Source organism: Vreelandella titanicae (assembly GCF_014697095.1).
Classification (GTDB): domain Bacteria; phylum Pseudomonadota; class Gammaproteobacteria; order Pseudomonadales; family Halomonadaceae; genus Vreelandella; species Vreelandella titanicae.
The window spans coordinates 2,296,135-2,411,477 of sequence record NZ_CP059082.1 but is presented as its reverse complement, the minus strand read 5'-3'; the positions used below and the strand labels follow the sequence as shown (position 1 = coordinate 2,411,477).

Sequence of the window (115,343 nt, the reverse complement as noted above, 5' to 3'; positions counted from 1 at the left end):
AAAAGTGCAGAAATCAGCGCAAAATCAGCACCGGCAACTGGGCATTACGCAACATTGTGGTGGTAGTACTGCCGACCAGCAGGTGACGGATCCGCGAGTGGCCGTAGGCGCCCATCACCAGCATGTCGATATCATGCTCTTGCTTATAGGTACGCAGGGTCTCTTCCACCTCGCCCGCGCGTATCGCCCCTTCGGCGGTGTGCCCGGCCTCGCGTAAGGTTTCCAGCGCCCAGTTCAGTTGCGAGCGGTTTTCAGCGGTTTCAGCGCCCACAATCACCACGTGGCAGGTAGCACCCTCAAACAGCGGGCTTTTGGCCAGCATTTCCACGCCTTTACGAGCCGTTTTACTGCCGTCAAACGCCATCATCACATTGTGCGGTTGAGTAAACTCTTTCGGCACCATGAGAATCGGGCGATGCATTTCCCGCACCACGCGCTCTAGGTTGGAACCTAAATGACCACTGGCTTGGTGCGCCGTCTCGCCCCGCTTGCCTACCACTAACAGCCTTACATCTTTTTCATTCTCGACCAGGGTTTCCACCAGAGTGCCGTTGCGCTGCAAACACTGCGGGTCGGCAATACCGGCGTTGGCCGCGCGCTCCTTAGCGGCGTCGAGTAGCAGGCGGCCCCGCTCGCGGGAAACTTTGGCATGCTGCTCTTCAATAGCTGACAGCTTTTCCAGCAGGTGCTCTCTAGTACCTAGTCCCAGGTTACCGGTTAAATCCGGCTCGGCTACCTGGGCATGGTTATCCACGGTATGAATAAAACTGAGCGGAGCATCCAGGGCTTGGGCGGCCCAAGCCGCATAATCACACACGCCTTCTGAAAACTGAGAACTATCAATAGCTGCCAACACGCGATCTGACATGAGGTACTTCTCCTTGAGCATCAACATTATTTTTATATTCTCACCCTTTTCTACACGAACTCATTGACCCGCGACACCCTAGGCTTTGTTCGAAAACTGCTACGCTCGCCTATACGGCGTTAAAAATCATCTCAAAATGCTCATTTACACCCCGTAAATTCGCACGCGAATCCGATCCTTTTTTCGTTGATTTTTGCCTTGTCTAGCCTTCGCTCGCCGACTTTTCGTACAAACCCTAAAACGTTCTTACGTGCTTCGGACGCTATAAAACGCACATGCTAAACTTAGCAGCCTATTGAAGTTGGCGACTCGGAGGAAAGCATGGGGCATGGCTTAACAAGCGTACTGTTAGTCGCACTAGGCGGCGCGCTGGGCGGGATGGGACGATTTGCGGTTTCAAATCTACTCGCCCGCTATCTCGGCAAGGCCTTCCCCTGGGGAACCCTGGCGGTTAACGCCAGCGGAGCCTTTCTAGCGGGCTGGCTGCTCGGCAGCTTAGGTATCGCTAGCGCCCCCTCTTCTGTATGGCTGTTCACCGTCGGAGGTGTGTTAGGTGGCTACACCACTGTCTCCTCTTTTAGCTTGCAGACCATTGAGCTATGGCAGGGCGGCCAGCAACTCCGCGCAGGCATTAATGTGGGCACCACGCTGCTGCTTGGTTTAGTCATGGTCACCCTGGGCTGGTTGTTATCAGGGGCTTCTCTGTCAGGAGCGACCTTATGAGCGCCTGGAAGGCTTACCTTGCGGTAGGTGTCGGTAGCGGCGTGGGCAGCGCGCTGCGCTACGGCGTTTCGCTATTATCCCAGGCAGCACTAGGGGGCTATTTCCCCTGGGGAACACTCATTGTTAACGTACTGGGTTCGTGCTTAATCGGTTGGTTGGCCGCCACCCTCTCGCGCTCCCCCCACAGCCAGCTAGCGCGTTTTCAGCCATTATTGGTGGCCGGTTTTTGCGGCGGTTTTACCACCTTTTCGCTATTTAGCTTAGAGACACTGCATCTGGTGCAGTTAGGCCGCCCGGGGATTGCGCTGGTTTACATTGTGGTTAGCCTTCCCCTTTGGCTGGGCGCTGCCGTGGTGGGTGAGCGCATGGCGCTTTTTCGTTAGCAAAACAGCCCCGATTGCAAAACCGTTAGCGACAGGATGTGCCAGCATGCGCGATCAGATGGAAAAGCATCAGTCTTGGCTCTACCTGATTTTCATTGGCTTAGGCCTAACGTTAGGCATCAGAGCACCGCAATTCGCTGAGCCGCTAGCGCATTTTTTATGGCCGCTGTTAGCGGTGCTGCTTTACGCCACCTTTACGCAAATTCCTTTGCTGCATATTGCCCGAAGCTTCGCTGACACACGCTTTATGGCCGCGTTGATGGTCGGTAACTTTATTGCCATTCCAGCCTTTTTAGCCCTTACCGTTATTTGGCTACCACTCTCCCCCGCCGTGCTGGCAGGCGTTTTACTGGTACTGCTGGTGCCCTGCACCGATTGGTTTATCACCTTCACGCATTTAGGCAAGGGCGATAGCGCGCGGGCCGTTGCCGCCGCCCCACTACTGCTGCTGGTGCAGTTAGTCGCGTTACCCGTTTATTTGTGGCTGTTCCTGGGCAGTGAGTGGTTTCAGCTAACGCTCTCTAAAGAACTATTGAGCGCTTTTGCAGGGCTTATTCTCACGCCTTTAGCACTCGCCTGGTTAACCGAGTACATAGCCCAGCGTCACAAGGCAGTTAAACGCACCGTGTATTACCTGGGAATACTGCCAGTGCCCTTACTGGCCTTAGTGGTGTTTATGATCGCCGCTTCCCAGGTCAACACTGTGTTCGGCCTTAGCCAAGTGTTGGTTCAGGTGGTGTTTATTTTTATTGGTTTTTTACTCTTTGCAGCTCTATTGGGTAAGGGGCTTGGCAAGTTGTTTAAGCTACCCACCGCCAGCGCTAGAACGCTAGCGTTTAGCTTTGGTACACGTAACTCTTTTATGATGTTGCCCATCGCCCTGACGCTACCCAGCGCTTGGCAGGCGGCGGTTGTGGTGGTGGTGTTTCAATCACTGGTAGAGCTATTTGGTATGGTGACACTCTTACGCTGGGTGCCCAATAAGCTACTGCCAGATCCCTAGCTTGTGTTAGATAGCGATTAGCTAACGCGGGAATAACCGCCCAGTACCCCCTGCTTACTCATCACCAGTTGCCAAAGATGAATTTCTCTGGCTCGGAAAGCACCGGCGCAACTCAGCAGGTAGTAGCGCCACATGCGATAGAAACGCTCGCCATACTGGCTTTCGAATGTGGGCCAGTGCCTCTCGAAATTATTGTGCCATGCCATCAGAGTACGGTCGTAATCAGCCCCAAAGTTATGCACATCCTCCACCACAAACAGTGCTTCGGCGGCATCAGCTATTTGCCCCAAGGTGGGCAGTTCGCCATTGGGGAAAATATATTTATCAATCCAGGGGTCAGTCACCGTGTTGCTTAAGTTTTTGCCGATGGTATGTAGCAAAAACAGGCCGTCATCCTTTAAGCAGCGGCTAACCACGTTCATATACTCGCGATAATTTTTATGCCCCACATGCTCAAACATGCCGATGCTGACAATACGGTCAAACTGCTCGCTTTCATTGCGGTAATCCTGCAGTCGAAACTCTACCGGCAAGCCCTTTTTGATCAATCGTTGCCCAAACTCCGCTTGCTCTTTGGAGATAGTCAGGCCCACGCACTCAACACCATAGTGCTCAGCCGCGTAGGCCATGAAGCTTCCCCAGCCGCAGCCAATATCCAGTACGCGCATGCCTGGCTTTAATTGCAATTTACGGCAGACGAGATCGAGCTTGGCTTCCTGGGCCTCGTCCAGGGTTTTGGCATCTTTCCAGTAGCCGCAGGTGTAGGTCATGCGCTGATCGAGCATGGCCGCGTAGAAGTCATTACCCAGATCGTAATGCTTTTCGCCCACTTCCCAGGCACGCTTCACCGTTTGCCGATTCAGCAGGCGCGAACGCAGAGAGTGATAAATCAATTGAGTGGGCTTGATACGCTGCCCGAGCTGGGCACGCATTAAGCGGTAAAACAGCTCATCAAGCCGATCGGCGTTCCAGTCCCCCTTCATGTAGCTTTCGCCAAACCCAAGATTGCCTCGCGAAAGAGCGCTATCAATAACGCCGGGGGCATTCAATTGGATATCCCAGGGGCGGTGCCCGTCGAAATGAATATCGGCTTGGGCCAGTAGCTCAGCAACAAAACGGTGGGAAGTAGAGGCTTCGTCGAAGCCAACAGGCTTTTTTTCCAACATAGGCATGTTCACAGCAGGCTCCTTACGCTATTCCAGTGGGTGAATAGGTTACAACCTGACTACTAGCATAGAAGCGCATGGCAACATTAGCATCATTTGATGGAGATCATTTATGCACTGCAGAGACTAAAAAGCCGGCTCACTCAAGAAAGAGGGCCGGCTGCGAAGGTAATACGCAAAGCGAGCTAAACGGTTATGCGCTGCTGCTTTTTTTGAGTTTTAGCTTATTGAGCCTTAGCGCAAAATCAGCACCGGTATGCGGCTACCACGTAGCATAGCCGTTGTGGTGCTACCTACCAGCAAGTGGCGAATACGCGAGTGCCCATAAGCGCCCATCACCAGCAGGTCAATACCATGCTCTTTTTCGTAAGCTTGCAGGGCTTCATCTACCTCGCCTGCACGAATGGCGCCTTCGGCTTGGTGGCCCGCATCGCGCAATATGCCTAACGCCCACTCAAGCTCGGAACGGCGTTCAGCCGTTTCCGCACCCACGATCAGCACATGGCACTCAGTGCCAGCAAAAAGCGGCGAACGAGCCAGCATCTCGACGCCTTTACGGGCGGTTTTGCTGCCGTCAAAGGCCATCAATATCTTTTCAGGTCGCTTGAAGGTTTTCGGCACCATCAGGATCGGACGGTGCAATTCACGCGCCACCCGTTCAAGGTTAGAGCCAAGGTGGCCACTGGCCTGGTGGGCGGTTTCACCGCGCTTACCCACCACCAGCAAACGCACCTCGTTTTCAAGCTCTAACAGGCTCTCTACCAGGGTGCCATTGCGCTGGCGAGTAACGGGGTCAATGACCCCATCCTCAATTGCCCGCTCTTTAGCTGCTTCCAGCATCAGCTTGCCATGCTCGCGATTCACTTTAGCGCGCTGCTCATCAAGCTCGGAAAGCTCTTTCATCAGCCTTTCGCGGGCACCGAAACGCAGGTTGCCGGAAAGGTTCTGCTCTTCGGGTACTGCTGAGTGGTTGTCGACCACATGCACAAAGGTTAACGGTGCATCCATAGCCAAGCTTGCCCAGGCAGCATAATCGCAGACGCCTTCAGAAAACTGGGAGCCGTCAATAGCGGCTAATACTTGATCTGTCATGTCGCTCTCCTTGCGTTGGTTAGTGGCCGCCCATCAGCTTTTCAACCGCTTCGGGGTCGTTGTGTACCGCATAGCGATCCACGACCGTCGCACTGGCCTCGCTCAAGCCCACAAGCTCTACCTCGGTCCCTTCACGGCGGAATTTAATCACCACGCGATCCAGCGCCTGCACGGCGGTAATATCCCAGAAATGCGCCCGGGAGAGGTTGATAGTGACTTTATCGATACTCTCTTTGAAATCGAACGCGCCGATAAAGCGTTCGGAGGAAGCAAAAAATACCTGACCGACGACTTCGTATTCACGCTCTTTCCCCGGCTCTATTTCTTTGGAGCCGATATACATGATGTTGCCGACTTTGTTGGCAAAGAACATCGCCGCCAACAGCACACCAACGAACACGCCAATCGCCAAGTTGTGAGTACCTACCGTAACGATAACGGTGGCCACCATGACGATATTGGTGCTCATGGGGTGCTTTTTCAGATCGCGAATCGATTCCCAACTAAAGGTACCGATAGAGACCATAATCATTACCGCCACCAGCGCGGCCATGGGGATCTGGGATACCCAATCCGCCAGGAAGACCACCATCAGCAGTAGTGCGATACCGGCAATTAACGTCGAGGTACGACGACGACCACCGGATTTAATGTTGATCACCGATTGGCCAATCATGGCGCAGCCCGCCATACCGCCAATCAAACCCGCGCCAATGTTGGCAATACCCTGGCCTTTACACTCGCGGTTTTTATCGCTCTTGGTATCAGTTAAGTCATCAATAATGGTCGCCGTCATCATCGATTCAAGCAGGCCCACCACGGTTAACATTAGCGAATAGGGCAGGATGATCATTAGGGTTTCAACGTTCAGCGGCACATCAGGCCACAAAAACATCGGCAGGCTATCGGGCAGCTCGCCCATATCGCCAACGCTGCGAATATCCATGCCAGTCAGCATGTACACAGCGGTGAGCACGACAATACATACCAGTGGCGAAGGAATGGCTTTACCAACTACCGGCACATAGGGGAAGCCGTAAATGATGGCTAAGCCCGCAACGGTCATGGCATAAACGTGCCAAGTGACGCCCGTCAGTTCAGGCAACTGGGCCATAAAGATCAGGATAGCGAGCGCGTTGACAAACCCAGTCACCACCGAGCGCGATACGAATCGCATCAACTCAGCAAGCTTTAGATATCCTGCCACAATCTGCAGCACACCGGTCAACAGCGTGGCGGCCAGCAGGTACTCTAAACCGTGCTCTTTCACCAGGGTAATCATGAGTAGCGCCATGGCGCCGGTTGCCGCTGAAATCATGCCGGAGCGGCCGCCAGTAAAGGCGATAATCACACAGATAGCGAAGGAGGCGTAAAGGCCGACTTTCGGGTCAACGCCAGCGATGATCGAGAACGCAATGGCCTCGGGGATTAGCGCAAGAGCCACGACAATCCCCGCAAGGGTGTCGCCCTTGAGGTTGGAGAGCCAGGATTGTTTAAACTTTTCGTACATGCAAGGGATCCATGGTTTTAGGTTCATAACAGGCCAAAAGCGGTCAAACAGCGCAGCCAACAAGAGGAAGCACCGCCAACACATTGGCACGCTGGGATAATCAGCTTTTTATTTTAAATAGTGGTGAGCTAGCGTTAGGTGCCGCTAAATTCAGGTACTGAAAACTTGAGTACTGAAAACATAAGCACTTTAAAAGAAGGCACTAGAAACAAGTACCAGAAAGCGATGACAGCACAATGAATGCACTATCAGCACCTTTAGGGGAAGCGAGGGGCTAGGGCGGAGTCATCAGCCCTGAAAAGCAATGTTTGAATACATTCATTGGCAGAGATTCTTTTACAGTTGCGAAAAGAAAGAGTCGTGCATAAAACGTGTCGCAAAAAAGCATATTGTAGGCAAGCAAGGTGCGACAAAGTGCCGTATCCTACCAGGAATTCTGCTGCATTGCACCTCACGTCTAACACCGCTAGTCAGGTTCTACCACTACGTAATAGACCACTACGATAGGTAAAGTGACCTCTGCCCCCTTTCTGAAGTACCATTGCGCCGCTAACTAACAGGATATTAAATCCCAACTTTGCACGTTGAAGCGGCACGCTATTCTTTACTGAACACGCCTGCCGATTTAAAGAGGAGCAGTCAATGAGCCAATCTATTGCAGTCATCAAGGGCGACGGTATCGGCCCCGAAATTATGGAGGCCACGCTGCGAGTACTCGACGCCTTGGATTGTGGCTTAACCTACCAGCACATCGATGCTGGCTTAGGTGCCCTTGAAAAGCATGGCACGCTGATTCCTCAAGAGTCGTTGGATGCCATCGAAAAATACGGCATCGCGCTGAAAGGCCCGCTAACCACGCCGATTGGCAAGGGCTTCTCCTCGATTAACGTACAGCTACGTCGTCACTTTGACCTTTATGCCAACGTGCGCCCGGCAATTAGCTTCCCCGGTACTCGTTCGCGCTACGACGATATTGATATGATCACCGTGCGCGAAAACACCGAAGGCGCGTATCTTTCCGACGGCCAGGAGATGATCGACGACGGCGATACTGGCATTTCGGTGATCAAAGTGACTCGCAAAGGCTCCGAGCGCATTGTGCGCTACGCCTTTGAGCTGGCCAAAAACAACGGTCGCAAAAAAGTCACCGCGGTACACAAAGCCAACATTATCAAAACCAGCTCGGGTTTATTTCTGGACGTAGCGCGGGAGATTGCCAAAGAGTACCCCGAGATCGAATTCCAAGAGATGATCGTCGATAACGCCTGCATGCAGCTGGTAATGAACCCACATCAGTTTGATGTGGTGGTCACTACCAACCTGTTTGGCGATATTCTCTCTGACCTTTGCGCTGGCTTAGTCGGCGGTTTGGGTTTGGCTCCAGGGGCGAACATCGGCGAAAAAGCAGCGATCTTTGAAGCTGTGCATGGCTCAGCGCCGGATATCGAAGGCAAAAACATCGCTAACCCCTGCGCCTTGCTGCTCGCCGCAGCACAAATGCTTGATCACCTGGGCATGACAGAGAAAGGCACCGCCATCCGCCAGGGTATCCGTACCGTGCTGGAAACCCGCCGCGATATGGTCACCCCCGATATGGGCGGCACTGGCTCTACCGACTCCTTCGCCCAGGCGTTGGTTGAGTACGTACAGAGCCACTAGTCGACTCTTTCTAGCTGATCGCTTTCTAGCCAATTTCATTAAAGCGGTAACGCAATAAGTACAATGCATTGAGGGTGACCAGCACGGTCGCCCCAGTGTCAGCCATTACCGCGACCCACATCCCTGTAATCCCCAGCACCGTAGAGACCAAAAACAGCGCCTTGAAGCCAAGCGCCAAGGCCACGTTGGTTTTTACATTGCGCATGGTCGCCCGGGAAAGTGCGATCATCTCGGCTATCCCACCTACGCGGTTTTTAAGCAGCGCGGCGTCGGCGGTTTCAAGCGCCACATCGGTACCGCTACCCATGGCAATACCCACTTCTGCCGCTGCGAGTGCCGGTGCATCGTTAATACCATCGCCCACTTTACCCACTGGCCCAAGCCCTTGCGCCTGCCACTCGCGCACGCGCTGGGCTTTATCTTCCGGCATCAGCTCGCCTTCTGCTTCAATGCCCAACTGTTCACCAATGGCCGCCACGGTGCGGGCATTATCACCGCTGAGCATCACGGCTTGCACACCTAGGCGCTCTAACGCTTGAAGACCTTCGCGAGCATCTTCACGGGGTTCATCACGCAGAGCGATTAGTCCTAATAGGCGCTCACTTTCTATCCCGTCCTCTCCTTCTATCCCTATTTCTATCAGTACGGCCAGGCTTTTGCCCTGCGCTTCCAACGCCGCAATACGGGCTTTTATCTCACCGGTGTGCTGGGTGAAAGATTGTAAATAGCGCGGGCTCACCAGCATTAACTCACGTCCTTCGACATGTCCGGCAACGCCCTGCCCTGCTAGCGCACGAGCACCTTGCACAGTAGGTACCGAAGCCCCCTCCTGCCGGTCATAATAGTCACTGATCGCCACAGCGAGGGGGTGGCTCGAGCCCTGCTCCAGAGCGGCAGCAAGACGCACTATCTCAGCGCAACGGCTTTTATCAAGACGGCTACCAGCTTCAAGGCTCTCTACATCCGTCACGGTGGGTTTGCCCGCGGTTAGCGTGCCGGTTTTATCCAGCGCGACCCGCTTGAGTTTGCCTAACTGCTCTAATACCGCACCGCCTTTCATCAGCAGACCGTTGCGAGCGCCCACCGATAACCCGGCTGCAATGGCCGCGGGCGTCGAAATCACCAGCGCACAGGGGCAAGCAATAAGCAGTAGCGCTAGGGCGCGATAGATGGATTCCGACCACAGCATCGTCGATACCAGCGGCGGTACGATAGCGACCAGCAGCGCCACCCCGACGACCGCCGGCATATAGTAAAACGCAAAGCGGTCAATAAAACGCGCCACTGGTGCTTTGGCCGCCTGAGCCTCCTCCACGAGCTTAATCACTCGGGCGATGGTGTTGTTTTCAGCGCTGCGGGTTACCTCAACTTCAAGCACGCCATCCAGATTGACGGTGCCAGCAAATACTGACTCGCCTTCGCTACGCTCCCGTGGCACCGACTCACCATTCACAGGCGATTCATCAATCGAGGAGTGACCGGCAATAATTTGCCCGTCACAGGGCAGACGGTCGCCAGGGCGTACCTGCACTCGTTGCCCCGGCACCAGAGACGCGGCAGCAACTGCCCGAGCTTCGCCCTGCTCCATCAACCGCGCAGTAGAGGGAGTCAGCTTGGAAAGCGCCGAAATACTGCGGCGCGCCTGAGCGGCGGCAACGCCTTCCAGCATCTCCCCCACTGCAAATAGAAACACCACCACTGCCGCTTCAGCGGCGGCGTTTATCGCCAGTGCCCCTAGGGCTGCGATGCTCATCAGCATTTCAATGGTGAAAGGGTTACCCATCTTAAGCGCCTGCCAAGCACGCTGAATAACCGGCACAAGACCAACGACCGTTGCGGCGATGAACGGCCAACTGCCCAGGGTGGGCCAGGCGAATTTAAGCCCCCAGGCAAGCGCCAGCAATACACCACTGACAATCACCAAACGCCCTTTAGGCGACTGCCACCATGAGGACGACTTTTCCGATTCAGTTGTGTTCACCGACTCATCGATTACCTGGTAGCCCAGAGCCGTGATCGTTGACTCAATATCGGAATGTGGCAGGGTCTTACCGGGCAGTGCGGTTAATCGCACCGAGCCGGTGACAGAACTCGCGGAAACATGTTCAACATGGTTTAAACGATTTAGCGCCGCCTCAACTTTACGTTCGCAGCCACCGCAGTCCATACCTTGCACGCGCAGGGTGGTCGGCGACGGAGAAACTGCAGAGGTTTTAGCCGGTGTGGTCGTACTCATCGCTCTTTGCTCCAAGTTAGTCTATCTTAGGAGCAGCGTAATACCTGTAGTCACTAGAGGTTCAAGTAATGAAAGATCAAACCCCTGAGCCAACTGCCACTGAGCGTTATATCGGCATTGGTGAGCTGGCACGCGAGTCCGGCTGCAAGCCAGAAACGGTGCGCTACTACGAACAGATTGGGTTACTGCCTTCAGCACCGCGCAACGAAGGCAATCAGCGGCGCTACACTACTGCTGCTATCCGCCGTTTGACGTTTATTCGCCATGCGCGGGATTTTGGCTTTTCGGTGGAGGCAGTCCGGGAGCTGTTACAAATGGCGGATTACCCCACTATGCCCTGCGAAGAGGTAGACACGCTAGCGAAGCGTCACCTAGCCGAGGTCGAGGCACGACTTGCACGACTCACCTCGGTACGCGATGAGCTCAAACGCATGATCAATCAATGTGCGGGGGGCAATGTTGGCCAGTGCCATATTATTGACGTACTCAGCGACCACCGGTTGTGCCATCAAACGGGGCCTCACGGTGGCGCGGATGTCATAGGTTAACGCGCAATTAACCCAGCCACACATCCAAGAACAGCATAATCACCAGCCCCATCGCCAAGCCAAAGGTGGCTTTTTTCTGGTGCCCGCAGCGGTGGGTTTCGGGGATGATTTCGTGGCTGATCACGTACAGCATCGCGCCGGCGGCAAAGGCCAGGCCCCAGGGCAGCAGTATTTGGGAAACGCTGACAATACTGGCACCAAATAGCCCGCCAACGGGCTCGATTAGGCCGGTTAGCGCAGCAATCGACCAGGAGCGCCACTTTGAGTAGCCCTCGCCCATTAAGGCGACCGCAACGGCGAGTCCTTCTGGCATGTTCTGTAAGCCAATACCGATCGCCAGGGGCATACCGCCCTCTAACCCATTGGCCCCAAAGCCAACGCCCACTGCCATGCCTTCCGGCAGGTTGTGGATAGTAATCGCAAACACAAACAGCCACACCCGGCGAAGCGATGCAGCCTCCGGCCCTTCACGGCCCTGGGCAAAATGCTCATGGGGCAGATGCTCGTTAAGCAGCGCAATCGCGCCCATTCCTAACAAAATAGCCGCACAAACAATCGCGGCAGGCACGGGGCCACCGGGATAATAGATTTCCGCAGCGTCAAGCGCTGGAATAATCAGCGAAAAGAATGACGCTGCCAGCATTACCCCCGCCGCAAAACCTAACGCCAAATCACGAAAGCCACGGCTAGGCGTTTTACCTAGCAGCACCGGTAGCGCACCTACCGCCGTCAACAATCCAGCAATTAAGCTGCCCAAAAACCCTAATAACAACGTATTTTCCATGGACAGCATAAACTCGGTTGGCATTCAGAAAGGCATCAAAGAGAACGACACGTTGTTGTCTAACGTGGTATCAACACGTACTTTAACGCATTAATGCCTAATGAATAAATAACGATGGTTTTCATTAGCGCGATGTCAGTAGTGCGCCTTGGGAACATTAAAAGGGGATTCTCGTGCCTCATTCCGCTACGTTCGCCGCCGCCCACTTTACCCAGCTACGACCCCGCTTAGTGGCCTTTGCGCGCCTGCAGTTACGCGACTCTACCGCCGCTGAAGATGCTGTACAGGAGACCCTGCTCACCGCCTTTGAGAAAAGCGCCACCTTTGAAGGGCGCTCCGAGTTCGAGACCTGGGTATTTGGCATATTAAAATACAAAATTCTGGATCAACTGCGTCAACAGCGCCGTCAAGGTACTTGGCAACCGTTAGGCCTGGACTTAGATGACGACACCCTTGACCGTCTATTTCAACAGGATGGTCACTGGCAAAGCGCTGCCCGCCCCAGCCACTGGGGAGAGCCTGAGCAGGTGTTAGAAAACCAGCGTTTTTGGCAAGTATTTGATGCCTGCTTGATAGCCTTACCGGAGAATATCGCACGCGTATTTACCTTGCGTGAACTCATGGGGCTCTCCACCACAGAGATCTGTAAGGAAACCGGCATTACTGAAACCAACTGCTGGGTCATCTTACACCGTGCGCGTTTACGGCTAAGAGAGTGCTTGGATCATGGTTGGTTAAATTAGCTGAGGGGAACCTGATATGCTTATGTGCCGCGAAGCCACGAGGTTGATGTCTTTAAAACAGGACAAAATATTAACATTGCGTGAAAAGATGGCTCTTCGTCTTCACCTGTCGATGTGCCGGGATTGCCGTCACTGCGCCCGCCAATTTGATCTGTTGCACAACATTAGCGACCACCACCCCGCCTCGCGAATCTCTTCCCGCAAAACGCTAGACGATTAGCTTTTTCGGCTAAGTGCTGCAAACCACTACTCTCTCCTGCTTCGCTTCTCCGTCAGCGAACTCCTACGTACGCCCGACAAAAACATTGTATAGAGTCCACTTGATGGCCCATGCAAAAGCCAGCGCATAGGCGCTGGCTTTTCGCTTTTTACACTATTCTACTAACGCAATTAACGCAGTGGCGTCTTACGCAGGTAAGGCAGAACCGTTTCATACTCGCCATACTTCTGCTTGGCATCGGCGTCAGAAACGCTAGGCGGAATAATCACGTCCTGACCTATCGTCCAATCAGCTGGGGTGGCAACGCCGTGTTTCGTCGTGGTTTGCAATGCATCCAGGGCGCGTAGGATTTCCGCAAAGTTACGCCCTACGGTCATTGGATAGGTCATGGAAAGCTTCAACTGCTTATCCGGCCCGATAATAAACACCGAGCGCACCGTTGCGCTGTCTGCTGGCGTGCGGCCATCGGGCAGGTAGGCATCTTCCGGCAGCATGTCATACAGCTTTGACACCGTAAGACCGTCGTCGGCGATGATCGGAAAATCGACTTCGCTGCCGCTGACGGTTTGGATGTCATTGCCCCAGCGTTTGTGGTCTTCAACACCATCCACGGAAACACCGATTACTTTGGTGCCACGTTTCTTCCACTCTGCGCTCAGCTGCGCGACGGCACCGAATTCTGTCGTGCAAACCGGGGTAAAGTCTTTAGGATGCGAAAACAGGATCGCCCAGCTGTCGCCAATCCAGTCATGAAAACGAATCGGCCCTTGGCTCGTCTCCGCTTCGAAATCGGGCACGACTGCATTAATACGTAATGACATGCTTTCCTCCTTAATGGGCGTTAGACGCCCTAATAGCTTATTTGACTTTCAACACCTTCACTATAGATCATTTAGCGCTAAGACAGCGAGTCGTAGTACAACGTTCCCTCGCTCTGCCAAGCGTAGTCTAACGGCGTAAAAGCCTGAATATAAATGCCTGTAAAAGCAGAACGGCGCCCCAAGGCGCCGCTTTAAATCAACAACAGAGAGCACCTTCTTTGGGATTACTCGGCTGCTTTGGCAGCTTTATCTTCCCGTTTAACCCGCTTGATCCACTGCTGTTTAGCATAGTGGCGTAGATTGGCCACATTGTCGGTCTCATCGACAATATCTTGCCCCAGAATGGTTTCGATAATGTCTTCTAACGTGATTAAACCTACAAAGGTGCCATGCTCGTCGTAGACAACCCGCATGTGCAGGTGATCTTTTAGCATAGAGGTGAATACCTGCTCGATGTTATGTGAGACGTCCACGCTGCCAATCGGATGCATCAACTCGCGCATCGTTTTGGCATCGTCAGCGTGGTACATATCTGCTTTATGCACATAACCAAAGGCCTGCTCACCGTTGTCCATCACTGGGAAGCGCGTAAACGGTGCTTTGCCATACTGCTCATCGAACGTTTTCACGGTCATGTCAGGCAAAACGGTTTCACACACCGTGCGCGGCGTCATCGCTTTGCTGACGACGATATCGTGCAAGTTGAGCATATTGATAATGGTGCGCGACTCGTCCTCGTCCAGCACCTTCTCTTCCAGGCCGACGCGGGCAAGTACTTTAATTTCATCACGCAGATCGACATCATGCTCTGACTTACCTAGCCGGCGGGTGATCTGCTCCGACATCCAGATAAAAGGCAGCAGACCTATAATCATCGGGTTTAACAGACGTGGCAAATACGGGGACAAGCCGCGCCAGTACGTCGCGCCTATGGTCTTCGGAATAATTTCCGACAGTATTAAAATCGCCATGGTCATTACCGCCGAAACGATGGCAATAGAGGCTTCGCCAAACACGACCGCCGCCTGAGCACCCACTGCAGTTGCACCCACGGTATGAGCAATCGTATTGAGCGTCAAAATAGCGGCTAGGGGCCGGTCGATATTCGCCTTCAGGCGCGTAAGCGAGGCATGCAGTTTGGGGCTATCTTCTTTCTGCTTAGCAATGTAGCTGGGTGTAATTGAAAGAAGCGCCGCTTCAAGGATGGAACATAAAAACGAAAACGCGATTGAAAGGGTAGCAATCGTGATTAGGAGGAACATGAGGGCCTAGAGTGATGGATTGTATCCGGTTTATAGGGGCATCATAAGCGGAAGTCAATGGTTCCCTATCGTGCGCTCGCCACCGCGCAAAGCTGAATTCATGGGCGCAGCGGCAACGCAGCCCCGATGGCAACGAAGATGCCGCCGCAAGTGCGATTGAATCCGCGGCCAACGCGCTTCAGCCAGTGGCGAATGCGGTTAGCCATATTGGCAAGTAGGCCTTCCACCACACATTCGATAGCCACAAAGGTGCCTGCCAGCACGAAATATTGCAGCATCAAGCTGCGCTGTGGGTCGATAAACTGAGGTAGAAAAGCGCTGAAAAACAGCAGTACCTTGGGATTGGTAATCGATGCCAGTACCCCTTGGCGATACAGGTACCACCCGCTCGCTTGGCTTGCACTCACATCCACCTCACCTGTAATCGGCGGCGAGCGCCATACCTGGATACCCAGCCAAATAAGATACCCCCCGCCGACCCATTTCAGCACTGTCAGCCACACCACCGACGATTTAAGCAGCGCACCAATGCCAAACATGCACAGGGCAATAATCAGCATAAATCCTGTGGCGCCGCCTACGATGGTAAACAGGGTTCTACGGCTGCCATGTAGCGCGCCGTGGGTCAGCGCTAGCAGGCCGTTTGGCCCAGGCGAAAGCGAAAGGCCAAGGCAGGCGATTAGGTATAAAAGCCAAGTGTCTAACAGCATAGTAACCCCTCACCCATGAAAAAATGCCCTCAATGCGCCAGCATGTCACTGTTGGTCGGCGTTTTCCATTCGTTAAAGCACGCTCAATAAAAACGCCTTCCCCTTGTACTATATGTAACACGGGGAAGGCGCCGTCTAACGACCCTTTTACTGCCACATAATGCTTAGGCGAACACTTCAGTCCACTCGCTACGCTTGGCCAGTAGGCCTTTGGCCAATTCTTTAGCGCCTTCCAGGCTGTGGCTGGCGGCCCAGCCGCACTGCATTTCGTTGCAGGCGGGAACCTCAGTGGCTTCGAGCACATCGTTCAGGGTTTGTTCGATGATAGTGATCACGCCGTCGTAGTCGTCGTGATTGATCATCGCGATGTAGAAGCCGGTTTGGCAGCCCATGGGGCTGATATCGACCACTTTATCGGTGTGATTGCGGGACAGCTCAGCCATCAAGTGCTCAAGGGAGTGCAACGCCGGCATCTCCATATGCTCTTTATTGGGCTGGCAGATACGCAGGTCATATTTATGAATACGGTCGCCGTTCTGGCCTTCTTTAATATCGGCTAACCGAACGTACGGGGCTTTTACCTTGGTGTGATCCAAGTTAAAGCTCTCGACGTTCATCTTTTGATCGGTCATGTTCGCTCCTTTTTCGCTTAAACCTTGGGCGCGTCAAAATTCCATGGTTCGTCGGTATAAACACACACGTTGGCATCTTCGATATCGCCATCCGGCGCTTCAACGTGCTTGGCAAAGAAGTCCTGAATCTCTTTGCGCTGACAATGGGCTTCAAACTCTTCGCGACTGGCCCAGATTTCATGAAAAACAATCGGATAACTGGTGCCCTGGGCGAAGGGATTATCGATCTGCCGGGTCACGGTGTAGTGAATACACGCATCTTCCCGGTGGGTGTTCGGCTCTAACGACTGAAGCGCTTTGAATACCGCTTCTTCTTTGCCGGGTTTGGGCTTAAAACCGGCAATACAGTAAATTTTTTCTGACATGGTCATCTCCTAAGTCGTTAAGCGTACGTCATTATGCGGCTTGTCGACGTAGGTTAACAACCTAGCGGATTATGCGCTCTGCCAATGCTTCTAGATCGGTAACCGTCATATCCGGCTCGACACCCCAAGGGTCGAAAGGGGCGTCGGAACTGCGCCGTATCCAGGCACTACGTAGGCCTGCATGGGTGGCGCCAATCACATCAAAAGGGTTACTGGAAACCAGCCATGTATGTTCGGGGCGTGCCTCTAAGCGGCTACGCAAATGCGCGTACACTGCTGGGTCTGGCTTAAAGCGTTTTACCTCATCGGCGCTGATTACATCGTCCATATGGCTCTCAACGCCTGCTCGGGTAAGTAACTTGGACACGGCATCTGCTGTGCCGTTCGAAAACGCCACGCAGCGTATGCCCGCTTCGCGAAGCTGATCGAGCGCAGGCACTACATCGTCAAACGCGGGCAGTTCACCGTACACCGTCATCAGATGATCTTGGTCATTATCCGAAAGCCCGGTTTGCAGTGCACGGTCAATAAAAACCAGCGCTTCGCGGGTGCACTCCGAGAACGGCACGTAAGCCCCCATCAGGCCGTGGCGAAAGCTGTACTCAAGCTGCTTATCGCGCCAGCGGCGGGCAAACTCAGCCGCTTGAGACGCATCCGTTAGGCGGCACTCTAACTCTACCGTAACGCCTTGAGTATCAATCAGCGTACCGTATACATCGAAAGCTAATACCGGTTGCATCGTTGGCTACTCCTTAACTTTCAATTAATTGTGACCTGAGTTCAGCTTATATCTTTAGCATAGACGACACCTTCAATAACAAAAGCGCCGCTGCACAGGCAGCGGCGCTTAGAAGGCTACGACACTCGATCAGACCGTAAACGCGGCCTCTTTTTCACCGCTTTTCAGGTCGCCAGAGCGCGTAAGCTCATCGGTAACCCGGTCAATGGCGCGCTTGGCGCGGCCAATCATCTCGTCCACTTCACCACGATTAATGGTCAGCGGTGGCGCAAAGCCGAGAATATCGCCTTGCGGCATGGCCCGGGCAATCAGGTTCTCTTCCATAGCGGCAGCCGCCACGCGGGGGCCGACTTTGAGTGCCGGGTCGAAGTGCAGGCGCTGCTTGGCATCCGGGGAGAACTCCAGTGCCGCCATCAGACCTACACCACGAACGTCGCCCAGCAACGGATGACCTTCGAAATTGGCTTTTAGCTGCTGCTGGAAGTAAGCACCGGTTTCCGACGCGTTACCCACCAGGTTTTCACGCTCGATGATATCCAGGTTAGCAAGCCCTGCCGCACAGCCCAGAGCGTGGCCAGAGTAGGTCCAGCCGTGGCCGATGGGGCCGTACTCACCGGTGCCCTGCTCCAGCACCTGCCAGACTTTCTCACCCACAATCACGCCGGAGAGCGGCTGGTAGGCGCTAGTTAAGCCCTTGGCGATGGTGACCAGGTCAGGCTTCATATTGTAGTGGTGGCTACCGAAGTCAGAGCCGGTACGGCCAAAGCCACAGACCACTTCATCGGCAATCAGCAGCACGTCATACTTCGCCAGCACGCTTTGAATGGCATCCCAGTAGCCTTCCGGCGGCGGTACGATACCGCCAGTACCCAGTACCGGCTCACCGATAAAGGCGGCCACGGTATCCGGGCCTTCTTCCAGAATCATCGCTTCCAGTTTCTCAGCGCAATACGCAGAGAACTCCAGCTCGGTCATGCCGTGCTGTTCGGCGGCACGCAGGTAGTAATGCGGCGCTTCGGTATGGCGAATGGTATCGATGGGCAGATCGAAGTGGTCGTGGAACGCTTTCAGGCCGGTCAGCGAGCCCGAGGCAATGCCCGAACCATGGTAACCACGCATACGTGAGATAACCTTTTTCTTCTGCGGACGGCCCAGCACGTTGTTGTAGTAGCGTACGATCTTGAGCTGGGTTTCGTTGGCATCAGAACCCGACATGCCGTAGTAAACCTTGGACATATTCATCCCGGCGATTTTTAGAATACGCTCGGAAAGCTCGATCTGCGGCTCGTTGGAGTGACCTACGTAGGTATGGTAGTAAGAGAGTTCAAGTGCCTGCTTATAGATCGCCTCGGCGACTTCGGTGCGCCCGTAGCCGATGTTGACGCAGTAAAGCCCGGCAAAGCCGTCGATAAATTCGCGGCCGTCCTTATCCACGATATTGATGCCTTTGCCGCCGGTAATCACGCGGCCCGGCGCATCGCCATGGGCGAAATCGCGCAAGTGGGTAGAGGCGTGGAAAGTGACTTTACGGTCGCGTTCGATCAAATCCTGATGCAAGCTCATAGTGTTCTCTCTGTACGGTAAACCTCCCCAGTCAGCGGGGAGGTGCTTTATTCATTAATGATGAACTTATTTTTGGGCACCTAACGGTGCCTTCGCCCGGCCGAGCCGGCCTCCCACAAGGCCAACTCAAGTTCCCGGACTTAACTACCCGACACCGAACCCAGCGCGCCCAGGCAGTAATACTTCGTTTCCAGGTATTCATCGATACCCGTGGCACCGCCTTCACGGCCAAGGCCAGACTGCTTCACGCCACCAAAGGGAACCGGCGGGCCGGTCATCTTAACCGAGTTAACGCTGACCATGCCGTACTCCAGGGCGCGCATCAGCTTCCAGATGCGGCGAATATCGTGGGTATAGATATACGCCGCCAGGCCGTACTCGGTGTCGTTGGCCATTTCAATCACTTCGTCGTCGGTGCTGTAGGCGGTGATCCCGGCCACAGGCGCGAAGTTCTCTTCCCGCCACACTTTCATCTGCGCCGTCACGCCGGTCAGCATCACCGGCATAAAGAAGTTTTCCCCCGGTGCTTGGCTTTGATCACCCCCCACCATCTTGGCGCCTTTGGAAATGGCGTCATCGACAATCGCGGCCGCCTTTTCTACCGCCTGACGGTGAATCAACGGGCCAAGGTCTATCTCACTCTGGAGGCCATTGCCCACGGTAAGCGCCGCCATACGCTCGCTGAAATGCTCTACGAATTCATCATGGATAGATTCGTGCACCAGGATGCGATTAGCAGCCAAGCAGTCCTGCCCAGCGGTTTGGAACTTGGCGTCAATGGCTGCAAAGGCCGCCTCTTTGGGATCCATATCGGGCCCAACGATAAACGGTGCATTGCCCCCCAACTCCAGGGAGAGCCGCTTGACGGTATTAGCGCTCTGCTCAATCAGCAGACGGCCCACGCGGGTGGAACCGGTGAACGACAACGCCCGAATACGCGATTCGGCGCAGAGAATCTTTGAGACTTCCGCAGGATCGCCCAGCACCACATTGAAAATCCCCGCGGGAATCCCAGCACGCTCGGCCAGCTCCGCCAGCGCCAACGCCGAGAAGGGCGTTTCATTGGCGGGTTTGACGATCACCGGGCAGCCCGCTGCCAGCGCCGCCGCAGCTTTGCGGGTAATCATCGCCAACGGAAAGTTCCATGGCGTAATCATCGCCGCGATTCCCACCGGCTCTTTAATGGTACCAAGTGATGCGTTGGGAATATGGCTGGGGATGGTTTCGCCATAGGTACGCTTACCCTCTTCGGCGAACCAGCGCACGAAACTGGCACCGTACTGCACCTCCCCACGGGCATCGGGCAGCGGCTTACCCTGCTCCAGCGTCATGATGGTCGCAAGGTCTTCACGGTTAGCTTGAATCAGGTCATACCAGGCCAGCAGGCGCTCGCAGCGCTCATCGGCGCGTAGCGCCCGCCACTGTACAAAAGCGGCTTCAGCGGCATCTACAGCGGCGGTTATCTGCTCGGCTTCCAGCAACGGGATATGACCAATGGCTTCATTGGTAGCGGGGTCATAGACAGCCTCTTCGCGACCGCCTTCCCCGTGAGTCCACTTACCGTTCACGTAGGCGTACTGCCGGAACAGACGCGGATCTTCCAGGCGCTTGGCGAGCGTGGTCGATAGTGTGGTCATGGGAACCTCCCCCTCAAATGCAGTCTGGCTAACCGAGCGCTGCAGTCACTGTGTGGCATTGTCAGCAAGTGCTGATTAGCCTTGCCGTCGAATGCCCACAGGTTAACGGAGAGGAGCCACGAAGTGTTTTTGAAAACCGAGACTTATCACGCGACTTTTTTTGTCAGAGAGCGTTTGGCAGTGCTTTTTTTTGGTGGGCTTACGATAGGGGGCCAAAACTACATTAAAGAATGTCGTCGGTATCAATGCCTATAGGAACGCGCTTGACGGTTTTGGTCACGATATAGGTGAAGTAGCGCTCGATACCGGCTTCAGAGACCAGCCACTTATCCATCAAACGCTGGTAGCTATCGATGGTGCGCGCTTCAAACTTCACTAAGTAATCCACCCCACCGCCCACCGCCACACACTCGGTAACTTCCGGGGTTTGCATCACTAGCGCTTCAAAACGAGTGAAGCTTTCGGCGTTGTGCTGCTTGAGCTCAATCTGCACCCAGACAGGATTGCGCGGCACCAACACGTCCGCGTTGATGCGCGCGGTATACCCTTCAATGATGCCAGCCTTTTCCAGGCGCTTTACCCGCTCCCAGCAGGGGCTGACCGAGAGATTGATCGCCTCGGCTAGCTTCGACTTGGTGATTCGCCCATCGCGGGAGAGGATATCGAGAATTTTCAGATCGTAACGGTCAAGTTTCATCATGCCGAGGATTACGCCTCCAGGCGTTCAACAACATCGGCAATCACCGCCAGGGTATCCCCCATATTGATCAGTGAGGGGGCACGGCGAGCCATTAGAATGCCGTCGCGCTCTGCTTTATAGGCAACCGGATCGGTGCCGCTGCGGGTCATGTCGTACACGTAGGCGATGGTTTGGCCTTTTTTCACTTCATCACCCAGGGCCACCAATAGCTCTAACACGCCGGAGTGCTGGCTCTGCACGTAGCAACTGGCGTCGGGCATATCGAGATACAGTTGCCCACCTGTGGGCATTTCCACTTCGCCTTCTACAAGGCCGTAGTGAATCAGGAAATTGCGCACGCCGCGCTCGGCAATGGCAATGCTTTGTGGGGTGGAAGTACCGCCGCCGCCAAGCTCGGTGGCCACAAAGACTTTGCCCTGGCGCTCGCAGGCAGTGTCGAAGAGTTTTTCCGCATCCAACTCAAACATCACCATGGCATAGGGGGCGCCGAACGCTTTGGCACCTTCCAGAGCGGCCTGCTGCTGCTCTTTATTATCCAGCACGTGAGACGCGCCGAAGGGCAGAATATCCAGCGTGCGGCCGCCCGAGTGAAGGTCGAGCACCACGTCCGCCATGGGTACCAACACACGGGTGAAGTAGTCGGCAATTTGCGGTGTGACGCTGCCATTGGGGTCGCCGGGAAAGCTGCGATTGAGGTTGCCCTTGTCCATCGGAGAGGTACGCTTGCCTGCCATAACCGCTGGAGTATTCATGCACGGCACGATAATCACCCGCCCTGTCACGTCCTCTGCCTTCAGCGTTGAAGAGAGTTTCAGTAGCGAGGTGATGCCCTCATATTCATCGCCGTGGTTGCCGCCGGTCAGCAGTGCCGTGGGGCCTTCGCCGTTTTTTACCACGGTCACAGGAATCATCACCGCGCCCCAGGCAGACTCATCGGTAGAGATCGGTAGCTTTAAAAAGCCGTGCTGCACGCCATCGGCATCAAAATCAACGGTGGCGGAAATGGGACTTGGTCGCATCGTCGTCATGAAAAAATTCCTTTATGTTACGGGCAGCTATATCAGCACTACTTCACAAACAGCTGGCGCGGGAAATTGGCCAGCGTCTCACAGCCATCGTCGGTAATCAGAATGCTTTCGGTAATTTCCAGACCCCAGTCATCGACCCATAGCCCAGGCATGAAGTGGAACGTCATGCCTGGCTGGAGAATGGTTTCATCCGAGGGGCGCAGACTCATGGTGCGCTCGCCCCAGTCGGGCGGATAGGAGATACCGATAGGGTAACCACAGCGGGCGCCGCCACGGTCAAAACCGTATTTATCCATCGCCGCACCCAGTGCCATGGCGATATCCGCCGTACGGTTACCAGGTTTGGCCACTGCCAAACCATTTTCGATGCCTTCTAGCAGGGCTGATTCCGCGCGAATAAAATCCGTCGGCGGTGTGCCCAGAAATACGGTGCGCGACATCGGCGCATGATAGCGTTTAAACACCCCGGCAATCTCAAAGAAAGTACCTTCACCTTTGCGGAACGGCGTGTCGTCCCAGGTTAGGTGTGGCGCGGCGGCGTCTTTACCAGTAGGCAGCATGGGCACGATGGCGGGATAGTCGCCGCCAAATACTTTGCCGTTCTCATCCACAAAACCTTCGATGCCAACGCGGTAAATCTCTGACACCAGCTTGCTCTTGGGCAAGCCAGGCTCAATCACTTCAAGAATACGCGTATGCATGCCTTCCACAATCTTGGCGGCAATGCGCATATAGGCCACTTCTTGCGGCGATTTGATCGCCCGGCACCAGTTAACCAGCGCATTGGCATCCATAAAACGCGCATGGGGGAGTTCGCGCAGTAGGCTTAGATAGGCCTTGGCGGAGAAGTAGTAGTTATCCATCTCCATACCCACCACCCCCAGATGCCAGCCGCGATCCGGCATGATCGACTGAGCCAGATACTCCATCGGGTGCATGTCGGGATTCTGTACGTAGTAATCCGGATAGTAGGTAATGTTTTCGGGATCGATCCAACAGGTGAGCAGAGCACCGTTGGCATCCATGCGCCGCCCGAACCATACCGGCTCGCCTTCAAGGCCCACCAGCACACACTGATGCACATAAAACGACCAGCCGTCGTAGCCGGTCAGCCAAGCCATATTGGAAGGGTCACTGACGATCAGTACGTCAATACCACGACTGGCCATTTCAGCACGCACTTTCCACAGGCGGTTAGCGTACTCTTCGCGCGTGAAAGGCAGGGAAACCTGAGTCATCGGGCAACTCGCCATTAAAGATCACCAAGAACCAGCGCACTGCCTACTATTAGGCACGCAACGCTGGGCCACAGGATCGACCTGGCCACCACCGATCAGGCGTCGGGGTTGCATCTGCCGCGCTTGCAGCAGGCCCGCCAATGTCGTCTTAAGCCGATACTAGCACCGACCCTTGGTTAGCGGTCAAAGGCTTTATGACAAAAAGTGCATACGGCATCGTTATTTGCACTATGCGAGCTTGCAACGGCCCCTATCGCTCACCATGATAACCTGCATTGGAAACACGTTTAGCGAGAGGAAACGAAATGAAAATTGTCGTGCATATTGATGAGGCGGCACAGTGGCAAGCGGCGCTTGCGGAAGCGTTGCCCCAAGCCACCGTACTCACCAGCGAGGCACCAGCGGATGAGCGTAAAGATGCTGACTATCTCGCCATCTGGAAAGCCCCCGCCCATTTACTGCAAGAGCAGACCCAGCTCAAAGGCATCATCAATTTAGGCGCAGGGGTGGATTATCTGCTGAAAACCCCAGGCCTACCCAGCGACGTGCCAATTGTAAAATTACGCGATGCTGGCATGGGCGAGCTGATGGCCGATTACGCCCTCTATGGCGTACTGCACTTTTACCGCAGCATGGATCGTTACTCAGAGCAGCAGCAAAGCGCCACTTGGGAGCCGCAAGAGGTGGTGGAAAAATCCCAGTGGCCGGTGGGTGTATTAGGCCTGGGCGCTATTGGCAGCTTTGTGGCCAGCGCCTTGGAGCAAGCAGGTTTCCCAGTACTGGGTTGGAGCCGCTCCCCCAAGCAGATCCGTGGTGTGCACTGCTTTCATGGCGACGATGGATTAAGCGAACTGCTCGGCCAAGTGCAGAGCCTGATCACCATTTTGCCCGATACGGCCGCCACTCAACATATTCTCAACGCCGAGCGGCTGGCCCAGCTGCCCCAAGGGGCTAGTGTGATTAATCCTGGCCGGGGTAGTTTGATTGATGAGCAGGCGCTATTGGAAGCACTGGGTAGCGGTCACCAGCCGGGGCACCTGCGGGGTGCGCTATTGGATGTATTCCAGGAAGAGCCGCTGCCCGCTGACAACCCGCTCTGGCAGCATCCTAAGGTAATCGTCACACCCCATATGGCGGCACCTACTCCGCTGAATGATGCCATCGACCAAGTGATCGCCTACTTGCATGCCTTTGAATCGGGTGAAAAACTCTCCACCATCAACCCGGAGGCAGGTTACTGACGCCCCCCACCCAGGCTATACTGGCGCACTGGGAACCAAGCAGTGGCTAAAGGCTCTTAGGAAGATACCCTTTATGGAGGAAAGGCCCTTGGTCAATGTTTTTGCACGACTACCTGGCCGCGCGCTCAGGTGTGTGGGGTTGGGGTTGGGTTTTGCTATTTCCTGCTCAAGTGGAATGGCATTAGCAACTGAGACGTTCAAAGAGCCGCAGCCTTTTGAAGCCCCTCGGCCCTTTGAAGCACAGTACCGGCTTGAAGTTCGCGGTTGGCCTGGGGCTACCATTACCCATCGCCTCTCTAACGAAGGGAATCACTGGTTAAGCGATATGCGCTTTTCAATCACCGTGGCGCGCGGCCAGGAGTTCAGCCGTTTTTCGCTCAATGGCAATGACACCAACGCTCTGCTCTTTAGCAGCAGCTATTCGGTGCTGGGCGTGGGTGATAGCTATCAACTGAACGAAGGTGAGATCCCCACTTTAGATCGCCAAGCGGCGCTATTTGATCTCTCCCGTCGGGCGGGACACGAAAACTGTACACAGAGTACGCCCTGCGCGATTGAGTTTGTCGATCAAAAAGGCCGCGATGAGCACTTTCAATATTATGTTACCGCCCCAGGCAGCATTGAGGTTCCCGCAGGAGAGTTTGAAGCACTGAACGTATCGCTCATCGATATCGAGAAGCCCGACCGCCTGCTAACCATTAGCTTTCACCCTGACTGGCCCGGGCTGATTCTTTCTGCGGTGTATCGAAAAGAGGGTCGCCGCGAAACGCAGCTGACATTAACTAACTTCAACCCAAACGGTGGCGCGACGCCCTAAATGTTTTCCGGTTTATTGATTGTTCTACTACCGCTTTTTCTTGGCTATCTGGTTCGCGTCCGTTCCATACAGTTACAGAACCTGATCAACCGAGCGGTTAATGGCTCGGTTTACCTGATTCTGCTCTTCATGGGCATAAGCCTTGCCGGGCTTGAAAACCTGACTAGCCAGCTTTCGCGCCTGGGTGGCAACGCCTTGCTGTTATTTAGCATTACCACGCTGTTTAACTTAGCAGCACTATGGTGGCTATCGCGCCGTTTAACGCTTAAGGCCGGTAGCTCACCGGTGGTGAAAAATGCTCCGACCAGTAAGCTGGCGGCCATGCAGGGGTCGCTGTTATTGGTCGCCGTGGTGGCTGGGGGCGTTATCGCTGGCCTGCTGCTGGGGCCACACCTGGGTGAAAGGCTTTTCAACAGCGCAGATTTATTGGCCGAATGGGTACTCTACCTGCTGCTGGCACTGATTGGCTGCCAGCTGCGTAACTCCGGCATGCCCCTCAGGCAGATCTTACTTAACCGCATGGGGCTGGCGATTGCGGTGACGCTAGCAATAAGTTCGCTGCTGGCAGGCTTGGCTGCCGCCCCGCTGCTCTCATTAAGCTGGAACGAAGGCCTGGCGATGGCGTCAGGCTTTGGCTGGTACTCTCTTTCGGCCATCTTGATCGGCGACCAGCTAGGCCCACTGATGGGCGGTGTGGCGTTCTTCAACGACCTGACCCGGGAGCTGCTGGCGTTTATATTGATTCCACTAGTGATTCACCGCCATACCGCACTGGCGATTGGTTACGGCGGCGCCACCTCCATGGATTTCACCCTGCCCGTCATTCAGCAGCACGGCGGTGTGGCCTGCGTACCCATTGCCGTGGTCAGCGGGTTTATCCTTTCACTGCTCTCCCCGCCGCTGATTCTGTTTTTTCTTTCGCTGTCGGGTTAGCGGTGACGGGCGCTCATTGGTTAGGATAAGTGGCATTGCTGGAGATATAAAAACTCTTAACACCCAGGATGCCCACTCCCCATGCTCAACGGAATTTGGTTAAGCTTCTTTATTGCTGCCTTCGCGGCCTCACTCTGGCAGTGGTTGGTTGGCGGCGATAGCGAGGTATTTGCCCGCTTGGTGCAGTCGCTGTTCGACATGGCGGAAGTGAGCGTTGATATTATCCTGGTGCTGCTGGGCACCATGACGCTGTGGCTGGGGTTTCTTTCGATTGCCGAAAAGGCAGGCTTGATTCGCCTGCTTGGACGGGTGCTCGACCCGCTGTTCTGCCGCTTGATGCCAGAGGTTCCCCGCGGCCACCCTGCTATGGGGCTGATCAGCATGAACTTCGCGGCGAATATCCTGGGTCTGGATAACGCCGCCACACCGATTGGCATCAAGGCGATGCACTCGCTGCAGAGCCTTAACCCCAGCAGTGAGACCGCCAGCAACGCACAAATTCTGTTTCTGGTGCTCAATACCTCTTCTCTCACGCTATTGCCGGTAACGATTTTTATGTATCGCGCCCAGCAAGGCGCCGCCGACCCCACGCTGGTCTTTTTACCTATTTTGCTGGCCACAACCGCCTCCAGCCTGGTAGGGCTTTTGGCGGTGGCACTGATGCAGCGCTTAAAACTCTGGCAGCCCGTGGTGCTAGCCTATTTAGCGATTGCTGCACTTGCGTTGGGGCTACTGATAACCACGCTGGCAGGCATGTCCGCCCAGGCGCTAGCCGCGGCCTCTACGCTAGTCGGTAACCTGACGCTATTTAGCATCGTGATGATGTTTTTAGTGGTCGGGGCGTTACGTGGGGTGAGGGTGTACGACGCCTTTATTGAAGGCGCAAAAGAGGGGCTGAGCTTTACCATCACGTTGCTGCCTTACTTGATCGCCATGCTGGTGGCAGTCGGCGTACTGCGCGCCAGCGGCGTTTTAGACGCTGGCTTAGGCGGTATCCGCTGGATAGTAGAAGGCTTTGGCTGGGACACCCGCTTTGTCGATGCTCTCCCCACCGCCTTTGTGAAACCGCTTTCTGGCAGCGGCGCCCGCGCCATGATGATCGAAACCATGGATACTTTCGGCGTAGACAGCTTCGCCGGGCTACTCGCGGCCACTATGCAAGGTAGCACTGAAACCACCTTCTATGTGCTGGCTGTCTACTTTGGCGCCGTGGGTATCACTCGCATTCGCCACGGGTTGGGCTGTGCGTTGGTCGCCGATGTGGCGGGAGTAACCACTGCGATTGCGGTGTGTTACTGGTTTTTTGGATAGCTGGTGTTAGCTGGCTTTCGTTCACTGGGCTCAGCGTCTACCTTTCAGGGGAGCCGCATTAAGGTCTACAGGCAGTAGATCAGGAGCCATCGCTAAGCAGTAGAAATGCGTTTAAACATTCGTTGCTCCCGAGTGTTTACCGCTCAAGGACGATAGGTGAAATATGGCAGGCGCAAGCAGTTTATTGATAGCGCTGGCGGCCTTCTGCTGGGGGATATCTGGGGGAATCGCAGGCATTTTGTTAGACGACGGCTGGGATGCAGCCGTCGTGTCATTTTATCGAGGGTTTATAGGGCTTCTCTTCGCACTTGGGTGGCTGCTGCTTCAACGTCGGCATAGCGGCCTAAACAGCAAGCGGCTTTGGTTCTGGTCAGTGGTTGCAGGCCTGGGCGTCGCTGGCAATTTTACGTTCTATTTTCTTAGTATTGAGTATGGCAACGTTGCGGTCGCTGCCACCCTGATGTACTGCGCCCCTGTTTTTGTCTACCTCGTCTCATTTTCCCTCAAACTAGAGCGCCCCACCGCTGCCAAGTGGCTGGCCATTGCGCTGGTCATGGTGGGTATTGTGCTGTTAACCAAGCTGTATGCCATCAGCGCCAGTGGTCTCTCGTTAATTGGCGTAGGCACCGGGCTGCTTGCCGGGCTCTCTTATACAGCGTTCATTTTTGGTTTCAAGTATGCCGCGCCCCATGGCAGTCCTCAGGCAATTCTTTCGGTCGCCTTCACCGTGCTAGCCATCGCACTGCTGTTTCCAACGGACATTAACCAGGCTGTCAGCGTTATCAGCGCTCCGGAGCTGCCGCTGTTTGTGGCGCTGGGCATTCTCGGCGCTGGACTATCTTTTCTGCTGTACGTGGTAGGTATCAAGCATGCGGCACCTGCGCTAGCCTCCATGGTTGCCATGGTCGAGCCGATTACCGCCACCCTGTTTGGTGTAGCGGTGTTAAACGAAAGCCTGGGCGTTATTCAAATGGTCGGTATGGGGATCATCTTGCTAACCGTCACCGCGCTGAGCGTTTCTTCCCGCTGATAAGCTTAACGGCTACACTCACCGCGCATGGGCGCACTCAATGCCTTGCTCAGCATTGACCCCACCAGCCCTTGCCCAATGAGTACGGTTAGTTTCGCGATAGCGGCTTCCAGGGTAATATCACTTCCGGCAATCACGCCCGCTTGATTGAGTGCGGCACCGGTGGCGTAGGCGCCCTGCACTACCTCGCCTTGGGCACACTGGGTGACGTTAAGCAGCGCTACGCCTCTCTCGCTGGCCGCCTTCAAGGCGTCAAGCAGCTCGCCTTCAAAGCTAAGCGGGTTGCCAACCCCGTAGCTATAAAGCACCAGCCCTTTTAGCGTTTTATCCGCCAGCAACGCCTTTGCGCGGCGCAGCGACATTCCTGGATGCAGCGGCAGTACCGCCACCGCCTCGTCGTCCACCTCAATAGGTGCAAAATTCGGTTTACCGCTTAGCAGCGCCGAGGGCTGAGGGAAGTTTATACCAATGCCAAGCTCGGCAAGCCAGGGGAAGTTGGGTGAGTCGAAGGCATCCAAGCCTTGAGTGCGCACCTTGCGGGCTCGGTTACCGCGCAACAGCCGGTCGTGAAACACCAGGCTTACTTCACAAGGTGTTGCGGGGTGAACCGCAAGCTGCAGCGCGCTGAACACATTATTCAGCGCATCGCTTCTTGGCTCACCCAGGGGAATTTGGGAGCCGGTGAAGATCACCGGCTTATTCAACGCACCGAGCATAAACGAAAGCGCCGCGGCGCTGTACGCCATGGTATCGGTGCCATGGAGTATCACAAACGCTTCATAGCACGACCAGTGGATTTCCAGCTGTGCCACCAAACGGTTCCAGGCCTCTGGCATTAGCTCGGCGCTATCAATCAACGGCTGCATTTCCAGCACATCAAACGCTGGCAGCCGGTAAAGATCGTCCAATGCCAAATGCGCCGCTAGGCGTTCGGCCAGCCCCGCGCAAGGTATATAACCCTGTGACGATGGCTGCATACCAATAGTCCCACCGGTATAGAGCATCAGTACGCGGGGCATGGCCACTCCTTTCCTAATCAGTACAGTCGTCTAAATAAATACTTACTTCGCAGGCACGCCTTCCAGGCGCTGCTTTAACGCTTCGGCCTCTTCAGGCTCTAGCTCCCAGGCTTTTGGATCCAGGTCAAGATCTGGGTGCTGGTTAGCGTCAAAAATCGGCTGTTTGATGCCCTGCCGACGCTGACCATCGAAGTCTTTCAAAATGCGCAGGCCGCACTTGAACAGCATGATCAGCGCAATCAGGTTGACCACGGCGAGCAGCCCCATGGTGACATCAGCAAAGCCGAACACGGTGCCCAAATCAGTGGTCGCGCCCCAGCAAACCAACAGCACGATGGCAACGCGGAAGGCGTTAAACAGGTTCTGGTTGTCGCGGCTAAAGAAGTTGAGGCTGTTCTCACCCAAGTAGTAGTTGTAGAGAATGGTGCTAAACGCAAACAGCAACAGTGCCAAACTGACAAAAGTGCGGCCCCATTCGCCCACATGGTCGGCCAGCGCTGCCTGGGTCAGGGCGATGCCTTCAACACCAGCACCTACGGTCGGGTCATAAGCACCGCTGAGCAGAATCACAAACGCCGTGGCGGAACAGATAATCACGGTATCGATAAATACCGAAAACGCCTGCACGATGCCCTGGTTGGCAGGGTGCGGCACATAGGCCACCGCCGCGACGTTTGGCGCACTACCCAAGCCCGCTTCATTAGAGAACAGGCCACGCTTCAGGCCCATCATAATTGCCGCGCCAATACCGCCACCAATCAGTGGTTCAAGGCCGAAAGCGCTCTTTACAATCAGCACAATCACGCTAGGTATTTCCGTAATATTCATGGCGATGACCAGCAGCGCAATGGCGATATAGCTCACCGCCATAAAGGGCACCAAAACCTCGGAAATACGTGCAATACGCTTAATACCGCCGAAAATAATCAGCCCTACCAGCATCGCCAGGGCAATACCGCTATAAAGCACCGGTACGCCAAAAGCATCGCCGAAAGAGGTTGCCACCGCATAGGATTGCAGTGCGGTAAAGGCAAAACCGAAGGTCAACAGCAGCAGTACCGAGTAGAACGCTGCCAGCCAGCGCCACTGCTTACCCAGCCCTTTAACAATGTAGTACGCGGGGCCGCCGCGATAGGTGCCGTCACCTTCGGCTTCTTTATAGGTCTGTGCCAGGGTGCATTCCAAAAAGCTGGTGGCCATACCCATTAAACCCACCAACCACATCCAAAAAATCGCCCCTGGGCCACCCAAGGTAATCGCAACCGCTACGCCGGCGATGTTGCCACCACCAACGCGCCCAGCCACTGAGAGCACCAGCGCCTGAAACGAGCTTAAATGGCCGTGTTTATTGCGCTTAAAGGCTTGGCCGGAACCGAGGATGCGAAACATCTCACCGAAATAACGAAACTGCACAAAGCGGGACGCAACGGTAAAACCGATGCCAACGCCCACCAGCAGCACTAGTAGAACCTTCCCCCACAGGAGGTCATTGAGCATATCGAGCATGTGATTCTCTCCGCGTTTTTGTATTAGCGTTATGTTTGAATTCGCGTCGTTTGTTATCGCGCTTGTGGAATTCGCGCCGCGGAGAACGTTTTACCAAGTGTGGGGCAGGATTAAATTTGGCGCAGCGGTGCAGTTGTGTGCACTCGCTGCATCAGTGGGTGCACCATAGTGCATCAGGCAAGCCGTCAGACCTTCTCGGCAATGCGGTGGGCTAACTTATGGATAAAGGGGCCGCTGATAAACGCAATGATCCCAGCGGCTGGCCAGGCAAGAAACCAAGCGTGCATCCAGATGCCAACAAAATCAGCATGCATGCCGATATTCACGTAGGTCACCCAGGCAGACATAATTAGCGATAGCGTAAACGACATGAGAATAGCGAAGATAATTCTATGTTTCATGAGAGTACCTAAGGATGATGTATAAGTGCAGGTAGATTAACAAACATCTATAACGGTAATATATGCCAATATATGAGAATCAATTTTACAGAATTGCAAAATGCGAAAACCCTCGTTAGATGACCTAAATATCTTTATCGTGGCCGCTAATCAACGCAGTCTCACGGCTGCGGCGGCATCGTTGAAGATGACTATTGCCACCGTGTCGAGGCGTATAAGCGCATTAGAAGCAACGCTAGGCGTTGAGTTGCTCTATCGCTCAACCAAGGGGTTGACGTTGACGCCTCACGGCGAATCCTACTACCGCGAATGTGAGGAATTGGTGCTCGCACTAGATCAGCGCATTTTGGATCTGGATCAAACGCTGCATAGCCTAAGCGGGCCGTTGAACATTATGGCGCCGGTCAATTTGGGCAGCGGGCCGCTAGATGCATTTTGGCGTCACTTTATCCATCGCTACCCTGAGATTTCGCTGACCATCGAGCTGGACAACAACGTAGCCGACATTCGCGGCCAACAAGCGGATATTGCACTACGCTCTGGGCCACAAAAAGACGATACGCTGATCCAGAAATACCTGGGCTATATAGAGTTCATATTGGTGGCATCACCCACCATGATGCATCCTCTTCCCAGTAAGATTGATGAGTTAGAAGCGTGCCCCAGCGTGGCCGCCAAAATGTTTAGCGACTGGCATCTCACGCACAGGGAAGGCAGTCAGTACACTTGCCGCAAAAGCCATTTTCACATCAGTAACGACATGAGTATTGTGCTGAATCTCACCCAATCGGGCGCCGGCGTTTCCTTGATGCCTACCAGCATGGTGGCCAACAGCCTACAAACGGGGGAGTTAATCCGAGTACTGCCTGAGTGGCAGGGGCTCAACAGGGAAATTTTCCTGGTATGGCCCTACCGGCGAAGCCTTTCAGCGCGGGCCAAGCTGTTTCGCAGCGAGTTAATCGAATTCCTCAGTCACCAATCCTGGTTCCACTCTGCTGATTAGACCGACTGTACGGAGCAAACTGGCTTCTCTACTGGCGCCGTAACGCCAGCAGTTAACGACCATCATTTTTGGATAATGCTTAGATGCCCGCTTTTGCCGCCCGAGCAGCGTGGAGCTTTTTATAGCTTTCAATCAAGCGCTGGTGGCGCTCTAGGCCTTCTAACTGCATGTTAGTGGGCGTTAGGCCGTGGAAACGTACCTCGCCACTCACTGAACCAACCACCGCCACCATGGTGGCTTCGCCGAACATGCGCTGGAAGTTATGCAGATAATCTTCAAGCTCCAGCTCATCATCCAGCACAATTTCCAGCACCGCGTTCACTGCTTGATAGAACAGGCCGCGCTCGACGGTGTTGTCGTTGTACTGCAGGAACATCTGCACACAGTCCAGCGCCTCTTCATGGCGCTGTAGCGCCAGGTAGACCAGCAATTTCAGTTCTAGAATGGTCAGTTGGCCCCACTCGGTGTTTTCATCAAACTCGATACCAATCAGGGTGATGATATCGGCGTGGTCATCCATCTGGCTCTCTTCCAGCCGTTCGACAAGGTCGGTGAGCTGATCGTCGTCGAGGCGGTGCAGGTTGAGAATATCTTCGCGGTAATCCAGCGCCTTATTGGTGTTATCCCAGATCAGATCTTCGATGGGGTAAACTTCGGAGTAGCCCGGCACAAGGATACGGCACACCGGTGCTCCCAGGTCTTCGTGTACCGCCATATACACTTCGGCACCCAGCTCTTCAAAGATACCGAACAGCGTCTCGGCTTCTTCCTCGTTGCTGCCGGAGAAGTCCCACTCGCTGAACTCAAAATCAGACTTGGCGCTAAAGAAGCGCCATGAGACCACGCCCACCGAGTCGATAAAGTGCTCAACGAAGTTGTTCGGCTCAGCAACCGTTTGCGAATTAAAGGTGGGTAGCGGCAGATCATTCAAGCCCTCGAAGCTGCGGCCTTGGAGCAGCTCGGTCAAGCTGCGCTCCAGCGCTACTTCAAAGCTTGGGTGGGCGCCAAAGGAAGCAAACACGCCGCCGGTGCGCGGGTTCATCAAGGTCACGCACATGACCGGGAACTGCCCGCCCATGGAGGCATCTTTCACCAACACCGGAAAGCCTTGAGCTTCCAAAGCGTTAATACCTTCGACAATGCTGGGGTATTTCGCCAGCACCTCCTGCGGCACATCCGGCAGAGCCAACTCCTGCTCGAGGATTTCCCGTTTTACCGCCCGCTCAAAGATTTCCGAGAGGCACTGTACCTGAGCTTCTACTAGGGTATTGCCCGCGCTCATGCCGTTACTCAGGAACAGGTTTTCGATCAGGTTGGAAGGAAAGTAAACCGTTTCGCCATCGGATTGACGCACATAAGGCAGCGAGACAATGCCCCGGTCTTCGCGACCCGAGTTGGTATCGATCAGGTTTGAGCCGCACAGCTCGCCTTCCGGGTTATAGATCGCCAAGCAGTGCTCGTCGAGGATTTCCGCAGGCAGTTCATCGTTCGGGCCCGGCTTGAACCACTTCTCATTGGAGTAGTGAACAAAGGCGCTGCCCGCCATCTCTTCGCCAAAGAACTGGTCGTTATAGAAGAAGTTGCAGCTCAGACGTTCGATAAACTCGCCCAACGCCGAACACAGCGCACTCTCTTTGGTCGCGCCTTTGCCGTTGGTAAAGCACATGGGGGAGGCCGCATCGCGAATATGCAGTGACCAAACATGAGGCACGATATTACGCCAGGAGGCGATTTCGATCTTCATGCCCAGGTCAGCAAGGATCGCGCTCATATTGGCAATGGTCTGCTCCAGCGGCAGGTCTTTACCTTCGATGTAGGTACTGCCGCCTTCCGGTGCGCCCATCAGCAGCGCCTGGGCGTCCTCATCGATGTTTTCTACCGTCTCGATTTGGAAATCAGGGCCAGTTTGCACCACTTTCTTGACCGTGCAGCGGTCAATGGAGCGCAGAATGCCCTGGCGGTCTTTTTCAGAAATATCTTCAGGCAGCTCGACCTGGATTTTGAAAATCTGCTTATAGCGATCTTCCGGATCGACGATATTATTCTGGGAAAGACGAATATTTTCGGTAGGAATATCACGGGCGTTGCAGTACACCTTTACAAAGTAGGCCGCACACATGGCAGACGATGCCAGGAAGTAGTCAAACGGCCCCGGTGCCGAGCCGTCACCTTTATAGCGAATCGGCTGGTCGGAGATAACCGTAAAATCATCGAACTTGGCCTCCAGGCGGAGGTTGTCGAGATAGTTAACTTTGATTTCCATGAGCGGGCATCCGGAGCAATGAGTTTGCCTAGCAGTGGGCAGTAGGCGAATTGCGGCCCATTATCCAGTTTTTTACCCGCTTCGTCTTGGTCAGTCTCCCAAATCATCTACCACATGTCGTGCAAAAATGGTTGTTCTTACTACAGCAGCAACTCGGGGTTCTCTTCACGCACTATTGAGCTTGCATCATACGCTCCGCCTCAGCTTCGCTGACCCCGAGCATCAGCAAAATCTGGCGTTGTGTGGCTACCAACACCTGCTTTCGCTCCACCTCCCCCGGCAAACTTTTGGCAATGGCGACGGCCCCTACCAAGGAGGCCAATATGACCCGGGATTTATCAGCAATCGCTTTGCGGTCATCGGCAAAGGGAAGTTGTTTCAGCTTACTCAGCGCTATCAATCGCGTTTCAAGCATCTTTTTCATACTCATATATGACGCTTCAAACAGGGTGCGGATTTCTGCTTTTTCACTGCCTATTTCGTTGAACAGTACCGCTTCAGGCCCCGGCTTATGCTTAGCTTCCAGCTCCTGGAGATTGCAGTAGTTGGCGACTAATTCGGTCAGGTGTTGTAACGAAAGCGGCCCTTTTACCAGCCTAGCCGCCCGGCTGTTATCAATGGTCAGGCGAACAGACTCATTGTAAAGGGCCTCTTTGGAAGCGAAATGTGCATAAAAAGCGCCATGCGTCATCTTGGCTAGCTTCATGATCTGGCCAATCGATACCTTTTGAAACCCATTGCGGCTGAATAGCTCCGTCGCCGAAGCCAAAATGCGCTCTTTGGTTTTCGATTTATGGCTCTTGGGATAAGGCATATCTACCTCGTCATACGTCAGCTAGGGTTTGTACGAAAAGTCGGCGAGCGAAGACTAGACAAGGCAAAAATCAACGAGAAAGCAGAGTTTACGGGGTGTAAATGAGCATTTCGAGGCGATTTTTAACGCAGTATTGTCGAGCGCAGGCAGTTTTCGTACAAAGCCTAAATATTATCTTGATCATATATTGCCCATTGCTAGGGTGACCATATCAATAACTCAGGAGTCACTATGCACTCACCTATCGTGATTACTGGCATGGGTATGGTCAGCCCGCTAGGCAACAGCGTCAACACAAGTTGGCAGCGACTGGTTAACGGTCAGTCTGGCATCAGCACCATTGACCGCTTTGACACAAGTAATATCCCGATCAAAATTGCCGGGGTGGTGCCGAGCATTAGCCATGACCCCAGCGGCGGTATTGACCTGGATGAGATAGCCGATCCCAAAGAGCAGCGCAAAATGGACTTGTTCAGCCTCTACGCATTGGCGGCAGCCAAAGAGGCACTGTCACAGGCCAACTGGTTTCCCGTTGAGCAGGCTCAGAAACGCAGAACGGCCACCATTATTGGTTCCGGCATTGGCGGCTTCCCTACCATTACTCAAGCCCAAAAAACCCTTGCCGAGCGAGGCTATCGCAAACTTTCCCCCTTCACGGTGCCCGCCTTTCTAGCCAATTTGGCGGCTGGCAATCTCTCCATTCGCTATGGCTTTCAAGGCCCTCTGGGATGCCCGGTTACAGCTTGCGCGGCAGGGCTACAGGCCATTGGCGACGGTATGCGCATCATACGCAATGGAGAAGCTGATGTAGCCCTCGTCGGCGGCGCCGAGGCGTGTATTGACCCGCTTTCACTGGCCAGCTTTAACGCTCTAAAGGCCGTTTCCACAGAAGCAGACAACCCTGAACGCGCGTCCAGACCCTTTGATAAAGCCCGTAACGGTTTTGTGATGGGAGAAGGCGCTGGCGTTATGGTGATCGAAACGCTTGAGCATGCGGTCGCGCGGGGTGCAACGCCGTTAGCGGTGATTAGCGGCTACGGCACCAGCGCAGATGCCTATCATCTAACGGCAGGCCCAAAAGATGGGGCTGGCGCAGCAGCAGCGATTCAAGCAGCGCTAGGCATGGCGAACCTTACCACTGATGCTATTGACCATATCAATGCCCACGCTACCTCGACCCCCGTTGGCGACCGGGCTGAAATTGCCTCATTGCGTAATGTATTCGGCGAGCGCTTGCCCGCCATCCCGATTTCGGCAACGAAAGCCGCCACAGGCCATCTCTTAGGCGCAGCAGGGGGCATAGAGAGTATTTTCTCTGTATTGGCAGCCAATACGCAGCAACTTCCGCCTACCATCAATCTTGAGCACTGCGATGATGATATGCAGGATTTAACCTTCGTCACGGCGACTCATCATAAGCACATCACTAAGCATGTATTGTGCAACGGATTCGGTTTTGGTGGCGTCAATGCGGCGCTTATTGTTAGCAGTATCGAGCGTTAAAGACGGAAATAAATAAACCGATCTGCCGCCAGGCTATGATCGGTTTATCTAAACACTATTGTCATCCTTTCTTGCATAGAAACGACAGCGCTTCCTCAAGCAGCATTTCAGGAACTTCCTCAGCGATGTAGTGGCCGCAAGGCAGCGCTTTGCCGTCTACATCGGTGGCGACTTTTTGCCACTCGCTTAAAGTATCGAAGCAGGCTTCAATAGCGCCTTCAGCGCCCCACATCACTTTTATCGGGCAGGTGAGTTTTACACCCGCGTCGATATCTGCCTGATCGTGCGCTAAATCAATCGTGGCGCTGGCGCGGTAGTCGCCGCAAATGCCGGTGGCGGTACCGGGGAGCGACAAGCAGCGCTCATATTCGGCCAGGGCTTCTGAGGAGAAAGGCGCCATACCGGCACTGCGGGCACCCATTACGCTTTTCAGATATTGGGCGGGATCGCTCTGGATCAGCATTTCCGGCAGCGGCTGAGGCCGAATCAAGAAGAACCAGTGCCAGTAACTGCGTGCAAAGGCCTCGTTGGTGCCGCGATACATGGCAAGCGTCGGGGCGATATCCAATAGCACCATGCGCTCTACGCGTTCAGCGTGGTCAACACCTAAACGGTGGGCGACCCGCGCGCCGCGATCATGGGCCAGCACTTTAAAACGCTCGAAACCCAGCGCGCTCATTAGCTCAGCCATATCCTGCGCCATAGCGCGCTTGGAGTAATTTAGATGCTCAGGATCATCGTCGGGTTTACTGCTGTCACCGTATCCGCGCAGATCCGCGGCGATAATGGTGAAATATGGGGCAAGTTCTTCTGCCACTTTGTGCCAAATCACGTGGGTCTGAGGGTGGCCATGAAGCAGTAGCAGTGCTGGGCCTCTGCCACCCATTCGAAAAGCGATCTCGACGCCATTAACGTGGCGTGTTTGTTTTTCAAACCCATGAAACATGGTGTTCTCCTGGTCTGCTGGCAATGTAACTAACACAACGTAATCGCGTAACCCTTTTATAAACGCCTATATCAGTGATTCGCAATACAAGTTGATGTTAAACCCTGACCTCAGTCGCTAGCGGCTGTAACCTTTTAACTGCTGAATAAGAAAGTCTTTTAACGCTATCACGGCAGGCGTCAATGAAAGGCGATGAGGGCACACAAGGTAAAGCGGCGTTGGCTCGCAGGGAAACTCCTCCAGCATTGCCACTAGGCGACCATTGCGAAGATCTTCTTCAACGTCTAGCCGTGACTTGTAAGCAATGCCCTCGCCAGCCAATGCCCAGCGCCGCACACAATCGGCATCGTCGCTCACCCGATTGCCTTTTACGTTGATGTTGTCACTCCCGAACTTCCACTGGTTATGAACACGTTCGCCAAGCACGAAACACAGACAGTTGTGCTGGTGTAAATCGTCGGGGTAAGCAGGACTGCCATGACGCGTAATATAGTCTGGAGAGGCACATACCACGCGATAGTTATCGCTTTTAAGCGGCAATGCGACGAGGCTGGAGTCTTCCGGAACGCCGTATCGCAGGGCGATTTCTACGGGTTGGCGGAACAGATCACTCACGCGGTCACTTACTCGCAGGCGTAAATGCAACTGCGGGTGCTGGGCCATAAAGGTGTCCAACCAGCCCAGCAGCACATTGCGACCCAGGTCGGAAGGCATGGCAAGACTGAGCTCTCCAGCGATCTCTTGGCGCTCGCGGTGAAGTTCTTTCTCGCCTTGGTTGAGAGCATTGAGCGCCGCTTTAGCGTGCACAAGGTAGTGTGCGCCCGCGGTGGTTAGCCGCAAACTGCGGGTAGAGCGCACCAATAGCCGCGTGCCTAGCGCATCTTCCAAACGTTTGATGGCCACACTGGCCACCGCTGGAGTAATCGCTAACTCCCGCGCAGCGGCAGAAAGGCTGCCGTGCTCGGCGGCATAGGTCAGCACTTTTAGATCATCGACACGCATTAGACCCCCTGGCGCCTGCTATCTTCAAAATTTATTAGAAACTGTTAGCAAGATTACCCCTCTTTTTAGCAAAACAACATCCAGGCATGATGGCGCAACGACAACTCACGAGACTCCCCATTATGAAAGCGATTGCCTTTACCCAAAGTCTGCCTATTGATCATCCTGATGCACTTCAAGAGATTGAGTTACCGATCCCAACACCAGAAGCCCACGATATTCGTGTTGCGGTTAGCGCCATTTCCGTAAACCCCGTTGATGCCAAAGTGCGCAACAGCGCCTTGCCGAAAACCGGCGAGCCGCGCGTACTTGGGTACGATGCTGTGGGCATTGTGGATGCCGTTGGCAGCGCCGTTACGCGTTTTCAGCCAGGTGACCGGGTGTGGTATGCGGGTAACGTTGCTCGCCAAGGCTCTAACGCCGAGTTTCAACTGGTCGATGAGCGCATCGCCAGCCTAGCGCCAAAAAGCCTTTCTGACACTGAAGCCGCTGCGCTTCCATTAACCGCCATTACCGCTTGGGAACTGCTGTTTGACCGGCTAGAGCTGGGCATGCGCGATACCCAAGGCAAAAGCCTGTTGGTGATTGGCGCAGCGGGGGGCGTGGGCTCAATCCTTGTGCAACTTGCCAAACAGCTCACCGATATTACTGTTATTGGTACGGCGTCTCGGCCCGAAAGCCAATCCTGGGTGAAGTCGCTAGGCGCGGACGCAGTGATTGACCACCACCAACCACTTGATCAGGCGCTTAAAGTGGCAGGCTTTGACGGGGTGGATATGGTGATCAGCCTTAACCAAACCGATCACCACTTTGAGGCCATTGTTGAAGCCCTTAAGCCTCAGGGCAAATTGGCACTGATTGATGACCCGGAACTGATCGATGTGCGGAAGCTCAAAGTGAAAAGCCTTTCGCTGCATTGGGAGCTGATGTTTACCCGCCCGTTATTCACCACCGACGATCTTGCCAAGCAGCACGATCTGCTCACAGAAGTGGCAGCCATGGTCGATGATGGAAGGCTAACAACCACCTTAGGCGAGGTGTTAGGCCCCATTAATGCTGAGAATCTAAAACGCGCGCACGCACTTATTGAGAGCAACCGCACGATCGGCAAACTGGTCTTGGAAGGTTTTTAAACAAAAAATTGCTTAATGGGCGCGACGGCCCTGGCACAAGGCCGTTGCACTCTGAGGCGTGAACCATCACATTAGGCAGCCACGACACCAAGAGAATCGAGTCACCCCATGCATGACGATTTTGTGGCCAACCTGCGCCTGCTCTGCAGCTACTACCCGTCTATTGCAGAGGTTTGTCGGCGTTTAACGATCAACCGTGCTCAGTTTAACCGCTACCTGAGTGGGCGCTACCGCCCCAGCCACGCCGCTCTTCAGCGCATTTGCCACTTTTTCGGCGTCACCACTGAGGATATCGCGCTACCCCATCATGATTTTCGTGCTCTGGTACAAACCGGCCAGCTCAATAGAGAAGCAACTCCAGCAACGCTGCCTTGGCCTAACGCGCTGGTTCAGCGCGGCAGCGAAGGCATGGAGCGCTATATTGGCCGTTACTTTGAGCTTTATCACTCAATGTCGCGACCGGGGCAGTTAATGCGAACTTTGGTGTGCCTGGAAGCACGGGAAGGTGGCGTGGTCTATCAGCGCACCGAGCGGATGCAGACCACGCCCGGCTCCCGCCCGTGTCACAATCGTTATGTAGGTACCGCGGTTAAGCTTGCTGATCGACTCTTTTTGGTCGACCACGAAACCCTTAACGGCCATGAAATCACTCAGACGATTCTGTTTCCGAGTTTTCAGAGCCAAGTGACGCGTTTGACCGGCTTAAAAATAGGCGTGGCGGATAACAGTGAACGCATGCCCTGTTGTGTGCGGGTGGTGTATCAACGCCTGGATGAACAGGTCAGCCTGCGCGAAGCGCTGGCACAGTGCGGTTTAATAACACTGGACGACCCTTCACTTGATGACGCTCTAATAGCCGCCACTCGAAACGATGTGGCCGCTGATGAGCATCACTTCAGAGCTCGTCACTAGAGCACGGATGTTTAAGTAGGTAAGCGTTAAGAGGAAGGCACCAGCACTTGCTGGAACAGAATCTTTTCAAAGTGTTCCATGGGCTCGACGGATTTCAACGTCTTGGCGCGTAGTATAGCGCCTTCCCAGCCGGTAAGAATAAAGCTGGCGAGCGCTTCTGGGGGCGAATGGGTGGCAATATCTCCCCGCGCCTGGGCATCTTCCAGGCAGCGCACAAAACGCTGCTCCCAGCGCTGAAAGACTAGATTTAGCGCATCGCGGAAGGTATCGCTCTGCCCCGAAAGCTCTTGGCCAAGGTTGCCAATCAAACAGCCCGTGGCGTGGTCGCACTCGTGCATATGCTCACGGCCAGCCGCGAAGTAACGTTTTAGACGCTCAAGCGGCGGCGTGTCATTATCTTCCAGCAGCGCCATCAACGTTTCATCATAGCTGGCGGCAAAACGCTCGATCACCGCCAACCCGAAATCTTCTTTGCTGGAAAAGTAGTGATAGAAAGAGCCTTTAGGCACACCGCAGGTTTTTAAAACGGCATTAATGCCCGTTGCGTTGTAGCCTTGCTGACTAATCAGCTGGGCGCCGCTATCGATTAATTTGTCGCGCGTTGCAGTATTTTTCATATGCCTAAAGTAGACCAGTCAGTCTATTGCTTTCAAGTGAGAGAAAGCCAAGTGAATGAAAGCCAATTTGTAAGAGAACCCAATTGTAAGAAAATCTAGCTGTAAGAAAGCCTGGTTAAGTGGCAGTTGCATGTTATTTGCACATTTTTTGACTAATGGCTGCTTAACAATGCGCGATGCTGGGCTTTGTACGAAAACTGCCTGCGCTCGCCAATACGGCGTTAAAAATCAACTCGTGCGCGAGTCCGATCAAAATGTTCATTTACACCCGTAAATTCGCACGCGAATCCGATCCTTTTTTCGTTGATTTTTGCCTTATCTAGCCTTCGCTCGGCGACTTTTCGTACAAACCCTAGCATCATACGCTTATTTTTCTGGAATTTTCGCTCCCAATGGATGACGCGCGGTAATGACTCTTTCTCGCTATTACGCTACGAATCAACATGGCCGCATTCGTTTGGGTGCTGTGGTCGCATTATTGATTCTTATTACCACATTGGCCCTTGCTTGGTGGATCATTACTCAACCACCGCGTATAGAGCGTACCCCACCGCCAGAGCCTCTGCCTAGTGTGGTAGACGTTGTCACGGTGAATGCCAGTTCCCAGGCACCCAACCTGTACGCTTTTGGGCGTGTTGAAGCAGAGCAGGAGACGATGCTGGCCAGCCGAGTAGCGGGCCAATTGGAGCGTTTTGCTGATAACGTTGTGCCCGGTCAGGTGGTCGAGCAGCAGGCCCCTGTAGCCTATATAGACCAAGCCGACTTGGCCCTGAGCCTTGAAGATGCTGAGGCGCAGTTGTCCAATGCTCAAGCGCAGCTGGCGCTAGAGCAGGCGGAGCAGCAACGCGCCCGCAGCGAGTACGAATCTTTTGGTCGTCAGCTCTCAGCAGAGCGGCGGTCACTGGTACTACGTGAACCGCAGCTGCGCCAAGCACAGGCCCAAGTCACCCAAGCACGGGTGGCCCGCGACCAAGCGGCGCTGAATGTGGAACGCGCCACTCTCACTGCTCCCTGGCGGGCCATGGTGCAAGAGCGCCTGGTCGGCGCCGGCAGCCTGCTCAGTCAGGGTACAGAAGTAGTCCACTTGGTGGGCGTTGAGCAGTTTTGGGTGCGCGCCTCGCTTCCCAGCGAGTGGACGGAGTGGCTGGAAGCGGGTAGCAGCGTTACGTTAACCAGCCGCGGCTGGCCCGAAGGCGCCACACGCGAAGGACTCCTGGTCTCAATGCTACCCAGCCTTGAAGAGAATGGCCTGCAGGCGCAGCTGTTGATTGCGGTTAACGACCCACTCGCCCTAGAGACCGACGGCCCTGCCCTGCGCCTGGGCGATGTCCTGCGCGCCTCTTTTCAACCGGCTATTCAGGAGCAGCTTATTTCACTACCTTCTGCGGCTCTCCGCCCGGGTGACGTAGCGTGGCGGGTAGATGAAGAGAATCGTTTACGCCGAACGCCGGTCACCCTGGCTTATCGCGGGGAAGATGATGCTTTGATTCGTGGCGGCTTGGAAACCGGCCAGCAGGTCGTCACTGCGGGCTTGGCCCAGCCCAGAGAAGGCCAGCTAGTGCGCATTCGTCACCCCAACGACACCCCGGCTCAAGCAGGAGATGGACCGGGAGATGAATCATGAAGGTACCACGCGGCCCATTGGCTTGGATGGTAGATCACGGGGTAGCCCCCAACTTATTGATGGTGCTGTTTATCGTCGGCGGCCTAATGGCGTCGCTAGCGATTAAGAAGGAAGTGTTCCCTGAATTCGACATCGAAGTCGTGCAAGTCACTATCAGCTACCCTGGCGCCACGCCGGAGGATGTGGAACAGAGCCTGCTGCTACCGGTGGAAGCCGCGATTGCCGATGTAGAGGGCATCGACGAGCTGACCGCGACGGCCAGCGAAGGCAGTGCCAGCGTCAACGCAACGCTGATTGATGGTGTGGATGTGATGCGCGCCTATCAGGATATCCAGCAGGCGGTGAACGCCATCACAACTCTCCCCAGCGCTGCCGATCCACCGCACTTTACCCTCGCGGGGCGCTCCCGCAGCGTGTTGAGCCTACAGGTTTACGGCCAAGTCGGTCTGGAAGCACTGCACAACGCGGCCGAAGACGTGCGCGGTGAACTGCAAGCCACTCCCGGCATCTCCCGTGCGGAGCTATCCGGCAACCGCGAGCGAGAGATTCAAGTCCACTTGGACGAAGAGGCCATCGAGCGCTATGGCCTTGATCACCAGGAACTTGCCAACCGCATTGCCGAAGAAGCCCTTGATCTTGCTAGTGGCCAGCTCACAACGGAAGAAGGTGAGTGGCTGATTCGCTATCAGGGGCGGCGTAACAGCGCCGAGGCCTTTGCCGAGCTGCCGATTCTGACCAGCACCCAGGGGGCGCCGATTACCCTGGGAGAGATCGCCAGAGTCAGCGATGGCTTTGCCGAAACCGACCGAGAGGAGTTTTATAACGGCCAGCCCGGTCTCTCTGTGGATGTTTACCAGATTGGTGATCAAACCCCGACCAGTATTTCGGAAGCGGTCAACGGTGAGCTTGAGCGCCTACGCGCAGGTATGCCAGAAGGCGTCAGCCTGGATATTTCCCGCGACAGCTCAGAAGTTTACGAAGATCGTCTTAGCCTGCTGTTAAAAAACGCCTGGATGGGGCTAGCGCTGGTATTGGTACTCATGGCGCTATTTTTGGAAGCGCGGTTGGCGTTCTGGGTCACCCTGGGCATTCCAACGGCGTTCCTGGGTGCCATGCTGTTTCTGCCCTGGATCGGCGTCTCGCTCAATATGATGTCGATGTTCGCCTTTATTATCGCCCTGGGGATCGTGGTAGATGACGCCATTATCGTTGGTGAGAATATCTACAGCTACCGGGAAGAGGGTTACTCACTGCGCGATGCGGCGGTCAAAGGTGCCAGCGAAATTGCCACGCCGCTAACCTTTGCGATTCTGTCCAATATCGTCGCCTTCCTGCCGCTGCTATTTTTACCCGGCTTTTTGGGGCTAATTTTTGCCACCGTGCCGGTAGTGGTGGTGACGGTATTCTTGATTTCCTGGCTGGAAGCCTTGGTGATTCTACCCGCTCACCTGGCGCATAGTCGCAAACCGCGCCAAACCCCGGCGTGGCAGCGTCCCCTTGAAGCACTGCGCCAGCGCCTTCAGGGGGGCCTGCACCACTTTACTTATCACCAGTTCGAACCGTTCCTGCAACGCGCCCTCAATCAGCGCCTGCTCAGTGTTTCGCTGGGCATCGCGATTCTGTTGATCGCGCTCTCCTGGGCGATGAGTGGGCGTTTGGGCTTTTCCCTGATGCCACGGGTCGAATCGGATCAGGTGCAGGCCACGGTCACCCTGCCCATTGGTAGCAATATCAACGTTAGCCGCGAGCTTAGCCAACAGTTGCTCGACGCCGCCGATGCCCTCAGCGAGCGCGAAGAGACACTTAGCTTCAGCAGCTCACGCAGCCGCTTAGATGGCGAAAGTTTGGAAGTGCGTTTGGATATTGCCAGCGAGAGCCTGGAAGCGTGGCCACCCTCGCGTATCGCCCGGGAGTGGCGTGATCTCACCGGCGATTTACTCGGCGCCCAGTCGGTTCGTTTTGAAGCCGATGTCGGCGGGCCCGGTAGCGGCGCGGCACTCAGCCTACGTCTTTCGCACCCGGATACTCAGGTGCTGGAAGCCGCCGCCGAACGCTTAGCGGAAACGCTGGGCGGCTATGGCCTCACAGATATCGACAGCGGCCTTGGTGACGGTAAACCGCAGTTAGAAATGCGTCTTTCTGCCGAAGGCCGCGCCTTGGGGCTCACGGGTAATAATCTAGCCCAAGCCCTGCGCGGGCCACTCCAGGGCGCCACCGCGCTTGAACAGTACGTGGGGCGCAGCGAAATCAGCGTTGAGGTACGTTTACCCACCGACACCCGCGACAGTTTGAATGAGCTCTACCGCATGCCGGTGCGCACACCTGATGGGCTGAGTGTACCGCTATCGCGAGTGGCCGACATTACCATCAGCCAAGCCTCTAGCAGCCTTGAACGCATTAACGGGCGGCGGATTATTACCGTTACCGCTGACTCGGAAAACGATGTGGCCATCAATCAAGTGCTCGCCACGCTCCAGGAAGAGGAGTTTCCCAGTCTGGAAGCGACCTGGCCGGGGTTGGAAGTCAGCATGGGTGGCCGTCAGCAGGATACCGCCGACAATTTAGCCACGCTAAGAACTTCCATGTGGTTAATGATTGCCGCGCTCTATGCACTGCTGGCGATCCCTTTTAGAAGCTACCTACAACCACTGCTGGTGCTGGCCGCGATCCCCTTTGGCATTGTTGGTGCCGTCGCTGGACATATGATCATGGGCTTCGGGCTATCCATCATTAGCCTGCTGGGTATGCTGGCGCTCTCAGGCGTGGTCATTAACGACGCCTTGGTGCTGATTGATTACGCCAACCGCAAACGCCGTGAGGGCATGGCCGCCCGGGAAGCCATTGTGGCAGCAGCCACCCGCCGCTTACGCCCGATAATGATGACCACGCTGACGACCTTTCTAGGTCTGGCACCGATGATCTTGGAAACGTCCAGACAAGCGCGCTTTATGATCCCCATGGCGATCTCGCTCGGCTTCGGTATGCTTTTCGCCACAGTGATACTGCTGATCCTGGTGCCCTGCCTCTATTTAGGCATGGAGAATGTTCGCGAGCGGCTCAGCGCGCCACGCCAACCGACACTAGATAAAAACCCTAGCCAAGAAGAAGGAGCCCACTGATGGCCTTGCTCACAGCCATACGTCAATGGCGCCCCTCTCGGCTGGGGCTCAAGCTGTTCGTGATTATTCTCAGCGTCAATGTAGCGATCTCAGCGAGTATGTTTCTTGCTGTCTCGTACAGTATTGACCGCGGCTTTCTCGACTACCTCAACCAGGCCCAGGAACGCCGTGCCACACTGCTGGCTGACGGCCTCGTGACTCGCTGGGAAACCCAGCAGAGCTGGGGATGGCTGGAGCAGTCACCGGAACGCTGGCCGTATATTGTCCGCTTTGAACTGGGTCAGGAGCATAGTGACCGCCCTTCGCCACTCGGTGAGGCGCGGGACTTCACCCTGCGCGCAGCGGATGGCCGTTTTGTGGTGCTCCCCAGGAGCGGGCGCGAAGGTTCGGGCAGTTGGCATTGGCTAACCCTTCGCAGCGGCGATACCGATATCGGCTCGTTGGGTTTTCGGCCCCCCCGAGAAATGATGGAGCGTATGGAGAGCCGCTTCCTTGAGCGCCAACAGCGTAACTTGGTGCTTATCGTGATATCACTCTGCGTTGCCTCACTGCTACTGGCAGGCGGGCTCTCCTGGTGGCTGGGGCGACGCACTCGGGCACTGGCGGGCGCCACGCTGCGGCTTACCGAGGGCGACTATCGCACTCGACTGCCTGAACGCGGTCGCGATGAGCTATCGCGCCTGGCACGCGACTTCAACGTATTGGCGGCAACGCTGGAGGCCAGCCGCGATGCCCGCGCCCGCTGGGTTTCTGATACCGCCCACGAGCTGCGCACGCCGCTGGCGGTGCTGCGCGGCGAAATCGAAGCCATGCAGGATGGGATTCGTCCATTGAATCAGGAGAACCTTAGCTCCCTCGCCCAGGAAGTGGGGCAGCTAGAGCGTTTAGTGGCGGATTTACGCTTGCTATCGCAAAGCGATGCTGGCGCGCTGGATATTCAGCTGGCGCCGATGGATCTTAGCGACTGCCTTGCCAGCCGCCTGTCCGACGCCGACCGCTGGTTAGTCGAAAGCGGTTTAACGCTGACCGAACAGATCGAGCCTGGCATTATGATTCGTGGCGATGCCCAACGCCTGCGCCAGCTGTGGAACAACCTGTTGGATAACAGCTGCGCTTATACCCAGCCGCCGGGAGAGCTACGCGTCACGCTTACCGCTCAGCAGGGAATGGCCGTAGTCATCTGGGAAGACAGTACGCCAGGCGTGCCGGAAGGTGAATTAGCCCGCTTGACCGAGCGGCTCTATCGCGTTGAAGGCTCGCGCAGCCGTGCCAGTGGCGGCAGCGGTTTAGGACTCTCAATTGCCAGCGCCCTGGTTAATGCCCACGGCGCAACGCTGACGCCCTCTAGCTCAACGCTAGGTGGGCTACGCTGGACGCTACGTTTTCCGCTGTTGGCTGCTGATTAATATTTCCGGGATTAGTGTCACCAAAACTGATAGTACAAGAACCGTTACGCCCTGCTTTTACGTTCACTGTTAAGCGAGTCTACCGCTATGTCTGATGCTGCCTCTTTACTGATTGTTGAGGATGAACCGAAGATTGCCCGCCTAATGACGGACTACTTAACCACTCATGGTTTTGAGGTGACGACCTTAGGCCATGGCGATGAGGTAATGCCGTGGCTGGAGCAACACTCCCCCGCTTTGGTGCTGCTCGATATCATGCTACCAGGCAAAGATGGCCTCACCCTAAGCCGGGAAATTCGTCAAAAGTGGCCGACCATTGCGATCATTATGGTCACCGCCAAGGTAGAAGAGGTGGATCGCTTGCTGGGGCTAGAGCTGGGTGCCGATGACTACATCTGCAAGCCATTCAGCCCCCGGGAAGTCGTCGCACGGGTCAAAGCGGTACTACGCCGTAGCCAAGCGGCGGCCGATGCCCCAGCCGAGGTGCAAAACGCAGCGGTGGTATTAAACGAAGATGGCTGGCAGGCGCTCGCCCACGGGCAGGATTTAGGCCTAACGGCGGTGGAGTTTCAACTGCTGCGGGTGATGATGCAGGCGCCAGGACGTATCTTCAGCCGCGAACAGCTGATGGATCACATGTATCGCGACAACCGCATCGTCTCGGAGCGCACCGTAGACAGCCACATCAAAAAGCTGCGCAAGAAGATCCACGAAGCGCTTCCGGAGCTGGAGATCATCCGTTCTGTCTATGGCGTAGGGTATAAGTACCAGCCGGAGGGATAACAACAGGACTGCTTATGAAGGCGCTTGTAGTAGAAGACAACGTTAATTTAGCCAACTCTATTGCAGCCACACTTAGCGAGGCTGCCTTTAGCATTGATGTCGCCGACGATGGCAGAAAAGCACTCCATATGCTTGAACAGGGCGGATACGACCTGTTGGTGTTGGATCTTGGCCTGCCTGAATTGGATGGCATCTCCCTACTACGCACATTACGCCACCAGCAGGATACGATCCCTGTCTTGATTATTTCGGCACGCGACAGCCTGGATCAGCGCATACATGGTCTTGAAGTGGGCGCAGACGACTATCTATGCAAGCCTTTTTCGTTGGAAGAAGTTACTGCACGTGCCCGTGCGTTAGTGCGGCGTGCCAAGCACTTTGGCGGAGAAACGCTGCAGTGTGGGCGCTTAGAGTTTTTACCTGATGCCATGGAGCTTCGGCTTGATGGCAAACCCTTGCTGTTGCATCGCCGCGAGTTAGAAGTCATGGAGTACCTGCTGATAAACCAAAATCGCCTCGTTAATAAGGATCAAATTATCGACCGACTATCTACCTCCGATGAGTCGGTCAGCTACGCCGCAGTGGAAACTTACATCTCCCGGATTCGTAAAAAAATTGGCTACGATTTCGGCTTAAAAACGGTACGCGGCCTGGGCTATTACCTGGAATCTAAAGAAGTGAAAGCCCCTGATTATGAATAAACGCCAATCGATCCGCAGTCGGCTGCTTTTATGGATTGGACTGCCTTTCACCGCCCTCGCGATCTTGGCATTGATCTCTAGTCACCTGCTGCTGTCTCGCCAAATTAATGCCACCTTTGATGACCTGCTACTTAATGCAGCTCAGCGGCTGGAGCGTCGAATTTACACAGCGGATGGTGAGCTACGCATCAATATGCACTATTTCAGCATCAGTACACTTGGCAGCAGAGGTGAAGGAAAAATTTTCTATCGAATTAAAGAAAATGACGGAGACATAATCGCAGGCTTTAGCGGTTTGACAGATCCACCCCAAACGTCGCATGAGCCAATTTTTTATGATGTAGATTATGCGGGCAATGCTTTAAGAGCTGTTGCGCTCACCCTTCCGTTCCGGCGCGGAGGCGAACCGGTAGACATTGAAGTCGTCGTCGCCGAATCAAAGGAAGCCCGCCACACCCTTACCAACGACTTCATGATAACGCTCACAGGATTAATGGTCGTTACAGGATTACTAGCAATTTCAATTGCACTTTTAGCCATTCACCTTGGGTTAGCACCTCTTAACGCGGTTAGCCAAGCCTTGCGACAACGTTCACCGAATGACTTGCATGCATTGGATGATGCAGCCCCAAAAGAGATCCTGCCGCTAATCCAGAGTATTAATCATTTAATGCAGCGTATGCGGCGCAGTATTGAAAGCACTCAGCAGCTCAATGCTGATGTCTCGCATCAGCTTAGAACACCGGTCTCAGAGATTCGCGCTTTAACGGAAATGTCGCTTAAAGACCCCTCGCAATCACCCGCTCATACTAGCCTGCGAGAGATTCAACGCATCGCTGAACATGCCAGTCATACCGTTAAGCAACTGCTTAAATACGCCAAGACACGCAGCGAATTAGTCGATACGTCTCATCTCGAAAGTGTCGATTTAATCGCCATTTGCCATGATGCCTGTGCCCAGACTGCCCCTAATATTTATAAACAAAGCCAAGAACTCGCCTTTGATCAACATAAAGCAATACCTAACATTTTGGGCGACCCCATTATGCTGCGCTGGTTGGTGACCAATCTCATCGAAAATGCCAGCGTGCATGCGGGTGGCAGCATGGCCTATAGAGGCGTTATAACCGTTGCACTAACGGCTGACACGCGCCAAGTAACGTTAACGGTTAGCGATGAGGGTACCGGCGTGGAGGAAGCGCAGCTTTCCAAATTGACGGAGCGCTTTTTCCGCCACAACAAACATACGCCTGGAAGCGGATTAGGGCTGGCCATTGTGGAACAAATTGCAACGACGCACTCTGCCCGACTGGCGTTAACGAATCGACCCCAGGGCGGCTTTGAGGTCACGGTGACTTTCCCCGCTATTTAAGCGGCTGATTGACTATTCGCAGCATTAGCGGGGTCATAAAGATCAATAGCAGTAGGCGCAGTATGTGGTGAGAAACAACATAGACTGGGTCGATACCCATCACCATGGCGATCACCGCCATTTCTCCTACTCCACCAGGAATTAACGCAAGCAGGACAGCAACGAAGGCTAGTTGGGTAAAACTTGAAACCAACCACGCCATGAGCGCCGCTAACACCAACGCAAATAGGGCAAAAGTAATCCCATAGCGCCCCATGCTGACTACCTGCGACCACTGAGTCCCTGAAAAACGCGAGCCTACAGAAGCCCCCAGCACCAGAAAGGCTGCAAGCACTACCCCGGTCGGCAGGGAGTAATCAAATCCAAGATTAGCAATAATGGCCCCTGCGGCCATGGGCCCTAAAAACTCAGGCAGAGGAATTCTTAATAAGCGCGCTAACCACCAACACAGTGGTGCCAATAACAGAGGCAAAATATCGACTAAGGCTAGCGCTGATGGTGAACTGGCAAGCGCTACATCATCAACAAAAAAACTCGCCACGAAAGCCGCACCCGAGACCACGGTGACTAAGCGTAGTGAGTGAGAGATGGCGATCCAACGTAAATCTCCATTTGCACGTTCAGCCAGCACCAGCGCTGAATTCATACTCCCTGGGTACGAGCAAAAAATAGCATTCATCCGCCCTACTCTTGCTCGGTTAAAAATCCAGAACCCGCCGATCAGCATTAGTCCCATATAAACCAGCATTGCCAGCACACTGGGGTACCACAAAACCAATCCTACGAGCTCATCTGCTTGGATTCGACTCCCGATAAATAGCCCTAGCAGTGCGATGGCGGTGCGGTGTACGCGCTTATCGACACCTGTTTTCACCCCCACCAGTGATAAGCCCATCACCATAAACAGAGAACCAAGCATCCAAGCCAAGGGCAATGAAAAAAGGGTGGCAAACCAGCCACCCACAAAACCCAAGCCAACGGTAATGACAGTTTTTTTCAACATTTCAAATTCTGAATTCAGGAATCATAGTTGAGCAGCCTCTTGACGCGCTTTAAGGCGCTTCATTAGTGGCTGGCTAAATAGTGAGATAAGCAGTAAGGCAAAAATAGCCAGCGTTACTGGGCGCTCAAAAACGTACGTGATGTCGCCACCACTGATTTGGTAGGAGTGAAGTAGCGATTTTTCAGCCAGCGAGCCCAGTAGCATGCCGATCACGGCAGCGGGTACGGAGTAGCCATAGTGGCGAAATATCCAACCGATCACCGCAAACACCAGCACCGTAGCGGGCCCAGTCATATTGCCGGTTAGCCCGAAGGATCCCATTATCGCCAGCACCAACACAGAAGGAATCAAGTAGCGCATGGGCACTTTGACGATATTGGCCAAGAGAGGAATAAACAGTAAACCGATGATCACCAGTAGAAACACCTGGGCAAAGTTAGCGAAGATAATCGCGTAAACCACATCGGTTTGTTGGCGAATAAACTGCGGGCCGCCAGTGATATTATGCATAGCAAACGCCGCTAACATTACCGCTGTAGCGCCACCGCCGGGAATCCCTAGCGCCAGCAGTGTTGCCATCGAGCCCCCTTCGGAGCTGCTGTTAGCCGCCTCAGAGGCCACGACCCCTTTCGGGTTGCCCTTCCCAAATGAATCGGGATCCCGATCACGGCGCTTGGTTTCTATGTAAGAGAGCAGGTTAGACACGGAGGAGCCCACACCAGGAACCGCCCCGACCAACACCCCGATCAAACCACCCCGAATCATCACAACAGGGTAGCGCATCGCCATTCTGCAACCTTCGAAGATCTCACTCACCTTGACCTTGCGGGCATCGGCAGATTCAACGATGAAGCCTTTATTAGCTAGCTTAAATAGCTCTGAAGCGGCAAACATACCCATCATGGCAGGAATGACGGGGACACCGTCCAACAGGTAAGTCTGCCCCATCGTACCGCGTGCCAAGCCGATTTCGCTAAACCCAATCGTGCCGACTAAAAGCCCGACAAACCCGGCCACTAACCCTTTGAGAACCTGTTCACCTTTTAAACTCGCAATCAGCGTCATGCCCCAGAGAATCACTACAAACATCTCTGCTGGCCCCAATCTCAGCACCATGTAAGAAAGCGGCTGTATCATAAAGAACAGCACCACGTAGCCCATCAGCGCGCCAATCACCGAGGAGGCTAACGCGACACCTAACGCCTGGTTATGCTGCCCCTTCCGCGCCATTGGGTAACCATCAAACGCGGTAGCGATGGCCGAAGAGGTACCCGGTATATTCATCAGAATGGCAGGGATACCAGCACCAAATGAGCCACCCGTAAAAATAGCGGTAAGAAACAGCATGGCTTGAATAAAGTCCATGTACATGGTCATCGGCAGGAAAATGGCCATCGCCATTGATATCTGCAGGCCTGGCGTTGCGCCAAAAATAAGCCCCAGTACGATACCCGGCACTACCACCAACCAAGGGCCAAAATTAGAAAAAAGCAGATCCAAACTCTGCCCTACTGCGCCAAAATCAATCATGGTATCTCCTCAGCTTGGAAGCAGCAGCAGTGTCATCGGGTACGGCAGCATCTGTGAGAAAAAGAACGCGACACTCAGCCCAAAAGCGATGCTATAGCCACCTACCAGCAGCCAATTGCGCTCCCCTTTAAGGATCAGGAAAAGCGCCAGAAACGCTACGGTGGCAATATCAAAGCCTATCGCTTCAAGCGACAGCACATAGACGGCGAAGAGACCCACAACAGGTAATGTTTTATGCAGCGGTTCTTCTTCAGAGGAGCGAAACAGCGAGCCGTGTTTAATACGCAGGATCAATTCAAGTGCAATAATCGCTAACACGATAACGGCAAGTGGCAATATAAGTAGCAGGTTTTGCGGTGTGGCGGATACACTAATGGCGTCTAATAAATACCATAGTGTAAAGCCAGCCAAACCCATGAGAACGATAAAGTCCCCATAGTCACGTTTACATTCAGACATGGTAAAACCCCATACTGGCCCCTCATTAATGTGAAGGGCCAGCTATGATGGAAGGATTAGTTCGGAAAATCTGGTCGTGAAAATTAGTTAAGTAGGTGAGCGTACTTTTCAAACACCTGATAGTTTTCGCGCATCAGCTCGTTGGAGCGCTCTGGGCCTACCCAAACACCGCCCATTTCGTTGCGCTCAAGCTGCTCTTGAACATCTTTGCGGGCAAGCGCACTTTGAATAGCCGAGGAGATCTTCTCGAAACGCTCAGGATGCTGACGCTCCATTTCACTGGTCACTGCAAAGCCGCGCATTGAGCCCTGAAGAACGGGCACCTCAAGATTCATCGGCGCCAGCGCTTCATTGATCGGGAGTGCATCCCACTGTTCAATGCGCTCATCATTGACGATCGCCAACGGGGTTAAGAACTCACGGATTCCCTCACTGCCCTGGGCACTAATAGAGACGAAATCCACCTGCCCACCCGCTACCGCTGAACGGGCTTCACCGCCGCTGTTATAGGTCACCAAGTTGAGGTTATCTTGGGGAATGCCTGCCTCATCAAGCAGCAAGCGCACCATTAAGTGACCAGCAGAACCTTGAACCACCGCGCCGCGTACTTGACCCTCTTCTTCGCGGATCGCTTCAAGCAGGCTTGGCAGGTCTTCATAACCGCTGTCTTTATTGGCAGCGATTAGATCCAAATCAAACCACTGGAAGTTGATATAAGAAAAGTCGTCGACACTAAACTCTGCATCACCAGTCAGGATCGAGTTGGTTAAGTAAGGAGCAAACGTCGAGGCATAGACGGTATAACCATCATCAGGCACGTTAAGAACGTAATTAGAAGCAACCTGAGTGCCCGCACCGGGGCGATTAGTTACTTGTACCGGCACACCTAGCTCTTCGGAAATAGGCCCTGACATCATGCGGGCCATACGATCCGCACTTCCGCCGGTGCCAAAACCTACCACCATGTTGAGCGGTCGAGAAGGAAAGTCGTCAGCTACAGCAGGAAGCGCCATTGATAGAGAGGCAATGGCGGCCGTTGCCCCTACCAATATCGATTTGATATTAAACGATAAGGACGCACTGGAAGTGTTAAGCATAGCGTGGCTCTCTTTTTATAAGTTTGCTTGGTTTTCGACACAGATCTTAACCTGCGTGCTTAAGACGCTACTCCCCGAAACTGTCACCAACCTTGCATAAAGTAAGAACGCAACTAAAGTCTAACCCCTGCTGACTACCTGCCGATTAAGAAACGCGATGCCTGCATCAATGGTAATGCAGCAATGATGGCTATCCCTATTTCACTGACTTCCAGGTCACCAGAGTGTTTCTTAGCGTATGCTAAAGTATGGTCTCAGACTGTCGATAACTCTATTAGCCTGCTTTAGAACCTATTTCCCTAAGCAGGCCTGCGTAGTCGCTGTTGCGCCTGCTTAAAATAGCCCTTAACTCTAACGAGAGATTGCCATGACCCTCTCTTTACCTACCGGGAGTGCCCCTTTAGACGCACATCCTTTACGTAGTGAGCCGTTAAACGTCGATAAGGTAACAACTACACCGATCACTTCTAACGCCGCAACGACGGATTCCAACACCAGCATTCACTTGGATCTTTCTCCCGTGGCTAGAGGCATCGCCTCAGCTTCAGAAAAGGCTGGTAACACACAGGAAGCGAAGAACACCAAAATCGATGAAAGCAATCTCCCGCAGGAGATTAAAGAACTACTAAAGCGAATTGTTGAATATAGAGAAGAATTAAAGGAGAAACAGCAGGAACTGGAAGATGTCATGCGCGACCAGTCCCTAAACGATGAACAACGCCAAGCAAAACTCGACGCCCTGCAACAGGAAATCAGTAGCCTCAATAATTCGCTTCAAGAGGCTATGAGCCAACTAAGCAAACTCGTCTCTCAGATGGATGTTGATGATGACGCTGTTGTCGGAATGATGTCATTGGCCATGTCTTGATGACGTATAACCGTTAAGGATTGACCTGCCGATTAAGAAACGCAATGCCTGCATCAATGGCGCCGCCACGGAATAGAAAGCTGGCGAAGTGGCCGCGCCAGCGCTGCAGATACAGCTCGCTCTCGATGTTGTTCTCCTTCAGAGCTTGATAAAAGTCCGTGGCGTGATCCACCGGTACCAGTTGATCCCACTGACCGTGGAACAGGAAGAACGGCGGTGAGTCAGGCGTAAGTTGCCGTGCGGGAGAGGCTAGGCGATACGCTTCGTTTTCTTCCGCGCGGGTACCGCCGATAAAGTCGACGACTAAGCGCCCATCATCAAATTTGAGTAAATCACTGGGTAGTCCCCCAGCCAATACTGCAGCCAAACGGCTCTGCTCGCCGCCGTAGGGTTCGGCCAGCGGCCCTTCTACTCCCGCCACCGCCAATAAACTGACTAGATGCGCGCCAGATGAGAATCCAACGCCTACAATGCGGTTTGTATCCACTTGCCACTCGTCCGCATTGGCGTGAATCCAGGCCATCGCCTGCTGCAAGTCATGTAATTGGCTAGGGAAGCGATATTCAGGCGCAAAACGGTACTCAATATTCACCGCTACGTAGCCCTGACCCGCTAGCTGTTCAGCGATGCCCTGCATATCTTCCGGTGTGCGGTTGCGCCAGCCGCCGCCATGAACCACCAGGGCAGCAGGACGCAATGCATCGCCGGGCTCATCGGGCAGGTAAACATCAGCTGTTAGTGCCTGGGGCCACTCGTCGGGGGTATAGGTTCTTGGGGTCAACCGGGTGAAGGGCAGAGGTTCACGCAGCCCACTACGCTCAATAGCGGGCTCCCCTTGGCTAACGTGTTGAGCAGCGCTACAGCCACTCAGCAATAAGGCAATTGCCCCCAGGCCGGTAACACGGCGTAGGGTGGTAAGTGCTCCATGCTGTTGCCACTCGCGAATTAGCTTGGTACGCGACATTATGCTTCTCCTGGATAAATAGGTGACCCCTCACCTACCCACTACGACCTGCAACAAGCCAATAAGATCATGATTGTTGCACACTATCTGCAAACGGTTTGCACCCCGCCTAGCGATACTGTCATTGTCAACTCACCAGGAGAGAACTTATGAACGTTACAAGTGCTAGGAAAATGTCAATTCGCCAACTGTTTGCCCCCGCCCTGCTGGCTATCGCCATTGCTCCATTAGCGTTTAACGCTCAAGCGCATAGCCACGGCGACCATGATGGGCAAGGCCCTGATCGGGAACGTATGGAAGAGCGCATGGAGGAGCGTCGCCAAGAGGTGTACGAGCGCGCTGATATTTCAGCCGAGAAACAGGCCGAGCTTAACGAAGCACACGCCGAACATCGTGAAGCCATGCAGGCACTGCGCGAAGAACACCACGAGCGGGTAGCTGAAATTCTCACCGAAGAAGAGCAGGAAGCGCTGCGCAACGCCATGCAGGAAGCCCATGAAGAGTATCGTGACAAGCACGGTAAACGTGGTCATCACGATGGTAACAGTGACGATAGCGCCGATAGCGAATAAACGCAGGACAAGCCTTAAACCAAGATCCAACGCCCGGTTTTTCCGGGCGTTTTTGTGTCTGCACTTTCATCAGCGCGCTACTAACTCCACGCTAATTCAACTCATATAGGGGAGGTTAACTTGAAGGGGGAGAGTTAATCGCGTATTTTATTTGAACGTTCATTCAAAATAAAAATTCATCTTTCAACAACAGGAGTCCGCCTGCATGGCGAAAGACAACCCCATCCTCCCCTCCCGCGACCGCCTCAATCCCGTGGTTTTCCACGGCAGTGTGGCGGGTATCGTTATCTTTTTAGTACTCACCATGCTGTTCACCGAGCAAGCCGGCGCTTTTTTTGATGCCGGGCTTGCCTGGGTCAGCAAAACCTTTGGTTGGTACTACATGCTCGCCATTGTGGCGTATCTGGTCTTTGTCATTGCGATTGGCATGTCACGCTTTGGCAGTATTCGCCTGGGGCCCGATCACTCACGACCCGAGTTCTCGCTGCTCTCCTGGTCGGCCATGCTGTTTGCCGCGGGTATCGGTATCGACCTGCTGTTCTTCAGCGTTGCCGAGCCAGTGGCCCACTATTTGGCACCGCCGGACTTGACCCCGGAAAGCCAGGAAGCGATGCGGAATGCCGTCGTTCAAACCTATCTGCACTGGGGGCTCTCTGGTTGGGGGCTGTACGTGTTGATGGGTATGGCGTTGGCCTACTTCAGCTACCGTCACCGCTTGCCGCTGGCAATCCGTAGCGCGCTCTATCCCATCCTGGGCAAGCGCATTCACGGCCCTATCGGTAACGCGGTAGACATTACCGCCGTCATCTCCACCGTGTTCGGCATTGCTACCAGCCTGGGTATTGGGGTGATGCAACTTAACTACGGCCTCACCTATATGTTCGGCGTGCCGGAAACGCTCACCGTGCAGGTGATCTTGATCGTCCTGGTTGTTGTGTTGGCAACGATTTCTGTAGTGACTGGCGTTGAGAAAGGCATTCGCCGACTTTCCGAGTTCAACATGCTATTGGCACTGGCGCTGATGCTGTTTGTGCTCTTTTCCGGCGACACCCTGGTGCTACTGGATAAAGTGGTTAACAACGCCGGTGACTATCTATCGGGTTTTGTCGGTGCAAGCTTTGATACCTACGCCTTTGCCGATGAGGGCGCCCAAGAGTGGAAGATGTGGTGGACGATCTTCTTCTGGGGCTGGTGGATTGCCTGGACACCGTTCGTCGGCCTGTTCCTGGCGCGCATTTCTCGTGGCCGTACCATTCGTGAGTTTGTCGCCGGCGCCTTGTTTATTCCGCTGGCCTTTATGATGGTGTGGATGTCGGTATTTGGTAATAGCGGCATTGAGTTGGTCGCCAACCAAGGCGTGGCCGAGCTGGGTGAGCAGGCCCTTAACACCCCGCAAACCACACTCTATACGCTGCTTGAGTACTACCCTTACGTTGGCCTAACCGCAGCAGTGGTCACCGTGCTAGGCATCGTGTTCTTCATTACCTCAGCGGACTCAGGCGCGCTGGTTCTGGCCAACTTCACCTCTATTTTGAGCGACGTGAACCATGATGCGCCGGTTAAACTGCGTATTTTCTGGTCTGCAACGATCGGCTTGATCACTATCGCCCTGCTAATGGCCGGTGGCTTGAACGCGCTTCAGAGCGCCGTCGTCATCACCGCCCTGCCCTTCTCATTAGTTATTTTCGCCGTGATGGTGGGTATGTATAAAGCGCTGAAACTGGAAGGCAAAAAAGCCGATGCACGCCGCATGATTGCTGGTGGCGCCCCCGGTGGTGACTGGCGAGAGCGCCTGGATCGCGCCCTGGACACCTCCACGCGTGCGGGTGCAGCGGCCACCCTTGAGCACTCTATTCGCCCGGCGATGACCCAGTTTGCTCAAGAGCTCGAAAGCAGAGGTCAAACCACCAATGTGACCGAAGAGCACGTTGAGGGTGAATCGCTACCGAACCTGATGCTCCAGGTCGACTTCGGCGAAGCGACCAGTTTTGTCTACCAGGTCTGCCCGCACCGCATGCGCACACCGAGCTTTATCCCAGCGGATGATGATTTTTATGTGCGTCTGGATGTGTACTTAGCCGAAGGTGGTCAGGATAAAGACCTTAACGGCTACACCCGTGGTCAAGTAATTGGTGATTTGGTGGCCGAGTATGAACGCCACCTTCACTTCCTCACCCTGGCCGGCGAGCAGATGGGCCACGTGCAGGCAATGCCCGGCACCATCGGAGAGCCGCCGGAAGATTCGCAGATATAACGGCGCAAGCGTTTAAGCCCACAGATCAATCCCGGCCTGCGTGCCGGGATTTTTGTGCGCGAACGACTCCACGACTAACGCCTTGTTGTGCAAATTTCACCGCAGGCGTAGCGTAATGGCTTGTTTTCCCTGTTCTTAGGAGACTGGTCTCATGTCCCGCGCCCATCGATCTTCGGGTTACGTTTTCCCGCTGCCTGGCAGCGCGCTGGTCAGCGCTTGGCGTGAAGGGTATACGCTGGCCAGATTAAAGCGCGATGTGATGGCGGGGCTGACGATTGGCGTGGTGGCGGTACCGCTTTCCATGGCGCTGGCAATCGCCACTGGCGTACCGCCCCAACACGGGCTCTACACTGCTATCGTGGCGGGCGCGGTGATCGCCTTAACCGGCGGTTCACGGTTTAACATCTCCGGCCCCACCGCCGCCTTTGTGGTCATTCTGTTTCCCATTGTGGCCAGCCACGGTCTGGGTGGGCTGCTGATTGCCACACTGATGGCTGGCGCTATTTTGGTGGCGCTGGGGCTTTCGCGGTTGGGCAGTCTTATTCAGTACATCCCCTACCCGGTAATACTTGGCTTTACCGCAGGTATCGGCGTTGTCATTGCACTGCTGCAGTTACCTGACTTTCTGGGCCTAGCTGGCGTGGAGCTAGGTGATAGCACTCTGAATAACCTAGTGCTGATTGGCCGAGCACTGCCCAGCCTTTCACCGGCGGAAATCAGCGTGGGGGTTGTGACCTTGGCCGCGCTGCTGATCTGGCCCCGCTTGAATACGCCAATTCCTGCCCCGCTGGTGGGTTTGGCGGTGGGCACACTGGCTGCAGCACTACTGCTGATGAGTGGCGTTGAAGTCGATACCATCGCCTCACGCTTTAGCTGGGAGTTCGAAGGTGAGAGCGGCAGCGGCATTCCCCCTTTCGCGCCTGGCTTTACCGCCCCTTGGCATTTTCCCGGCGCTGATGGAAACCCGCTTGAGATCAACTTTGCGCTGATACAAGCACTGCTTGGCCCGGCGCTGGCCATTGCACTGCTGGCGGCCATTGAGTCGCTGCTATGCGCCGTGGTGGCAGATGGTTTAACCCGCACTCGCCATGATCCTAACGCCGAGCTAATTGGCCAGGGGCTGGGCAACCTGGTAGTGCCCTTCTTTGGCGGCATTACCGCAACAGCAGCCCTTGCTCGCACCGCGACCAATATCAAAAGCGGTGCCTTTTCACCTGTCGCTGCCGTGGTGCACTCTGTCGTGGTGCTACTTGCGGTGGTGGCCCTGGCGGGGGTGCTGGGGTTTGTCCCCATGGCTGCACTCGCCGCCCTGCTGTTTATCATCGCCTGGAACATGAGCGAGGCGCGTCACTTTGTGCATACGCTAAAAAGCGCTCCCGCCAGCGATGTCTCAGTGCTGGTGATCTGCTTTGCCCTAACGGTGATTTTCGACATGGTGATTGCCGTGGCCGTGGGTATTGGCCTGGCTGCCGCACTGTTTATCCGTCGTATGGCACAGCTCACTCATACCCGGCGCTTGGCTGCACCCGACACCGGCGAACACTTCCCGCCAGAAGTAACACTTTATAAAATCACCGGCCCGCTGTTTTTCGGTGCGGCAGAAAAGGCCATTGCCACGCTGCGGGTGATAGATCACGGTGTTCGGGTGGTCGTTCTGGATATGCGTGATGTGCCCAGCCTGGACACCACCGCCATGGTGGCGCTGGAGTCACTGCGCCGGGAGCTTGGCGAGCAAGGCGTTGGCGTTATATTTGTTGGGCTGCCGCCACGCATGGCGCTGAAGATAAAGCGTGCCGGCATTAAACGCGAAGTAGGTACATTAGCGGTCGTCAGTAACCTAGCCCACGCCGAGCGTATGGCACGCCGTTGGTTAGGTGGTAGCAGATAGGAAGTGGGTTGGCGTGAAGTTCATGGGTAAAATTAAAAAAGGGGAAGTCGCCTTCCCCTGATGGAACACTAGCCAGGCATTATCTAGCTAGCCATATCCAACACGATGCGACCTTCGATCTTGCCGTCGATCATGCGCTGGAAAACGTCGTTGATATTGTCCAGCGTATCGGTTGCGACCGTGGCTTTCACCTTGCCTTCGGCGGCAAAATCCAGCGCTTCCTGCAGGTCGCTGCGGGTACCAACGATGGAGCCACGAATGGTAATACCGTTGAGCACCGTGCTGAAGATCGGCAGTGGGAAGTCGCCGGGGGGTAAGCCATTGAGCACTAATGTGCCGCCGCGGCGTAACATATTCTGCGCTTGATCAAACGCCTTCGGCGACACCGCTGTCACCAAGGCACCGTGAGCGCCACCAATGGTTTTCTTCAGGTAGGCCGCTGGGTCGGTCTTCATGGCATTGACGGTTACCGTGGCGCCTAAGCGCTCGGCCAGGGCTAGCTTACCGTCATCGATATCCACAGCCGCTACGTTCAGCCCCATGGCTTTGGCGTACTGCACCGCCATATGGCCCAGGCCACCAATGCCCGAGATCACCACCCACTGGCCAGGGCGGGTATCGGTCATCTTCAAGCCTTTATAAACCGTTACCCCTGCACACAGCACTGGGGCTATTTCAATAAAATCAACGGCATCCGGCAATCGCCCGACATAGCCTGCATCCGCTAAGGTGTAGTCCGCAAACCCACCGTTAACGCTGTAGCCGGTATTCTGCTGAGACTCGCACAGGGTTTCCCAGCCACCTAAGCAGTGTTCGCAGTAGCCGCAGGCTGAATAGAGCCAGGGCACACCGATACGATCGCCCTCTTTGACGTGGGAGACACCTTCACCCACCGCCACAATATGCCCAACGCCTTCATGCCCGGGAATAAACGGCGGTGAGGGTTTTACCGGCCAATCGCCGTGAGCAGCGTGTAAATCGGTATGGCAAACGCCAGAGGCTGCCACTTTCATCAACACCTCGCCCTGCTTGGGGCGAGGTACGTCAACTTCTTCGATAACCAACGGCTGGCCAAACTCACGAACGACCGCCGCGCGCATTGTGCTATCCATGATGCAACTCCTAATAGTTTACGATACGGCCATTGAACAACGGCTCTTATCGGTAGAGTCAGCGCCAGGGGAACTGACATACCGCCCGACTAGCGCCGGGCGGTGTGGCTAGCTATACATAGGAAAACGGGGCAGGTTAGAAGAAGCCCAGCGGGTTGATATCGTAGCTGACCAGCAGGTTTTTGGTTTGCTGATAGTGCTCAAGGGCAACTTTATGGGTTTCACGGCCAACACCGGATTTTTTGTAACCACCGAAGGCCGCGTGGGCGGGGTACTGATGGTAGCAGTTAGTCCACACACGACCAGCCTGAATGCCACGACCCATGCGGAAGGCGACATTGATATCACGGCTCCACACGCCTGCGCCCAAGCCAAACTCGGTGTCATTGGCAATCGCCAGCGCTTCCTCTTCATCTTTGAAGGTGGTCACCGCCACCACCGGGCCAAAGATCTCCTCCTGGAAAACGCGCATCTGGTTGTTACCCTTCAGCAGCGTAGGCTGAATGTAGTAACCGCTGTTGATGCTGTCATCCATGGTCTCTTTATTACCGCCAGTGAGGAATTCCGCGCCTTCATCCCGGGCGATATCCATATAGGACATGATTTTATCGAACTGCTCTTGAGATGCCTGGGCCCCCACCTGCACGTCGGTATCGAGTGGATTGCCGCGTTTGATGGTTTTGGTGCGCTCGATGACCTTGGCCATGAACTCCTCGTACATGCTCTCTTGGATCAGCGCACGTGATGGGCAAGTGCACACTTCGCCCTGGTTAAAGAACGCCAGTACCAAGCCTTCGACTGCTTTATCAATAAAGGTCGGTTCGGCGTTCATGATGTCGGCAAAGTAGATGTTGGGGGATTTGCCGCCTAGCTCCACGGTAGAGGGAATGATGTTTTCCGCCGCGCATTTCAAGATATGCGAGCCAACAGGGGTAGAGCCGGTAAAGGCGATCTTGGCAATGCGCTTGCTGCTTGCCAACGCCTGCCCTGCCTCAGCGCCAAAGCCGTTGACGATATTGAGCACGCCAGGCGGCAGCAGATCACCGATCACTTCCATCACCTTCAGAATCGAGGCAGGCGTTTGCTCTGCAGGCTTCAAGACCACGCAGTTACCCGCCGCCAGTGCAGGTGCCAGCTTCCAGGCAGCCATAAGGATTGGGAAGTTCCAGGGAATAATCTGCCCCACCACGCCCAGCGGCTCGTGAAAATGGTAGGAGACAGTATTGGCGTCAATATCTGCCGCGGTGCCCTCTTGGGAGCGTAAACAGCCCGCAAAGTAGCGGAAGTGGTCAACGGCCAGCGGTATATCCGCATTGAGGGTTTCGCGTACGGCTTTACCGTTATCCCAGGTTTCAGCCACCGCGAGGGCTTCAAGGTTTTGCTCAATACGATCGGCGATTTTCAGCAGGATATTACTGCGCTCTTGGGCGGATGTTTTCCCCCAGGTAGGTGCCGCTTTGTGGGCCGCATCCAGCGCTTTATCGATATCCTCTGCCGTTGAGCGGGGGATTTCGCAGAAGACATGGCCATTGACGGGGCTAATATTATCGAAGTATTGGCCTTTCACCGGGGCAACAAATTCGCCGCCGATATAGTTGCCATAGCGTTTTTCAAATGACACCACAGAACCGGTATCACCAGGGTTGGCGTAGATCATTGTATTGCTCCTGAGTATTATGATTATTAAAGGTGCATTGACAGTGTTGTTCACTAAAGCAAATGGCGATATAGCCCGATGGCAGGATTAGCCCTCATCCCTTGGTAGGAGACGCCATGTATTCCCTGTTGGTGGCGGATGACCATCCGCTGTTCCGAGACGCGCTACAAACCGTGATTAGCGGGGGCTTGGCAGGCAGCCTGCTATTGGAAGCAGAGAGCCTTGCTGATGCAATAACGCTGATTGAAGCGCAAACAGAGTTAGATCTATTGCTGCTGGATTTAAGCCTTCCGGATGCGGAAGGCTTAGAGGGGCTGACAGCACTGCGGGAGGCATTTCCCTGGTTGCCGGTGGCGATTGTTTCTGCACATCAAGAGCGCCAGCTGGTACTCGATGCCATTACCCTCGGCGCGGTGGGCTATATTCCCAAATCCACACCCCGGGAAGCGCTGCTGGCGGCGTTAACGCAGATTCTTGAAGGCCAGCTCTACCTACCGCCCGATATCATGCGTCGCCCAGCACCGCGCACTTCTGCGGTGCCACCCATTGCAAATGCTTCATCGACCAGCGAGCGGTTGGCGCGTTTAACCGATAAGCAGTTAGAGGTGTTGGCGTGCATGACGACAGGCATGTCGAACAAGCACATTGCCCGGGAGTTGTTGATTGCCGAAACGACCGTCAAAACCCATGTCTCGGCGATTCTGCGCAAGCTGAATGCCACGAGTCGGGTTCACGCCATTGTGATCGCAGGCGAGGAGGATCTAAGCTTTCACCGGGCCAACCGCACGCGTTAGGCGGCATCCGTTAGGCTTTATTGAGCAGTGTGGCTAGCAGCATGCGCAGCCGCAGGGGCTTTAACGGTTTGAGCAAGCAGTACATGCCCGCTTCGCGGGTCGCACGCTTAATCTCCGCCTCGTGATTGGCAGTAATCACCACCGCTGCCAAGCCTGGATAACGGCGCTGCAGTCGCGCGGCCAACTCAATGCCGGTTTCGCGGTGATCGCCCAAATGATAATCCACCAGCAATACTGACGGTCGCTCACCGTCGCTGGCAGCCTCCAACGCACTCACCGTGGTGGCGGCGCGCACTCGGCACCCCCAACTGCCCAGCAGCGCCTGCATACCTTCTATAATCGCCAGGTCATCATCAATCACCCAAATGACACAGCCGCTTAGCGGATCCTCTGCAACGTCAGGCAGCGGCGTATAATGAGTGCTCGCCACTGCAGGCGGCGCGGCCGTCGCGTAGGGCACGGTGATCGAAAATAGCGCACCCGCGCCAGGGCTAGAGGCGAGCGAGATCGGTTGTCCCAGCATGGCGCTGATCCGGTCAACGATGGCTAGACCCAACCCCAAACCGCGGCTGTGGGAGCTATTGGGCTGATTAGCGCGGCGAAACTCCAGAAAGATCGCTTCCCGCTGCTGCTCAGGGATCCCGGGGCCGGTATCGCCCACCATAATTTCCAGGCCATCTCGTCTCCGCCGACAGCCCAGCAGCACGCGCCCCTGCTCGGTATAGCGCACCGCGTTGCTTAAGAAGTTGCGGATCACTCGCGCCAGCAACGCTAGATCCGACTCGACCACCGCACTGGAAGGCACGTAGTGCAGTGTCAGCCCCCGCACCCCGGCCACTTGGCGATACTCCTCTGCCAGCGCATCTAGCAGCGTGCTCACCGCGAAGGGCGCTTTATCGGCGTGGAGTACGCCTGCGTCCAAACGCGAGATATCCACTAGCGTTCCTATCAAGCCTTCAACATCTTTCAGCGAACGGCCAATATGGCCGACCAGAGCTTGTGAGGTATCAGGAAGCGAGTGGGTTTCTAACGCACTGGCAAACAGCCGGGCGGCATTGAGTGGCTGAAGCAAATCGTGACTGACCGCCGCCAGAAATTTCGTTTTGGAGAGGTTAGCGGCTTCGGCTTCGGCCTTCGCGGCCAGTAGGCGCGTATTGACCTGGCTCAGTTCGTCTAAGGTGCGGTGCAGCGCATCAGTGCGCTCACGCACCTGTTCGGCAAGTAACACTGAGCGTTCAAACGCGGCATAGGGCGCGGGGTCGGCACCGCTTCCCGTTTCCACCCGCTCCATCAGCGCTTGGCACACTTTACGCAAGCGACGGTTCTCTTCCCGCAGCGCCGCGACATCCGCCGCGTCAGTGTTTGTGGTTAGTTGGAAGAGATCCAAACGCCACCCCCGTAAACGTTTGATTCACATGCATACCATGATGCTGTTCACCGTACGTATTGAACCCCACTACGCCTGCCTGGCGCAGCAACTGCGATGCCTGATCCAACTGTTGTAACGCCTCGAGCTCCATCCTGCGTAGAAAACAGTCGCAGCCAATAATCATGCTCGGCGCGCCTAGGCGGGCACCTACTCCAGCAAGCATCACGCTGAGATTATCCAGTAGCGGCGTGGGCTGCATGGCGGTCAGTACAATGCCGTTTTCCACCGCGCAGTAAAAGCTCAAACTACTGTCGCTATTAACACGCTGAATAGAGCGCACGTAGTGCTGGCCGCCGATGCGTACGGCTAATGGATGACGGGCAAAAATGCCAGCGTTGAGCTGCGCAGGCGCACTACCTACCAGTTCGGCATATACCTGGGCGGCAGGCAACCCGTTGAGTTCTATCACCCGCCGCTGTTCGCGGTCAGCCTCGGTCACTACGAGTTTGTGGGCCAATGGTATTAAGTGGTGGGTTGAAAATACTTCAAAAGGCAGCCGAGTGTTGATCATCACCACCACTGCTGCACGGGTATAAAAGCGCCCAGCGGTATACACATGGGTATGGCTAAGGTGATTGTCGTCACCCGCCGAGCCGCCAAAACTGGGGATACGGCCTAGGGCGGCATCTAAGGTAGCGAGCACCTGCTCTTCACGGCTGGATAAGCCATCCAATAGCGTCAGCGCAAAGCTGTGTTCGTTAATCGGCGCGATGGTTTGTTGGCGGCACTGCTCCAACAGCGTATCGACCAGCGGTTGAGCGTTGGCTAGTTCAAAATGCTCCAGGTCGTCGATCAGCGCCGTTTCAATGGCAAACAGTCGGCGATCAAACCCAATCGCCACGATGGAACCGCGGTCATAGCCTCCAGGGGTTATTTCCCCAGCCGTCGTACAGCCACTTAGCGGCGTGGTGGGAAAACTACTTTCCAGCGCGTCTGCTAGGGCAGTTAAATCATACTCCGCGCTGCAGAAGAACAGCACGAACCCCAAGTGTTCGTGCTGTAAAGCGTCGGCTAACTCCGCCGCTGCCTGGCAAGCATTAGCCTGCTGACTGGCCGCAGTAAGAATACCCTGCTCAACCTGATAAGTGGTCACGGCACCACCTCTCTAGTGCGGCATATGTATGCGCCGCTGCAAGTCTTAACGCGCAGAACGCATCATCAAACTGCTTGGATGTCGCATGTTGCGTTTCAGCTAATTTTTCAAGCTGCTTCGCCAATTCGGCAAGCTGGTCGGCGCCCATACTCAATGACTCGCCGCGCAGTTGGTGGGCAAGCCGCTCAACCTGCTGTGTCTGCTCTGACGTTAGGGGAGTAGCGGCCAAACACGCAGCCAACTGAGCGGAGTAATCGCTTACTTGCTGATGATATAGCATGATCAGTTGTGTAACGCTCGCCTCCCCTAGCGTCGTTTTCAGCATGCCAAGGGTATCGCTGTTAAGGAGTGATTGCTGCTTGGTTAACGGAGGAGAGACCGCTAATGCCTGTAAAGGCGTTGCGTCTGGGGTTGCAAAAAGTTGTAATGCCAACACGTTACTTAACGCCGCAAGCGACAGTGGCTTAGTGATGTAATCATCCATGCCCGCCGCCAGGCAGCGTTTACGGTCATCTTCAGCCCCCCCGGCCGTCATGGCAACAATCGGCACACTGGCCAGCCAGCCACCCTGTTCCCGCAAACGCTGGGTGACTGCCAGGCCATCCATATCGGGCAGTTGAATATCCATAAAGATCAAATGCACTTGTTGGGATTCGGCCATGGCCAAGGCATCATGGCCGTTCTCGGCCCAGACGACATCGCAACCTAAGCGCGCCAACAAGCCCATCGCGACTTTGCGATTAACGGCATTGTCCTCTACCAGCAGCAGTGTTGTGCCGGTAAAGTCCCGTTTGGGGGATGGGGGCAGCGTACTGGATACGGGGTCGGCGGCGATCAAGGGCAACTCACACCAGAAAGTGCTACCTTGGCCTAATTGGCTTTTTACCCCTAATCGCCCTTGCATGGCTTCGCTTAACCGTTTGCAAATTGCCAGCCCTAGCCCGGTACCCCCAAATCGACGTGCCACCGATTCATCCGCTTGCTGAAAAGGCTCAAATAGACGCTGCTGTTGCTGTTCGCTTAGACCACAGCCCGTATCACTGACCTCAAACAGTAACTGCTCCACCGTCGAAGAGACTCGTACGCTGACATCACCGTGATCAGTGAATTTAATCGCATTGGCAATTAGGTTAAGCAAAATTTGCCTCAACCGACCTGCATCGACAAGCACCCAGGCAGGCACCAGTGCATCGACATTGACCGATAGCGTTAACCCTTTCATTTTTGCTCGGGGCGCAAATAGCACGACAACACTATCGACCAGCGGCTTGAGTTCCGTAGGCGATGTTTCAAGGGTTAAGTGCCCTGCTTCGATTTTTGAGAAATCGAGAATTTCATTGATCATCGCCAGCAATTGGTTGGCGCTGTCGTGGATCGTATGAGCGTAATCTTCTACCTGAGCGGGGCTGGCGGATTCACGCAGCAGCTCACTCATGCCGATAACACCGTTCAGCGGCGTGCGAATTTCATGGCTGACCATGGCTAAAAAGTCTGACTTTGCCTGATTCGCCGCCTGAGCCTGTTTGGCGGTGACTTCCAACTGCCGACCAAGCTGCTCCTGGCTCCGCCTTATCGCCGCACTCTCACGCATTTCACGCACCAAAAAAGCAATCACCAGAAACGCCGCTAAGCTCATGCCAATAATCAGGCTCATCAGCAACTTGTAAAGCAGGCTGAGCTGGGCACGCTCCTCCGTCGCCGATTCGGCTAAATAGCCGTTAATAGCAATAACCAGGCGTTCAGTCAGTTGCGTTAGTACCTGTAGCTCATCTTCCAGCGCTGCTATCGGCAGTTGATCAAACACGCCGTAGGGTTCGAATATGATATCCAGCACATCAAGCTGCTGCTGAATTTCTTCCAGTAGCTCACGGGCGGTATCGATCTGCTGCAACAAGTTGCTGACTTCGCCGTCGTTAAGCAGCGTTATACGGCTATAAAGTAGCTCAAAGCGAAGATTTAGCTCCTCGTGAGCCGTCGGAGTTATCGGCTCGCGGGTTGCCGCCAATAAATGATTAAGTAGCTGTACCGCATCACGATCCAGCTTATAAACAACCCAGGCGGTATCTTCCCTCAGGCTTTGGGTTAGATTTTCCTGCCGCCAAGCGGCCAAGGTAGCGACGACCAACGCCGCAGCGAACAGTAACACCGCGACAATGGCAACGAGCTTAAAACGGCGAGGATAACGCAGTAGGTTGGAAGCCTGCGCACTAGGAGCGCTAGAGAACATTAATATGCATAACCTGCCATACCGCTCTAAAGCGGATTTTTTCGCTTAACAGCACTTCATCTTGATCAAAGGGGTAGAGCACCCACAAAGGGCCATATTCGCGAATCGGAATCGCCTCACCGTTTTTTTCGATGGCTAAGATGACATCGTGCTCAATAAAATCACTGACCGGTATTTCGGCTTCGTAACCGTTCAGCGCGGAAACGTGAACCGCATCACTGTCGGAGCTTAATAGCGCCAAAAGATCACGCATTAAAGGGCCACTATAGTGGCTTCGGCCCTCTGTCCACGGCGTGCTGGTATCAAATTCATACTGTGGTAAAGCCGCTAACATGGCCCGGTCAAACTGCGCTTCACTCCCCACATTGGTAAGGTCTATGTTACCACTGACGGTCAAAATAACGGGCCCGTTAGGCACGTCTAGTTCATCGACTGAATCAGCAAGCCCCACCAGGGGAGCGCTGAACATCAGCACGGCCCACCCCATTAACCACGCTTTCACAGTAAACACCTCACGCAAGGTTGCCCGCTGGTTATAGCTCCCAGGAACAATAAAAGAAGACAGCGTAAAGGTTACGCCATCTCCTTAAGCAGGTCAGGGCAAATACTGTTTTTTTCGTCACTGAAACGTTATTTACTGTTCACACTAGGGTTACGATTTGATTTTCTCGAAGGGTTCAAAGCGCACCAAATCTTCGTAGGCGTGCCAACTGGCATGTCCTAGCACAGGCAAAATAAGTGCAAGACCAATGTAAAACGTCATAACGCCAACCAGAACGCACAGGGTAAGAATCACCGCCCATAACAGCATCACGCGAAAGTTACGCGCGACACAGCGTACGCTAGCTTCTATCCCCTCCATAAAGGTTAGGTCTTGATCCATCAAGGTAGGAATCGCTACAACGCTTATGGCGAAGGCGCCAAAGGCTAAAATCCCGCCTGCAACTGTGCCCACTGCCAACATGCCCAGGCCCTCTGAGGTGGTCAGCAGCGCAGTATAGAGCGACGCGGGACTAGGCACTTCAAAACCGAAAAATAGTGCGAACAGCAGCGTGGCCAAACGAATCCAAGCGAGGAAGAAGATCATCATCATGACGCCCATCATCGCCAGCTGACCAGCATGGGGCTTCCAGCTTCCAAACGCATCACCTAGGTTAGGTACTTGTCCACGTTCCAACGCTCGGCTAATACCATAAGAGCCTACTGCCACCAGCGGGCCAATAAACATAAACCCGGCAATCATGGGCAGCAGCCAGTACCAGTAGCCCATGGTGAAGGCGCCAAGAGTAATGGCAATACTCAACCCCACCCAAAACATGCCATAAGAGAGGCTCACTACCGTTGCCCGACGAAAATCCTCTACGCCAGCAGCCAACCACGCCCTGGGTCGATCCAATCCAACCTTGTTAATAGTGATTTTAACGCTGGGTTGATCCGCATGGTGGTTTGTTTTTGTTGTAGCCGCATTCATGGCATCACTCCTGTTGTTCCTGATATAGACCCTGGATTCAGGATTTACCTCTAAGGCATCAACACTCATTACCCGTTGACGGTATTAACACTAAATTAATGGCTTAACATTATTTGTTAATACCCTCTTAATGTAGCTGACCAACGCTGTTTGGGGTGACGCTTTGAGATGCGCGTACAAAAAATCCACGAAACAGCTGTCAACCGCCAATTAAATTGCTGCGTTAGTAAAAACCGATATAGTCAAGACGCGCGACGGACGGCCATAAAAACTCCGAGCAACTGCCCGGAGTTTTGGGTTTTCCGTACGTGACGCTCTGAATGTCTAGCGCACAATCATTACCGACATTTTGGCATGGTGCACAACGTGCTCTGCATTGGGGCCGAGCACATAATCGACAAACTTACGCTTATTGTGGGAAGCCATGACGATTAGATCGACGTCCAGTTTCTTACCGGCTTTGATAATGGCCTCCCAAGGTGAGCCATCCACAATGACACTTTGTACCTGAATGTCGTCGGGCACATTCGTCTTGATAAAGTCATGGAGCGCATCAGTGATCGCTGTATGCGCTTTTTTGGAGAAGTCCTTGGGGAAGTAGGAGCCCACCATGGGCATACGATAGTCCGGCAGTACCGTCACCACATGAAGCGAGGCGCCAAAAGTTCGACATAGCGTCAGGGCTGTGGGCAGCGCCTTCGACCAGGAAGACTCCTCGTTCAAATCCACCGGCAACATGATCTTGCTATACATGGCACTCTCCTTCATGCGGTGGCGGCAGCTTGCGTGTTATCGCGACGCCGACGCTGCATCAATACGATCAACCCAAAGACCAAGAAGGCAGGAATCCACATTAGCTCCTTAGTCCAGCGGTCGACGGGGGCCAGAACTTCGATGATTTCTTGATCGAAGTCGAAACCGAGCTCTGCCGCTTGGCTGCCGTAGGTCACCATATCAACGGTTGCCGTGCCATCCTCAATAAATAGCTCCATGCCCAGGTTATTGAGCCGCTCCTGACCTGTTTCGCCTTCAGGTACCGGTAATGTCATGTAAGTGGTCATGGGATCGCCATAATCATCAAGACCCGCAATCTGCAAACGCAAAGTGGAGTCTTCATCCACATCACCCAGCGCTTCGACGAATTGCGCGGGTGGGATGGATTCGTAGGGATCATGAATCATGTCCATCCAGAAACCAGGCCGGAACAGCGTGAACGCAATCAGCAGCAGCACGATAGACTCATACCAGCGGTTGCGCGTAATCATAAAGCCCTGGGTCGCGGCAGCGAAGATCAACATGGCGATGGTCGACACCACAAAGATCAACACCCCCTGAAGGAAGGTCACATCGATGAGTAGCAGATCGGTATTGAAGATAAACAGAAACGGCAGCGCCGCTGTACGAAGGCTGTAATAGAACGCCTGGAAACCGGTTCGAATGGGATCGCCACCGGATACTGCCGCCGCCGCAAAGGAGGCCAGCCCCACCGGTGGGGTAACGTCGGCCATGATGCCGAAGTAGAACACGAACAGGTGTACCGCAATCAATGGTACCAGCAAGCCATTTTGAGCGCCCAGGTTGACGATGACCGGTGCCAGTAGTGCCGATACGACGATGTAGTTTGCTGTCGTAGGCAGCCCCATGCCGAGGATCAAGCTAAGCACAGCGGTAAGCAGCAAGATTAGCATCAAGTTGCCCATGGCCAGCGTTTCCACCACTTCGGCTAGCACCAGACCCACCCCGGTCTGGGAGACGGCACCGACGATGATACCGGCGGTGGCCGTGGCAATGCCAATGCCGATCATGTTGCGGGCACCAGTGACCAGGCCATTCCAAAGATCCATCGCGCCTTCACGCAGATCCGCCCTCATATCGCTGCGTCCGCGAAAGATTGACGTAATGGGGCGCTGGGTCAGAATAATGAGAATCATGAAAACGGTGGCCCAGAAAGCCGACAGTCCTGGCGATAAACGTTCCACCATCAGACACCACACCAGCACAATAACCGGCAGGATGTACTGCAAGCCAACCAGCACCGTCGGTTTGGTCTGGGGCAGTGTAAAGATCGGTTGGTTAGGGTTATCGAGCTCGAGCTCTGGGTAACCGGCCGCCAGTTTGAGCAGGGCGATATAAATGACCGAAAGTCCAACGGCTACCACCCAGGGGGTCGCATCCCCCAGTACCGGCTTGAGCCAGCCAAGGCCGTAATAAACAGCCAGGGCGGTGCCCATCATCAGTAGCAAGCCACCGAGAAAGCCAATCACTTTATTGACCAGCGGCTTAGGTGGGTTACTGCTTTGCAGCCCCTTCATGTTGGCCTTGAGGGCCTCAAGGTGAACGATGTAGACCAGCGCAATATAGGAGATCAGCGCGGGAAGGAAGGCATGCTTGATCACCTCGACATAAGAGATGCCCACATACTCGACCATCAAGAAAGCGGCCGCCCCCATCACCGGAGGCATAATCTGTCCATTGACCGATGACGCCACTTCAACAGCGCCCGCCTTTTCCGCGGAAAATCCGACACGTTTCATCATCGGCACGGTAAAGGTGCCGGTGGTCACCACATTGGCAATCGAGGAGCCGGAAATCAGACCGGTCATGGCCGAGGCCACCACGGCAGCTTTCGCTGGTCCGCCGCGATAGTGGCCCAATAGTGAGAACGCCACCTTGATAAAGTAATTGCCAGCGCCGGCCTTATCGAGCAGAGCACCGAATAACACAAACAGAAACACGAAGCTGGTTGATACCCCCAGAGCGATACCGAAGACCCCCTGCGTAGTCAACCACTGGTGATTAATCAAGCCAAAGAGGCTCACCCCACCATGGGAAAGAATACCCGGCATCCAAGGGCCAGCCAGGCTATAGAGAAGAAAAACCGACGCTACAATCATTAACGGCGGGCCAAGCGCTCGACGTGTCGCCTCGAGCAGCAGCAGTATCCCTGCGATGCCAATAATAACGTCCTGCAGTATCGGTGCGCCGGGGCGCTGGGATAACTGCTCGTAAAACATAAACATGTAAGCGCCACAGAAGGCCGCCGCCGCTGCAAGCACCCAATCCTGAATCGGAACACGGTCGCGCGGGGAGCGCTTGAGTGCCGGATAAGCCATATACGCCAAAAAAAGCGCAAAGGCCAAGTGAATAGAACGCGCCTCAGTGGCACTAAATACACCAAACCCAAGGACGAAGGGCACTGGCGAAGCGATCCACAATTGAAAAAGAGACCACACTGCCGCAATGCTTACCAAAAGCTTTCCGGGCATGCCGGCTGGCTTGCGGGCTCCTGTGTCGCTAGAGGCGACCATATCCTCCAAGTCTACTCCGGCTCCCGAAGGCCTGTTCTTATCGTCTGTCATCTGCCTGCCCCGCTCCGAGTCGATTGACGCATCATTGCCATATCGAAATGCCCTATCAACATTTTAAACGCCCTATCAACATTCTAAACCAAAATGCGCGGCACCCTGAGGTAACCGCGCATTTCTTACTAAGGTAGTATCACCTTAGGCGTCTGGATTACTCAATCCAGCCTTGTTCACGGTAGTAACGCGCTGCCCCATCGTGCAACGGTGCGGAAAGCCCTTCACTCACCATCTCTTCTGGATCAAGATTTTCGAAGGCCGGATGCAGACGCTTGAAACGATCGAAGTTGTCAAAAACCGCCTTGACGGTCTGATAGATCACTTCTTCGTCAGCCTCAGCGGTGGTGACAAAGGTCGCTGCCACGCCGAAGGTTTCGACATCTTCGTCATTGCCGCGATACAGACCACCCGGAATTACCGATGCGGCGTAGTAAGGATATTCATCGACGATGCCTTGAATGTCTTCGTCGTTCAACGGAATCAGACGAGCATCAACGGTGGTGGTGGCTTCCTGGATGGAGCCATTGGGGTGGCCAACCACGTATACCATGGCATCGACGTTATTATCAGCGAGTGCCGCCGCTTGCTCGGCAGCATCAAGCTGAGATGCCAACGAGAAGGTGTCTTCAGTCCAGCCCTTGGCTTCCATCACCACTTCCATGGTGTTGCGCTGGCCCGAACCTGGATTACCAATGTTGACACGCTTGCCTTCCAAGTCATCGAGCGTCTCGATGCCAGAATCAGCCCGCGCAAGCAGCGTCAACGGCTCACCGTGGACACGGAACACCGCACGCAGCTCTTCGTAGGGCTCGCCTTCGAAATTCCCAGTGCCGTTGTAGGCTTGATACTGAACATCGGATTGAGCGACACCCATGTCCAATTCGCCGGACTTGATGCCATTGATATTGGCGACAGAACCACCGGTGGAAGGTGCATTACACTTAATATCGGCGTCTTCGAGACGATTAACCAAACGACAGATCGACTGACCCACGACGTAGTAAACGCCGGTTTGGCCACCGGTGCCAATGGTGATGAATTGCTCGTCATCCTGTGCCATTGCCGGTGAGGCGAAAGCAGCGGCGGCAAGTAGCGCACCGGAGAAAGCAGTAGTGGAAAATACATGGCGTTTCATGAACACACCTCTTTGTATTGATGTTGTGAGCGTATTTGATGTTACGAGCATCGCACGCTTTGGTCTCACCTGATGAACCGTTCCCTCAGGTGCCCTTGTTCCAAAACGTTTTCAAGACATTCTATTTTCTAGACAAACGGTTACAGGCGACCCATAAGCTGCCTGCTAGCATTACTTTAGCGAAAAAAACCTAATTAGCGAAATGTAATACGCTAAATAATGAATTTCGCTGTCGTCTAATACTCAGTGTAGCGGTCTTCATCGTTTAGGGAACGTTAACTGCTATACCGCCTTTGCATAAGGTACGCAAAAGGGTAAGCAAAATTAGTCAACGTTATAGCCCAAAACGCGCGGCAGCCATAGCGCGATAGCGGGGAAGATTGCCACTAGCGCTAGCGCACAGCCCATTGCAACGACAAACAGCAGCGCCCATCCGATGGTCTGCTCCAAGCGAATTTTGGCCACTTCGGTGGTCACCATCAAATTCACCGCCACCGGCGGGGTAAATTGGCCAATGGCAATATTCATCGCCAACAGAATCCCAAACCACACCGGGTTCCACTCAAAATGCTGCATCACGGGGATCAAAATCGGCATCATGATCAAATAAATCGAGATCGCATCCAACAGCATCCCAGCGACCAACACTGCTAACATCACCAGGATTAGCAGCAAAACGCCGTTATCGGTCAGGCTAATAATCCATTCCGCCAAGTGGCGGAAGGTGCCCAGCATGGTGCCTGCCCAGGCAAAAATCCCCGCCAGAGCGATAATCAGCATCACCACGCCGGAAATAATCGCCGCCTCACCCAATAGCTCCCATAAATCACGCAGCGACAGCTCGCGGGTTAGAAACAAACCGACAATCGCACCATAAGCAACGGCTACCACGGCCGCTTCGGTGGGTGTAAACAGCCCTGAACGCAACCCCCCCAAAATCAGCACCGGGGCAAACAGCGCCGGTATCGCCTGTTTAAAAGTGGATCGCACACTTAGCCTTTCAGCCCCCTCTATGGGTGTGCCGCCCTCCCAACCGTAGCGTTTGGAAACGAGCATAGCGGGCACCAGTAGCGCCAGCCCCGCCAGAATACCGGGAAATAAACCTGCTGCGAAAAGTGCGCGTAAATCGACGCCCGGCACCACGATCGAGTAAAGAATCAGCGCCACTGAAGGGGGAATGAGAATCGCCGTCGAGGCAGAGGCGGCAATCAGCGTGGCGGAAAACGGCTTGGGGTAGCCCGCTTTGGTCATACTCGGCAGCATCACCATCGCAACCGCCGCGGCATCAGCAGGGCCTGAGCCACTCATTCCGCCCATAATCATACACACCAGCACCGCCACCAAGGCTAAGCCACCGTGGCGCGGGCCAATCAAAGCCTGGGCAAAACGCACTAAACGCAGCGCTACACCGGAACGTTCAAAAATAAGCCCGGTTAAGATAAACAGCGGAATCGCAATCAAAGGGTACTTGGCAATACTGTTATAGGTATTGGTACCCATCGTTGCGAGCATGTCCGGTGACAAACCCAGCACGATGCCAACGGCCCCGGAGAGCGCCAGCGAAAACGCTACCGGCACCCCCGCTATCAGCAGCCCCGCAAACGCCAGTATCATCCACACATCAGGGCTCATCGGTGAGCCTCCCCGTTAAACGGTCGGCGGTTTGCTGGCATAAGCGCCACACCATGGCCGCAGAAAGCACGGGCAGCCAGACTAAATACCACCACTGAGGCAAGCCAAGCCCTGGTGACAGCGACTCCCACTGATACTCTTGCCAGGCCATCTTGCCGCCATACCAAGTGATCAAACCCAGCACGGCGGCACCGCAAAGCGCTTGAAAAAGGATCAGTGCACGACGGTACTTGAGCGGCAATGCCCGTTCCAAAAAGCCAATACGAATATGGCGGTTACGCCGCAGCGCCACCGAGGCACCGGCAAAGGTCAGGACTACCAACAAAAACACAGAAAACTCTTCGGTAAATGAAAAAGAGCCGCCGGTTAAGTAGCGAGTAATCACATTACCAAGACTAATCAATGAGATAATGATTAATGCCAGCGCGCCCAGCCAACGTTCAGGGCGCGCATCAGGAAAGCCTTTCATGGCAGCCTCACAGCAAAAAACTCCCAGCCTTCAAGGCCGGGAGTTTGAACATCAAAAGTAATTAACGCGCGTCGATAGCGGCTTGTGCGGCCTCTACCACCTCTTCACCAATCCGCGGCGCCCATTTTTCGTAAACGGACTGGGTGGCATCGACAAACGCCTGGTACTGCTCATCGGAAAGCTCGGTTACTGTGACGCCGCGCTCTTGAATCGCCGCAAGCCGCTCGCCCTCTTCTTCACGGGTCATGGTGATTTCCCACTCACCCGCTTCTACCGCGGTTTCGCGCAGCAGGGTTTGCTGCTCTTCGCTCAATGTTTGCCATACCTGCTGATTGACCGCAAAAATCAGTGGGTCATTCATGTAGTTCCAGAGTGTCAAATGCTCCTGGCCGACTTGATCAATGCGCGCGACGTCAAACACAGAGAGTGGGTTTTCCTGGCCATCAACGGCGCCGGTGGTCAGCGCAGGCTGAGCGTCTGTCCAGCTCATTTGGGTGGGGTCGGCGCCCAATGCCGAGAAGGTATCCTGGAACAGCGGCGAGCCAACAACGCGGATTTTCAGGCCGTCCAAGTCGTCTGGCTGGCTAATCGGCCCGCGAGAATTGGAAACCTGGCGGAAACCGTTTTCACCCCAGGCTAACGGGATAACGCCACGAGATTCGATTGCTTCAAAAACCAACTCCCCTGCTTCACCACCGGTAACCGCATCAACGGCGGCTTCATCGGGAATGAAGAACGGTAAAGAGAATAGATTAAGTTCCGGCACCTGGGGCGACCAGTTGATGGTCGAGCCCACAGCGGCATCAATCAACCCGGAGCGCATTGCGGAGAATTCGCGGGTTTGGTCACCGGAAACCAGTTGAGAGTTGGGGTAAACGCGCAGCGTTAACTCGCCGTCGCTACGCTCCTCAACTAGTTCGGCCCACTTCTCAGCCGCCTGCCCCCAGGGGAAAGCGTCAGACAAAACCGTAGAAACCGAGAGTTCGCGTGCTTGTGCAGAAAGGGAGGCGGTCAGCAGAGCCGCACCGGCCAAGCCAGCGGTTAAACGAGCCATTGGGCGTGTCAGCGTCATGGTAGATCCTTTTTTAGCTATTTTTATGATGTGCGTTTAGTGGTGTGCGTGGACAGCAGTTGTGAAGCTTTTCGAGAAAGCCCCACTTATTGTATGCACTTAGGGCGCGAAAGGAAGTCGCCTAAGGTCGGCATGTTGCAGTACTGGCCCTTGAGACCAGGGTATATGGCAACACCAAATTGTCTACTTGCCTTCCTTCCAGCACCTCGATCAACATCGCAACAGCTTCGCGTCCGAAGGCTTCCGCCGGTTGGGCAATCGTCGTCAACGGCGGGTCGCTGTAAGAAGCAAACGCAATATCATCAAAGCCTGCCACCGAAATATCCTCCGGCACCCGCAGGCCCGCTTCTTTGATACGGCTTATAGCGCCTATGGCCATTTCATCGCTTTCACAAAAAATGGCGGAGGGGCGCTCCGCTAAAGCCATAAGCGTTTCAGCCGCCTGATAACCAGAACGTGGCGTGAAATCGCCAGGACAAAGCAGGCACTCATCTAACGGAATGCCCGCTGCGCTCAACGCATCCTGGTAGCCTTGTTGGCGGTCACGGGTCAAGGGGCTGCGACGAGGCCCTTTAATCATGCCAATTCGACGATGCCCCAGGGAGATCAAGTGCTCGGTGGCCTCCCGGGCTGCCGCGCGGTTATCGAGTTTGACGGTGGGACAGGGCGCATCGTCCAGCACCTCGCAGGCATTGATCATGGGCAATACCGCCCCAGCAGGAAACGCCTTTTCAGAAAAAGGGTTAAAAGCACGCAGTTGAATCACGCCATCCGCCTGGCGGGTACTGACTAAACTGGCGTATTGGGTTTCCATCGCCTCATTACCAAGCGTATTACACAGCAGAACGCCGTAGCCGCGTTCTTGGGCAGCTTCCTGAATACCGCTGATTACCCGCGCAAAAAAGGTGTTTGCGATCGTGGGTACCAATACCACTAAGTTATAAGTACGTTGAGAGCGAAACTGAACCGCCATCAAATTAGGCTTGTAGCCCGCTTGATCAACGGCCTTCAGCACTTTTTCCCGGGTGGCCGGTGAGACGATATCCGGCGACTTTAACGCGCGTGATACGGTCGCTACCGATACCCCCGCCAACTCGGCGACCTTACGTATATTGGTCATGGCCTCCCTTATCACTAGGTAATCGCCGTAAGCAGATGGTTGCGCGGCATTATTCATCTCAGCTTAACGTATCCCAGCGTTAAACTCAGCGCGCGATTTCCCAACCCTTCGCGCGCACCGATAGACCTTTGTCGCATTGACGCTTATAGCGTGAAGCCCTAATTTCAAGCCAAATGTAACCGGTTACATTGCCGACTATACCCGCACAGCCTGACCAAGCGCCACCTGAAAAATCAAACGCTTTATTAAAGCAGGAGCCTCTCTATGCCGCGACCCAATCAACCCCGCATCCGCTTAGGCATGATCGGCGGCGGACAAGGGGCGTTTATCGGCCAAGTTCACCGCTTAGCTGCTCGCCTCGACGATACCTGCGAGCTGGTATGTGGAGCCTTTAGCCGCTCGGCGGATAACAACCAACTGACTGGCGAAGCGTGCCACCTCCCCGACGAGCGTATTTACGCTGACTGGCAGCAATTACTGGAAGGCGAGCAGCAACTTCCCGCCGAACAACGCATGCAGTTATTGGTGATCGTAACGCCTAATCATCTTCACGTGCCGATCGCGGAAGCGGCCATGCAGGCAGGCTTTCATGTGTTCTGCGAAAAACCGGCGGCAGTATCACTCCAAGAAGCTCAGCGCTTAGCAGCAAGCTGGCATGCCAGCGGCTGCCTGTATGGCTTGGCGCATACCTACTTAGGCTACCCCATGGTATGGCAAGCCCGAGAAATGGTGAGCGAGGGCCAAATAGGTAGCATTCGCAAAATTCATGTGGAGTATCCCCAGGGCTGGCTAGGCGAGCGTTTAGAACAGCAGGGTAATAAACAAGCCGCGTGGCGCACCGACCCTTCGCTCGCAGGTATCAGCGGCTGCATGGCCGACATTGGCACCCATGCTTTCGGCCTCGCCGAGTTTATTTCCGGACATCGTGTTAGCGCTCTCTGCGCCTCGCTTGCCAGCCACGCCGATGGCCGCCAATTAGACGATGATGGCGATGTACTGCTGCGCACTGAACAAGGCGCCAGCGGAACCCTCATTGCCAGCCAGATCTGCAGCGGGGAAGAAAACGCACTTAAAATACGTATTTACGGCGACAAAGGGGCGTTGGAGTGGCACCAAATGGAGCCCAACAGCCTGTTCTACCGCCCGCTTCAAGCACCGATGCGCACCCTCCGTGCGGGCATCGACCAACCCGACCTTTTCCCCAGCGCGATGCAGCGCTTGCGCCTACCCGGCGGCCACCCAGAGGGGTATCTGGAAGCACTCGGCAACCTTTACCGCGACTTTGCCCACGCCATTCATCAAGGCAAGCAAGGCGACGTTGAGGGCGTTCCCGGTATGGCCTCCGGGCTACGTGGCATGGCGTTTATCGAGGCCGTCACCACCAGCGCCAAAAGCGAACAGAAATGGACGCCACTGCCTGCCACTCAACTAACGGGAGCCTAATCATGCCCAACACCCATCAAGGCATCCGCGGGCCCGCCATTTTCCTGGCCCAGTTTATCGGCGACGAAGCGCCTTTCGATAGCCTCGACGGTATCGCTCGTTGGGCGGCCGAACAGGGCTATCAAGCCATTCAGCTACCCACTGCAGACAGTCGTTTTATCGACCTGCACAAGGCCGCTGAAAGCCAAAGTTACTGTGATGAGTTAAACGCCCGCTGTGAAAAAGCCGGCGTTGTGATCAGTGAACTCTCTACCCACTTACAGGGCCAACTGGTCGCCGTGCATCCCGCTTGCGACGACTTATTCGATGATTTTGCGCCTGTTGAGCTACACGGCAAGCCTCAGGAGCGTACCGAGTGGGCCATTGAGCAGCTAAAGCTGGCTGCCAAAGCCAGCCAACGGCTTGGTTTAACGGCTCACGCGACGTTTTCCGGGGCGCTGCTATGGCCCTTTGTTTACCCCTGGCCCCAACGTCCTGAGGGGCTAGTCGAAGAAGGGTTCAACGAGCTGGCCCGGCGGTGGCGGCCAATTCTGGATGCCTTTGATGAGGCAGGTGTTGATCTGTGCTTTGAGATTCACCCTGGCGAGGATCTTCACGACGGTGCGTCTTTCGAGCGGTTCCTGGCGGCAGTGGACAACCATCCACGGGCGAAAATTCTTTATGACCCCAGTCACTTACTGCTGCAGCAGTTGGATTATCTCGAGTTTATCGACCGCTACCACGAGCGTATTGGCATGTTCCACGTTAAAGACGCTGAATTTAACCCCAATGGCCGCAGCGGCGTTTATGGCGGTTACCAGGGTTGGGTAGAGCGCCCTGGACGCTTCCGTTCATTAGGCGATGGGCAGATCGATTTCAGCGGGATTTTTAGCCGCCTGACGCAGTACGGATTTGATGGCTGGGCGGTGCTTGAGTGGGAGTGCTGCATTAAAGACGCCGCCCAAGGCGCTGCAGAGGGCGCACCTTTTATCGAAGCCCATCTGATTCAACCCGCCGATCGCGCTTTTGATGATTTTGCCGGTGTCACTACCAGTGTTTCGCGCAACCGTCGAATTCTTGGTCTTCCTTCACACCGTTAATTGACTGTTTTTTTAATCACAACCACAACAAAGGATCACGTCATGGCTATGATACGCACACGACTCAGCATCATGATGTTTTTGCAGTTCTTTATCTGGGGCGGCTGGTTTGTCACCCTGGGCACCTTCCTGGCCAATAATCTCAACGCTAGCGGTGGCCAGATTGGCATGGCCTTCTCCACCCAATCCTGGGGAGCGATTATTGCCCCTTTCATTATTGGCTTGATCGCTGACCGTTATTTCAACGCCGAGCGTATTCTCGGTGTTCTGCACTTGGCGGGCGCTGCTTTAATGTACGGCCTGTATGTCGCCAGCGATTTCAGTACGTTTTACCCGTTGGTGTTGATGTATATGATTATCTATATGCCGACACTGGCGCTGGTTAACTCGGTCTCCTTCCGCCAAATGAGCGACCCAAGCCAGGAGTTCGCTAAAATCCGCGTGTGGGGAACCATTGGCTGGATTATCGCGGGCTTGGGTATCAGTTACTTATTCGCCTGGGACTCTTCGCAAGGCATCGCCGACGGCATGCTGCGTAACACCTTTTTGATGTGCGCTATCGCATCATTAGCCCTAGGCCTATACAGCTTTAGCCTGCCCGCCACGCCGCCTAAAGCAAACGGCCCGGTTGGCTTAAAAGAAGTACTAGGGCTAGATGCACTGGCCCTGCTAAAAGACCGCAACTACGCCATCTTCTTTATCGCCTCTATTCTGATTTGTATTCCGCTGGCATTTTATTACCAAAACGCCAACCCTTTTCTGGCAGAGATCGGCGTGACCAATCCAACCGGCAAAATGACCCTGGGCCAGGTATCGGAAGTGCTGTTTATGCTGTTGCTACCGGTCTTTATTCATCGCTTTGGTATCAAGAAAACCTTGCTGATCGGTATGCTGGCGTGGGCGCTACGCTATGCGCTGTTTGCGTTCGGTAACGCCGATGAGATGGTGTTTATGCTCTTGATTGGTATTGCACTGCATGGCGTGTGCTACGACTTCTTCTTCGTGACCGGCCAAATCTACACCGATGCCCGCGCAGGGGAGAAGTTTAAAAGCTCTGCCCAGGGCATGATCACGCTGGCCACTTACGGGGTAGGCATGCTAATAGGCTTCTGGGTAGCCGGTCAGATTACCGATCACTTCTCCACCAACGGCGCGCATGACTGGCAAGGCATCTGGATGTTCCCAGCGGTATTTGCTATCGCGGTTCTGGTGTTGTTCTACCTCACCTTTAAAAACGATAAAAGCGTAACGGCTAAGTCTAACGTGTAAGGGTATAGAGCATAAAAACAGTCGGGTGCATTGGCGGTGCCCGGCTTACTAAGCTTTGTACGAAAACTGTCCTAACAGATACAGAGCCAACACAATCAACGCAAGCAAACCCACTACTGCACACAAAGCGCCGTCGGCTCGACTCCTATGCTCATTGAGATATATCACTTCAGACGCCGAAGGATATTTTCCCAAAGTAACTAGCTTGCAGATTGGCCAACCAACCCAGTAACAAATTGTTCTAAAGAATATCTCTGCCAGTATGTAACCTATTACCCTAAAAAAACCCCCTGCCTATCTCTTCAACAAAGCCGTCCATAAAACTCCCTTTCGGTTAAACGTAAATACATAACCAAATCCGCTTTCTTTTCACTTCTATTTTGCCATAGCCGGGAATCGCAGCTGGCTTAATGGCTAACGCTCACCTTCCAGTTCGTGCCATACGCGCAGAATAATGATGACGCTCGGATGTACTGAATAGCGGATAACGTACTTACCAAAGACCATGTCACGAACAGAATCCGGTGCCATTTCAACCGGCGTTCCCATTTTAGGGAAGTCTGGCAGTAAGTCGATTTTGCCGACCAGCTCAGCTGCTATCCGGCCTGCTGCTGATGGATTATGGATGGCGATGAACTCTCTAAGGCGCTGCAAATCTTCAATGGCTTCATCCGTGTAAACCAGTTTCACCTACCCGACCTCGGTGCATCCTGCTCATTTTCGGTTCCCCAGCTATTGAGCCAACGATGAACCTCGCTGCTATCAACCACCTTCCCCTGTGCGGCAGACTCCATTGCCTCCAGCGTTTGCCTCCAACGCTCTTGCTCAAGCTGTTGCTTCTCGATGTATTCCGACAACGCCTGGTTGATCACCCAGCCTTTGCTCCGGTGGAGCCTGCTCGCGATAGCTTCCAGATGCTGTTCAACGTCTGTCTGAAGACGAACTGTAGTGACACCCATATCTATATCCTCACCCCAACGACTACAATGTATTACAGCATAGTCAATGAGGGCGATACAAAAAAGCCCAGTCCCCGATATATCTAGCATCAGAAGACTGGGCTTGCTCGCTGAGGGTGCTTAAAAGCGCCTGACTATAACTCTCTCACCCAAACGTTTCGAAAGCTAACGTCCGCATCGTGATCCTGCAGGTAAATGGGTGCGCAGCCGTGGGCTTCTTCGTAATTGGGTTCGCCAATCCACTCGGTGGTGCCTTGCACTTCAGCATGGTGCTGAACCACTACGCCGTTATGCAGAACGGTGATGTAGGCAGGCGATTCAAGGGCGCCTTCATCATCAAAACGTGGCGCGGTGTAGAGGATATTATAGCTCTGCCACTCACCGGGCGGGCGGGATGCGTTGACTAACGGAATATGCTGTTTGTAGATAGATGCCGCTTGGCCGTTGGGATAGGTCGGGTTGTCATAGGAGTCCAGCACTTGCACTTCATAACGCTCCTGCAGGAAGACGCCGCTATTGCCACGATCTTGACCCTCCATGCCATCGATATCGGCCGGTGCTCGCCACTCCAGGTAGAGCTGCACGTCGCAGAAATCCTGGCGTGTGCGTATTCCTCCCGCGCCGCGATTCACCGTCATCACGTCCTCTTCCACGTGCCACTCGGCTGGCCCGCCCTCTTCAGATTCCCATGCGTCTAAATCGGCGCCATCGAATAGCACGATGGCATCGGAGGGAACGCCCGTCTCAGGCACTGAAACCAAAGGAGGCACAGGCTCCCACACTTCGGTTTTGGTAGATTGCTGCTCGGGTGTCAGCGCCTCTTTCGAGGCGTCTTCTTGTGCCGCGCTGTCGAATGCCAACAAACTGCCGCAGACCAGTAAGCAAAGCGCTAGGGCATAGGCGCGACTTTGTAAATCGTAGGTTTGCTGATTTTTCATCAATGCTCTCCGCTCCATTAAGTAGCCCAAGCAGGCTCGCCGTTATAAGGCGCGCAGCCCTCGTAGCGGCCTGGCACCGCTTCGTAGCGCAAGACTTCAGTCGCGCCAACTTCTGAGGTGAAGAAGCCGAACAGCGTTAGCTGCTTCATCATAGTGAAGTAGTGTGGAAACGCTTCCTCGCTATCCGCGTGCTCCTGGGATGACTGGGTTTCCGCCGTTTGATTTTGCGCAGTCTGGGTCTCTGCAGTCAGTGCCTCAGCAGGGGTTGGCTGCTTTCTGCGGGCCTGTTGCTGGGCGTGCGCCATCGCTTCGCGATCCAACTCGTTTACGAGTTCTATGCGCTGCTCGCCACTCAGCGCTATAAAATCACGTTCGTAAGCCGCTCGGCTACGCGCCTCAAGCTGCGCTAAACCAAAATAGAACACCTCTCTTTCTGAGGGCGTATAGCAGTCGCTGACGAACAGGGCCATAAACTCCCCGACGCCAGCGTCTTTAGCACCTGGGGTATCGGTTCTCGGCAGAATGGTTTCGGCAAGCTCGTCCAGTCGCTCTACATCACGGCTGCTAAAGGGATGGTCTGACTGGCCAGCATCGCTAAAGGCAAATAGGGATTTGCCTCCAATCATCGCTGTACCGGTCGTCAGGGCGATCATTTTGAGTAATTCGCGACGATTCATGACAGGTTCCCCCGCTTCAGCTCTTCCACCGCATAGTCCACCGCCCGAGCGGTAAGCGCCATATAGGTTAGAGAAGGATTTACACAAGAGGATGACGTCATGCAGGCGCCATCCGTAACAAACACATTGGGCGCATCCCACACCTGGTTGTGGCTATTGAGCACTGAGGTTTTCGGGTCACGGCCCATACGCGCGGTGCCCATCTCATGGATCCCCATGCCTGGCGCGTAATCGCCTACGTCACCTGTGACGTTCTTCACGCCCGCGGCCTCAAGTAAGTCGACCGCATCTTGAACCATGTCCCGACGCATATCGCGCTCGTTTTGCTTGAGTTCAACGTCGATCGACAGCACCGGCAGCCCCCATTTATCGCGAACGCTGTGGTCAAGGGAGATGCGGTTATCGTGATCGGGCAGCATTTCGCCGAAGCCCGTCATACCGATCGTCCAACCGCCTGGCTGGCTAAGTGCTTGCTTTAAATCAGTGCCGATATTGAGCTCTGCAATTTCGCGATCCCAGCCCTCGCGGCTCGCCGCGCCTTGATAACCAAACCCGCGCACGTAGTTTCGCTGCTCATCGCCTACGTTGCGAAAGCGCGGAATGTAAAAGCCCGCAGGACGGCGTCCGAAGTAGTATTTGTCGAGATAGCCTTCCACTTCGCCACTGGCACCGCAGCGGAAGTGGTGATCCATCACGTTGTGACCCAGTTCGCCGCTGCTACTGCCCAAGCCCCCTTCCCAGACATCGGTGGCGGAGTTCATCAAAATCCAGGTAGTGTTGAACGTAGACGCATTGAGGAAGATGACATCAGCGGTGTACTCATGGACTTCATGGGTCTCAGCGTCAATCACCTCAACGCCCCGCGCCCGCTGACGGTCTTTGTCGTACAGCACCTGGCTGACAATCGAGAATGGCCGTAACGTTAGATTACCTGTGGCCACCGCCGCGGGAAGCGTGGCGGACTGGGTGCTGAAATAGGCACCATAAGGGCAACCCAGCCAGCATTTATTGCGGTATTGGCAGTTGACGCGATTTTGTTCCGGCTTTGGCTGGGTAATATTGGCGACTCGGCTGTGGATAAGATGGCGCTGCCCACCAAAGGCCTCTTTAATACGCTTGGCGGCATCTTTTTCCACGCAGTTAAGCGGTATTGGCGGCAGAAACTCGCCATCGGGAAGAATATCTAGCCCTTCCTGAGTACCTGCAATACCGGCAAAGCGCTCCACATAGTCATACCACGGGGCGATATCTTCATAGCGAATCGGCCAATCAATGGCGATGCCTTCACGCTGGTTGGCCTCGAAGTCCATAGGGCTGAGCCGATAGCTTTGCCGCCCCCAAAGCAGTGAGCGCCCCCCTACGTGATAGCCGCGAAACCAGTCAAAGCGCTTCTCTTCCACGTAGGGATTGGCCTGTTCATCCGCCCACATGCCCATGGTGGCTTCGTTAAGGGGGTAGTCGCGCCTGAGCACGGGGTGTTTAGCGATCATCTCCTGGGTCGGCTCATTGCGGTGGGGATAATCCCACGCCTCTTTATGGGCATTGTGGTAATCCTTCACGTGTTCAATGTTGCGCCCACGCTCAAGCAGTAAAACCTTCAAGCCTTTCTCTGTAAGTTCTTTAGCGGCCCAGCCGCCGCTAATGCCTGAGCCAACCACGATGGCATCGTAGTGATTATCTGGCATGGTCATCTTCCTTATTGTGTTGTTGTTCGCGTCGAATCACACATCGCAGCGCTGAATAGCTGCCTGGAGTGATTCTATTTTTGCCTGTTGGCTAGTACGGTCAGGGAGAAATTCTTGGGCGATATAGCCCTGAAAGCCGGTATCTCGAATAGCGCGGCAAATTGCGGGGTAGTTAAGCTCTTGGGTGTCGTCTATTTCATGGCGCCCAGGCACCCCGGCAGTATGGTAATGGCCGAAAAAGTGATGATTTTCGCGGATAGTGCGAATGACATCGCCCTCACTAATCTGCATGTGATAGATGTCATAGAGCAGCTTGAAGTTGGGCGAATCAAGCCGTCGACTAAGCTCGATCCCCCATGCAGAGTTGTCACAAAGGTAATCGGGGTGGTCGATTTTGCTGTTGAACAGCTCCATCTGTAGCACCACGCCTTTTGCCTCTGCCTGGGTAAGAATCTGCTTCAGTCCCGTTTCGGCATTTTGCAAACCCTGCTCAGGGCTCATACCCCGGGCATTGCCGCTAAAACAAATGAGATTGGTGTAGCCCGCCTGGCTGACCAGATCGATATGCTGAAGGTATCGCTCAATCAGCTCTGAGTGAAAGCGGGTATCGCCCCAGCCATCCTCAAGGCTCAACTCAGCGCCATTACACATGGAAGAGTCGAGCCCATACCGCTGAAGCACAGGCCACTCTTCTGGCCCCACCAGATCAATCGCCGTAATACCCAACTCAGTTGAAAGCTGGCAAAGCTCTTCCAGAGACAGAAAATCGAATGTCCAACGAGCGACTGAATGGTGGATATTGCCTTTTAGTGCTCGCTGAGAAGGCATATCGTCAGCTAGGGCTTGAGATCCAAGCTGAGGTAGCGCCGCCAGCCCAATAGCACCGGTAACGCTGTGGCGCAGCAGGCTACGCCGATCAATAAGGTAGCGCTTCATAAAACATCCTCGCGTTCGTCATCTAAATGAGATGGCCTAGGCGTGCATTACTCTTCTCGAAGCGCTGTCAGTTTTTCCTGTAAGAAGCTGTTTCCCTCGGTAATCACCGCTTCTGCGTCGAGTGGCATATCGTGTTCGATGATGTACCACTCAACACCAGCGGCCTCGATGGCAGGCAAGATTGCATCCCAATCCAGTACACCTTCCCCGAGTGTGGCGAAACCGCCCTCTTCTTCGGCGGTGCCTTCTGGAGCATTATCTTTGGCGTGAACAGCAAACAGTTGGCCATCGAAACGCGAGACATACTCAACCGGGTCAAACCCGCCACGTGCCACCCAGGCGATATCCAATTCCGCCAGCAGATCAGATCCAGCAGCATCAAACAGATGCTCTAACGCGGTTTTACCGTCATACACTTCCATCTCGAAATCATGGTTGTGGTACGCCAACCGGACACCTTCGGCATCTAGCTCAGCGGCAATATCACCTAGCTCTTTACCCAGCGCCTGCCAGCCTTCGGCATCGCTAGGGCGTGCGTCCTCGGCTAGATAAGGCATTGTTAAGGTGTCGTTACTCACCGCCTGATTGAAAGCCACCGTTTCGTCCAAGCGATTGCGCAGGTCATCTAGTTGCACATGGCTTGAGATCACCTCAAGCGCGTGCTCTTCTAACAAAGCGTTGAGTTCTTCGGCTGTCACGTCCTGGGTGCCCACCGTCTCAATGGCAGAGATTCCCGCCCGATTTACGGCGGCTAACTGCTCCTCCAAATTGCCAAAATCACGCAGCGTATACATTTGAACAGCAATGGGTAATTCTGCTGTGCTACTTTGTTGAGCCTGAACAACGCCAGGTACACTCAGCACCGACAGCGCCACTGCACTAGCAGCCAGCAGAGCCTGTGAACTCAAACGCTTTGGGCGTAGCGGGGTATCCATATCCACCTCATTGTTGTTGGATTGTTATATATTGTGAAAGCGCCGACGCAAAAATGTAATCGGTTACATTTTTTTAGAACATCTCAGTAAAATGTGCAAGTCAGCCGCTTTGTTTACCGCTTTTAAGGGGGACAAAAAGGACTTAATACTCACACAAGTCAATTCATAACCAATTTATTATCAACAACATATAGACTATTAAAGAAAAGCCTAATACTTTGGTATCAAGCAGTAGCGGCGCTTACCAACGGCTCATTTCACTATTATTTTTGCCGTCTCCCAAGCTGATACAATGGCTATCGTTTCCATCCACCAACGGACATCAACGTGCCACTACGCGACCTGCTGCTCGGCCTCTTTGTTATCGCCATTTGGGCGCTGAATATCATTGTTATCAAGGTCGGTGTAGCGGAGCTACCGCCGCTATTGATGACCACCCTACGTTTTATGCTGGTCGCAGTTCTGCTGGTGCCCTTCTACCCGGTGGCGCGAGTGCAATTGCCGTTTTTGCTACTGTTATCCATCACCTTCGGCAGCCTCCACTTCGCTCTTCTGTTTATTGGTTTGGAGCATGCAGAAGCAGGTACCGGCGCGCTTTTAGTACAGATGGGCACGCCCTTTGCCACATTGCTAGCGGTCATCTTTCTAAAAGAGAAGCTAGGCCCCAAACGGATTGTCGGGCTGCTACTCTCTTTTGCTGGGGTAGTCGTACTGGCCGGTGGGCCAACGCTGCCCTCTCCTTTACCACTGGCGATTCTGTTGTGCAGTGCCATGGGCTGGGCGGTGTCGCAGCTGTTGATCAAGCGTGGCCCGCCCATTGCGCCGATGGCGTTGGCAGGCTGGGTGGCGCTGTTCGCGGTGCCTCAGGTAGGGTTGGGGTCATGGCTATTTGAGAGCGGTCAGTGGCAGGCGATGCAGCAAGCAACTTGGTTAGGCTGGGGGGCGATGATTTACACCGCCGTAATGTCGTCGATTGTCGCTTACGGGATTTGGTATGCGCTTTTACTCCGTCACCCGGTTAATCGCGTGGTACCCATGACGCTACTCGTACCGGTATTGGCAGTCGGCCTAGGCGCGCTGTTAATGGGCGACAGCCTAGGCGTGCATAAACTAGTGGGCGGCGGCTTAGTGGTCGCGGGTATAGCCCTGATTGTGATCAGATTTCGCCGCCGCCGATAAAGGTCATATCGAGGGAAATCAGCGTAGCGACATCGGCAGCAGCGCCGTCATCGAAACGTCACATATCCACTCAGGCCAATCAGTTAGACTGAACAGTCACCAAGCCGGGAGTTCCCTATGCAGATGCTGGCGCTTTACAGTATCAAGGGGGGCGTGGGCAAGACCGCCTCCGCCGTCAACCTCGCCGCCGAAGCGGCACGCGACGGCAGGCGAGTATTGCTGTGGGATCTCGATCCGCAGGCCGCCACCACCTTCTATCTACGCAGCAAACCCAAAGTGCGTGGTGGCGTCGGCAAACTGGTCAAGGGCAAGGCCGATCTCGACCGGGCGATCCGCGAGACCGACATCGAAGGGCTCGACCTGCTGCCAGCGGCGCTGGGCTCGCGTGACCTGGAAGCGTCGATGGAAACCCGCAAACCCAGCCGGCTGCGTAAGATCCTCAAGCCGGTGATGAGCAGTTACGACCTGGTGATACTCGACTGCCCGCCGAGCCTGTCGGCACTCGCCGAGCAGATCTTTTCAAGCGTCGATGCCCTGCTAGTGCCGATGGTACCGACCACCCTGTCGTTGCGCACTCTTGAGCAACTGGACGGTCATCTCGACGCGGTCGACCATGCCTGCCCGATCTGGCCATTCGTGACCCTCGCCGACCGTCGCAAGACCCTGCACCGCCAGGTGATGGAGAGTCTCAGCGAACGCTGGCCGAGGCGCCTATCGACGACCGTGCCCAACGCCAGTGAGGTCGAGCGTATGGGTATCGAACGCGCTCCGGTCGGGCATTTCGCCCGCAGCAGTCGGGGCAGTCGCGCCTACACCGCGCTGTGGCGAGAGATCGCGCAGCGTATGCAATGACCTTCTGAGCTTCGCTCTGCTGTTAATTGGCTTGCAGCAGGCGGAAGAGGTACCGGCGCGCTGTTAATGGACGACAGCCTAGGCGTGCATAAACGAGTCGGCGGCGGCTTAGTGGTCGAGGGTATAGCTCTGATCGTGGTCAGGTTTCGCCGCCGCCCAGTTTAATCTCCAGGCTGGCAGAAACCGGCTTCTTCAGGAATAGAAACACAGTCCCCTACTTTGATACCGCGCTCAGCAAAGTAGCCGCCATTAACCTCTAGCGCTGAATGATAAGCCGCACCTGCTGGATAAGAGGGGCAGTCGCTCGGCGACGAGGATTCACAGGGCTGCATGGTATTAATCGCCACAATCCGCCCATCGCTATCGATAAAGGCAATATCCAGAGGGATTAGCGTGCGATACATCCAAAAGGCATTGTTGGCCGACTGCTCGTTCTCAAAGCGAAACAGCATGCCACTTTTTTCGGGCAAGCTCTCACGCCCCATTAACCCGCGCTGACGCTGCGAAGCCGTTTCCGCCACTTCAACCTCTAGACGATGTGGGCCGCCCTCGCTGTGAATAGCCAGCGCCAGCGTCTGCATCTTTTGCGCAGATGCCTGCCCCCAAGCAAACGAGCTGAGTAGCGACATCGGCAGCAGTGCCGCCATCGGTAACAGTAAAGACGCCTTAAGCAGCGTGCGACGCGTGGGATCCATGCTTACTTCCTTTTGTCATGCGCATCTGCGCGAACTCGGTGGCCTGGCAAAAGGTAAATGCCTGCTGCCAGCAGCGAAACCTTCACCACGGCGCCGCTGGTTAACTGATTACGCCGGGCGGCATGGGTAGCAATATCAAAACGTAACATATCGCCGTGATCGACGCTTAGCGAAACTGAAGTGATGCCGCCCAGTACGACCAGTTCGCTAACGGTGGCAACGACCGGGTTCTCCCGCTCGCCGTGTGAAGGACGGCCGCGACGGTGAAGCACAATATCGGAGGGCGGCAAGTACCAGGTGACTGTTTCACCCAGCGTCAGATTATCTAACCCCTCGGCTACCTCTAGATAATTTTCGCCCCACCGCAGCCGACGCTTGCCCTCCTCATCCACCACTACCCCTTCAAACAGATTATGGCGGTCTAACAAGCGCGCCACCAGCGGCGACAACGGCCGACGAAAAAGCACATCAGGAGCATCTTGCTGCAGGCTGACGCCGTTATGCAACACGCAGATTTGGTCGGCCAGCGCGGCGGCTTCTTCCAGGTCGTGGGTCACCAGTACAATAGGGATGTCGATCTGCTGACGCAACAGCGCCAGCTCGCGCTGCAACCGCCGCCGGGTCACTTGATCCACCGCCGAAAACGGCTCATCGAGTAACAGCACTTTGGGGTCGCGGGCCAAGGCACGGGCCAGCGCCACACGTTGGCGCTGCCCCCCCGAAAGCGCGTTGGGGTAGCGCTTGCCCAGCCCGTCTAAACGCACCTTGGCTAGCCACTGCTCGGCCTGTTCACGGCGTTGCGGTTGGGGCAGGTGGCGCAGAGGAAGTTGAATATTTTGCGAGGCGGTTAGGTGCGGAAATAGCGCATAGTCCTGAAACACTATGCCGACCTGTCTACGCTGGGGCGAGAGTGAATGCTTACATTCGGCGTCAAACCAAACCTCTCCAGCGCACTCCACTCGCCCGCCCTGGGGTCGATAAAGCCCGGCAATGATGCGCAACAGCGTGGTTTTGCCGCTGCCCGATGGCCCTACCAGCGCCAGCAGTTCACCGGGTTGGCAAACAAACTCGGCGGCCAGTGGAATCGGCCCCGTTTGATTGACCGCCACGCTCAACCCTGCAATCGGCCCAGAGACCGGCTCTGTGATGCGCGAATCAGCCACGTACCCACCGCCTGCGCCCGGCCAGACCATAGACGAGCCCCAAGGTAATAAACGATACCAACAGCAACAGCGCCGACATCTGTGCAGCGCCCTGTTCATCGAAGGCCTGGACGCGATCATAGATGGCAATGGCGAGAGTGCGGGTTTCACCATCAATGGCGCCACCCACCATCAAGATGACGCCAAATTCGCCCAGCGTATGGGCAAAGGTAAGCGCTGCCGCTGACATAATGCCTGGCCACACCAAGGGCAGCTCGATGCGCAGCAGCGTCTGCCAAGGGCTTAGCCCACTGCACCAAGCCGCTTCACGCAGGTTGTGGGGCACATGTTCAAAGGCACGCTGAATGGGCTGCACGGCAAACGGCAAATTGGCGATCAGGGAGGCCAATAGTATGCCAGTGAAAGTGAAATTCAGCCCGCTACCGGTCATTGCTGCCCAAAACGAGCCCACTGGCGCGTCGCGGCCAAAGCTCAACAGCAGATAAAAGCCCAGTACGGTAGGCGGCAATACCAGCGGTAATGCGATCAGCGCTTCACATAGCCCTTTGCCGCGGAAACGCGCATAGGCCAGAGAGCGACCTAGCCAAATAGCGATGGGTAGCAGGATAAGACAGGTGAACGCTGCTAGGCGTAATGAGACAGAAAGCGCCGACCAATCCATTATGCTCCTTCCATTATTCGACGCTAAACCCGTAGGTACGCAAAATGGATTGTCCCTCGTCCTCTTGCAACCACTGATAGAAGGCCGTGGCAATATCTCCAGCCTGATTGGTCAGTACCATTCGCTGGCGTAGTGGGCTATGCCACTCTTCAGGGATAAGTACGTACTCACTTCGCTCACCTAGTGTGGGAGCCAGCGCCAAGGAGTAAGCCACCAGCCCACCGCGCGCATCGTCGGAGAGCGCAAACTGCGCCGCCTGGGAGACATTTTCGCCCAGTATCCGCAGCGGCTCTGTTTGCTCCCAAAGCCCGGCGTACTCAAGCGCCTGCCGCGCCGCCACGCCATAGGGGGCGTGTTCGGGGTTGGCCAGGGCGATGCGCTCAGTAGTCCCCGCCTCTAACGCGGTTTTAACCGCTTCAAGCGGCGTCTCCTCGTTAGGTAAATCACCACGCCCTGCGCGCTGCAGCCACACTAAACGACCAATGGCGTAAATCACGCCCTCATCTTGTGTGTAGCCCTCCTCATAAAGCGCTTGAACGTAGCTCTCGTCAGCAGAGAGATAGAGCTCAAAGGGCGCGCCCTGGGCAATTTGACGCCGGAAGTTGCCTGACGAGCCAAAGTTTAGCCGTAGGGCGTGGCCGGTTTCCTGCTGAAACTGCTCGGCGGCTTCTGTCAGCGCAAACTGTAGATCAGAGGCCGCCGCCACGATAGGCGCCTCCGCCTGCGCAGGGGAACCTATCAGAAGCAAGCAGGCGAGCAGCAACCCATGCGCTAATTTAGCTTTTAGCATGCTCGTCAGTAATCTCCATTACCTTCATGGTATTGGTGCCGCCATGGGCGTTCATATGGTCGCCGCGAGTTAGGATTACATGGTCGCCAGGTTTGGAGATACCGGTCTTAACCAGCATCTCGAGGGCCCGGTCGTTTAGCTCGGTGGCGCTCATTTCGGAGGTATCGAACGGTAGCGAAACAACACCGCGGTAGAGCGCCATGCGGCGTTGGGCAATGGGATTATGCGCCAAGCCGACAATCGGCAGGCCCGAACGAATGCGCGAAGCGATCAGCGGTGTATAGCCCGATGAGGTCATACAGGCAATCGCGGTAATGCCGGTCATATGGTTGGCCGCGTACATGGCGGAGAGCGCAATGGTCTCGTCAGGGCGGGAAAAGCCTTCATGAATACGGTGACCGGACTCCTGGGCAGTTTTTTCCCGCTCAGCCCCCAAGCAAACACGTGACATGGCTTCTACGGTTTCCAGCGGGTAGTCGCCCGCCGCGGTTTCCGCCGAGAGCATGACCGCATCGCTGCCATCCAGCACCGCGTTGGCCACGTCAAACACCTCAGCGCGGGTGGGAAGAGGCGCTGAAATCATGCTCTCCATCATTTGCGTGGCGGTAATGACCGCACGATTTAGCGAACGTGCTCGTTTGATCATGCGCTTTTGCACGCCGACCAACTTGGCATCGCCAATTTCTACGCCTAGATCACCGCGCGCCACCATGACCGCCTCAGAAGCTTCGATAATGCCATCCAGGGTGGCATCATCCGCTACGGCTTCGGCACGTTCGACTTTGGCCACCAGGCCAATCTCTTTACCCGCCTCACCTAATAAGCGGCGTGCTTCGAGCATATCTTCAGCATGGCGGGGAAAAGAAATGGCCAGGTAATCGACGCCAATCTCGACGGCGGTCTTAAGGTCTTCTTTATCTTTTTCGGTCAATGCCGGAGCCGAGAGTCCGCCGCCCTGCTTATTGATGCCTTTATGGTTAGAGAGCTTGCCACCCACGACCACGGTGGTATGCACCTGTTGGCCGTCAACACGGGCCACATCCAGCACTAAGCGCCCGTCATCTAACAGCAGGCGGTCACCGGCGGTAACGTCTTGGGACAAGGTTTTATAGTCGCAGCCGACTTGATGCATATCGCCCGCATCGCCATCCAGAGCCATATCAAGAATAAACGGCTGGCCCTCTTTAAGCACCACGGCCCCATCTCTAAACCGCGCAATACGAATTTTGGGCCCCTGTAGATCACCCAACACCGCGACGCTGCGGCCTAGCTTGGCGGCTATTTCACGTACCTCGGTTAGTCGGCGGCGGTGATCATCCGCTGTGCCATGGGAGAAGTTAAGACGCACCACATCGACACCCGCCTTGAGCATGGCTTCCAATACGCCTTCCCGGTCGCTGGCAGGCCCAAGGGTGGCGACAATTTTGGTACGACGGATCGAGGAGAAGTGCAGTGCGTTCATAATGTTCCAACCATGCAATTTAGCGTGTAGTGACTTTTATTAAGTAATTCTACTCAGTAACCCTAGGCTCTGTCTGAAAACTGGCTGCGCTCGACCATACGGCGTTAAAAATCGGCTCAAAGTACTCATTTACAACACGTAAACTCCGTCTTTTCGCCAATTTTTGCCTTGTCTGGCCTTCGCTCGCCGACTTTTCAGACAAAGCCTAGCTTACCAGTTTAACGCGCTCTATATGACAGCAGTGCAACGCAGGAGGTTGGTTTAAGTCAACGTCACGGTGATCGTGAGAGGAAACTCATCGCAGTTATTGCCATCACCGCCCCGATCCACTACCAAAAACTCGCCTTCACGCTCCAGCACCGATTGAATGGCGTGCCAGGTGCCTGCTCGGTAGTTCACCCCTTGGCGGCCATCGGTGACAAAAGCTCGCACGTCTGCAGGGTTAATATGTTCCCCCGGTGGGGCTACCACCACAATAAAGCGCTCCTGGTGCAGCGGCATAAACGCCTGACTGCCCTGGGGGTGACGCTCTAAAAACGTTAGCTCCAACGGCAGTGTAATCGGCTGGCTCACGAAGATATTAATCAGCGTGTGAGCGTTTTCACCCAGTGTTTCCACCTTGGCAAGATCATGGTGGCGCTGCGTGCGCCCGGCGTTGATGGGAAACGACGCTGAGGTGCGCGCATCAATCACATCGCCAAAAGGGGCGAAGGCCTCTGCGGTCAACGGCTCGGCTTTTAGCTCTAGCATTGTTGTATCCTTCTAAAGTTCTTTGTTACTCAGCGTGGCATGGCTACTTCCAGCCTGATAAATGCACTAGTGGGAGGCAGCTTTAGCTCGCGACCCTTTAAAGCTGCCTGCTTGAAAAGCTGGAGCAACCAGTTTTAACGAGCCCCCAGACGAAGAGCAGGATGGCGATTAACATCTTTATACAGCAGATATCGGAACGGCCCTGGGCCAGCGGCGTAGCAAGCCTGGGGGCAGAAGGCGCGTAACCACATGAAATCGCCCGCTTCCACTTCTACCCAGTTTTGATTCAGGTGATAAACCGCTTTGCCTTCGAGCACGTAAAGGCCGTGTTCCATGACATGGGTTTCATCGAAAGGAATTACGCCGCCGGGCTGAAAGGTAACGATATTCACATGCATATCGTGGCGAACGTCCGCAGGGTCGACAAAGCGTGTGGTGGCCCAGCGTCCTTCGGTGCCCGGCATTTCGATAGGCGCAATGTCCTGCTCGTTGGTGACAAACGCCGTTGGCACCTCGAGCCCTTCCACAAACTCATAGGCCTTGCGTACCCAGTGGAAACGTACCGGCGCGTTGGATTCGTTGCGCACCTGCCACGAGCTGCCAGGGGGAATAAACGCATAGCCGCCGGGCTGCAGGGTGTGGCGCTCACCCGACAAAGTAAGCGTTAACTCACCTTCCACAATAAACAGTACGCCTTCCGCCTGGGAGTCTGGCTCAGGCTTATCGCTGCCCCCTTGGGGCTGGACTTCCATAATGTACTGGGAGAACGTCTCGGCGAACCCCGACAGCGGCCGCGCCAGCACCCACAGCCGGGTGCCTTCCCAAAAGGGAAGATTGCTGGTGACGATGTCGCGCATCACGCCTTTGGGGATCAGCGCATACGCTTCAGTGAACACGGCGCGATCAGCGGTGATTTGCGTTTGCGGCGGGTGCCCGCCGGTGGGAGCGTAGTAAGTAGCTGGCATTTTTAAACCTATTTGACTTAGTAAAAACACAAGTTATTCATCTTGTATACAAGATTAGCTAACCACAATAAAGCAATCTTTAACAAAGCTCTTGTGAAACACTCCTCCCAATAGTAACTTCTTTAGAAACTTTCGTTTCATAATTCTAAGATCATACGAGCATGTCCAAAAACAGCAACCTCAGCGCGGCGTGACGCCCGCTAACCGCTGCTCAGGTCAGCTACTTATAACAAACGCGAGGCATAGCATGTCCCAAAACACCCCCTCTTCGTCTTCCTCAGATCGCCCCACGCCCAAGAAAAGCTGGTGCCGGATCCCTGACATTTACGCGGTTCTGTTCATATTTATCGCCCTGGCCGCGATAGCAACGCACTTTGTGCCGGCCGGGCAGTTCGAGCGTGTTCCTGGCCCGAATGGGCGCATCACTATCGACCCGAACTCTTATGAGCAGATCGCTTCGTCACCAGTTGGCATCGTCGACTTTATGCTGGCGATCCCCAATGGCTTAATGAGTGCCGGTGAAGTTGTCTTTTTCACCTTCATGATCGGCGGTATGTTCATGGTGCTAAGGCGCACCGGCATTATTGAAATAGGTGTGGACAAGCTAACGCGCCGCTTTGCGCGACAGAACCTGCTCACTATCCCCGTGTTGATGACGGTTTTTGCCCTCATAGCGACGGTTATCGGTACCCAAGAGTTGGCGCTGGTCTATGTGCCGGTCATCTTGCCGCTGATGATTGCCTTGCGCTTTGATTCAGTCACGGCCGCGGCGGTGGCACTTTGTGCTACCACGGTCGGTTTCACGACGGGTGTGCTCAACCCCATCAATACCGGCCTAGGGCAGCAACTCTCAGATCTTCCTCTCTACTCCGGCTATGGCTTGCGCGTTGTGGCATTTGTGGTGATGTTAGCCGCGGCCATTTTCTTCGTTATGCGTTACGCCCGTATGGTGCATCAAACACCTTCACTTAGCCTGCTGAGCAGTGACACTAGCGAATCCGAAAAACGCTCGCTTTATCAACATGCTGACAATAGCCCAGCCTTAATCGCCAGCGCTCGCCAGAAGCTCGCGGCCATCGCCACCTTCGCCTTCTTCGCGGTACTCGTCTATGGCGTACTGCAGCAAGGCTGGTTCATGATGGAAATGGCAGGCCTGTTTATCATCATGGGCATTGTTGTGGGCCTAATAGCAGGCCTCGACACCGACGAAATATGCGCAGGCTTCAACCAAGGCTTCCGAGACGTGCTGGTCGGCGCCATGATCGCCGGCGTCGCACGCGGTGTTGCCGTGATGCTGGAAGATGGCCACATCATGGACACGCTGGTGTTTGGGCTTGGCAACCTCGTCGGAGGCCTGCCCACCCTGCTTTCGGCGATTGGCATGTTCTTCGCCCAGCTAGGCTTCAATTTCATTGTCCCCTCCGGTAGCGGCCAGGCCCTGGTCACCATGCCGCTGATGGCACCGCTCTCCGACATCATCGGCGTTACCCGCCAAACGGCGGTGCTGGCGTTCCAGCTGGGTGACGGTATCGGCAATATTTTATACCCGACCTCAGGCTACTTTATGGCGACCCTGGCACTGGCAGGTGTGCCATGGCAAAAGTGGGTCAAATTCTTCTTCCCACTTTTTTGCGTCTGGATAGCGATTGCCCTGGGCTTTCTTATTTTCGCCCAGGCAACCCAGTGGACCGGCTAGAAGTGGATCGACTAGAGCACGGCAGAGATAAACTGCTTTAGCTCCGGCGTTTGTGGGTTGCTGAATAGCTCGCTGGGGGCGCCCTCTTCATGGATGCGCCCCTGGTGCATAAACACCACGCGGTCGGCCACATCACGTGCAAAGCTCATTTCATGGGTGACCAGAATCAGCGTCATGCCCTCGGCCGCCAACGCTTCCAATACGCGCAGCACTTCCCCGACCAGCTCAGGGTCAAGTGCTGAAGTCACCTCATCGCAGAGCATCACTTTGGGGCGCATGGCCAGTGCCCGAGCGATGGCGACCCTCTGCTGCTGCCCACCGGAAAGCTGCGCCGGGTAGGCATCGTATTTGTCGGAGAGCCCCACTTTCTCGAGCACTTCGCGGGCGACTTTCTCGACCTCGGCTTTCTCCTCGCCACGCACCACCAGCGGCGCCAAACAGACGTTCTCACCCACGGTTTTATGAGGAAACAGGTTGAAGCTTTGAAATACCATGCCGACGTTTTCACTCAGCTCTTTGGGCGACATTGACGCCGCATCAAGCTGCTTATCGGCAATGGTGATCTCGCCGCTGTCATGTTTTTCCAGCTGATTCAGGCAGCGCAGCAGGGTACTTTTACCCGAGCCACTGCGGCCAATAATCGCCACCACTTCGCCTTGCGCAACTGAAAGGTTAATACCTTTAAGCACTTCCAGGTCGCCAAAGGCTTTATGAACGTTATCAACGTAAACCAGCGTCATAGAGCTTTTTCTCCAGATAGCGCGCGTAGCAGGAAAGTGGGTAGCACAGCGCGAAGTAAAGCAGAGCCACAAGGGCAAAAATGGTGAAGGGTTCGAAGGTGGCGTTATTGAGCATGGTGCCCGCCTTGGTCAGCTCGACAAAGCCGATGATGGAGGCCAGCGCCGTGCCTTTGATGACCTGTACCGAGAAACCCACCGTGGGCGGAATCGAAAGCCGCAGCGCCTGAGGTAGAATCACATGGCGCATGGTCTGGAAGTAGTTCATGCCCAGCACCCGCGCCGCGTGCCACTGCCCTTTGGCAACCGCCTCTAAACAGCCGCGCCAGATGTCACATAGAAAAGCACTGGTGAATAGTGTCAGTGCGATGGAAGCCGCCAACCAGGCAGAGATCGGATGCCCCATGGCAGCAGCGCCAAAGAAGATCAAAAACAGTTGCATCAACAGCGGCGTACCTTGGAACAGGTCAACATAAAGAGACGTTAAGCGCTGCAGCCAGCGGTTGCTGGAGAGGCGCATAAAGGTCAGTAGCAGTCCCACCGTCGCACCGCCCACAAAGGCAATCAACGACAGCACAATGGTCCAGCGGGTTGCCAGCAGCAGGTTGCGCAGAATGTCCCAGAAGGTGAACTCAATCATCGTTGTTCTCCTTGCTGATAGGCGAATACCCGCTTGCCAACCAGCATAAAGCTGCGCCGCATGCCGAAGGCGAGGAGCAAATAGACCAGCGTGATCAGCAGGTAGACTTCAAAGCTGCGAAAGTTGCGCGATTGGATAAAGTTAGCGGCATAGGTCAGGTCAAATACCGATATTTGCGACACCACCGCCGAACCCAGCATCACAATGATCGACTGACTGATCAGCGCGGGGTATACCCTGGCAAACGCGGGCACCAGCACGATATGGCGATAGCTTTGCAGTGTGGTCATGCCCAGTGCACGCCCAGCTTCTAACTGCCCTTTCGCCGTGGCGCTAATACCGGCGCGTAGAATCTCGGCGCTGTAAGCGGCCAGGTTGAGCGTCATGGCAATAAACGCCGCGGTAATGGCATCAATTTTAATGCCGAGCCCCGGCAGTCCAAAGAAGATAAAGAACAGTTGCACAATGAAGGGCGTATTGCGGGTTACTTCGACGTAGCCGCCTAGCCCCCAGCGCACCCATGGCTGCGCGTTGACGCGTAAATACGCCACTGCCACCGCCAGCGCTAGCCCCGTCAAGGTGGTCACCACGGTCAAAACGACCGTGGTGGTAAGACCTTTGAGGAGCTCACTGGCGTAGGGCAACAGGGTAAGAAAATCGAGTGTTGGCCCCATGCTAAACCTCAGCTACCGAAGTTTTCAGGCAGGTCGGCACTGAACCAGCGCTGAGATAGCTCATTCAGGGTGCCATCTTCCAGGCCTTGTGCGATCAGGCGATTCACTTCTTCCATTAACGCTGGCTCGTTTTTATTCATGCCCACGTAGCAGGGTGAATCTTTGAGCTGATAAATCAGCGAGGGCGCACGGTCGCTGTTTCGTTCGGCGATTTCGGCGGCGACTACGTTACCGGTGGCTACGTAATCGACCTGACCGGAAAGAAACGCAGAAATGGTGGTGGCGTTATCTTCAAAGCGCTGCACCGTCGTGGAGTCCGGGGCAATATTGGAAAGCTCCATATCTTCCACGGCACCGCGGGTTACCCCAATGGTTTTATCAGCCAGGCCTTCTGGGCCTTCCACGCTTTCATCTTCATCAGCACTGAACACGCCTAGAAAGAACGGCGCGTAGGCATCAGAGAAATCAATTGCCGCTTCACGCTCCGGGTTCTTACCCAGGCTAGAGATCACCAGGTCCGCCTGGCCGGTCTGTAAGTAAGGGATACGGTTAGCGCTAGTCACGGTAATCAGTTCTAGCTGAACGCCCATTTCGTCAGCGAGGTATTGGGCCATATCAATATCGTAGCCGCGCGGCTGCAAGTCGGTGCCTACCGAGCCAAACGGTGGGAAATCTTGCGGGACAGCTACCCGGATGGTGCCGCGTGATTCGATATCTTCTAGCGCATCCGCCTGAACGTTTGGGCTAGTGGTAATAGCACCAAGGGCAACGACGGCACTCAGCCCTGTGGCTAAAACACCGGACTGTAGGCGTTTGAATTGGTTAGAGAAAGAGTGATTGAAGCGGTGCGATAGCGATTTCATGGTGTTCTCCTGATAAGAGCAGCCTGACAAGGGCATGTCGGTCAGTCAGTAGCCGTAGCGGTATTAGTAAGGGATGCAGAGCGAGTGAAAGCTTTGTTGCATAAAATCTAACAAAGAAACTTTCGTTTCACCTGATCACCTAATAGCAACAGTGATACCAGAAGTGGCTAACGTTTTTTAGAACAGCAGCTTAGCAGGCACGCGAAGCCACAACGCAGCGATTGCCGCATTGAGAGGAAGGTATAAAAGGAGAGAGATGCAACGTTCTGGTGCAGTTTTCATCCAGTAACAGGACGGTATGCACCATGAAAGGAGGTTTAGCTTATTGAGCGCTCCAATCCACGCTCATGGTAGGCGCTTCCAGCTCACTAAGATCAGCGTAAACATCGCTGATCGCGCTGATTCGCTCTCGACCTTCTGCAAGGCGACGGTGCAGCACGCCGTTGGCAATCAGGCAGATCAGGCTATTGGCGGCAGCGTAGCTATCGAAGGCGGAGAGGCTTTCCAGCGGCGTTTCAAAAAACCACGTTACTTGTGAGGCGAAATTGACCGCGGTGGGGTCAGCCAGTAAGGCTACCTTGGCAGGTGAGCGCTCAAGTGCGTCAATTAGCGAAGCAAAGGCCGCTGGGCGGCGGCGAAAACCAAACAGCACCACCACGTCCTGGTCGGTGAGATCGACGATCTCTTCCGCTAACGACTGGTTTGGGTGAGGAACCACTCGCACCTGGGTGCGCGCCTGAATCAGCTGCTGACGAAAATGCAGCGCTAGCGGGTAGCTGTTACGAAAACCGATCACGACCACATGACGCGCGCTATCCAACCGCTCTACCAGTGCCGCAAATTGATCCGCCGCAATGCCATTTAAGCAGCGCTGCAGATTATCCTGCTCCCGCTGCAGATGGCGCTGAAACGGCGCCCCGGCCTCTTCCTGCATGGCGTTGGCGTCGATCACCAAAGGCACACCCAGGTTACGTAGCTGGCGGGCGTGGTCTTTAACGGTGCGGTAGCTCTCGAACCCCAGCCGCTTGAATAGGCGGCTAACCGTCGATTTGGATACCCCGGTCAAACGCGCCAAATCAGCGGCGCTATACACCGCCAGATCATCAAAGTGATCGAGAATAAAGCTCGCCACCCGCTGCTCCTGGGCAGTTAGCGCGTCAAACTGGGCGGTAATTCGCTGTCCGATATGCGGCGTCATAGCATCCTATTAAACTGCTTAATTAACGAGTTGCAGGGTGGTGCTCTGCCCAGTGACGGGCAATATCAACCCGCCGGGCCACCCACACACGGTCGTGAGTTTCGATATAATCCAAAAAGCGCTGCAGGGCGCGAAAGCGCCCAGGGCGACCCAATAAACGGCAATGCATGCCCACCGAGAGCATTTTGGGCGCCTCCTCCCCTTCTGCGTAAAGTACATCAAAGGCATCGCGCAGGTAGGTAAAGAAGTGATCCGCCGTATTGAAACCTTGCGGCGCGGCAAAACGCATATCGTTGCTGTCCAGCGTGTAGGGCACAATCAGATGGTTGTGGTCACCGCCCTGACTATCGGTCACCTGCGTCCAGAAAGGCAAGTCGTCGCCGTAGTAGTCGCTATCGTAAAGGAAACCGCCTTCGTCTAGCACTAAGCGCCGGGTATTGGGACTATCGCGACCGGTGTACCAGCCTTGGGGTTTTTCGCCATAGAGGCGTTGAAAAATCTCCATGGCCTGCTGTAGATGCTCGCGCTCAACGTGCTCGGGCACTTCCTGATAGTGAATCCAGCGATAGCCATGGCAAGCAATCTCGTGGCCCAGCTCTTTAAATGCCAGGGCGACATCCGGGTTGCGCTCCAGCGCCATGGCAACGCCAAACACCGTGAGCGGCAAATCGCGTTTTTCAAACTCGCGCAGAATGCGCCATACCCCGGCGCGGGAGCCGTACTCGTAGATCGACTCCATGCTCAAGTGGCGATCCGGATAAGCCGGTGCGCCGATAATTTCCGATAGGAACTGCTCGGAGCCTGAGTCGCCGTGCAACACGCAGTTTTCGCCGCCCTCCTCGTAGTTGAGCACAAACTGAACGGCAATTTTGGCCTTGTTTGGCCAGTTGGCGTGGGGCGGGTTGCGTCCATAACCGATCAAATCGCGGGGATAGTGGCCCTTAGGTGACGACGACATAGCTAGCTCCTTGATTCATACAAACCATTCATACAAACCCGGGCAGATCATTGGCAAATAGCCGCCCAGCAATACAGAAAATTATTTGTATACAAAATAGCGACATTCATAACCAACCGCAACGCGGTCGACCGCTAATCCACTGACGCTAATAGCGTTTCTCAGTTTAAAAGGCGTTAAGCCATTGAATCCTGAACAAATGGTCAAGTTTTATCAGCTGTCTTTTTATTGCCGATTGCTCATTAGTCCCTTGCGTCACGTAGAAAACCGCCCTATTTTTGTATACAAGAAATACCATATTGTTTACACACGGAATATCTATCGTGCATATACGCATTATTAACCCCAACACAACGGCCTCCATGACCGCTGCTATTCATCAGGCAGCGCAGCAGCAGGCGGGCACTGGCACCACGGTGAGCGCTTCACAGCCGGACGCTGGCCCGGTTTCTATCGAGAGCCATTTCGACGAAGTGATCAGTGCGGTAGGAGTGGCCGAAGAAGTTCTAAAAGGCGAACGCGAAGGCGGCATCGATGCCTATGTGGTGGCCTGTTTTGGTGACCCAGGCCTGCTCGCAGCGCGGGAGCTAACCCGTGCGCCGGTGATTGGTATCGCTGAAGCGGCCTTTCATCTTGCCACTCTGGTGAGCACGCGCTTTTCCATTGTTACCACCCTGGGCCGCACCGGCATTATCGCCGAGCACTTGCTACAGCAGTACGGCTTTAGCCACCACTGCCGCCGCATTCGCGCTGCGGAAATTCCGGTGTTGGATCTTGAGCACCACCCTGAAGTGGCGTTTACCCGCATTGTTGAAGAGTGCTGCCGCGCCCGGGATGAGGACGGTATCGGCGCCATCGTTTTAGGCTGTGGTGGCATGGCTAATTTGACCCAGCAGATCAGCCGCGAAGTGGGCCTGCCAGTCGTAGAAGGTGTTACCGCCGCGCTGAAACTGGCGGAATCACTGGTGAGTTTGGGGCTGCATACCAGTAAATATGGAGACCTTGCCTACCCACGGCCAAAGACCTTTACCGGTAAGTTTTCTGAGCTCTCGGATCTTGCGCTACCGCTTAAATAACAGTTCCAAAAAATAATAGTGACTCAACAACACCTAATAACAATAGCTTAAATAGAGTTTTAAAAAGTACGTCCATTAGCACGCCACGCCGCAAGCGTTTCCCGATACCTAATCGGGGATTAATAAAAACCGACAATCTTGCGAGGACGACAACATGAGCGCTTCAACCTCGGCTCTTGCGTCAGAAGAACGATCCGATGCTGGATCAAAAGCACTCGGGGCAGAAAGCCTGGCCCCACAACACACCCGGATAATGGGGCGCGGCTCCTATTTTCTGGCGTGGTTCGGCGGCTGCGTTTCCATTGGCACCTTTGCCATGGGCTCAAGCGTAGTCGGCACCCTGAACCTGTTACAAGCCACCCTGGCGATTGCCATCGGCTGCTTTGTGATCGGTATTGCCCTGGCCATTAACGGGGCCGCGGGCTACAAGTACGGCATTCCGTTTATGGTGCAGGCGCGCAGCGCGTTCGGCTTTACCGGCACGCGCTTACCGGGCTTGGTACGCGCAGTGCCAGCGGTAGTGTGGTACGGCTTTCAAAGCTGGATTGGCGCCGGGGCACTCAATATGGTGTCGGCTACCCTGTTCGGCTTCGACAACCTTATCTTCTACTTCATTACCTTCCAGTTTCTGCAAATTGGTCTTTCGGTAATGGGTTTCCAGGGCATCAAGTGGTTAGAGAATATCGGCAGCGCCTTTATCCTCGCCTCGCTGGTGTATATGTTCTACGCCACGGTGCAGCGCTATGGCGATGAGCTTTCCGCCAGCCTGCTGACCATGGAAGGCTCCTGGGGCATGCCGTTCTGGGGCGCGACCATGCTCTTCCTGGGCATCTACAGCACCATGATGCTCAACGTCAGCGACTACTCCCGCGAGCATAAAAAGGGCACCGCCCAAAGCCTGCTGACCACCATCTACGCCATGTCGATTCTGCCCTGCACGCTGTTTATGGGCTTGATCGGCTATATGGTCTCGCAAGCTACTGGCACCGCCGACCCTATCCAGGTGTTTGCCAACGCCGTCGACAACACCCCGCTGCTGATGACTACCCTTCTGTTCATCGCCTTCGCCCAGGTCACCACCAACGTACTCAACAACGTGGTACCGCCGACCTATGTATTGATGGACATCTTCAAGATCAAGTTCTCGGTCGCCACGGTGATCGTTGGCTTGCTGGCCTTCGCCACCTTCCCCTGGAAACTGGTTCAGCCGGGTTCTGCGGCAGGCCTCCAGCTGTTTGTGCAGACTTATTCCGCCTTTTTGGGTCCTATCTTCGCCATTCTGGTGGTCGATTATTATGTGATTCGCCGCCGCACGCTGGATATCAATAAGCTCTATGACACCACCGGCCCCTACCAAGGCGTGAACTTAGCCGCTTTCATCGCCACGGCGGTGGGCATTGTTGCGGCGCTCTCTTTCTCGGCGATCTCGTGGTACGCCAGCCTGATACCCGCAGGTGTTACCTACTACCTGCTCATGAAGTACTGGGCTCCCTGCCAGCGCTTTAGCCAGTAACTCCCTTTGCTAACCGAAGAGCGAATAAGATGAAAGAGAGTAACGACGTTAGTGACCTGGATATTAAGCACATAGATCCCACACTCTATAACGAGGATCTCGCGCCGCTTAAACCCCAGGATCGTAACTGGGGCGCCTTTGAGATATTTAACGTTTGGTCTAACGATATCCAGAGCCTGTTTGGTTACACCCTGGCGGCCTCGCTGTTTTTAACCTACGGCCTGAACGGCTGGGCGGTGATGGCGGCGATTATTCTGGCGGGCGTGATCGTGATGTTTCTGGTCAACCTCACCGGTAAGCCCAGCGTTAAATACGGCATCCCTTTCCCAGTGATGGTACGCGCCAGCATGGGGGTACGGGGCGCAAACCTACCCGCGATGCTGCGCGCCATCGTGGGAATTTTCTGGTATGGCGTGCAAACCTACTTCGCCTCTACCGCCGTCACCCTGCTGATTACGGCCTTTTTTGGCGCAGGCAATGGCAGCACCTTCCTGGGGCTTTCCGGCGTGGCCTGGGTGTCTTTTGTGATTGTGTGGCTATTCCAGATCGCGATCTTCTGGCAAGGCATTGAGCGCATTAAGCACTTCCTCAACTGGGCGGGCCCGTTGGTCTACGTGGTGATGTTGGCGCTGATGATCATTGTCTGGTATCAGGCGGGAAGCGAGCTAATCCCCGCCATTGGCACCATTTTCAGCGGTGGCAGTGAAACCAGCGGAAGCTCGATCGCGGCCTTTATGGCGATTGTGGGCACCATGGTGGCGTACTTTGCAGCGGTGGTAATCAACTTCGGTGATTTCACCCGCTTTGTAAAAACCGAGCGCCAGATGAAGCTAGGCAACCTGCTGGGCTTGCCGTTGAACGTGGCGTTTTTCTCGTTTATCGCACTGATTATTACCGCGGGGACTTTGGTGCTGTTTGGCGAGGCGCTGACCAACCCCGCCGATATCGTTGAGCGGGTGGATTCACTACCGCTGACCATTATCGCCGCGCTGACCTTCTTTGCCGCCACAGTGGGCATCAATCTGGTCGCCAACTTCATTCCGCCCGCCTACGACCTCGCCAACCTGTTTCCCAGCAAAATCAGCTTTAAGATGGGTGGACTGATCACTGCGGTAATTGCGTTCTTTGTCGGCGCACTATGGCTTTCGGTGATCAGCCAGATTGGCGTTCCCGGTTTTGTAAACGCGCTAGGCGCCATCGTCGCGCCCTTCTACGGCATTATCGTGGTCGACTACTACCTGATTAAGCGTCAGCACTTGAACATGCAGGAACTGTTCTCATCAGCACCGGGCAGCGCCTACTACTTCGTAAACGGCTGGAACACCCGCGCCCTTCTCGCCTTTGGCGTGGCGGCACTGTTCTCTCTCTCTACCGTGTTAGTACCCGCCCTTTCCGCGCTTGGCGGCTATGGCTGGCTAATCGGTGCAGGCTTAGGTGGGTTGTTCTACTACGGTTTGATGCGTCAGTTTAAGGCTGCGCCTGCTTATGCTGAACAGAAGGTAAGTTAAGACGGCCTTAACTAGAAGCTCATATAAGCGCCATCGGCACTAAGCTGATGGCGCTTTTTTATGGTCGCAGCCTAACTCAGGCTTTTTGGAACATATGAGGAGACTTACGTGGATCTGGAAGGTAAAGTGTTATACGGTATGGAAATTCAGCGAAATGAGATATTTCCGATCCTCAATACGTATTTTCTGGTATGCTCGATAGAATACATGATCATATTTCTGAGAAGTATCTAGTCAAAAAGTTAAAAATTTAAATTTTGAAAAGAAACAGAGGCCAATAACATGGACATATCTAAAACCGAAACCAAATCGCCTCTATTATTATCTTTACAGCATCTAAAAAAAAAGGATTTAAAATCTTCAACTGAGATTCTTGGAATAACAGATAGTCAAGCACAAGAAATTGATTTTATAAATCGCATGATGGCTCTAGAAGAAGGGCTTAACTTATTATTTTCTGGTCATCACTCCCAGTCAGTCTTACTACTTCGCAAAGCAATACCCCTAATCAATATAACGAATGATGAAGAAGCAAAAATCTTAGTTCCAACTCTTGCAAACTTTGCGGAGGGCATAGCTTTTCTTTTACAAGGGAATGCACATGATGCTGTAAAATTATTAAGAATAAGTAGCGACGAAATCCAAAGATTAAATTTTTTCATACCAGGAATGAAGAAAAGCTTACTTAGCTTTAAAGCGGCCGCAGAATTGGCAGTAGCACGAACCCATATGAATATAGGAGACATACCTGAAGTAGAAGCAACATTCGGAAAAGTAATACAAATACATGAAGAATTGCTTTCAATATTAGATGAAACGAATATTGAAGATTTCCCATTATTTAATGAAGTTTTTGGAACTCGACTTGAAATCTCCCTGGTATTTATGCGCTTTGACCTTGAAGCTCTTGATTTTGACTCTCTTATCAATCGCGTTGATTTCACTAAACACAACTTAGAAAAACTAAGCAATTTTATAGAAAAAACCCCTGAAAGCCCTATAAAAATAGCATTAGAAATAGTTCAGACTTTATATGTTATTTTCGAAATATACAGTCGAATAGGGAAAAACATTATCATAGAACGACTTCCATTGAAAAAAACAGAAATGGAAGAGTTATTAATAGCTGATAAGAAAATATTTGAAGCTCGCCAAAAGGCAAATAACGCGGGTGACAGGGGAAAAATGTTTCTTTACACCATCAATCAGTTAAAAAGACTGAACGATAGTTTCTTTACTATTGGAAAAGTACAAAAAAATGATTTTGGAAGAATGAGTGGTCTAATTGCACTAGGCGCTCTTATTCTGCAGGTAATAATTGTCCACTTGACTATAAGGCCAACTGGCAATGCCGCTATATTATTCTTTTTAGGAGAAATAATAGTGTCTCTTATCGCAGGCTACGGATATGAGGCTTTAAAGTTCAAACCTCTGCTCCAACTTTACTCAGATTCCATTAGAAAGAAATCTAATGGTAATAAAAATGATGCTTAAAAATTGTATCTATCAGAGTGAGAGAAGTACAGTGGCGACAACGGGGAAAGTCCATTGGTGCCACTGGTAAAGCGGCGCAGTAAGCATTTGAAGCACCCGCAAATATATATTGGATTCAGGATTAAAATGTAAGCAAGGGCTACCCCCCAAATATCTGCTGCAAATCCGGCACGTTCTCCACCTCTTCGACCATAGAGAGCGAGGCTTCAATCGCTTTCAAGTGACGGCTCATAAAGGCTTTGGCGCGTTCGCCGTTGCCTGCTTCCAGGTAGCCGATCAGATCATCGTGGTCATGGGATTCGCAGCCTAGGTGGCCGCGATGGCCGTAGACGGCGAGTATCAGCGATGAGCGGGAGCAAAGGCGTTCGACAAACTCCGCCAGGGTGGCGTTGCCTGAGAGTTGCGCTAGGCGCACGTGAAAATCGGCGGATAGGCGAATAGCCACGCTCTGCTGGCCGCTGCGCAGCGCTTGGCGCTCCTGGCGGGCCATTTCGCGCAATTCTGCCGCTTCTTTTTCGCCCATACGCCGCGCAACATCGGGCATTAATCCGCACTCGATCAACTGGCGGGCATCGAATACGTCTTTGGCTTCATCGGCGGTGGGTCGAGTAACACTGGCGCCACGGCGCGGTGTTAGCGTGACTAACTGCTCCAGCGCCAGGCGCTGCAGAATTTTACGAATACCAGTGCGACTAATGCCAAAGACTTCCGCCAGCGCATCTTCGCGCAACCGTGCGCCGGGCTTTAAGCGCTGCTCGACAATGGCATCGCTCACGGAGCGATAGATGGCATCGTGGCGTTCATCGCCCTCTTTGCTATTTTTCGTTTCTTTAGCAGGAGCGCGCCGTTTTTCCGGCGCCTGCGCATCACTCATAGCTATCCTCTCAAGGCCTTAGGGTTTGTACGAAAAGTCGGCGAGCGAAGACTAGACAAGGCAAAAATCGACGAGAAAGCGGAGTTTACGGGGTGTAAATGAGCATTTCGAGGCGATTTTTAACGCAGTATTGTCGAGCGCAGGCAGTTTTCGTACAAAGCCTGATCATTCCTCCCAAGCGGCAATCATATCGCGCTCTTCATCGCTCATGTTGGTCATATTGCCTAACGGCATATAGCGGCTGGCCACTACTTGCTGAATTTGTGCCTTTTGCCCGAGGATTTCATCCCAGCTATCGAAAGCAATCCCCGCGGGCGGTGCTGAAAAACCAGCATGCTCAGGGTTGCGAGCATGACACTGAACACAGTGCTGCTCAATCAAACCGGTGATTTGTGCCTGATCCGGCCCTTGTGCGCCGTCATTACCACTAGGCGACGATGAACTTGGTGCGGCCACCCAAAACGCTAACAGAATAAGCCCTACCCCAACGGCGGGATACGCTGGCTGGGTTTTGCCTGCATGCATCAACACAAAGAATTGACGGATTAAAGCACCGGCAAAGATAAACAGCACCATCACCACCCAGGCAAGCTCGTGGGAGTAGATAAAGGAGTAGTGATTACTCACCATCAACAACACGACCGGTAGCGTGAAGTAGGTATTATGCACCGAGCGCTGCTTGCCGCGTTTGCCATCCAAAGGATTGGGGGCATCGCCCGCCTTCATGGCTTTTACCATGCGGCGCTGGCCGGGAATGATCCAGAAGAAGACATTGGCTGACATTGCCGTCGCCATCACCGCACCTGTGAGCAGGAAGGCGGCGCGACCGGTGAACATCTGCGTGCTGAGGTAGGCAACGACCACCATCATTACGGCAACAGCGACACTGAGCAGGCCGTCGCGATCCATATTGGGGCTAATGCGTTTACATAACTCATTATAAACCACCCAACCGCCCAGCAAAAATGCCAGCGCCAGCACGTTGGCCTGCCAGCCCGTCATGCTGGCTGCCCACTCCCAGGGACTATTGGGGTTTACCAGATAGAAGCCCGGATTGACCATGTAGAGAATCACAAACAGCGCAAAGCCGGAAAGCCAGGTGGTGTAAGCTTTCCAGAATGACCAGTGCAGATCATTGGGTAACTTGGCAGGTGCGGTAGCGTACTTCTGGTTGTGGTAAAAACCACCACCATGCACCGACCACATTTCGCCAAACACACCCTTCTGGCGGTCTTCCTCAGCTTTCGGTGTGCGCAGGCTATTATCCAGCATTACAAAATAGATCGACTCGCCGATCCAGGCGATGGCCGCAATCACATGCAGCCAGCGCAGCAGCAAATTAACAAAATCGATTAGATACGCTTGCATAACGGAAGTCCCTTATCAGCTACCGCGGTAAGTTGAGTAGCCATAGGGCGAGAGAAGTAGCGGCACATGGTAGTGCTGGCTGGCATCCGCAACGCCAAAGCGTAGCGGGATAACATCTAGAAAGCGCGGCTCGGCCGCTTCAACACCTTGGGCACGCAGGTAGTCACCGGCATGAAACACCAGTTCGTACTCGCCTGGCGTGAGCGCATCACCTTCTAAAATGGGCGCATCGCAACGCCCGTCACTGTTGGTGATCACGGTACTCAGATGCTGGCGCTCACTGCCGGCAAGGCGAAACACCTCAATGGTAATCCCCTGACCGGGCTGACCTTTGGCGGTATCCAGTACGTGGGTGGTTAAACGTCCCATAGCCGCTCCTTGTTGATTATTGATGACGTTGCTTGACCTATTGGTCAAAGAGTACCGTTACTGATATTTATTGTATACAGTAATTCCAACCCTGCACGTTTAGATCCACGTTTGCTTTGAATCACGTATGTTGTAAAAACTTAAACCGCTTAGGAGAGTTCCAGTGCCCACACCACAACCGTTGCTACTTTCACCCGCGCCTAGCAAGTGCAGCCTTGAAATGCTGACTCATCACTATGGGGATGTTTATGAACACTCCCCCTGGGTGGCCGAAGCTGCCTGGCAGCACGGCCTGGCTGAAGCCCACGACGAGCCTGACGCATTAGCCGAGCTGATGGGGCTTATGTTGCAGCAGGCGAGCAACGAACATCAAATTAAGGTAATTCAGGCGCACCCTGACCTGGCAGGCAAAGCCGCTATGGCAGGTGAATTAACCCAAGACTCAACCAGCGAACAAGCAGGTGCGGGGCTTGATCAGTGCAGCCCTGAGGAGTTTGCGCGCTTTGAATACCTTAATGTGGCGTACAAGGAGAAGTTTGGCTTTCCGTTTGTGATTGCCGTTAAAGGGCTGGATCGACATGCCATATTAGCAGCCTTCGAGGAGCGCCTGAACAACGATGCGGCTACCGAGCGCCAAACGGCGATTGAGCAAATTATTCGCATTGCGCGCTTTCGGTTAAGGGCTCGGGCCGAGCAATAAAACGAAGCGTTGAAGACTATTCGTTGACCGGGCTATTGCATTTATTTCTTGTATACACTTTTATTAGCTAATGGATGCAAGAAGAAAACAATGTCACCCACAGCGAATAAAGGCTCTCTATGTCCACACTGCCCGATGCCAAAACGCGGCCTTCGCGTACCATTAATCAAAACCCCGATGCGATGCCGCCGTTATCAAAAGCGATCCCGCTAGGCCTCCAGCACATCATGGCCATGTTCGCTGGCAACGTGACACCGCCGATTATTATTGCTGGCGTGATCGGCGCTAATCCGGCGGAGCAGATCTTTTTAATTCAGGTGGCACTGTTTGTTGCGGGGGTATCCACGCTGGTACAAACCATCGGCATCGGCCCGATAGGCGCACGCCTACCGATTGTGCAGGGCACTAGCTTTGGCTTCTTGCCGGTGGCGCTGCCGCTGGCGAAAGCGTTTGGCCTACCCGCCGTTCTGGGCGCTTCCTTTGTAGCAGGGCTGCTGCAAATTGTGCTCGGTGCGTTTTTAAAGAAGATTCGCCACTGGTTCTCTCCTGTAGTCACCGGCATTGTGGTGCTATTGATCGGGATTACATTGATGCCGGTCGGCCTCAATTACGCCGCGGGCGGTGTGGGGGCGGATGACTTTGCATCACCCAGCAACTTGTTGCTGGCGCTCTTTGTACTCAGCGTGACGATTGCCGTTCATCAATATGGGCGGGGCTTTATCAAAGCATCCTCTATTCTATTTGGCTTATTGGCTGGCTACATAGTGGCCATTGCCCTTGGAATAGTTGATTTTACGTCACTGAGTAACGCTGCCTGGTTTGCACTCCCCAAGCCGCTGGAATACGGCATGACGTTTTCGGGCACCGCAATCATTGGCATGACGCTGATTATGTTCGTGGTTGGGTTAGAAACGATCGGCAATATCTCTGCGATTACGACCAC

Annotated in this window: 107 protein-coding genes (2 of these 107 only partly in view); 40 read left to right on the top strand and 67 right to left on the bottom strand. The window is 54.6% G+C overall.

Going from position 1 to position 115,343, the window contains the following annotated elements:
- Positions 1-2, top strand: a 2-nt sliver of a protein-coding gene (locus HZS52_RS11075; protein ID WP_190374748.1) for an MFS transporter. Its footprint begins 1,195 nt before the window's first position; only 2 of the gene's 1,197 nt are visible here; the start codon falls outside the window, past its left edge; its stop codon straddles the left edge of the window (only 2 of its three bases are visible, at positions 1-2).
- Positions 3-13: 11 nt separating this feature from the next.
- Here the strand turns inward: HZS52_RS11075 and HZS52_RS11070 are convergent, their stop codons facing one another.
- Positions 14-868 (bottom strand): universal stress protein, encoded by an 855-nt coding sequence (locus HZS52_RS11070; RefSeq protein WP_190374747.1) that lies wholly within the window; start codon positions 866-868, stop codon positions 14-16.
- A gap of 321 nt (positions 869-1,189) precedes the next feature.
- Between HZS52_RS11070 and HZS52_RS11065 the strand changes: the two genes are divergently transcribed.
- Genes HZS52_RS11065 through HZS52_RS11055 form a run of 3 tightly spaced genes read left to right on the top strand, consistent with a single transcriptional unit; the run spans position 1,190 to position 2,977 of the window.
- A complete protein-coding gene (locus HZS52_RS11065; protein ID WP_027958039.1) occupies positions 1,190-1,591 on the top strand; it encodes a fluoride efflux transporter FluC in 402 nt (133 codons plus the stop codon).
- Positions 1,588-1,974, top strand: a complete 387-nt coding sequence (gene crcB / locus HZS52_RS11060) for a fluoride efflux transporter CrcB (protein WP_027958040.1) — start codon at positions 1,588-1,590, stop codon at positions 1,972-1,974. The genes HZS52_RS11065 and crcB overlap by 4 nt, the downstream gene beginning before the upstream one ends.
- Before the next feature lie 46 nt (positions 1,975-2,020).
- Positions 2,021-2,977 (top strand): arsenic resistance protein, encoded by a 957-nt coding sequence (locus tag HZS52_RS11055; RefSeq protein ID WP_009287340.1) that lies wholly within the window; start codon positions 2,021-2,023, stop codon positions 2,975-2,977.
- Positions 2,978-2,994: 17 nt separating this feature from the next.
- Here the strand turns inward: HZS52_RS11055 and cfa are convergent, their stop codons facing one another.
- The 3 genes from cfa to HZS52_RS11040 all read right to left on the bottom strand — a co-directional run bounded on the left by cfa (position 2,995) and on the right by HZS52_RS11040 (position 6,745).
- Positions 2,995-4,155 (bottom strand): cyclopropane fatty acyl phospholipid synthase, encoded by a 1,161-nt coding sequence (gene cfa, locus HZS52_RS11050; RefSeq protein WP_423250066.1) that lies wholly within the window; start codon positions 4,153-4,155, stop codon positions 2,995-2,997.
- Positions 4,156-4,377: 222 nt separating this feature from the next.
- Positions 4,378-5,235, bottom strand: a complete 858-nt coding sequence (locus HZS52_RS11045) for a universal stress protein (RefSeq protein ID WP_041158837.1) — start codon at positions 5,233-5,235, stop codon at positions 4,378-4,380.
- A gap of 19 nt (positions 5,236-5,254) precedes the next feature.
- Positions 5,255-6,745: a SulP family inorganic anion transporter gene (locus HZS52_RS11040; protein WP_039859372.1), complete on the bottom strand. Its 1,491-nt coding sequence runs from the start codon at positions 6,743-6,745 to the stop codon at positions 5,255-5,257.
- Between the two features lie 642 nt (positions 6,746-7,387).
- Here HZS52_RS11040 and HZS52_RS11035 point away from each other — a divergent pair.
- On the top strand, positions 7,388-8,404 hold the full coding sequence (locus HZS52_RS11035) for an isocitrate dehydrogenase (RefSeq protein ID WP_009287343.1): 1,017 nt from the start codon (positions 7,388-7,390) through the stop codon (positions 8,402-8,404).
- Positions 8,405-8,429: 25 nt separating this feature from the next.
- On the opposite strand, the gene HZS52_RS11030 is transcribed toward HZS52_RS11035, so the two are convergent.
- Positions 8,430-10,640 (bottom strand): heavy metal translocating P-type ATPase, encoded by a 2,211-nt coding sequence (locus tag HZS52_RS11030; protein WP_190374746.1) that lies wholly within the window; start codon positions 10,638-10,640, stop codon positions 8,430-8,432.
- 68 nt (positions 10,641-10,708) lie between these two features.
- Between HZS52_RS11030 and HZS52_RS11025 the strand changes: the two genes are divergently transcribed.
- Positions 10,709-11,188: a MerR family transcriptional regulator gene (locus HZS52_RS11025; RefSeq protein ID WP_022522335.1), complete on the top strand. Its 480-nt coding sequence runs from the start codon at positions 10,709-10,711 to the stop codon at positions 11,186-11,188.
- A 7-nt stretch (positions 11,189-11,195) separates the two neighbouring features.
- On the opposite strand, the gene HZS52_RS11020 is transcribed toward HZS52_RS11025, so the two are convergent.
- Entirely contained in the window at positions 11,196-11,996 is an 801-nt protein-coding gene (locus HZS52_RS11020) for a ZIP family metal transporter (protein ID WP_009287345.1), read from the bottom strand.
- A gap of 149 nt (positions 11,997-12,145) precedes the next feature.
- Here HZS52_RS11020 and HZS52_RS11015 point away from each other — a divergent pair, with 149 nt between their 5' ends.
- Together HZS52_RS11015 and HZS52_RS11010 are read left to right on the top strand one after the other, a co-directional pair.
- Positions 12,146-12,715, top strand: a complete 570-nt coding sequence (locus HZS52_RS11015; protein WP_022522334.1) for a sigma-70 family RNA polymerase sigma factor — start codon at positions 12,146-12,148, stop codon at positions 12,713-12,715.
- 16 nt (positions 12,716-12,731) lie between these two features.
- Positions 12,732-12,935: a zf-HC2 domain-containing protein gene (locus HZS52_RS11010; protein WP_081742556.1), complete on the top strand. Its 204-nt coding sequence runs from the start codon at positions 12,732-12,734 to the stop codon at positions 12,933-12,935.
- Positions 12,936-13,105: 170 nt separating this feature from the next.
- On the opposite strand, the gene HZS52_RS11005 is transcribed toward HZS52_RS11010, so the two are convergent.
- The 11 genes from HZS52_RS11005 to doeA form a co-directional block, all read right to left on the bottom strand.
- A complete protein-coding gene (locus HZS52_RS11005; RefSeq protein ID WP_022522333.1) occupies positions 13,106-13,756 on the bottom strand; it encodes a peroxiredoxin in 651 nt (216 codons plus the stop codon).
- A gap of 224 nt (positions 13,757-13,980) precedes the next feature.
- Entirely contained in the window at positions 13,981-15,018 is a 1,038-nt protein-coding gene (locus tag HZS52_RS11000) for a CNNM domain-containing protein (RefSeq protein WP_190374745.1), read from the bottom strand.
- A gap of 98 nt (positions 15,019-15,116) precedes the next feature.
- Positions 15,117-15,728 (bottom strand): LysE family translocator, encoded by a 612-nt coding sequence (locus HZS52_RS10995; RefSeq protein ID WP_190374744.1) that lies wholly within the window; start codon positions 15,726-15,728, stop codon positions 15,117-15,119.
- Between the two features lie 164 nt (positions 15,729-15,892).
- The gene (locus HZS52_RS10990) at positions 15,893-16,360 is read right to left on the bottom strand and encodes an S-ribosylhomocysteine lyase (protein WP_190374743.1); all 468 of its coding nucleotides are present in this window, start codon (positions 16,358-16,360) and stop codon (positions 15,893-15,895) included.
- 17 nt (positions 16,361-16,377) lie between these two features.
- Positions 16,378-16,725 (bottom strand): putative quinol monooxygenase, encoded by a 348-nt coding sequence (locus HZS52_RS10985; RefSeq protein WP_088698900.1) that lies wholly within the window; start codon positions 16,723-16,725, stop codon positions 16,378-16,380.
- A 61-nt stretch (positions 16,726-16,786) separates the two neighbouring features.
- The gene (locus tag HZS52_RS10980; RefSeq protein WP_190374742.1) at positions 16,787-17,464 is read right to left on the bottom strand and encodes a haloacid dehalogenase type II; all 678 of its coding nucleotides are present in this window, start codon (positions 17,462-17,464) and stop codon (positions 16,787-16,789) included.
- A 129-nt stretch (positions 17,465-17,593) separates the two neighbouring features.
- Positions 17,594-19,027: an aspartate aminotransferase family protein gene (locus HZS52_RS10975; protein ID WP_009287349.1), complete on the bottom strand. Its 1,434-nt coding sequence runs from the start codon at positions 19,025-19,027 to the stop codon at positions 17,594-17,596.
- A 140-nt stretch (positions 19,028-19,167) separates the two neighbouring features.
- Complete coding sequence (locus HZS52_RS10970) at positions 19,168-20,664, bottom strand: NAD-dependent succinate-semialdehyde dehydrogenase (RefSeq protein ID WP_190374741.1); 1,497 nt, start codon at positions 20,662-20,664, stop codon at positions 19,168-19,170.
- 223 nt (positions 20,665-20,887) lie between these two features.
- The gene (locus tag HZS52_RS10965; protein ID WP_022522328.1) at positions 20,888-21,364 is read right to left on the bottom strand and encodes an Lrp/AsnC family transcriptional regulator; all 477 of its coding nucleotides are present in this window, start codon (positions 21,362-21,364) and stop codon (positions 20,888-20,890) included.
- An 8-nt stretch (positions 21,365-21,372) separates the two neighbouring features.
- Entirely contained in the window at positions 21,373-22,392 is a 1,020-nt protein-coding gene (doeB, locus tag HZS52_RS10960) for a N(2)-acetyl-L-2,4-diaminobutanoate deacetylase DoeB (RefSeq protein WP_022522327.1), read from the bottom strand.
- Between the two features lie 38 nt (positions 22,393-22,430).
- Complete coding sequence (gene doeA, locus HZS52_RS10955) at positions 22,431-23,630, bottom strand: ectoine hydrolase DoeA (protein ID WP_027958052.1); 1,200 nt, start codon at positions 23,628-23,630, stop codon at positions 22,431-22,433.
- A 305-nt stretch (positions 23,631-23,935) separates the two neighbouring features.
- Here doeA and HZS52_RS10950 point away from each other — a divergent pair, with 305 nt between their 5' ends.
- The 5 genes from HZS52_RS10950 to HZS52_RS10930 all read left to right on the top strand — a co-directional run bounded on the left by HZS52_RS10950 (position 23,936) and on the right by HZS52_RS10930 (position 28,962).
- Positions 23,936-24,871 carry a 2-hydroxyacid dehydrogenase gene (locus HZS52_RS10950; RefSeq protein WP_190374740.1) on the top strand — a complete coding sequence of 312 codons (936 nt, stop codon included), beginning with the start codon at positions 23,936-23,938 and terminating at the stop codon, positions 24,869-24,871.
- A gap of 175 nt (positions 24,872-25,046) precedes the next feature.
- Complete coding sequence (locus HZS52_RS10945; protein WP_081742559.1) at positions 25,047-25,688, top strand: hypothetical protein; 642 nt, start codon at positions 25,047-25,049, stop codon at positions 25,686-25,688.
- On the top strand, positions 25,689-26,621 hold the full coding sequence (locus HZS52_RS10940) for a LysO family transporter (protein ID WP_190374739.1): 933 nt from the start codon (positions 25,689-25,691) through the stop codon (positions 26,619-26,621).
- An 81-nt stretch (positions 26,622-26,702) separates the two neighbouring features.
- Positions 26,703-27,932, top strand: a complete 1,230-nt coding sequence (locus tag HZS52_RS10935; protein WP_190374738.1) for a nucleoside recognition domain-containing protein — start codon at positions 26,703-26,705, stop codon at positions 27,930-27,932.
- A gap of 163 nt (positions 27,933-28,095) precedes the next feature.
- Complete coding sequence (locus tag HZS52_RS10930; protein ID WP_022522323.1) at positions 28,096-28,962, top strand: DMT family transporter; 867 nt, start codon at positions 28,096-28,098, stop codon at positions 28,960-28,962.
- Positions 28,963-28,967: 5 nt separating this feature from the next.
- On the opposite strand, the gene HZS52_RS10925 is transcribed toward HZS52_RS10930, so the two are convergent.
- The 3 genes from HZS52_RS10925 to HZS52_RS10915 all read right to left on the bottom strand — a co-directional run bounded on the left by HZS52_RS10925 (position 28,968) and on the right by HZS52_RS10915 (position 31,888).
- Positions 28,968-29,981, bottom strand: coding sequence for an asparaginase domain-containing protein (locus tag HZS52_RS10925; protein ID WP_022522322.1), 1,014 nt, complete (start codon positions 29,979-29,981; stop codon positions 28,968-28,970).
- 42 nt (positions 29,982-30,023) lie between these two features.
- The gene (locus HZS52_RS10920) at positions 30,024-31,487 is read right to left on the bottom strand and encodes an alanine/glycine:cation symporter family protein (RefSeq protein WP_190374737.1); all 1,464 of its coding nucleotides are present in this window, start codon (positions 31,485-31,487) and stop codon (positions 30,024-30,026) included.
- Positions 31,488-31,672: 185 nt separating this feature from the next.
- A complete protein-coding gene (locus HZS52_RS10915) occupies positions 31,673-31,888 on the bottom strand; it encodes a DUF2798 domain-containing protein (protein ID WP_022522320.1) in 216 nt (71 codons plus the stop codon).
- A 100-nt stretch (positions 31,889-31,988) separates the two neighbouring features.
- Here HZS52_RS10915 and HZS52_RS10910 point away from each other — a divergent pair, with 100 nt between their 5' ends.
- Entirely contained in the window at positions 31,989-32,891 is a 903-nt protein-coding gene (locus HZS52_RS10910; RefSeq protein ID WP_190374736.1) for a LysR family transcriptional regulator, read from the top strand.
- 79 nt (positions 32,892-32,970) lie between these two features.
- Here HZS52_RS10910 and HZS52_RS10905 read toward each other — a convergent pair whose 3' ends face one another.
- Both HZS52_RS10905 and HZS52_RS10900 read right to left on the bottom strand, forming a co-directional pair.
- Positions 32,971-35,154 carry an OsmC domain/YcaO domain-containing protein gene (locus HZS52_RS10905; protein ID WP_190374735.1) on the bottom strand — a complete coding sequence of 728 codons (2,184 nt, stop codon included), beginning with the start codon at positions 35,152-35,154 and terminating at the stop codon, positions 32,971-32,973.
- A gap of 172 nt (positions 35,155-35,326) precedes the next feature.
- Positions 35,327-35,968, bottom strand: coding sequence for a TetR/AcrR family transcriptional regulator (locus HZS52_RS10900; protein ID WP_027958059.1), 642 nt, complete (start codon positions 35,966-35,968; stop codon positions 35,327-35,329).
- Between the two features lie 231 nt (positions 35,969-36,199).
- On the opposite strand from HZS52_RS10900, the gene fabF reads away from it, so the two are divergent.
- Positions 36,200-37,471, top strand: a complete 1,272-nt coding sequence (fabF, locus tag HZS52_RS10895; protein WP_190374734.1) for a beta-ketoacyl-ACP synthase II — start codon at positions 36,200-36,202, stop codon at positions 37,469-37,471.
- Between the two features lie 61 nt (positions 37,472-37,532).
- Here the strand turns inward: fabF and HZS52_RS10890 are convergent, their stop codons facing one another.
- The gene (locus tag HZS52_RS10890) at positions 37,533-38,417 is read right to left on the bottom strand and encodes an alpha/beta fold hydrolase (RefSeq protein ID WP_190374733.1); all 885 of its coding nucleotides are present in this window, start codon (positions 38,415-38,417) and stop codon (positions 37,533-37,535) included.
- 117 nt (positions 38,418-38,534) lie between these two features.
- Positions 38,535-39,419: a LysR family transcriptional regulator gene (locus HZS52_RS10885; protein ID WP_190374732.1), complete on the bottom strand. Its 885-nt coding sequence runs from the start codon at positions 39,417-39,419 to the stop codon at positions 38,535-38,537.
- Positions 39,420-39,541: 122 nt separating this feature from the next.
- Between HZS52_RS10885 and HZS52_RS10880 the strand changes: the two genes are divergently transcribed.
- Positions 39,542-40,552 carry a zinc-binding alcohol dehydrogenase family protein gene (locus HZS52_RS10880; protein WP_022522314.1) on the top strand — a complete coding sequence of 337 codons (1,011 nt, stop codon included), beginning with the start codon at positions 39,542-39,544 and terminating at the stop codon, positions 40,550-40,552.
- Positions 40,553-40,660: 108 nt separating this feature from the next.
- Positions 40,661-41,464 carry a helix-turn-helix domain-containing protein gene (locus HZS52_RS10875; RefSeq protein ID WP_022522313.1) on the top strand — a complete coding sequence of 268 codons (804 nt, stop codon included), beginning with the start codon at positions 40,661-40,663 and terminating at the stop codon, positions 41,462-41,464.
- Between the two features lie 26 nt (positions 41,465-41,490).
- Here the strand turns inward: HZS52_RS10875 and HZS52_RS10870 are convergent, their stop codons facing one another.
- Positions 41,491-42,081: a TetR/AcrR family transcriptional regulator gene (locus tag HZS52_RS10870; protein WP_022522312.1), complete on the bottom strand. Its 591-nt coding sequence runs from the start codon at positions 42,079-42,081 to the stop codon at positions 41,491-41,493.
- Positions 42,082-42,490: 409 nt separating this feature from the next.
- On the opposite strand from HZS52_RS10870, the gene HZS52_RS10865 reads away from it, so the two are divergent.
- The 6 genes from HZS52_RS10865 (at position 42,491) to HZS52_RS10840 (ending at position 51,086) form a co-directional block, all read left to right on the top strand.
- Positions 42,491-43,705 carry an efflux RND transporter periplasmic adaptor subunit gene (locus tag HZS52_RS10865; protein WP_190374731.1) on the top strand — a complete coding sequence of 405 codons (1,215 nt, stop codon included), beginning with the start codon at positions 42,491-42,493 and terminating at the stop codon, positions 43,703-43,705.
- Positions 43,702-46,824, top strand: coding sequence for an efflux RND transporter permease subunit (locus tag HZS52_RS10860; protein WP_190374730.1), 3,123 nt, complete (start codon positions 43,702-43,704; stop codon positions 46,822-46,824). Before HZS52_RS10865 ends, HZS52_RS10860 begins: the two co-directional genes overlap by 4 nt.
- Positions 46,824-48,230, top strand: a complete 1,407-nt coding sequence (locus HZS52_RS10855; protein ID WP_009287362.1) for an ATP-binding protein — start codon at positions 46,824-46,826, stop codon at positions 48,228-48,230. The genes HZS52_RS10860 and HZS52_RS10855 overlap by 1 nt, the downstream gene beginning before the upstream one ends.
- Before the next feature lie 87 nt (positions 48,231-48,317).
- Positions 48,318-49,013, top strand: a complete 696-nt coding sequence (locus HZS52_RS10850) for a response regulator (protein ID WP_190374729.1) — start codon at positions 48,318-48,320, stop codon at positions 49,011-49,013.
- Between the two features lie 14 nt (positions 49,014-49,027).
- Positions 49,028-49,714 carry a response regulator transcription factor gene (locus tag HZS52_RS10845; RefSeq protein ID WP_009287364.1) on the top strand — a complete coding sequence of 229 codons (687 nt, stop codon included), beginning with the start codon at positions 49,028-49,030 and terminating at the stop codon, positions 49,712-49,714.
- Positions 49,707-51,086: a sensor histidine kinase gene (locus HZS52_RS10840; protein WP_009287365.1), complete on the top strand. Its 1,380-nt coding sequence runs from the start codon at positions 49,707-49,709 to the stop codon at positions 51,084-51,086. The genes HZS52_RS10845 and HZS52_RS10840 overlap by 8 nt, the downstream gene beginning before the upstream one ends.
- Here HZS52_RS10840 and HZS52_RS10835 read toward each other — a convergent pair.
- The 4 genes from HZS52_RS10835 to HZS52_RS10820 all read right to left on the bottom strand — a co-directional run bounded on the left by HZS52_RS10835 (position 51,079) and on the right by HZS52_RS10820 (position 55,175).
- Entirely contained in the window at positions 51,079-52,089 is a 1,011-nt protein-coding gene (locus HZS52_RS10835; protein WP_022522306.1) for an AbrB family transcriptional regulator, read from the bottom strand. The genes HZS52_RS10840 and HZS52_RS10835 overlap by 8 nt on opposite strands.
- A gap of 21 nt (positions 52,090-52,110) precedes the next feature.
- Positions 52,111-53,619 (bottom strand): tripartite tricarboxylate transporter permease, encoded by a 1,509-nt coding sequence (locus HZS52_RS10830; RefSeq protein WP_088698933.1) that lies wholly within the window; start codon positions 53,617-53,619, stop codon positions 52,111-52,113.
- 9 nt (positions 53,620-53,628) lie between these two features.
- Positions 53,629-54,078, bottom strand: a complete 450-nt coding sequence (locus HZS52_RS10825) for a tripartite tricarboxylate transporter TctB family protein (RefSeq protein WP_088698934.1) — start codon at positions 54,076-54,078, stop codon at positions 53,629-53,631.
- A gap of 83 nt (positions 54,079-54,161) precedes the next feature.
- Complete coding sequence (locus HZS52_RS10820; protein WP_088698935.1) at positions 54,162-55,175, bottom strand: Bug family tripartite tricarboxylate transporter substrate binding protein; 1,014 nt, start codon at positions 55,173-55,175, stop codon at positions 54,162-54,164.
- Between the two features lie 367 nt (positions 55,176-55,542).
- Between HZS52_RS10820 and HZS52_RS10815 the strand changes: the two genes are divergently transcribed.
- Positions 55,543-56,043, top strand: a complete 501-nt coding sequence (locus tag HZS52_RS10815; protein ID WP_223828114.1) for a hypothetical protein — start codon at positions 55,543-55,545, stop codon at positions 56,041-56,043.
- A 13-nt stretch (positions 56,044-56,056) separates the two neighbouring features.
- Here HZS52_RS10815 and HZS52_RS10810 read toward each other — a convergent pair whose 3' ends face one another.
- Complete coding sequence (locus HZS52_RS10810; protein WP_190374728.1) at positions 56,057-57,007, bottom strand: alpha/beta hydrolase; 951 nt, start codon at positions 57,005-57,007, stop codon at positions 56,057-56,059.
- 149 nt (positions 57,008-57,156) lie between these two features.
- Between HZS52_RS10810 and HZS52_RS10805 the strand changes: the two genes are divergently transcribed.
- The 3 genes from HZS52_RS10805 to dauA all read left to right on the top strand — a co-directional run bounded on the left by HZS52_RS10805 (position 57,157) and on the right by dauA (position 61,721).
- Entirely contained in the window at positions 57,157-57,579 is a 423-nt protein-coding gene (locus HZS52_RS10805) for a hypothetical protein (RefSeq protein ID WP_088698938.1), read from the top strand.
- A gap of 205 nt (positions 57,580-57,784) precedes the next feature.
- Complete coding sequence (betT, locus tag HZS52_RS10800; protein WP_088698939.1) at positions 57,785-59,833, top strand: choline BCCT transporter BetT; 2,049 nt, start codon at positions 57,785-57,787, stop codon at positions 59,831-59,833.
- 151 nt (positions 59,834-59,984) lie between these two features.
- A complete protein-coding gene (gene dauA, locus HZS52_RS10795) occupies positions 59,985-61,721 on the top strand; it encodes a C4-dicarboxylic acid transporter DauA (RefSeq protein WP_190374727.1) in 1,737 nt (578 codons plus the stop codon).
- 83 nt (positions 61,722-61,804) lie between these two features.
- Here the strand turns inward: dauA and adhP are convergent, their stop codons facing one another.
- The gene (gene adhP / locus HZS52_RS10790; RefSeq protein ID WP_170938469.1) at positions 61,805-62,833 is read right to left on the bottom strand and encodes an alcohol dehydrogenase AdhP; all 1,029 of its coding nucleotides are present in this window, start codon (positions 62,831-62,833) and stop codon (positions 61,805-61,807) included.
- A 136-nt stretch (positions 62,834-62,969) separates the two neighbouring features.
- Positions 62,970-64,490, bottom strand: a complete 1,521-nt coding sequence (exaC, locus tag HZS52_RS10785; protein ID WP_190374726.1) for an acetaldehyde dehydrogenase ExaC — start codon at positions 64,488-64,490, stop codon at positions 62,970-62,972.
- A 116-nt stretch (positions 64,491-64,606) separates the two neighbouring features.
- Here exaC and HZS52_RS10780 point away from each other — a divergent pair, with 116 nt between their 5' ends.
- Positions 64,607-65,284, top strand: coding sequence for a response regulator (locus HZS52_RS10780; protein WP_022522294.1), 678 nt, complete (start codon positions 64,607-64,609; stop codon positions 65,282-65,284).
- A 10-nt stretch (positions 65,285-65,294) separates the two neighbouring features.
- On the opposite strand, the gene HZS52_RS10775 is transcribed toward HZS52_RS10780, so the two are convergent.
- The 12 genes from HZS52_RS10775 to HZS52_RS10720 all read right to left on the bottom strand — a co-directional run bounded on the left by HZS52_RS10775 (position 65,295) and on the right by HZS52_RS10720 (position 80,294).
- Positions 65,295-66,671: a hybrid sensor histidine kinase/response regulator gene (locus tag HZS52_RS10775; RefSeq protein ID WP_190374725.1), complete on the bottom strand. Its 1,377-nt coding sequence runs from the start codon at positions 66,669-66,671 to the stop codon at positions 65,295-65,297.
- On the bottom strand, positions 66,640-67,806 hold the full coding sequence (nosP, locus tag HZS52_RS10770) for a nitric oxide-sensing protein NosP (protein ID WP_190374724.1): 1,167 nt from the start codon (positions 67,804-67,806) through the stop codon (positions 66,640-66,642). The genes HZS52_RS10775 and nosP overlap by 32 nt, the downstream gene beginning before the upstream one ends.
- Positions 67,787-70,033, bottom strand: a complete 2,247-nt coding sequence (locus HZS52_RS10765) for a hybrid sensor histidine kinase/response regulator (RefSeq protein WP_190374723.1) — start codon at positions 70,031-70,033, stop codon at positions 67,787-67,789. The genes nosP and HZS52_RS10765 overlap by 20 nt, the downstream gene beginning before the upstream one ends.
- Positions 70,023-70,520: a putative pterin-binding protein gene (locus HZS52_RS10760; protein ID WP_051052028.1), complete on the bottom strand. Its 498-nt coding sequence runs from the start codon at positions 70,518-70,520 to the stop codon at positions 70,023-70,025. Before HZS52_RS10760 ends, HZS52_RS10765 begins: the two co-directional genes overlap by 11 nt.
- A 165-nt stretch (positions 70,521-70,685) precedes the next feature.
- Entirely contained in the window at positions 70,686-71,504 is an 819-nt protein-coding gene (locus HZS52_RS10755; RefSeq protein WP_022522289.1) for a DUF2189 domain-containing protein, read from the bottom strand.
- A gap of 324 nt (positions 71,505-71,828) precedes the next feature.
- Complete coding sequence (locus HZS52_RS10750) at positions 71,829-72,257, bottom strand: universal stress protein (protein ID WP_027958076.1); 429 nt, start codon at positions 72,255-72,257, stop codon at positions 71,829-71,831.
- An 11-nt stretch (positions 72,258-72,268) separates the two neighbouring features.
- Positions 72,269-74,863, bottom strand: coding sequence for a TRAP transporter permease (locus HZS52_RS10745; protein ID WP_190374722.1), 2,595 nt, complete (start codon positions 74,861-74,863; stop codon positions 72,269-72,271).
- A gap of 157 nt (positions 74,864-75,020) precedes the next feature.
- Positions 75,021-76,001 (bottom strand): TAXI family TRAP transporter solute-binding subunit, encoded by a 981-nt coding sequence (locus HZS52_RS10740; RefSeq protein ID WP_022522286.1) that lies wholly within the window; start codon positions 75,999-76,001, stop codon positions 75,021-75,023.
- A 324-nt stretch (positions 76,002-76,325) separates the two neighbouring features.
- Positions 76,326-77,633, bottom strand: a complete 1,308-nt coding sequence (locus tag HZS52_RS10735) for a TRAP transporter large permease (protein WP_009287381.1) — start codon at positions 77,631-77,633, stop codon at positions 76,326-76,328.
- Positions 77,623-78,102 (bottom strand): TRAP transporter small permease, encoded by a 480-nt coding sequence (locus tag HZS52_RS10730; protein ID WP_190374721.1) that lies wholly within the window; start codon positions 78,100-78,102, stop codon positions 77,623-77,625. The genes HZS52_RS10735 and HZS52_RS10730 overlap by 11 nt, the downstream gene beginning before the upstream one ends.
- A gap of 61 nt (positions 78,103-78,163) precedes the next feature.
- A complete protein-coding gene (locus HZS52_RS10725) occupies positions 78,164-79,174 on the bottom strand; it encodes a DctP family TRAP transporter solute-binding subunit (protein ID WP_022522283.1) in 1,011 nt (336 codons plus the stop codon).
- A 121-nt stretch (positions 79,175-79,295) separates the two neighbouring features.
- Positions 79,296-80,294 carry a LacI family DNA-binding transcriptional regulator gene (locus HZS52_RS10720; RefSeq protein WP_053857000.1) on the bottom strand — a complete coding sequence of 333 codons (999 nt, stop codon included), beginning with the start codon at positions 80,292-80,294 and terminating at the stop codon, positions 79,296-79,298.
- A gap of 264 nt (positions 80,295-80,558) precedes the next feature.
- On the opposite strand from HZS52_RS10720, the gene HZS52_RS10715 reads away from it, so the two are divergent.
- Genes HZS52_RS10715 through HZS52_RS10705 form a run of 3 tightly spaced genes read left to right on the top strand, consistent with a single transcriptional unit; the run spans position 80,559 to position 84,085 of the window.
- On the top strand, positions 80,559-81,737 hold the full coding sequence (locus HZS52_RS10715) for a Gfo/Idh/MocA family protein (protein ID WP_190374720.1): 1,179 nt from the start codon (positions 80,559-80,561) through the stop codon (positions 81,735-81,737).
- Positions 81,738-81,739: 2 nt separating this feature from the next.
- Positions 81,740-82,816, top strand: coding sequence for a sugar phosphate isomerase/epimerase family protein (locus tag HZS52_RS10710; RefSeq protein ID WP_190374719.1), 1,077 nt, complete (start codon positions 81,740-81,742; stop codon positions 82,814-82,816).
- Between the two features lie 42 nt (positions 82,817-82,858).
- Positions 82,859-84,085, top strand: a complete 1,227-nt coding sequence (locus HZS52_RS10705; RefSeq protein ID WP_190374718.1) for a nucleoside permease — start codon at positions 82,859-82,861, stop codon at positions 84,083-84,085.
- 414 nt (positions 84,086-84,499) lie between these two features.
- Here the strand turns inward: HZS52_RS10705 and HZS52_RS10700 are convergent, their stop codons facing one another.
- From HZS52_RS10700 to HZS52_RS10670, 7 genes are all read right to left on the bottom strand, one after another.
- Positions 84,500-84,775, bottom strand: coding sequence for a type II toxin-antitoxin system RelE/ParE family toxin (locus HZS52_RS10700; protein ID WP_022522278.1), 276 nt, complete (start codon positions 84,773-84,775; stop codon positions 84,500-84,502).
- Positions 84,772-85,044 (bottom strand): CopG family ribbon-helix-helix protein, encoded by a 273-nt coding sequence (locus tag HZS52_RS10695; RefSeq protein WP_022522277.1) that lies wholly within the window; start codon positions 85,042-85,044, stop codon positions 84,772-84,774. Before HZS52_RS10695 ends, HZS52_RS10700 begins: the two co-directional genes overlap by 4 nt.
- A gap of 134 nt (positions 85,045-85,178) precedes the next feature.
- Positions 85,179-85,982, bottom strand: coding sequence for a 3-keto-disaccharide hydrolase (locus tag HZS52_RS10690; protein WP_190374717.1), 804 nt, complete (start codon positions 85,980-85,982; stop codon positions 85,179-85,181).
- Positions 85,983-85,999: 17 nt separating this feature from the next.
- Entirely contained in the window at positions 86,000-86,659 is a 660-nt protein-coding gene (locus HZS52_RS10685; RefSeq protein ID WP_190374716.1) for a gluconate 2-dehydrogenase subunit 3 family protein, read from the bottom strand.
- Positions 86,656-88,344: a GMC oxidoreductase gene (locus tag HZS52_RS10680; protein WP_190374715.1), complete on the bottom strand. Its 1,689-nt coding sequence runs from the start codon at positions 88,342-88,344 to the stop codon at positions 86,656-86,658. Before HZS52_RS10680 ends, HZS52_RS10685 begins: the two co-directional genes overlap by 4 nt.
- A gap of 36 nt (positions 88,345-88,380) precedes the next feature.
- Entirely contained in the window at positions 88,381-89,280 is a 900-nt protein-coding gene (locus HZS52_RS10675; RefSeq protein WP_022522273.1) for a hydroxypyruvate isomerase family protein, read from the bottom strand.
- Positions 89,281-89,327: 47 nt separating this feature from the next.
- Positions 89,328-90,215: a sugar phosphate isomerase/epimerase family protein gene (locus HZS52_RS10670; RefSeq protein ID WP_022522272.1), complete on the bottom strand. Its 888-nt coding sequence runs from the start codon at positions 90,213-90,215 to the stop codon at positions 89,328-89,330.
- 327 nt (positions 90,216-90,542) lie between these two features.
- Here HZS52_RS10670 and HZS52_RS10665 point away from each other — a divergent pair, with 327 nt between their 5' ends.
- Positions 90,543-91,394, top strand: a complete 852-nt coding sequence (locus HZS52_RS10665; protein ID WP_190374714.1) for a DMT family transporter — start codon at positions 90,543-90,545, stop codon at positions 91,392-91,394.
- Between the two features lie 117 nt (positions 91,395-91,511).
- Positions 91,512-92,246: a ParA family protein gene (locus HZS52_RS10660; RefSeq protein ID WP_190374713.1), complete on the top strand. Its 735-nt coding sequence runs from the start codon at positions 91,512-91,514 to the stop codon at positions 92,244-92,246.
- Between the two features lie 161 nt (positions 92,247-92,407).
- Here the strand turns inward: HZS52_RS10660 and HZS52_RS10655 are convergent, their stop codons facing one another.
- The 7 genes from HZS52_RS10655 to HZS52_RS10625 all read right to left on the bottom strand — a co-directional run bounded on the left by HZS52_RS10655 (position 92,408) and on the right by HZS52_RS10625 (position 98,732).
- Positions 92,408-92,941 carry a DUF192 domain-containing protein gene (locus HZS52_RS10655; RefSeq protein ID WP_161463173.1) on the bottom strand — a complete coding sequence of 178 codons (534 nt, stop codon included), beginning with the start codon at positions 92,939-92,941 and terminating at the stop codon, positions 92,408-92,410.
- 2 nt (positions 92,942-92,943) lie between these two features.
- On the bottom strand, positions 92,944-94,104 hold the full coding sequence (locus HZS52_RS10650; protein WP_223828112.1) for an ABC transporter ATP-binding protein: 1,161 nt from the start codon (positions 94,102-94,104) through the stop codon (positions 92,944-92,946).
- Positions 94,097-94,765: a molybdate ABC transporter permease subunit gene (gene modB / locus HZS52_RS10645; RefSeq protein ID WP_027958096.1), complete on the bottom strand. Its 669-nt coding sequence runs from the start codon at positions 94,763-94,765 to the stop codon at positions 94,097-94,099. Before modB ends, HZS52_RS10650 begins: the two co-directional genes overlap by 8 nt.
- Before the next feature lie 13 nt (positions 94,766-94,778).
- A complete protein-coding gene (modA, locus tag HZS52_RS10640; RefSeq protein ID WP_041158871.1) occupies positions 94,779-95,555 on the bottom strand; it encodes a molybdate ABC transporter substrate-binding protein in 777 nt (258 codons plus the stop codon).
- Positions 95,542-97,017, bottom strand: a complete 1,476-nt coding sequence (gene pyk, locus HZS52_RS10635) for a pyruvate kinase (RefSeq protein WP_190374712.1) — start codon at positions 97,015-97,017, stop codon at positions 95,542-95,544. Before pyk ends, modA begins: the two co-directional genes overlap by 14 nt.
- Before the next feature lie 261 nt (positions 97,018-97,278).
- A complete protein-coding gene (locus tag HZS52_RS10630; RefSeq protein ID WP_022522264.1) occupies positions 97,279-97,767 on the bottom strand; it encodes an ureidoglycolate lyase in 489 nt (162 codons plus the stop codon).
- A gap of 134 nt (positions 97,768-97,901) precedes the next feature.
- Positions 97,902-98,732 carry a bifunctional allantoicase/(S)-ureidoglycine aminohydrolase gene (locus HZS52_RS10625; RefSeq protein WP_190374711.1) on the bottom strand — a complete coding sequence of 277 codons (831 nt, stop codon included), beginning with the start codon at positions 98,730-98,732 and terminating at the stop codon, positions 97,902-97,904.
- A gap of 247 nt (positions 98,733-98,979) precedes the next feature.
- Here HZS52_RS10625 and HZS52_RS10620 point away from each other — a divergent pair, with 247 nt between their 5' ends.
- The gene (locus tag HZS52_RS10620; protein WP_022522262.1) at positions 98,980-100,428 is read left to right on the top strand and encodes a YfcC family protein; all 1,449 of its coding nucleotides are present in this window, start codon (positions 98,980-98,982) and stop codon (positions 100,426-100,428) included.
- A gap of 11 nt (positions 100,429-100,439) precedes the next feature.
- Here the strand turns inward: HZS52_RS10620 and HZS52_RS10615 are convergent, their stop codons facing one another.
- The 6 genes from HZS52_RS10615 to puuE form a co-directional block, all read right to left on the bottom strand.
- Positions 100,440-101,168: an amino acid ABC transporter ATP-binding protein gene (locus tag HZS52_RS10615; RefSeq protein ID WP_022522261.1), complete on the bottom strand. Its 729-nt coding sequence runs from the start codon at positions 101,166-101,168 to the stop codon at positions 100,440-100,442.
- Positions 101,149-101,805, bottom strand: a complete 657-nt coding sequence (locus HZS52_RS10610) for an amino acid ABC transporter permease (RefSeq protein ID WP_022522260.1) — start codon at positions 101,803-101,805, stop codon at positions 101,149-101,151. Before HZS52_RS10610 ends, HZS52_RS10615 begins: the two co-directional genes overlap by 20 nt.
- A complete protein-coding gene (locus tag HZS52_RS10605; protein WP_022522259.1) occupies positions 101,802-102,479 on the bottom strand; it encodes an amino acid ABC transporter permease in 678 nt (225 codons plus the stop codon). Before HZS52_RS10605 ends, HZS52_RS10610 begins: the two co-directional genes overlap by 4 nt.
- Positions 102,480-102,487: 8 nt before the next feature.
- Positions 102,488-103,342: a transporter substrate-binding domain-containing protein gene (locus HZS52_RS10600; protein ID WP_159177263.1), complete on the bottom strand. Its 855-nt coding sequence runs from the start codon at positions 103,340-103,342 to the stop codon at positions 102,488-102,490.
- 322 nt (positions 103,343-103,664) lie between these two features.
- Entirely contained in the window at positions 103,665-104,540 is an 876-nt protein-coding gene (locus HZS52_RS10595; RefSeq protein WP_190374710.1) for a MurR/RpiR family transcriptional regulator, read from the bottom strand.
- 22 nt (positions 104,541-104,562) lie between these two features.
- Entirely contained in the window at positions 104,563-105,498 is a 936-nt protein-coding gene (puuE, locus tag HZS52_RS10590; RefSeq protein WP_009287395.1) for an allantoinase PuuE, read from the bottom strand.
- A gap of 323 nt (positions 105,499-105,821) precedes the next feature.
- On the opposite strand from puuE, the gene HZS52_RS10585 reads away from it, so the two are divergent.
- The 4 genes from HZS52_RS10585 to HZS52_RS10570 all read left to right on the top strand — a co-directional run bounded on the left by HZS52_RS10585 (position 105,822) and on the right by HZS52_RS10570 (position 111,089).
- Positions 105,822-106,574, top strand: coding sequence for an aspartate/glutamate racemase family protein (locus HZS52_RS10585; RefSeq protein WP_317890287.1), 753 nt, complete (start codon positions 105,822-105,824; stop codon positions 106,572-106,574).
- Positions 106,575-106,728: 154 nt separating this feature from the next.
- Complete coding sequence (locus HZS52_RS10580) at positions 106,729-108,087, top strand: NCS1 family transporter (protein WP_041158877.1); 1,359 nt, start codon at positions 106,729-106,731, stop codon at positions 108,085-108,087.
- A gap of 29 nt (positions 108,088-108,116) precedes the next feature.
- Positions 108,117-109,595, top strand: a complete 1,479-nt coding sequence (locus HZS52_RS10575) for an NCS1 family nucleobase:cation symporter-1 (RefSeq protein WP_190374709.1) — start codon at positions 108,117-108,119, stop codon at positions 109,593-109,595.
- Positions 109,596-109,877: 282 nt separating this feature from the next.
- Positions 109,878-111,089, top strand: coding sequence for a hypothetical protein (locus HZS52_RS10570; protein WP_190374708.1), 1,212 nt, complete (start codon positions 109,878-109,880; stop codon positions 111,087-111,089).
- Positions 111,090-111,228: 139 nt separating this feature from the next.
- Here HZS52_RS10570 and HZS52_RS10565 read toward each other — a convergent pair whose 3' ends face one another.
- The 3 genes from HZS52_RS10565 to uraH all read right to left on the bottom strand — a co-directional run bounded on the left by HZS52_RS10565 (position 111,229) and on the right by uraH (position 113,700).
- On the bottom strand, positions 111,229-111,963 hold the full coding sequence (locus HZS52_RS10565; protein ID WP_190374707.1) for a GntR family transcriptional regulator: 735 nt from the start codon (positions 111,961-111,963) through the stop codon (positions 111,229-111,231).
- Between the two features lie 165 nt (positions 111,964-112,128).
- Positions 112,129-113,331 (bottom strand): urate hydroxylase PuuD, encoded by a 1,203-nt coding sequence (locus HZS52_RS10560; RefSeq protein ID WP_190374706.1) that lies wholly within the window; start codon positions 113,329-113,331, stop codon positions 112,129-112,131.
- A gap of 15 nt (positions 113,332-113,346) precedes the next feature.
- On the bottom strand, positions 113,347-113,700 hold the full coding sequence (uraH, locus tag HZS52_RS10555) for a hydroxyisourate hydrolase (protein ID WP_190374705.1): 354 nt from the start codon (positions 113,698-113,700) through the stop codon (positions 113,347-113,349).
- A 163-nt stretch (positions 113,701-113,863) separates the two neighbouring features.
- Here uraH and uraD point away from each other — a divergent pair, with 163 nt between their 5' ends.
- Together uraD and HZS52_RS10545 are read left to right on the top strand one after the other, a co-directional pair.
- Complete coding sequence (gene uraD / locus HZS52_RS10550) at positions 113,864-114,400, top strand: 2-oxo-4-hydroxy-4-carboxy-5-ureidoimidazoline decarboxylase (protein ID WP_190374704.1); 537 nt, start codon at positions 113,864-113,866, stop codon at positions 114,398-114,400.
- Between the two features lie 119 nt (positions 114,401-114,519).
- Positions 114,520-115,343, top strand: partial view of a uracil-xanthine permease family protein gene (locus HZS52_RS10545; RefSeq protein WP_027958118.1) — the 5' portion only. It continues 544 nt past the right edge of the window; only the first 824 of its 1,368 coding nucleotides appear in the window; it begins with the start codon at positions 114,520-114,522; its stop codon lies off the right edge, out of view.

Coding starts and splice junctions, on each gene's coding strand:
- HZS52_RS10670 (WP_022522272.1), bottom strand. CDS start 90,215: ATGGATACCCCGCTACGCCCAAAGCGTTTGAGTTCACAGGCTCTGCTG.
- HZS52_RS10990 (WP_190374743.1), bottom strand. CDS start 16,360: ATGACCGATCAAAAGATGAACGTCGAGAGCTTTAACTTGGATCACACC.
- puuE (WP_009287395.1), bottom strand. CDS start 105,498: ATGTCGTCGTCACCTAAGGGCCACTATCCCCGCGATTTGATCGGTTAT.
- HZS52_RS10935 (WP_190374738.1), top strand. CDS start 26,703: ATGCTCAACGGAATTTGGTTAAGCTTCTTTATTGCTGCCTTCGCGGCC.
- uraH (WP_190374705.1), bottom strand. CDS start 113,700: ATGGGACGTTTAACCACCCACGTACTGGATACCGCCAAAGGTCAGCCC.
- HZS52_RS11020 (WP_009287345.1), bottom strand. CDS start 11,996: ATGCCAACCGAGTTTATGCTGTCCATGGAAAATACGTTGTTATTAGGG.
- HZS52_RS10745 (WP_190374722.1), bottom strand. CDS start 74,863: ATGACAGACGATAAGAACAGGCCTTCGGGAGCCGGAGTAGACTTGGAG.
- HZS52_RS10690 (WP_190374717.1), bottom strand. CDS start 85,982: ATGAAAAATCAGCAAACCTACGATTTACAAAGTCGCGCCTATGCCCTA.
- HZS52_RS11010 (WP_081742556.1), top strand. CDS start 12,732: ATGCTTATGTGCCGCGAAGCCACGAGGTTGATGTCTTTAAAACAGGAC.
- crcB (WP_027958040.1), top strand. CDS start 1,588: ATGAGCGCCTGGAAGGCTTACCTTGCGGTAGGTGTCGGTAGCGGCGTG.
- HZS52_RS10875 (WP_022522313.1), top strand. CDS start 40,661: ATGCATGACGATTTTGTGGCCAACCTGCGCCTGCTCTGCAGCTACTAC.
- HZS52_RS10940 (WP_190374739.1), top strand. CDS start 25,689: ATGTTTTCCGGTTTATTGATTGTTCTACTACCGCTTTTTCTTGGCTAT.
- HZS52_RS10815 (WP_223828114.1), top strand. CDS start 55,543: ATGACCCTCTCTTTACCTACCGGGAGTGCCCCTTTAGACGCACATCCT.
- HZS52_RS11030 (WP_190374746.1), bottom strand. CDS start 10,640: ATGAGTACGACCACACCGGCTAAAACCTCTGCAGTTTCTCCGTCGCCG.
- HZS52_RS10730 (WP_190374721.1), bottom strand. CDS start 78,102: ATGAAAGGCTTTCCTGATGCGCGCCCTGAACGTTGGCTGGGCGCGCTG.
- HZS52_RS10920 (WP_190374737.1), bottom strand. CDS start 31,487: ATGCTCGATATGCTCAATGACCTCCTGTGGGGGAAGGTTCTACTAGTG.
- HZS52_RS10750 (WP_027958076.1), bottom strand. CDS start 72,257: ATGTATAGCAAGATCATGTTGCCGGTGGATTTGAACGAGGAGTCTTCC.
- adhP (WP_170938469.1), bottom strand. CDS start 62,833: ATGGATAGCACAATGCGCGCGGCGGTCGTTCGTGAGTTTGGCCAGCCG.
- HZS52_RS10945 (WP_081742559.1), top strand. CDS start 25,047: ATGGCATTAGCAACTGAGACGTTCAAAGAGCCGCAGCCTTTTGAAGCC.
- HZS52_RS10625 (WP_190374711.1), bottom strand. CDS start 98,732: ATGCCAGCTACTTACTACGCTCCCACCGGCGGGCACCCGCCGCAAACG.
- HZS52_RS10685 (WP_190374716.1), bottom strand. CDS start 86,659: ATGAATCGTCGCGAATTACTCAAAATGATCGCCCTGACGACCGGTACA.
- HZS52_RS10860 (WP_190374730.1), top strand. CDS start 43,702: ATGAAGGTACCACGCGGCCCATTGGCTTGGATGGTAGATCACGGGGTA.
- doeB (WP_022522327.1), bottom strand. CDS start 22,392: ATGACGACGATGCGACCAAGTCCCATTTCCGCCACCGTTGATTTTGAT.
- HZS52_RS10910 (WP_190374736.1), top strand. CDS start 31,989: ATGCGAAAACCCTCGTTAGATGACCTAAATATCTTTATCGTGGCCGCT.
- HZS52_RS10560 (WP_190374706.1), bottom strand. CDS start 113,331: ATGCAAGCGTATCTAATCGATTTTGTTAATTTGCTGCTGCGCTGGCTG.
- HZS52_RS10850 (WP_190374729.1), top strand. CDS start 48,318: ATGTCTGATGCTGCCTCTTTACTGATTGTTGAGGATGAACCGAAGATT.
- HZS52_RS10830 (WP_088698933.1), bottom strand. CDS start 53,619: ATGATTGATTTTGGCGCAGTAGGGCAGAGTTTGGATCTGCTTTTTTCT.
- HZS52_RS10840 (WP_009287365.1), top strand. CDS start 49,707: ATGAATAAACGCCAATCGATCCGCAGTCGGCTGCTTTTATGGATTGGA.
- HZS52_RS10890 (WP_190374733.1), bottom strand. CDS start 38,417: ATGTTTCATGGGTTTGAAAAACAAACACGCCACGTTAATGGCGTCGAG.
- pyk (WP_190374712.1), bottom strand. CDS start 97,017: ATGAACGCACTGCACTTCTCCTCGATCCGTCGTACCAAAATTGTCGCC.
- HZS52_RS10765 (WP_190374723.1), bottom strand. CDS start 70,033: ATGTTCTCTAGCGCTCCTAGTGCGCAGGCTTCCAACCTACTGCGTTAT.
- HZS52_RS10605 (WP_022522259.1), bottom strand. CDS start 102,479: ATGGGGCCAACACTCGATTTTCTTACCCTGTTGCCCTACGCCAGTGAG.
- HZS52_RS10900 (WP_027958059.1), bottom strand. CDS start 35,968: ATGCCTTATCCCAAGAGCCATAAATCGAAAACCAAAGAGCGCATTTTG.
- HZS52_RS10720 (WP_053857000.1), bottom strand. CDS start 80,294: ATGACCAATATACGTAAGGTCGCCGAGTTGGCGGGGGTATCGGTAGCG.
- HZS52_RS10905 (WP_190374735.1), bottom strand. CDS start 35,154: ATGGAAATCAAAGTTAACTATCTCGACAACCTCCGCCTGGAGGCCAAG.
- HZS52_RS10660 (WP_190374713.1), top strand. CDS start 91,512: ATGCAGATGCTGGCGCTTTACAGTATCAAGGGGGGCGTGGGCAAGACC.
- HZS52_RS10575 (WP_190374709.1), top strand. CDS start 108,117: ATGAAAGAGAGTAACGACGTTAGTGACCTGGATATTAAGCACATAGAT.
- HZS52_RS10835 (WP_022522306.1), bottom strand. CDS start 52,089: ATGTTGAAAAAAACTGTCATTACCGTTGGCTTGGGTTTTGTGGGTGGC.
- HZS52_RS10980 (WP_190374742.1), bottom strand. CDS start 17,464: ATGCAACCGGTATTAGCTTTCGATGTATACGGTACGCTGATTGATACT.
- HZS52_RS10825 (WP_088698934.1), bottom strand. CDS start 54,078: ATGTCTGAATGTAAACGTGACTATGGGGACTTTATCGTTCTCATGGGT.
- HZS52_RS10675 (WP_022522273.1), bottom strand. CDS start 89,280: ATGAAGCGCTACCTTATTGATCGGCGTAGCCTGCTGCGCCACAGCGTT.
- HZS52_RS10760 (WP_051052028.1), bottom strand. CDS start 70,520: ATGGGGTGGGCCGTGCTGATGTTCAGCGCTCCCCTGGTGGGGCTTGCT.
- HZS52_RS10975 (WP_009287349.1), bottom strand. CDS start 19,027: ATGAGCTTGCATCAGGATTTGATCGAACGCGACCGTAAAGTCACTTTC.
- HZS52_RS10655 (WP_161463173.1), bottom strand. CDS start 92,941: ATGGATCCCACGCGTCGCACGCTGCTTAAGGCGTCTTTACTGTTACCG.
- HZS52_RS10950 (WP_190374740.1), top strand. CDS start 23,936: ATGAAAATTGTCGTGCATATTGATGAGGCGGCACAGTGGCAAGCGGCG.
- HZS52_RS10985 (WP_088698900.1), bottom strand. CDS start 16,725: ATGTCAGAAAAAATTTACTGTATTGCCGGTTTTAAGCCCAAACCCGGC.
- HZS52_RS11045 (WP_041158837.1), bottom strand. CDS start 5,235: ATGACAGATCAAGTATTAGCCGCTATTGACGGCTCCCAGTTTTCTGAA.
- exaC (WP_190374726.1), bottom strand. CDS start 64,490: ATGATCTACGCCAACCCTGGTGATACCGGTTCTGTGGTGTCATTTGAA.
- HZS52_RS10615 (WP_022522261.1), bottom strand. CDS start 101,168: ATGACGCTGGTTTACGTTGATAACGTTCATAAAGCCTTTGGCGACCTG.
- HZS52_RS10995 (WP_190374744.1), bottom strand. CDS start 15,728: ATGCTGTTAGACACTTGGCTTTTATACCTAATCGCCTGCCTTGGCCTT.
- HZS52_RS10725 (WP_022522283.1), bottom strand. CDS start 79,174: ATGACGCTGACACGCCCAATGGCTCGTTTAACCGCTGGCTTGGCCGGT.
- HZS52_RS10695 (WP_022522277.1), bottom strand. CDS start 85,044: ATGGGTGTCACTACAGTTCGTCTTCAGACAGACGTTGAACAGCATCTG.
- modA (WP_041158871.1), bottom strand. CDS start 95,555: ATGCTAAAAGCTAAATTAGCGCATGGGTTGCTGCTCGCCTGCTTGCTT.
- HZS52_RS11005 (WP_022522333.1), bottom strand. CDS start 13,756: ATGTCATTACGTATTAATGCAGTCGTGCCCGATTTCGAAGCGGAGACG.
- HZS52_RS10735 (WP_009287381.1), bottom strand. CDS start 77,633: ATGAGCCCTGATGTGTGGATGATACTGGCGTTTGCGGGGCTGCTGATA.
- dauA (WP_190374727.1), top strand. CDS start 59,985: ATGTCCCGCGCCCATCGATCTTCGGGTTACGTTTTCCCGCTGCCTGGC.
- HZS52_RS10570 (WP_190374708.1), top strand. CDS start 109,878: ATGGACATATCTAAAACCGAAACCAAATCGCCTCTATTATTATCTTTA.
- HZS52_RS11000 (WP_190374745.1), bottom strand. CDS start 15,018: ATGTTCCTCCTAATCACGATTGCTACCCTTTCAATCGCGTTTTCGTTT.
- HZS52_RS10925 (WP_022522322.1), bottom strand. CDS start 29,981: ATGCCCCGCGTACTGATGCTCTATACCGGTGGGACTATTGGTATGCAG.
- HZS52_RS10865 (WP_190374731.1), top strand. CDS start 42,491: ATGACTCTTTCTCGCTATTACGCTACGAATCAACATGGCCGCATTCGT.
- HZS52_RS11025 (WP_022522335.1), top strand. CDS start 10,709: ATGAAAGATCAAACCCCTGAGCCAACTGCCACTGAGCGTTATATCGGC.
- HZS52_RS10855 (WP_009287362.1), top strand. CDS start 46,824: ATGGCCTTGCTCACAGCCATACGTCAATGGCGCCCCTCTCGGCTGGGG.
- HZS52_RS10705 (WP_190374718.1), top strand. CDS start 82,859: ATGGCTATGATACGCACACGACTCAGCATCATGATGTTTTTGCAGTTC.
- HZS52_RS10710 (WP_190374719.1), top strand. CDS start 81,740: ATGCCCAACACCCATCAAGGCATCCGCGGGCCCGCCATTTTCCTGGCC.
- HZS52_RS10780 (WP_022522294.1), top strand. CDS start 64,607: ATGTATTCCCTGTTGGTGGCGGATGACCATCCGCTGTTCCGAGACGCG.
- HZS52_RS10845 (WP_009287364.1), top strand. CDS start 49,028: ATGAAGGCGCTTGTAGTAGAAGACAACGTTAATTTAGCCAACTCTATT.
- HZS52_RS10600 (WP_159177263.1), bottom strand. CDS start 103,342: ATGAAATCGCTATCGCACCGCTTCAATCACTCTTTCTCTAACCAATTC.
- HZS52_RS11040 (WP_039859372.1), bottom strand. CDS start 6,745: ATGTACGAAAAGTTTAAACAATCCTGGCTCTCCAACCTCAAGGGCGAC.
- HZS52_RS11055 (WP_009287340.1), top strand. CDS start 2,021: ATGCGCGATCAGATGGAAAAGCATCAGTCTTGGCTCTACCTGATTTTC.
- HZS52_RS10740 (WP_022522286.1), bottom strand. CDS start 76,001: ATGAAACGCCATGTATTTTCCACTACTGCTTTCTCCGGTGCGCTACTT.
- HZS52_RS10880 (WP_022522314.1), top strand. CDS start 39,542: ATGAAAGCGATTGCCTTTACCCAAAGTCTGCCTATTGATCATCCTGAT.
- HZS52_RS10915 (WP_022522320.1), bottom strand. CDS start 31,888: ATGAAACATAGAATTATCTTCGCTATTCTCATGTCGTTTACGCTATCG.
- HZS52_RS11065 (WP_027958039.1), top strand. CDS start 1,190: ATGGGGCATGGCTTAACAAGCGTACTGTTAGTCGCACTAGGCGGCGCG.
- HZS52_RS10630 (WP_022522264.1), bottom strand. CDS start 97,767: ATGCTAGAGCTAAAAGCCGAGCCGTTGACCGCAGAGGCCTTCGCCCCT.
- HZS52_RS10820 (WP_088698935.1), bottom strand. CDS start 55,175: ATGCTTAACACTTCCAGTGCGTCCTTATCGTTTAATATCAAATCGATA.
- HZS52_RS10970 (WP_190374741.1), bottom strand. CDS start 20,664: ATGACCACACTATCGACCACGCTCGCCAAGCGCCTGGAAGATCCGCGT.
- HZS52_RS10885 (WP_190374732.1), bottom strand. CDS start 39,419: ATGCGTGTCGATGATCTAAAAGTGCTGACCTATGCCGCCGAGCACGGC.
- doeA (WP_027958052.1), bottom strand. CDS start 23,630: ATGACTCAGGTTTCCCTGCCTTTCACGCGCGAAGAGTACGCTAACCGC.
- modB (WP_027958096.1), bottom strand. CDS start 94,765: ATGGATTGGTCGGCGCTTTCTGTCTCATTACGCCTAGCAGCGTTCACC.
- HZS52_RS10565 (WP_190374707.1), bottom strand. CDS start 111,963: ATGAGTGATGCGCAGGCGCCGGAAAAACGGCGCGCTCCTGCTAAAGAA.
- betT (WP_088698939.1), top strand. CDS start 57,785: ATGGCGAAAGACAACCCCATCCTCCCCTCCCGCGACCGCCTCAATCCC.
- HZS52_RS10610 (WP_022522260.1), bottom strand. CDS start 101,805: ATGATTGAGTTCACCTTCTGGGACATTCTGCGCAACCTGCTGCTGGCA.
- HZS52_RS10715 (WP_190374720.1), top strand. CDS start 80,559: ATGCCGCGACCCAATCAACCCCGCATCCGCTTAGGCATGATCGGCGGC.
- HZS52_RS10870 (WP_022522312.1), bottom strand. CDS start 42,081: ATGAAAAATACTGCAACGCGCGACAAATTAATCGATAGCGGCGCCCAG.
- HZS52_RS10930 (WP_022522323.1), top strand. CDS start 28,096: ATGGCAGGCGCAAGCAGTTTATTGATAGCGCTGGCGGCCTTCTGCTGG.
- HZS52_RS10595 (WP_190374710.1), bottom strand. CDS start 104,540: ATGACGCCGCATATCGGACAGCGAATTACCGCCCAGTTTGACGCGCTA.
- HZS52_RS10620 (WP_022522262.1), top strand. CDS start 98,980: ATGTCCCAAAACACCCCCTCTTCGTCTTCCTCAGATCGCCCCACGCCC.
- HZS52_RS10680 (WP_190374715.1), bottom strand. CDS start 88,344: ATGCCAGATAATCACTACGATGCCATCGTGGTTGGCTCAGGCATTAGC.
- HZS52_RS11070 (WP_190374747.1), bottom strand. CDS start 868: ATGTCAGATCGCGTGTTGGCAGCTATTGATAGTTCTCAGTTTTCAGAA.
- HZS52_RS10580 (WP_041158877.1), top strand. CDS start 106,729: ATGAGCGCTTCAACCTCGGCTCTTGCGTCAGAAGAACGATCCGATGCT.
- fabF (WP_190374734.1), top strand. CDS start 36,200: ATGCACTCACCTATCGTGATTACTGGCATGGGTATGGTCAGCCCGCTA.
- HZS52_RS11035 (WP_009287343.1), top strand. CDS start 7,388: ATGAGCCAATCTATTGCAGTCATCAAGGGCGACGGTATCGGCCCCGAA.
- HZS52_RS10755 (WP_022522289.1), bottom strand. CDS start 71,504: ATGAATGCGGCTACAACAAAAACAAACCACCATGCGGATCAACCCAGC.
- HZS52_RS10965 (WP_022522328.1), bottom strand. CDS start 21,364: ATGATGAAACTTGACCGTTACGATCTGAAAATTCTCGATATCCTCTCC.
- HZS52_RS10805 (WP_088698938.1), top strand. CDS start 57,157: ATGAACGTTACAAGTGCTAGGAAAATGTCAATTCGCCAACTGTTTGCC.
- HZS52_RS10810 (WP_190374728.1), bottom strand. CDS start 57,007: ATGTCGCGTACCAAGCTAATTCGCGAGTGGCAACAGCATGGAGCACTT.